The sequence below is a fragment of the Vibrio syngnathi genome, assembly GCF_002119525.1.
Lineage (GTDB): Bacteria > Pseudomonadota > Gammaproteobacteria > Enterobacterales > Vibrionaceae > Vibrio > Vibrio syngnathi.
On the sequence record NZ_CP017917.1, the window covers coordinates 1,383,065 to 1,498,407 of the forward strand.

Below are 115,343 nucleotides of genomic sequence, written 5' to 3' on the forward strand. Positions count from 1 at the left end.
GGCAAGCCGTAGATTCCAGAATACCTCTAACAAAATAAAAACAGAGTAGGGGTTCATTATGATCACGACATTGATCAATCAAGATTTGATTAAGCTTTCGCTTAGCGCTAATTCAAAAGAAGACGTATTTAAAGAGCTGATAGACGTGCTTTACGCACAAGGCCGAATTTCAGACAAAGCACAGTTTCTTGCCGACATTAAGGCGAGAGAAGAACAAGGTAATACCGGATTTGAAGAAGGTATTGCTCTGCCACATGCGAAAAGCGCTGCGGTGATCAAACCCGCGGTTATTATCGGCGTCCATCAACAGGGTATCGAGTACGGCGCCGATGACGGTCAGCCATCAAAACTCTTCTTCATGATCGCGTCTCCAGATGGCGGCGATGATCACCACATCGAAGTATTGGCAGAGCTTTCTTCAAAACTGATTGAAGAAGGCTTTATCGAAAGCTTCATGAATGCTCAATCTGAACAAGAAGCATTAGAACTACTGCTTACCAAACCTGAGCCTTCAGAAACTGAAACCAACGAAACTGAAACCAAACTAGAAAAACAAGGCTTCATCATTGGTGTGACAGGCTGTCCTGCTGGCGTTGCACACACTTATTTGGCAGCTGAAGCGCTAGAGAAAGGCGCAGCGGCTCTTAGCTACGACATCAAGGTCGAAACCAACGGCTCTATTGGTGTTAAAAACAGCCCAACTCAAGAAGAGATCGAACGTGCTGACGCGATTGTCGTGGCTTGTGACAAGCAGGTCGACATGGCGCGCTTTGCGGGAAAACGCGTCATCAGCACCAACGTAAAAGCACCAATCAAAGACGCACAAGGCTTGATTAAGCAAGCGCTCAATGCACCTAGTTACCAAGCTGAACAAACGCCGACCAACCAATCTGTTGTAGAAAAAGCCTCACAAGCGCGTTCAGACCTTTACCGTTACTTGATGAATGGCGTATCACACATGATCCCATTCGTAGTCACTGGCGGTCTTTTGATTGCGCTTGCACTGGCCATTGGCGGCGAGCCAAGTGAATCCGGCATGGCGATTCCTGCGGGCAGCATGTGGAACCAAATTCTTGAAGTGGGTGTGGTTGCCTTCACCCTGATGATCCCAATCTTGGCTGGCTACATTGCTTACGCGATTGCTGACCGCCCTGCCCTAACCCCTGGCTTGATTGGCGGTTGGATTGCGAACAACGGTTCTTTCTATGGCGCTGACGCAGGTACAGGTTTCATTGGCGCGATCATCGCAGGCTTGTTAGTCGGTTACTTCGTTAAATGGATTACCTCATTTAACTACCACAAATTCGTTCAACCACTTGTGCCTATCATGATCGCTCCTATCACTGGTTCTCTGTTCATCGCGGGTCTGTTCATTTTTGTGATTGGCGCACCTATCGCTGGGTTGATGGATGCACTGACTGCACTGCTAACGAGCATGAGTACAGGTAACGTGGTTCTGCTAGGTATTGTCCTTGGTGGTATGGCCGGTTTCGATATGGGCGGTCCATTCAACAAGGTGGCGTTCCTATTCTCGGTCGGCATGATTGCGAGCGGTCAAACTCAATTCATGGGTGCAATGGCGTGTGCAATTCCTGTGGCTCCACTGGGCATGGCTATCGCAACCAGACTTGGCCGTAAGTTCGACCTATTCGAATCTTCTGAAATCGAAGCGGGTAAGGCAGCAGGTGCGATGGGCTTGGTGGGCATCTCTGAAGGTGCGATTCCTTTCGCAGCACAAGACCCGATGTCAGTTATCCCTGCCAATGTACTTGGCTCAATGACGGCAGCGGTAATGGCGTTCTCATTTGGTATCACCAATAGCGTTGCTCACGGTGGTCCAGTGGTCGCTTTACTAGGCGCAATGAACTACCCACTGCTGGCACTTCTGTGCATGGCATCAGGTGCGGGTGTGACTGCAGTGACTTGTATCGCGCTTAAAAATCTACGCAAAGCCAAGCTAACGACAGCAGCGGCTTAAGCCATTTCAACTCCAATGGCTTGAGCCCTTCGACTCTCTGTTTTTGATAACTAATAGTTTTAGTAACTAGTTTTTTACTAACGAGTCAGTCGATTACAGCTCAAGCCATGTTTCCCTTCATGGTGATTTCGATGTCTGATTTTTCTTTAGCGAACGACTCGTTCGTACAACGCTTTTTCTACCCTATGACCAACGTGATTCAAAACTACGCATGGGGTAGCCCTTCTTCGTTCAGCCAACTGTTTGGCATTGATAACCAGTCTGGTGAGCCACAAGCGGAGATCTGGATGGGTGCTCACCCTAATGGTTGTTCGATGGTCACTGACAATGGTCAGCAAACCACGTTGTCGAACCTTATTTCCAAGAACCTAAACCTGTTTCTAAGCGAGAAAGTAGCAAGTCGTTTTGGTGAGCTGCCGTATCTGTTTAAGGTATTAGCAGCAGAGAAAGCACTCTCAGTTCAAGTACACCCGAATAAGCAACAAGCGGAATCTGGGTATGCACTCGAAGAGCAGCAAGGCATTCCAATGACGGCGGGCAACCGTAACTACAAAGATGCCAATCACAAGCCAGAACTGGTGTATGCCCTAACCGACTACACGGCGATGAATGGTTTTAGGTCGATCGACGAGATCCTTGAACATTTCCACTACCTCGATATTCCAGAGCTGCATTCGATGATCAACGATTTAGCGGGCGATCAAACACCGAATGGATTAGCGTGCTTTTTCGCAAGCCTGTTGTCTTTGGAAGGCGAACAAAAAGGAATGGCACTCACCATGTTGTTGATGAAGGCGAAGCTTTCAGATACACCTGTGTTCCAGTTGATTTCAGAACTGGAAGAGCAATACCCGGGTGATGTCGGCTTGTTTGCTCCACTGCTATTGAACGTGATCACTCTAAAGCCGGGGCAAGCCATGTATCTGGATGCAGAAACGCCCCACGCCTACATCAAAGGAACTGGATTAGAGATCATGGCGAACTCTGACAACGTACTCCGCGCAGGATTGACGCCTAAATACATGGACGTGAATGAACTGGTTTCTTGTACTCGATTTAATGAAAAGCCTGCGGATAGGTTACTGCTAAGCCCGATAGAGCAAGGTGATGTGATGGAATATCAAATTCCAGTCGAGGATTTTAAGTTCTCTATCATGCAAAACTCACATCAGCGACAGATCACTACCGAAGGTGCCGAGATCCTACTACCTCTCGACGAATCTATGGTGCTTACTCACCAGTGCGGCGAAACCTGCGTGATAGAGAAAGGCCAGTCGGTGTTTATTCCTGCTTATGCTGAGAGTTACAAACTGGATTGTGTTGGGCGTGTTGCACGCGCTTACAGTTAGTCAGCACTGAGGAAATCTAAATAAACTCACACTGATCATGCCCTGCTTTTGCGGGGCATTTTTGTTTTTACGAAGCCTATTGGCGTATCAAAACATAATCAAAACGCCATTAAGTATGACCCGTATCACACTGCATTAATGATGCAAATCACACTTAATTTTGCTTGGTACAAATATGCAGTGAAGGGCTTTTATTTGCTATTTCGCGAATCGGGTTAATCCATTAATTTTAATTCAAGAACTTCAATAGTGAATGAGTTAATAAATGATCACACAGCTAACTGACGTCAACTTAATTAATAACAACCTTCAAGCGAAAAATAAAAAAGAACTGTTTGAAGAATTGGCAGGCATGTTATTTGAGAACAAGCGAATCAGCAGTAAAGAAGCCTTCTTGGCAGACATCGAAATTCGTGAATCTCAAAGCATTACCTCAATGGACGGCATCGCTTACCCACACTCAAAAAGCAAGGCTGTCACTGAGCCAGCAATCGCTGTCGGTGTTAAGCGCGAAGGCATTGAGTATGGCGATGAAGACGGCATCAACCCAACGGTATTTTTTATGATTGCATCACCAGATAACGGTGCTGACCATCATATTTATGTACTACAAGAATTATTTGGAAAATTCAGTGATGAATTTATTCAAGATATACATAACGCAAAAGACGAACAACAAATCCTTAATATTTTAATTAATTCATAAGGCGTAGAAAATTATGAGCACCCTAACAACTCAAGCTACGAATACCAGTAGTAATTCTAATAACAAAAACAGTAGTAGCGACTTTAAAAAAATCCTTAGCACCATGAAAGGCCACCTGCTTTTCGGAACCTCACACATGCTGCCTTTCATCGTAGCTGGTGGTGTTCTATTGGCTTTAGCGGTCATGGCATCAGGCAAAGGTGCTGTACCAGCAGACGGCCTGCTAGCAGACATCTCTAATATCGGTATCAAGGGCCTTGTTCTTTTCCCAATCATTCTTGGCGGCTTTATTGGTTACTCAATCGCAGATAAGCCGGCACTGGCACCTGCGATGATCTCTTCTGGCATCATGGCTGACATGGGCGGCGGCTTCCTTGGTTGTATCGTGGCAGGCTTTATCGCCGGTGGCGTGGTGTTCCAGCTTAAGAAAATCCCACTTTCTACCAACATGACCGCGCTAGGTGCTTACTTCATCTATCCGCTTCTAGGCACGTTAATCTCTGCCGGCATCGTACTGTGGGGCATTGGTGAGCCAATCAAACTGTTCATGTCTTCAATGAACGAGTTCCTAGCTTCAATGGCTGGCGCATCTAAGATGGTTCTAGGCACAATCCTTGGCGGTATGACGGCGTTTGATATGGGCGGCCCTATCAACAAAGTAGCGACCCTATTTGCTCAAACTCAAGTAGACACACAACCGTGGCTAATGGGCGGCGTAGGCATCGCGATTTGTACACCACCTCTAGGTATGGCATTGGCGACTTTCCTATTCAAAAACAAGTTCTCTAAACAAGAGCAAGAAGCAGGTAAAGCAGCAGCAATCATGGGTTCTATCGGTATCTCTGAAGGTGCTATTCCGTTCGCAGCGAACGACCCAATGCGCGTACTTCCCTCAATCGTTGCCGGTGGTATCGTGGGTTGTGTGTTTGGCTTCATGACAGACGTACTACTGCACGCACCGTGGGGCGGCCTAATCACGGCACCAGTATCAAGCAACATTCCAATGTACGTGGTCGGTATTGCACTTGGCTCGCTAACCACAGCGGTTATCGTTGGCTTCTGGAAACCAGTAGCGGTGGAAACAGAAGAAGACATGCTTGAAGCGCCAGTACAAGCTCAAGCGGCTCCAGTAGCAGGCGAAGGCGAGTACGACATCGTAGCCGTAACATGTTGCCCTTCTGGTGTTGCACACACCTTCATGGCAGCGAAAGCACTGGAGAAAGCAGGCTTAGCCGCAGGCCTTAAGATTAAGGTAGAAACTCAAGGTCAAAACGGTATTCAGAACCGCATCAGCGACCTAGATGTAGCGAACGCTAAGCTGGTTATCTTAGCTCACGATATTCAAGTGAAAGACGCACACCGCTTTGCTAACGCGAACGTGATTGAGTGTTCAACGAAAGAAGCGATGAAGAAAGCCTCAGACATGGTGGCTATTTAAAACCTGAAACAAGTTAGAAGATAAAATTACTACCCCCTAGTAACTAAAATCCCCATTCGCCTTGTCAGCAAATGGGGATTTTATATTTATATAATGTTCAAAGCTTTTTACTGCTTGATATAAAGATCCTTAGAATAGATACGCCCTTCAACGTTGTTCTTCGCAAAGCCACCAACACTTGGTCGCACTAGGCGAGCCTGCATGTAGTAATAGATTGGCGCGATCGGCATGTCTTCAGCCAGTAACTGCTCCGCTTGATCATAGAATCCTTGGCGATCTTGCTCATTAGTTGCAGCCAATGCGCTATCCATTGCTGAGTCGTACTTGTCGTTGTTGTAGCGAGCGAAGTTACCTGAAGATTCAGAACGCAGAAGGCTTAAGAAGGTCGACGCTTCATTGTAATCACCACACCAAGACGCTCGCATCACATCAAAATCACCTTGTCGACGTGACACTAAGTAAGACTTCCACTCTTGGTTTTCCAACTCAACTTGCGCGCCTAGATTGCTTTTCAGCATAGATGCAATCGCCACCGCAATCGACTTATTCGATTCACTGGTGTTGTAAAGCAATTTAAAATCTAGCGGGTTAGAAGCATCGTATCCGGCTTCTTTCAGCAACTCTTTCGCCTTTTGGTCACGGTCCCTTTGAATCCATGTACTGTACTCAGGTTGAGTGGCATCAAAACCTGCCGTGTATTCATGAGCAAAGGTATAAGCCGGTAAGTTACCTACTTGAGTCACTCCATTAGTAATCACATTGCGCATCATGGAATAAGACACCGCTTTACGCACTCGCGCATCATCAAACGGAGGGCGTGTGGTATTGAACGCGTAATAGTATGTACACAATAAAGGTACCGCTGTATACGCGTCTTGATATTTCATTTTGAGCTGCTGCGCCATGTGTGTCGGCACATCAGACGTAATATCGACCTCGCCCACCGCATAGCGATTAATCGACGCATTCTGGTTCTCAAACGGAATGTAAGTCACTTGGGTTAAGTGCGTATCTGAACTGTCCCAATAGTTAGGATTCTTCTCCAGTTCAATGCGTTCGTTCACCACCCACTCGCCTAAAACAAACGCGCCATTGCCCACAAACTGCTTGGGATCGCTCCATGGTTTATCGCTGCTCTCTAGCGTTGCCTTATGAACGGGCATCATGGAGGTGTGGCCTGTCATCGCCACAAAGTAAGGCACTTTGCTATCGAGTTCGAACTTCACCGTGTGCTTGTCGACTGCAGAGATCCCCAAATCTTCAACAGGCTTCTTACCTTCTGCCACGTCAGCGATGTTGTTGATTTGAGTAAGCTTGAGATACCAAACATTCGGCGAAGCGAGTTTCGGGTCGACCGCTCGTCTTATTGCATACACGAAATCATCGGCCGTCACCGGATCACCATTCGACCATTGCGCATCTTTTCGTAGATGGAACACAAACGTCTGGTTGTCTTCGGTTTCCCAAGATTCCGCAACGCCCGGAGTGATATTGCCATCGCGATCTTGGATCACTAAACCTTCAAATAGGTCTATTAGAATGTGCATCTCAGGCAAGCCTTCAGCCTTAGCAGGGTCGAGTGTCGCGGCTTCTGCATCATTGGCACGCACCAAGTGTTGGTCTTTCGCCAGAGAAGTTCCGGCCGGTAAGGTTTCAGCAACGGCAGTCACTGATATAAAAGGGGTCAATAAAGATGAAATGAGTAAAGCCGTTGAATGTTTCTTAAAATCCATGTTTTTTTGCTCTCCTAGCCTATCTTTGAAGCAAAGTAATAAAATTAACAATGCGACGGTTGACGAGTTTTGACGCTATGGTTTATTTAGAGGGGTTCATCTAATGGACTTGGTTAATGATTAATATAGCCAATAGTGAATACTTGATAGTACTTGATCAATCAGGAGATTAAGGTGAGTTTAATTCCAAGAACGGAAAGAGCTGCGTTTTCGATAAAGCCGCTGTCATATGGAAAATCGGTGTTGGGTGCACCCTTACTCTATTTCCCCGCACAAGTAGAAAGCGAATCTCGCGGGCTGATTTTAGCGGGCACACACGGCGATGAAACTGCTTCTATCGCGGGTTTGTCTTGCGCGCTAAGAAGTTTGCCTACCGCCAACTTGCGACACGATGTAATCTTATCGATGAACCCAGATGGCAATCAATTGGGCACTCGCGCCAACGCAAGCCAAGTCGATCTGAACCGCGCCTTCCCGACTCAAAACTGGACAGAAAACGGCACCGTCTATCGCTGGAGTTCTCACACCCCAGTCAGAGACGTAAAAGTGAAAACGGGACAAGCCAACCAACTTGAACCTGAAGTGCAGTCACTCATCAACCTCATTGAGCAACGCCAACCCAAGTTCGTCATCTCTTTCCACGAACCACTCGCCATAGTCGATGACCCCGATCAATCGGAACTTGCCACTTGGCTGAGCAAGCAGTTCAACCTACCGCTCGTCGAAGACGTCGACTACGAAACCCCAGGTTCATTCGGCACTTGGTGCCAAGAAAGAAGCCTACCTTGCATTACCGTAGAGCTGCCGCCAGTGTCTGCGGATCTGACTATCGAGAAATATTTGGATGCATTTGTGGCTGTGTTGGGGTGTGAGGGAGCTGTTTAGAAATTACTAACTCATTTTTGGACAAAAGCTTGTTAGATCTTTTGATCAAATGAAATCGATCCTGGTTAGAAAAAGTATCTTGAAACCCTAAACGTAGTTAATTATAAGGTTAATCGCACAGAATTGCATTTTGAGCTAAGTCTGCCAGCTTTGTTTTTGCCAACTCAAGTGCTTCTCTAGCCGAGAGATCGTTGCTATTAGTTTTCAAATACAGTTCTAAATAACTTACCTCTATGGCAAGTAAATCAATACGAATTTGCATCAGATTATTCGGTTTTGATAGTGTAAAGTCTTCCCACGAACGGAGATCAAAAGGGCTACAAGAGTATGAGAGCTTTTTGAGTACAGTAGAGTCAACATCGTGTTTTTCAATGAACTTATAGAAATCACTATCTAGTGAATCATTACTTGCTTGTAATCGCTCAAGCAATTCTTCTATCCTGTCTACTGAGTTTATTGCGCTGCTAAACAGTAACTTATAGTCATTTTGTGTCGTAACTCGGAAAGCTAACTCTTCCATAGTATGTTCATTAGAATTTAGACGTTCAACGTGAGACCAGTATCGCTCCATTTCAGTTGTGAGCTTATAGAGTTCAGACTCATTAATTTTAAAGTCTGATTTTAAGAAGTTGGATTCGTGGCAAAACTTTATTTGCTTTAATTTCTGCACCGTATATTCATTGGTATCATCTGTTTCTATATGATGCTGGTAACATAATAATACTAGGTTGTCGTATGACCTACGTTCTTCATCTGATTGCTCGGTATTATATCTTTCACCTTGTGGCATAGCTGCTTCGATATGGCATATCTGACCAACAAACTTTTGCTTTAGGTTCACCATTGGATGAGTACATCCCGGAAATGCACATTGGTTGCCTGAACGAGCGAACAGTGCTCGAATAGTTTCAACTTTTGGAGCCAATCTAGCCAAGTTAAATTTCCTTTAGATAAAGCCTAAAATACTCACTATGAGGAGCCCCCAAGAAGCCTACTAGACTTCAAATCAAACCGCCGCATGTTCTAGTGACAATTCTAGCGACTTGCTAGACATTTAGCTGCTCAATTAAGCGTTCTATACTGCCATTATGATCGATAACTTTGCCTTCGCTTACTACCCTTTTATATATTAAGCCTAGTTCTTTAAGGTCTGAACCAGATAATATTCCCTTCTCTTTTGCTGCTTCAGCTGTGGCGGCAATTTTGTTTGAAAGGAGTGACTTTCGTATATTTGACACTCTTTCCACAAGAAAGAAAGCTTGAGCTTTTGAAGGGGTCTGGATAATTTCGCCAAAGAAATACTGCATTGCTGGAACAACCCCAAAACATCGATTTTCATACCTAACCGAACATATGTAGATTTCCAATATTCTCTGCTTCTCTAAAGCTTTGTCTAACCACGGAGCAAGTAGAATTTCTACAAATTTTCGGCGCTTTGTTTTACTAAGGTCAAGAATGAAGAGAGTACGTACTAGTTGTTGATGAATAGTTGACCCACCAGAGCGGCGCTTTAGCTTAAATAAACTCAAGATTCCACGCCCGATGGCTTTATAGCTGATACCGGAATGCTTATAAAAGTCCCTATCTTCAATGAACACTAATAGTTGTATTAAATTTTTGAAAGAAACCTTATGTCTACCAGTTTCGTATGTAGCGAGGTTTGCTCGATAAATTAAATATTCAATATTTGGTGCGACAGGTAAACTGATTAGTTTGCTTAGTCGTTGAGTAATTAAGAGTCTGAGGTTTTCATGGGTGTCTAACAATGACGTTCGAAAAATAAGTGTAAAGGCTAAAATCCATAGCACAGTTAATAATGCTACTAACGTTAGCGGCTCCATCGAAATCAAATCTAGCGGAACACTTTTAATTAGCATTGCCAATAATAAGAAGAAAATACAACTTGAAATAATTAACAAAATCCAAAAAGGGTAAGCTGCATATGAAAACCAACCCGGGAACAATTTTATGGATAATGGTTGATCGGCGCCTTCAACTCTCCAGTTAGGTAAAACCAACTGAATCTTTCCATATGAGAGACCTAACATTCTTCTTAATATTACAATTTTTCGGCTAGCAAATGTTATAGCTCTTTGCCTATCGGCGAAGTACTTGACACTTATTAGTGCAAACATCGTAACCACAAGCAAAAGAACTATTGGTGTAGCGTAATTAGGTAGCACGGGAGCAAGTGTTGCGGATAATTTTTCAGTTGAACTTACTGCTAACGAACCAAGTGTGGCTGATGCAACCAAAGTGATATTTGAAGCATTAAGAAAAACTCGCTCTTCTGATTCGAGGGCTTTAGCTGCAACTTGGTATTCCTCTAGAGCTATATCGCGCTTTGTAAAATGATAGGTAGGGAAATGCTGTTTCCAGCCATCATTTTGATCATCTTGAATCATTTACCACCCAGCTCCTTATTGAATGTCGATTGCCAAAAACACCTAACGTTTACCGTACGGCTATAAGTCGTGTTTTATTGATACATACTACCGCTTTTTATTAAGTTATTAAATGCAAATCAATGGTTTAGTGGCGAACTTGATAAGAGCTAGGCTAATTAGTGATGCCAAATTTTAAGGTTACTGAATTCTGATAACTTTTGGTATTGGAAATTGGCGTTATCAGCTGATGAATGAACTAATGCTCTAAAAGATTTTGGGGCAGAAATGAGTTAGAGATCCTAGTGACCTACAAACCTCGAAAACAAGTTGATGACCACCACACCAAATCACATAGCCTATTAACTTACGCCCCATTTGTTTCCAATTAGTCTTTTCCATAGAAACCACTCTCAATGTCCTTAGATTTTCTGAGTAATCCCCCCCTCTTCGAACTCCTCTGAATACACCAATTATTACAAATACGTAATAATCATTTTCTATTTAAGGGGATTATCAAAACACGCACTCACACCTATACTAGCTCCAACAAAACGAGAGAGCGGAAACAATTAAGCTCAACTACGCTTAACGGGTTGAAGCTAATTGCACGGTTATCCGCTGTACTGACATATATAGGAAACATCCAATGACAATCGAAATTAAACCTGGTCAAACTCATATCAAATCAAAAGCAATGGTTGCATGGGCAGCTGGCGAGCCACTAAAAATGGAAGAAGTTGATGTACAACTTCCTAAAGCTGGTGAGGTTCTAGTTCGCATCGTTGCTACTGGTGTTTGTCACACTGACGCATTCACATTATCAGGTGACGATCCAGAAGGTATCTTCCCTTCAATTCTTGGTCACGAAGGTGGCGGTATCGTTGAGATGATCGGCGAAGGCGTTACAAGTGTTGAGATTGGCGACCACGTTATCCCACTTTACACGGCTGAATGTGGCGAATGTAAGTTCTGTAAATCTGGTAAAACTAACCTATGCCAAGCGGTTCGTGAAACGCAAGGTAAAGGCCTAATGCCAGACGGTACAAGCCGCTTCTCTATCAATGGCGAAACGATTTTCCATTACATGGGTTGCTCGACTTTCTCTGAGTACACTGTACTTCCAGAAATCTCTCTAGCGAAAGTAAGCAAAGAAGCACCACTTGAAGAAGTTTGTCTTCTAGGTTGTGGTGTAACAACAGGTATGGGCGCTGTACTAAACACAGCTAAAGTTGAAAAAGGCGACAACGTTGCTGTATTCGGCCTAGGCGGTATCGGTCTTTCTGCAATCATTGGTGCTCGCATGGCTGGTGCTGACCGCATCATCGGTGTTGATATCAACGAGAGCAAATTCGAGCTAGCAAAACAGCTTGGCGCAACTGACTGCATCAACCCAACTAAATTCGACAAACCAATCCAAGACGTTATCGTTGAGATGACAGACGGCGGTGTTGAGTACTCGTTCGAGTGTATCGGTAACGTAAACGTAATGCGTCAAGCACTTGAGTGCTGCCACAAAGGTTGGGGCGAATCAGTAATCATTGGTGTTGCAGGTGCAGGCCAAGAGATCTCAACTCGTCCATTCCAACTAGTGACTGGTCGTGTATGGCGTGGTTCTGCTTTCGGTGGTGTTAAAGGCCGCTCTGAGCTTCCAGAAATCGTTAACCGTTACATGGCGGGTGAGTTTGGTCTTCAAGAGTTCATTACTCATACTATGGGTCTGCAAGACGTAAACGAAGCATTCGACCTAATGCACAAAGGTGAATCTATCCGTACTGTTCTACATATGGATAAGTAATTCTCCTTGGCCTCGGCACTTAGGTGTCGAGACCACAGTTCTGACTTAAACATCAGAGCGAAACTGTCTTCACCACCTCCTGCCCGGTGGGTGGTGAAACTTTAAATGATATAGACACGTTATTCCCCAAACCATCAACCTAACGGAGCACAATAGATGACAATCGAAAACATTAGCCAAGCAAAGGTTGCTGGTGGTTGGCACAAACAATACACCCACTTTTCTGCAACGCTTGACTGCAACATGCGTTTTGCGATTTTCTTGCCACCTAATGCAAGCAAAGAAAACCCAGTTCCTGTTTTGTATTGGTTATCAGGCTTAACCTGTACCGATGAAAACTTCATGCAAAAAGCCGGCGCTTTCAAAGCCGCGGCAGAGCAAGGCATTGCTATTGTTGCACCTGATACAAGCCCGCGCGGCGAAGGTGTTGCCGACAGTGAAAGCTACGATCTCGGCCAAGGTGCAGGCTTCTATCTGAATGCCACTCAAGCACCATGGGACAGCCATTACCACATGTATGATTATGTGGTAACAGAGCTCCCAGCTTTGATTGAATATTTCTTCCCAGTAACGTCTGTGAAATCGATTTCTGGTCACAGCATGGGCGGACATGGTGCACTAACGATTGGCATCAAGAACGAAAACAACTACCGTTCTATCTCTGCATTCAGCCCGATAACAAACCCAATGCAATGCCCTTGGGGACAGAAAGCCTTCAACCAATATCTAGGCTTAGATATTGAAGAGTGGAAACACTACGATGCCTCTGAGCTTCTAAAAACCAAAGGCACTAAGCTACCAATGTTAGTAGACCAAGGCGAAGCCGATAACTTCCTAATTGAGCAGCTAAAGCCTGAACAGTTAGTGGAAGCCGCTAAGGTAACGAATGCCGATTTAGAGCTACGTATGCAGCCAGGTTACGACCACAGCTACTTCTTCATCTCTAGCTTTATTGATGAGCATATTGAGTTCCACGCTGCTTATCTAAACAAGTAGTCATACCTATTTAGCCCACACCTGGCAAAAGCTTAGGTGTGGACTTTTTGTGCCTGTTATTTATTCGCAAGAATATGAACATTGCGTTGTGAGTAGATTGTCATAAGCATGCTGTCTTAATGGAGATTGATGAACAGTGTGTCAATTCGTTCGAACTTACTAACAATTCGAACTTACTAACAAATGGGTGATGCCTTCACTGATTCATACTCTTACAATCAGCAAATCAAACCTGTTACCATAGCGTCTTCAACATCACCTATTTTGAAGGTTGCTATGAAAGCAATTAAGACTCTTTTCTTCCTGATGGTTTTATTAAGCGGTCTGTTTACCGCTTGGCTGTTTATCCCGATTCCAGCAACAATGGACAAGCAAACGCTCGACGTTCCATTATCGGAACCATTCAAGCTTGTGGCGTATCGCAGCAACCCGAATGATGCGAGCAAGCCGCTGACCTACCACTACTATGTGATTTCAGATGTGGTTGGCGTAGACGACATGGACCCGTTCCTGATTACCACCGACCAGTTCGTGAAGCTTGGCGAATTCGACGAGAATACATTCAACTTAACGGTTAACGGTAAGATCGAGAGTTACACCAATGATCTGTGGATCCAAAAGGCCGACGGCAAACTGCAACACTTGTATGTAAGTGTTGATGCTAACTATGTCCGCTAAGATCGAGCAGCAATAAACCTCATTTCTAAAACTGCGCTTTGGCTTCCAAGCGCAGTTTTTGTTTCTAGTGCAATTTTTGTTTCAAGCCGCCCGCTTTCACGCTCCTCTTATCCTCTTATCCTCTTATCCTCTTATCCTCTTATCCTCTTATTCTCTTTTCCACTTTCACCCTCGACTGCCCTTTCTCTCAAGGTGATAAAAACAATCTAAATGTCGCAAGCCGCATAGGTGTTACAAGCCCTTAAGATGTTATAAGCTCCACCTATGCTCGACGCCCTATAAATCAAGAATAATAAAGGATCACTCGTGGAATTTACGCTCGACAAATTTAACGGCATCATCATCGACCCAGCAACCGCCCCTCACGATGCGGACTCATTCAATGCCGAACTCAGCGAGATCACCGAATTTTCAAAGCAGAATAACAAAGGCATCATTTGGATTAGTTTACCTATTTCTCTCTCGCACCTTATTCCGGTGGCGACTGAACTTGGCTTTGTGTTTCACAACTGTTTGGAAGACGAAATTACACTGATCCATAAATCCGAGATTGTAGAGTTTGTGCCTTTCATCCCGACCCACACCTTGGGCGCAGGCGCATTGATCACCAACGAACATAATCAAGTGCTGATGATTAATGAGCACGGTATGACAGGCTACAAATTACCGGGCGGCCATATTGAGTTGGGTGAAGGCATTGAAGAATCAGTGGTTAGGGAAACCTTGGAAGAGACAGGTATCGAAGCCACATTCATTTCAGTGGTTGGCATGGCGACGAGACACCCGTATCAGTTTGGCAAATCGAACCTCTACTTTATTTGCCACCTTATTGCTCAAACCCAAGAGATTGCGATTCAAGACACCGATGAAATTGCAGAGGCTAAATGGGTTGATGTTGAAGAGTACATTAACAACCCTGACAGTTACCCGTTTAACCGCCAATTAGTCGGTTCTCTGATAGGCAAACAAGGATTAGAGCTTACTCAGCTAGAAGGTAATTCAGGCCCAACCCACAAGCCCGAGATCTTCTTTTCGCAAAACTAGAACGACTCAGACATAAAAACGCCCAACTCATATGAATTGGGCGTTTTGGTTTTAGCTCTTCTTTTATTAATTAAGCCGACTGCGTTGTTAGTTATTCTTTATTCCCATGATTCATTCTCATACTTTTAGAACGAACCGTATTAGAAGAAGCCCAACGGATTAGTATCGTAGCTGATCAACAGGTTCTTAGTGTTTTGGTAGTGATCGAGCATCATCTTATGTGTCTCACGGCCAATACCCGATTTTTTGTAACCACCAAACGCCGCGTGTGCTGGGTACGCGTGGTAACAGTTCACCCAAATACGCCCCGCTTCAATGTTACGACCCATGCGATACGCAAGGTTTGCATCACGTGTCCACACGCCTGCACCCAAGCCATACTCGGTGTCATTGGCGATCTCTAGCGCTTCTGCTTCGTTTTTAAACGTCGTTACCGCGATAACTGGGCCGAAGATCTCTTCTTGGAATACACGCATCTTGTTGTGTCCTTCCAACATGGTTGGTTGAATGTAATAACCATTCCCAAGATCATCGGGTTGCTGCGCAATCTCACCACCTGTTAGCACTTTCGCTCCCTCTTGACGACCGATTTCTAGGTAGCTCAAGATCTTATCAAACTGCTCTTTTGAAGCTTGTGCGCCAACCTGAGTATCGGTATCTAACGGGTTACCTTGTTTAATGGTTTGAGCACGCTCAACCACCTTGGCGATGAACTTGTCGTACACCGATTCATGAATCAGTACGCGCGATGGACAGGTACACACTTCACCTTGGTTGAAGAACGCAAGCAGCATGCCTTCGACACACTTATCCAGGTATTCATCTTCATGGTTAAAGATATCTGGGAAGTAGATGTTTGGAGACTTACCACCAAGCTCAACCGTTGATGGAATCAAGCTTTCAGCCGCACATTTCAGAATATGATGTCCAACTTCAGTTGAGCCAGTAAACGCCAATTTAGCCAAACGATCACTGGTTGCCAGTGCTTGACCCGCTTCGCTACCAAAACCATTAACAATGTTGACCACACCTGCAGGTAGAAGATCGGCGATCTTCTCCATCATCACCAAAATTGATGTGGGTGTTTGCTCGGCAGGTTTCATCACTACACAACAGCCCGCTGCTAGCGCAGGTGCCAATTTCCAAGCCGCCATTAAGATCGGGAAGTTCCAAGGAATGATCTGCCCAACCACACCAATCGGTTCTGGGAAGTGGTAACTTGCGGTGTTTGAATCGAGCTCGGCTGCGCTGCCTTCTTGAGCTCGAATACAACCCGCAAAGTAACGGAAGTGATCGACAACCAAAGGAATGTCTGCCGCTAAGGTTTCACGCACAGGTTTGCCGTTTTCCCATGTCTCGGCGACTGCGATTTCTTCTAGGTTCGCTTCAATACGGTCGGCAATTTTAAGTAGGATGTTGGAGCGCTCAGTCACACTGGTCGAAGCCCAACTTGCACGAGCAGCATGCGCCGCATCGAGTGCCAAGCTAATGTCCGCCTCGGTTGAACGTGCCACTTGGCAATACACCTGACCATTCACTGGGGAAGTGTTATCAAAATACTCGCCGCTGACAGGCTTCACCCACTCGCCACCGATAAAGTTATCGTATTGCGCTTTAAAATTAACCACTGCGTTATCACTACCCGGCTGTGCGTAAATCATAGTTAGATCCTTCTTTGATTTTTAGTCGTTGTTTATTCGTTATTGATCTTATGTTGTCGAGCTAGCATGGCGGCTTCCCTTGAGAACAGATCTCATGAAAAGAGCTCTAAAAAAGAGTGTCACCATGTTTATGCTTTCTGTTTAAAACACTGATACTTCGTGTTTTCTTCACAACAGTGACAACGCAAATCACACGCCAGAACTTCAAAACTTGTTGTTAATAAATTGTAAAACTATGATTACCAAACGTTTACAACCCAAAGTGAGTTGGCATTGAACGGACGTATGGAAACCACTCCAGTGTTCAACTGTTCCAAATTGGTACACCCTCACTGTTACGACATGGAACAGTCATGCACCTTCAACAAGCAAACACCTCAGATTGGCTTTCGTCTTCTTGGCACCGCAGCACAGAAGCGGGTCTAAAACAGAGACGACTTCCCGAAGACATTCGCCTGCCACAATCGATTCTTAAACAGCGACGTCATCAATCATCTGACTTGATTCACATCGTCGAACGTAATGCGCTACCTCTGTTTAATCAGATGTTTGCACGCACCGACAGTCGTTTGATTCTGACGGATATCGAGGGCGTGATTCTGGCAAGTTGGGGACAGGAGCGGTTTAAAGAGAAGCTGACGTCAATTGCACTCAGCTCGGGAGCGTGTTGGCAGGAACAACTTAAAGGTACTAACGCGATTGGCACCGCCATTGTGGAAGCAAAACCCGTATCCATCATTGGCGAACAGCACTTCATCCACCAGCATCGATTTATCAGTTGTTCAGCAAGCCCGGTGTTTGATCATCAAGGTCAAATGGTTGGCGTATTGGACATCACCAGTGAGCAGCAACAACACGACAGTTCAGTGCAGTTGCTGGTTCAAAATATGGTTCAACTCGTTGAGAATCAGCTATTGAGTCACATCCCACAAGGCACTACTCGTATTGACCTCGCGTGCGAGAAATCGTTATTACACAGTGGTTGGCAAGGCATTGTGATAGCCAATGAAGCAGGTGAAGTGGTGGCGCACAATCAGGTCGCCTCTCAACTGTTGGATCAAACCTCGATCGTCGGCGAATGCATCGAGACTCTCTTCAATCGAGACTCATTTGATGCACCTTTTGTGTTTGAGAAACAGCACCTCAAACAACCAACTGCAAAACGCACGCGTTCCATTTCAGCATCGTGCGATTTGCACCATGGCGAACAACAAATTGAACATGCTTGGCAGCAAGCCAACAAGGTAATCGACAAAGGGATCAGCCTATTAATCTTAGGAGAAACGGGCGTTGGCAAAGGCGAATTTGTTAAGGCGCTACACAAGCAGAGCCAACGCAAATCCTCTCCCTTAGTGGCGGTGAATTGTGGTGCGCTGCCGAAAGATCTTATCGAATCAGAACTGTTTGGTTACGCACCGGGCGCTTTTACTGGCGCAAGCCACAAAGGATTCCAAGGTAAGATCCGCCAAGCAGACAAGGGAATTCTGTTTCTCGATGAGATCGCCGACATGCCATTGGAGGCTCAATGTCGACTGCTGCATGTTCTGCAAGATAAGTCAGTCGTCCCTGTGGGTTCAAATCAAAGCTACCAAGTCGATTGTCAGATCATCGCCGCCACTCATAAAAACCTAGAACAGTTGGTCGCTACGGGGGAATTTAGACAAGATCTCTTTTACCGCCTGAATGGCTTGGCCTTTACTCTGCCAAGCTTGCAACACCGACAAGACAAGCACGCCCTAATCGAACACATTCATCGTAAATACGCAGAAGATGAACAGACAATCTGCCCGCACTTAATGAGCTTGCTGTGCGCCTATTCATGGCCCGGTAATATCCGTGAATTAGATAACTTACTTAAGGTCGCAGCCCTACTCGCGAGCGATGAAGCACAACTCACACTCGAGCATGTGCCTAGCCACCTTGCTCAACATCTCACGTTATTAACGCAAGATAATCAGCATCAACTGACGAAACCTAATAGCACCATAGGCACAACGAATACCAATTTAAGAAGTACAGTTGAAGATACCTTGTTGCAAACCTATCAAGCGAACCAAGGCAACATCAGCAAGACATCGCGAATACTGGGTATCAGCCGCAACACCATTTATCGAAAACTAAAGAGCTTGGGGATTCTTTAATAATGAACATTAACAGTGGCTTGGTTACTTCGATTGAGCATGCAAAGTATAAATACGCACTTTTTAAGTGGGTACTCCGCACTTCGGGCTAAATTAAAGTGTGACTGATGTCATATAATGAGTAATATATATTCAGAACGCCCGCAAACTACAACCTCTTGATTTACCAGAAAATTAAAAACGGCATCAAGTATAAAATATCAACAAATACAATTAGATAATAGAATAAAAACAGCCATACACCTATCTTATAGCTCCTCTCTAAAAGACATAATCCGGAGCGTTATACCATCCTATTTATATTTTTAATCACCCTATTCTTATTGTGTTCATTATTTAGAATTTTCCATTCACTTATCTTGTTTAAAATCTCTGAAAAACCACCACTATTTGGTTAGAGAGATAATATGTTTAACAGTATACGAACGCGAATTGCGGTGAGTGCGGGCGGAGCGATGGCTTTCACTCTGTTAATCGCCATGGGAATGACGACCAACGCATTTACCGATGTGAATAAACAAGTCACTGAAAAAGTAAAAACGCAGCTGACAGAGGCCACCGCTACGGATTTACAAAACACGGCACTTCAACAAGGTTTGAACATCGCTAACCAGCTTAACCCCGTATTAGCGAACCTTAAGCAAGTGCGCTCAATCATCGAATTAAGTTCAGAAACCGACGCAAGTGCAGAGCTTATCGTGAAACAGTTTACTGCGGCACTAGAAGCACAAAACAAAGCTGTATTTGCGGGTTACATGGTTTGGGAAGATAAGACATGGTCACAACAGTCTGTCTTGAATAACGAGCTCAACGTGAACAGCGAAGACACCTCGCTGACTTTAGACAACCAACAAGACTCGAACACCGAGCAAAGCTTTAACACCGAGTTAGGTTTTAACAGTCAGGGCTACCTTGCCCCCTTCTTCTCTCCCAATGACCAAAACAGCTTTGATGCTGTCGCCATGGAGAGCTTTAGCAATACTGCTCTTAACAGCAACGGTGAACGCAAAGATGACTGGCACTTAATGCCATACCAAACGGGTAAAACGTTTGTGATGGAACCGTATTTTTATTCAGTGCGCGGCAAACAAGAACTCATTACCACCATCAGCCAACCAATCAAACATGAAGGAAAAATCATCGGCTCGTTAGGCTTTGATTTGTCCCTGCATGAACTCCAAAGCCAAAGTGAGTTACTTGCGCGTGACCTATTTGATGGCCAAGGAAAAATCCTAATCACTTCATGGAAAGGCATTACACTGGCCAACAGCCGAGCTGGAAATATGGTGGGTAAAAAAGTCTCTTCTGAATTGGAATCTGAATGGTCAAAGATTCAGTCTATCGCTAACAGAGAAGGCGCCGGTCTTGTGACTTTCGGCGGCGATGAGTACGCGATTACCGCAATTGATACCAGTGATGCGCCATGGGTAGTCATGGTGTCTGTTCCTAGTAGTCACCTAGCCAAAAGCGTCAATGACTACACCGAGTGGAGTGATGCTCAGAATTCAAAAGCACTTGAAAAAGGTGTGTGGGCGGGAATCATCGCCGCTCTTCTAGGCATTGCCTCAATGGCATTCATTGCTAACTCTTTGGGCAAGGTTTTGAACAACTTAGTGGAACGCTTTAAAGATGCAGCACAGGGTGAAGGTGACTTAACTTATCGCATTGAAGTGAAAGGTAAAGATGAAACCGCTCAGCTTGCACACTGGTTCAATACCTTCCTATCTCGTATACAAGAGATGCTACTTACCGTGATGGCAACGGCCGACCAAGTGGATAAAAACGCGACAGAAGGCCAAGCTCGTGCTGAAGTTTCACGTGACCAGTTGAATTCTCAAGTTAACGAAGTGAACTCACTTGCCACCGCTATCAATGAAATGAGTGCAACAGCGCAAGAAGTGGCGAACTCAGCGGTTCAAGCAGCTGCAGCTGCAAGCCAAGTACAAAGCAACAGCCTCAATGGTATGACGCGCATGGACAATGCCGCCAGTGCTGTAGACAGCTTGGCAGTGCAGGTTAACGATGCGCAGCAACAAACACAAAATTTAGTCGATTCAAGCACTGCGATTCAAGGCATCTTGAGCGAGATTGGTGGCATTGCAGATCAAACTAACTTACTTGCACTGAATGCAGCCATTGAGGCAGCCCGTGCAGGTGAGGCTGGTCGAGGCTTTGCCGTGGTGGCAGATGAAGTTCGTAACCTAGCAAATCGAACTCAAGGTTCAACAGAAGAGATTCGCTCTATGTTGGCTCGCCTAGAGCAAGAGACTCAATCTATTGTGGTACTGATGGAGCAAAGCCAAAACCAAGCGAACAACACAAAAAGTGAGACCGAAGCTGCACATCAAGCCTTATCTGAAATCAACCAAGCGATTGAAGTGATTAATGACATGAACAATCAGATCGCTTCCGCGGCTGAAGAGCAAAGCTCTGTATCAGAAGAGATTAACCGCAATGTAGTGATCATCAATGACACTGCAGTGGAAGTGATGGACACCATGACATCATCAGTAGCAATCAGTAATGAGCTGACAGTGAAAGCCGGAGATTTACACGGCGAACTGAGTAAGTTCAAGCTTTCTTAATGACCAACAACGTATAACAATAACTAGGCCGAGAAACATCATGTTTTCGGATAAACGCAATGTTCTTCGTGAAACAGCATGTTCTCGGCCTATTCATTTCTTAGTCCCCACTCGACTTCGAACTCATCGATTGCAGTTCATTTATTAAATTTTACGGAACCAAGCTCGCCTAGCCAATCAGTCCTAACCAAACGATCCCTACACACTATTCAACCCAAACTACCCTAATAGAAACAAAGCTACTCAGAATCTAACTCCACAAGTTGATTAAGCACTTCTTTGTCTAACACGGGGTGATGTTTGCTCGCTAAAATCAGCACAATATCCACGGCTGGTAACGGTGGCATATCTTCAAGAATATTCAAATCCGGAGTCACACTGAGCTTACCCATCGCGCCAATCGCTAAACCCGCTTTAACGATGGCACGTTGTGCCGAAGCGGTATTGCTGCACGCCAACAACTGATAAGGCGTGCCCTGTTTAGTTAAACCATTCACTGCCGCTGCGTGATACTTACAATCGGTCTGAAACAAGGCTAGTGGGATGGGTTTAGAATCATCGAACACATAGTCTGGGCTGCTAATCCATACGCCCACATCACTGGTAAGCCAATAACCCTCTTCACTGTTGGGCGCTCGGGTGACAATTGCAGCATCAAGCCTTCCATCATCCAACCACTCTCTGAGCGTAATGCTTGGCAGGCTGAATACTTGAATAGAACAGGTGGGTTCTGCTTTCTGCAACAGGCGAATCACTTTTGGCAGAATAGTGTCATTGTAGTCTTCTGGGCAGCCGAGTCTTAGAGGTTGTTTGTCTTCGTAACGCTTTACTTGCTTGAGGGCGGTATTGTGAAGGGCGACTAATTGTTCAGCATGAGAACGCAGCGCTAAACCGGCTTCTGTCAGCACAAGATTACGGCCTTCTTTCTGGAAAAGAGTCACGTTGAGTTCTTCTTCCAATTTGCGCATCTGCGCACTGAATGCCGATTGGGTGCGATTTATCTGTTTCGCTGCACGAGTAAAGCTACTGGTTTCTACAAACGCGAGAAAGCCTCGCAAAGCATCAATATCCATATTGAAATCACCACTCATCGTTTTTATTAATGTATTGCATCAAAATTATCCGTTAGTGCGCCGCAATACAATCTTCTAAGCTCAAATGCATGCCCCTAAGGCAAATCCATACCCTAAGTCTCAAAGCATACCCACCAAACGCAAGGAAGCAACTATGCAGCTTTATATTGGAAATCAAAACTACTCAACTTGGTCATTGCGCGCATGGCTGATATTCGACAACTACAACTTGAATGCGGAAGTCATCAAGCTCAAGCTATTCACGTCTGATTTTTACGACACTCTAGCGAAAGTGACGCCAACGGCCAAGGTTCCAACCTTAGTTGATGGCGACGTTACCGTGTGGGATTCATTGGCAATTCTCGAATACGTTAACGAGGCACACTTGAACGGCGCAGCATGGCCTAGCTCAGTGAAAGAACGCGCCCATGCCCGAGCAATTTCCGCCGAGATGCACTCAGGATTTTTTGCCGTCAGAAATGAAATGCCGATGAATTGCCGTGCACAACGAAAGCTCACACTCAGTGAAGACGCATTGAAAGACATCGCCCGTATTGATTCCTTATGGTCGGCACAAATGGAACAATACCCAGAAGGGTGGTTGTTTGGTGAATGGTCGATTGCCGATGCGATGTTTGCACCTTTGGCATTACGCGTAGAAACCTATGGCGTCAAACTTTCAGAGAAGGCATCACAGTATCAGCAACGCGTGCTCAACAGCCCATCAGTAAAAAAATGGTTGGCAGAAGCGAGCTTAGAAACCGATGTGGTTGAAGAGGACGAGGCAGGCAAGCCTGTATAAAATACAGAACACCCTTTCAAGGCTCACTAGTCTGTGAGCCTTTATTTAAACCTTAATACTTTGGTCGATTGTGATCACCGAATCACAATGTGCAGATGTGATTGTTTATATTCAACTAAATGCAAATAGTTAAGATAAACGTTATGTTACGAGCAACCATCGCATTACTCAGTGTCACTAGCTTGGCCGTATCTGCCAATGTCACCCTTCCCTCAGGAGAAGACTGGATCAATCATGCTTCTGAAGGGCTCGCACCTTACTGGCTTATGCCGAGCGCACAGGGAGAACCGATAGGCAACTTCCCTACTTTCCGCTGCGATGATGGTACCTTGCTCGATGTATCTGCTGTGTGTCCTGAATTGAACAGAGGCTGGATCAGCCCGCACTTTGGCAAGGAGTTTACGCGCATGAAATCACGCCAAACCTATGCCTACGGCGTGCTCTACCATCTTACCGGAGACAAACAGGCTTTAGCGCTTGCCAAGCAAGGTGCCTACTACCTCATTGATCAACTAGAAGATAAGCAAAATGGTGGCTTTATTGGCTACATAAAAGAGGGAAAAGCAGGTCAGGATTGGCAGCAGCGTACCTCTCAAGATCAAGCGTACGCGCTGGTTGGCCTTGCTATGTACTACTACCTGACCCAAGACAAAAAGGTAGAAGAAGCACTCATCGCCCAACAAGCTTTTATCTTTGATAAATATCGACTTAGCGACAACAGCGGTCTTGCTTGGGTACTCGCCGACGGTGAAGATGGCAGTGCAAAACGACGTGAACTGGTCGCGCAACTTGATCAAATAAACGGCTACCTGTTGTTAGTCGCTCCTCTGCTCAAAGAACCCGTCAAAACCAAATGGCTTGATGACTTAAACTGGCTCACGCAAGCCATGATTGATCACTACCACTCTGAAGATGAACAACGCTTCTACGGCGCAATTCATGATAAAGCTGCGATGATGCCGAATGCCAATCACAACGATTTTGGGCACACCATCAAAGCATATTGGATGACCTATCTAACCGGTCATGCATTAGATAATTCCGATTGGTCGGAGTTTGGTTTAGACGGTATGAAACACACTTTGGGCCAGGCGCAATATCAGAAAGACTTTGCCAATGTATCTAACTACTTTGGTGAGCGACTTCAGAAGATGTGGCAAGGGCAAGATATCACGGGCTGGCAAAGCAGACCGCAAAGTCAGTGGGCGTCATCATGGGAGTGGGCTGAGCTTGATCAAGCGGCCATGACGGTTTCGCTGGTCGATGGTTCAATGAAAGACGTCCTGCAATACACCCTACCAACCTTTCATGATGTATGGGTCGACCACAAATATGGTGGCGTTGGGCTTGATCCTAAGCGAACTAAAGCTTTCCATTGGGGCAATGGCTATCACCAATTTGAACATGCGCTGATTGGCTATTTATATGCTCGACAAGAGGAAGGTAAACCCGCTGTACTTCACTACGCAAGGCCAACTAACAGCAAGATGCCAATGGAACCTTATTACTATCAAGGAGATGTACTTAAATTAGAGAATCAGAGCGATGGAACGCAAAAGGTCAGTTTCAACAACATTCGACCTTAATACCTGATATTCACTCATCGGTATTTCTGGAAGTGGTTAACGACTAAGACGGAGCTGATGAGTGGCTAGCTGTTAGCAAAGCCTGAAAAGAAGATCTTCAGGCTTTTGAAATACCGTTGAGCAACATTTATTGGTAGGATTTTAAATGAATACATAAGCAAGTGAATCTTGTCGGATCTTCAGTTAAACCATATGCGTCATCACGAAATCACTTCTTATTATTCTGCTCAACCAACTTTTCATTCCACGCTTCGTTGCCGTCTCGCTTACTGACATCATATTCAGAGCAGAACTGCGATATGGTCATGTTGTTATCGCCAGTTGCTAACTTTAATGCCAATTGAACTTGTTGAAGTTTGCTTTGCAGACGAAGGTTTTGACCTGCCTTTGGGCTTTTTTCTTTAGCAAACTTTAAAGCAGCATGTTTACGTTCGGCAGCTCCCGCTCGGCGATCCGCTTCTGATAATAGATATTTTAGCTGCGCGACACTCTTGCCCTTCTTAAAGGCAGGTTCAAGCAACTCAACGCATTCATCAAATGATGGATTTATAACATATGGATCAATTCTATGCGCTTGTTGGCGCATCCACTCTAGCGCGAGCTTTTCATCTGACATTTTGCAATCTTTACCAATAAAACAGCCGTACATGGTATCGCTCAATAGCAAACCGCTGCAATAAAAAATTGAGTAACTTTTGCCTTTTTAATTAGAGCTTGTAGTTTAGTATCAATAACGCCAAATTGAACCGCTGCCTTAACCCCGCAACGAAGAGCTAAAGTTGATGCTATTGATACCTCTTTCGGCCTTTTTAACGCATCACAAACAGCTCTTCGTGATAATTCTGGTCAACATTGAACTTGTACGCATCGAGTTCTTTTTTAAGCGATGTTGAGAACAACTCTGGCCCACAAAAATACAAATCATAAACGTTTAGATCACCACATTGACTCGCGATTCTCTCTGCGTTTAATCGAGGTGAGTGCAAGGTATCTATTACATTCAGCTTCACTCCGACTAGATGCGCAAGGTGCCATAATTCATCGACTAAATGCTTATCGACACCACGGGTACAGTAAAACAGTTCAATTCGAGGATGAGTTTTCTCTGTTTTGAGCGCTTCAAGCGTTGCAAAAAACGACGCTATTCCGACACCACCCGCAATCCAAATTTGTGGCTTACTTAAGTCAAACTCAAGTCGACCATAAGGCCCTTCCACCGTAACCGCATCGCCCGCATTTACTCGTTCATAAAGACCATTCGTAAAGTCACCCAATTCTTTAATCAAGAAGCGCAGTTCTGAGTCTTCGCTGCCTGACACAATGGTAAACGGATGCGGGTCTTCGTTACCAAAACGCAAGTACGCAAACTGCCCTGCTTTATGGCCTCGCCAAGATGTATCGGGCTTTAATACTAACTCCATCACTTCAGATTTTGGAAAGTAGCGAGTGGACACAACAGAAGTAGAATGCCGATTACGACGCCCAACAAAACCCAACAAACTGTAAATCGCTGCGACAGACCCAACCAAAGCAAAGGCCACCGTTAGGTAATAAATGGGCTGGCCCCAATAGGCATGTTTGAGCAGTAATACCGAGTGAAACGCGATCAACAGATACGCGACAGACATCAAGCGATGTGACAATTTAAACGGTTTGTATTTTACTGCTGCCCACAACGACGCGACCAATAAAACAAGCAATAGGTAGAAACCCCACTCGCCAATATTTTCAGCAAAACCGTGTAGTCCATTGACCCACGCTTCCCAACCAGACAAGGTTCTTGCCGGGCCTGAACCGTCATGACGAACAGGTTTCGCCAACACACCTGACATCACTAGCCACTTAGGGATCTGGTACCACAACCAGTGCGTCACACCCAATGCAACGCCACCGATACCCAACCATTTGTGGACTCGATACGCTTTATCCATACCTTTGAGCCAATTCTCAACCATAGGTAGACGCATCGCCAAGATCATGGTGATGGACATTAACATCAGAGACAAAATACCCGAGTACTGAATCATGGCCGAGCGCCATTCAAATACGTTGCTTGAAGCGAAGAGTTGCGGTTCCATCGCAAACCAAAAGGCTGACATTGTGGCAATCATTGCCCAGATGATATTGCGGACTGTTTTCATTTTTTAACACTCATAAAGACGACATCATTACTTTAGCGTGCGTGATGTAAAGCGACGTCAACATGCGTAAATCTATGCAAAGGCACATACTCAATTGATCGATAGCGGATGCTTCTGCGTAAATATGATTTGGCTAATGAACACGTTCGTCGATAACAATGGGAAGCAAAAAAGACATGAAGGACATGAACCTTTCAAGACAAGATATTCAAACAATGGATCAGCGAGAACGCGCTCGCTTAATCAACTCCTTATCGGGATTCAAAAGCGCCAACCTAATTGGTACGTGTGATAAACAAGGGCTAGAAAACCTTGCTGTGGTAAGCTCGGTGGTTCATTTAGGGTCAAATCCCCCCTTGTTTGGCTTCATCGTCCGACCATCAGAAAGTCGTCGCCATACATTAGAGAATATCCTAGAAACTCGACACTTCACCATCAACAGCATCGGTGCGGGCTTTGTTCAAAAAGCCCATCAAACTTCGGCTCGTTATCCTAAATCAATCTCAGAGTTTAACGCGGTCGGTCTCACGTCCTATTACGATGATGTGTTCCCTGCTCCGTTTGTCTTGGAGAGTCCTCTGAAAATAGGCTTAGCTTTCAAAGAACAAATCACAATTGAAAGTAACCAAACTCAAATGTTGATTGGTGAAGTTGTTACAATTCACGCTCCAAAACGTGCCGTGATGCCGGACGGCTACCTAGATTTAGAAGCGTTAGATTTAGTCACAATTTCAGGGCTAGACAGTTATCATGTCACGCAGAGGTTACATCGTTTAAGCTATGCAAAACCAAATAGGTCACTGTTTCCACTGACCCACGAAGGCAACCCAACCTCATGGGAGGCTTTCGAACACAATCTCACTCATTTTGTTCGGTAATTTACTGGCAAAGCTGCTAACTTTCCCAACTTAACCCTGTGCACCACACAACAGCGCTAAACTACATCTATTTCCAAGGACCCTTTTGAAGTTAACCCACTTTAAATACAGAACGCGCAAAGGCCCGGACTACCGACATGGCGATCAGGTGTCATTCATGGACATCAAACAGACCTTCGGTATGGGCAGCATTCGTGTGGGCGCTTGGGTAACGAAAGAAGAGAAAGAGCTCGCTGCAAATCTGATATTCGACTCGTTAGCAGACTTGGCTTACATCTTGGCTTTGCCACCAGAAGCAATTGGCTTGCGTGGCACATTAGGCTTGGCGTTCGGCAGTGGTGGCAGAAAAGGTGTACAAGCACACTACGCACCGAACCAGAGAGAATTAGCCCTAGCTAAGAATGCAGGAGCTGGTGCACTCGCCCACGAGTTCTGGCATGCATTTGACCACTACATCGCTGAAAAGGCGTTTGAGATCGGCGATACCTCAGGCCCTCGAAAACACATCTTGTTCGCCAGTGACTGTTGGTTACACGATAGAAACGTGCGACCTCATCCATTAAACGAGAGTTTGATGTCACTGTTCGATGCCTCACTACTCAGTGACAACAACCTAGATAAACACGACTACGTGGCTCGAAGTGTCATTGCAGACAAGGCAACGTCTGCCCGTTACTTCTCACTACCCACAGAAATGATGGCGCGAGCCTTTGAAGCTACGATTGAATCCTGTTCAGATATCGAGAATTCTTACTTAGTCGATGGCACGACCAAGCCGGATATGTTCCCTCTCTATCCAGACCTCAAGCATCGCAAAGAGATTTATGAAGCGCTTCAAGGTTATTTCGCTCCATTAGGTCGTTCTCTAAGTAAGTAACGTCTTAAGTCGTTTGCTTGAAGAGATGACCAAGCAGTGGAAAATGTTTATAGTCGAGACTCAAACTTCAACATGCATGATTTAGAGGCAGTAATGATCAGTTGGCCATCTTTGGTAAAACTCGACGGTGACGATGAGCTTATTTACGTCGCATCCGAACACGATTTTCAAGCAGAATGCTCAGACATGATCTTGGGCGAAGATGATTACCTCATCGATTCAGAGGGCGACAGCTACTCGCTTCAATCGAGTTCAAACCAACTATCCCTAGCTAAACGAACACTGCAATATTCGGTTGAAGCCGTGACGAAACTGATTCGAAATCACGAGCTCCAGAAAGCAGAAGTATGCCTGATGAAGATCCACTTCCAGACTATCGAAGAAGCGATTCAGTCTTTGGCTTTTGAGCCACGTTAATATTGGTTATTAGCTCGAAACCTAAATTCGAAGCACAGTAGTGAATTAATACAGAACAAACAAAAACAGCGCCCAAATAGGCGCTGTTTTTCGTTTTACTTAGTTAACAGGTTAAGCGATAAAAATCTGTGCCAGTGCATAGCCTAAGCAACATGCGCCTACTACACCGATTAAACCAACCGACATGAATGAGTGGTTGAAGTACCACTTACCAATCTTGGTGGTGCCAGAGACATCGAAGTTAACCGTTGCGATATCTGATGGGTAGTTCGGGATGAAGAAGTAGCCGTAAACTGCTGGCATCAAGCCGATCAGCAAGGCTGGATCTAGTCCTAAGCCAAGACCAACAGGCAACATCATACGAGCCGTCGCAGCTTGAGAGTTCACCACAACCGACACAATGAATAGCGCTAGTGCAAACGTCCATGGGTAATTCGTTACCATTTCCACGATGCCAGACTTGAACTGAGGCATTGCATATTGGAAGTAAGTATCCGACATCCAAGCGATACCGAAGATAGCAATCGCCGCCACCATACCCGATTTGAATACCACGCCGTTTGGCACATCACGCGGGTCAGTTTTAGTTGCCAGTAAAATGATACCGCCGAAACAGAGCATCATCATTTGGATGATCACCGACATCTTGATTGGCTTGTCGCCGTCTACGATGGTTCTGATCTCTGGCACCATTGCCACGATAACAATCACGACAATCGACAGTAGGAAAATCAACACGGCATTACGAGCCGAAGTTGGAAGCACTTCATCCAAAGACGTCGCCGTCGTGTTCTCGATGCGTTTTTTCCACTCAGGATCTTTTAGACGTGCTTGATAATCAGGATCGTCATTCAGTTCTTTACCGCGTTTCAAGCTATATAGAGAAAGTAAAAGTGTGCCGAACAACGTTGCAGGAACCGTCACCATCAAAATAGAAAGCAGAGTAATGGAGTGTTGGACATCGGAAAGTTGCGCGAGGTAATACACCACTGCAGCCGAGATTGGAGAAGCCGTAATCGCCAACTGAGACGCCACCGACGCTGCCGCCATTGGACGCTCAGGACGAATCCCGTTCTTCAACGCAACATCACCGATGATAGGCATGATTGAGTAAACCGCGTGGCCAGTACCCAATAGGAAAGTCATCGAATAAGTCACGAACGGTGCTATCAAGGTGACGCGTTTCGGGTTCTTTCTCAGTACCCTTTCCGCGACTTGAAGCATGTATTTCAAACCACCAGCCGCTTCTAAAATCGAAGCACAAGTCACAACGGCGAGAATGATCAACATTACGGTGACAGGTGGAGACGTTGGTGGCATCTTGAAGACAAACACCTCGATAACCAAACCAATACCAGAAACAACACCTAAGCCGATACCGCCATACCGAGACCCAATATAAAGTACGACTAATAAAAATAGAAACTCAAAATACAACATAAGCAACCTTGCTAAAAATATGGACTAATTATATTTTGTCCCTAAGCTCAGCCATTTACTTATTGCTTGGTCACACTATCATTACAGGCTCACGCAAATTGTTTTTTATAAGATTATGGTCACGCTAGCAAGCCTGTAAGTTTATGAATTGTAATAGTAAACCAGACGCTCGACCTAAAGTTGTTATGTACGATAACCATTATTGTATCGGTTAGACCGGTACGGCCTATAAAACATTAAACTCATAACCAAACGATATCAATCCAATCCAAAACAATCGCACCTTAAGTCAACCCGGAGCATATTACACAGCCAATACCGCTGATTATCACTCAACGCTGACTCGCCTATCCTTAGACACTATGTCAAAATACTCGCCCTCATGATGACAACACATAAAGAGCCACGGATATGAATTTTCAAGCTGCTATTTTTGATATGGATGGACTGCTGCTCGACACCGAGCGACTTTGTATGCAGGTTTTTGAAGAAGCATGTCACGCGCAAGGTGTTCCGTTTTTGCAAGATGTCTACCTAGGCATCATTGGCTGTAACGCAAAAACCATCGAACAGATCTTTAGAAATGGCTACGGTGAAGGGGTAGATTACCCAGCGCTGAACAACGAATGGCGAACTCGCTACAGTGCAATTGTTAAGCACCAAGCGATCCCAGTAAAAGACGGCGTGATTGAGCTTCTTGAATGGCTAAAATCAAACGGCATTCCAATTGCGGTGGCGACCTCCACTCAGCTAGATATCGCAAAGAAAAAGCTTGAGTTAGCAGGCTTAGATTCTTACTTCACCTCATTAAGCACCGGCTGCGAAGTGACTCACGGTAAGCCTCATCCAGAGATCTACCTGCTAGCGGCAGAACGCCTAGGTGTTGCCCCAGAAACCTGCCTAGCGTTTGAAGACTCAAACAACGGCATTCGCGCTTCTATGGCAGCCAACATGATCAGCTTCCAGATCCCTGATTTGGTTGAGCCTTGCGAAGAAGTGAAAGCGCTTGGACACACCATCAGCCCTTCTCTGCATCATGTGTTAGCACAGCTTCAACAAACTGCAGCTTAGGCTCTCACTTCTGTTGATAATGCTTTTATCTGTCTCGTCCTAAAATACGTAGACAAGCCTCTCTATCAAGCCGACTCACAGAGTCGGTTTTTTTGTGGGTATTCCTTTTATAAAAAATAAAAATTCGCGCTTGAAACTGTTACAGTCGATATGAAACGACACTGATCGATAAGCAACATTGATAACGTCTAAAAATGGAGAAAGGGACGCGTGATAGAAAAATTTGAAAGCCAACTGCTTGATTTTGCACAGCAAGAGATGACACAAGATGCAGCGCACGACATCAGCCATATTAAGCGCGTAGTCAAAACTGCCAAAGCTTTATGTACTCAAGAACAAGCCAAGCTTGAAGTCGTTCTGCCCGCCGCTTACCTTCATGATTGCTTCACCTTTCCTAAGAATCACCCAGACAGAGCCCAAAGCTCGAAAATGGCGGCAGACAAGGCGATCTCTTTCCTCAAATCTATCGAGTATCCCGCGTCTCATCTCGACGAGATTCATCACGCGATTGTCACTCACAGTTATAGCGCCAACATCACGCCAGAAACCTTGGAAGCTCAAATCGTTCAAGATGCAGATCGCCTAGATTCTCTCGGTGCTATTGGCATTGCTCGCTGCCTGTATGTGGGTCAAAGCTTTAACGCTGAACTCTATAAACACGAAGACCCATTCGCGAAGCAGCGTGACTTGGATGACAAGCATTACAGCGTCGACCATTTCTACGTAAAGCTGTTCAAGCTAGCTGGAACCATGAATACAAAATCCGCCAAATTAGAAGCCAACAAGCGCACCGACTACATGCGTGACTTTCTTGAACAGTTGGCCGCAGAAGTTTAGCGGCTTAGAAAAAAGACACGCGATAAGGAAGAGAGAGAAGGATATGGAAATAAACCGCTTTAAAGCCTCCGATGCCGACGAGATCGTCACTTGGTTTACATCCTTAGAAGACTACGTGTTGTGGGGCGGGCGAACATTTGGTTGGCCGTTAGAAGCCACCTCGATCATCGAACGATCTCAAGAGCCACATGTCGAGCTATATACCTTTTCTGCATCTAAGTCATACTCTGAACCGAACACCGACTCAAACGCCGATTCGAACACCAATGACTTGCTTGGCTTTATGGAATTTCAACGCATGTCAGACACTGAACTTCGCTTCTGCCGAGTCGCGATTCACCCCAACCTTCGAGGTAAAGGATTAGGACAATCCATGATAGAAAGTGCATTAGAAGCGGCGAAACAAATCCCTGATGTCACCACCATCAGCTTGGCGGTCTTTCAACAGAATATCGGCGCAAAACGTTGCTACGACAAAGCGGGCTTTGAGGTGGTCGACAAAGAGCCGAGCGTCAAAGAATTCAATGGCAAAACGTGGCCCTTGTATCAGATGGAGTTAAAGCTCTGCTAGTTCGTTCTAATTGTCAGACTGGTTTTGATTAATAAGATTGTTTTAATTAACAGACTTACTTTAGTTAATAGACTTGTTTTAGTTAATAGACTTGTTTTAATTGCCAGATTTGACCCCATATCATTAAGCATTGGCTAGACCACTCAAGATACACAGATGTAATTTGGAACCTTCAATGACCCAAAAAAAATTCGACACCATTTATCAGCGCGCGGCTCACCGTAAAGGCGGAGCGGCCGAACTCGAAAAGATTGTCCGTGCGCCACTGTCACGAGCCGAGCTATCACAAATCACCGACGACCGTTGGTTGGCCGCCTTTACTGAAAAGGTATTCCAGTGTGGCATTTCATGGAATGTAGTAAGAAAGAAATGGCCGCAATTTGAAGAGGTGTTCTTTGAATTCAATATCGAAAAGATGCTGATGCTGCCGAATGAGATGTGGGAACAGAAAGCACAAGACCCGCGTATTATTCGCCACCTGACTAAGGTGATGACCATCCCTGCCAATGCCACCATGATCCACAATGCCAAGCGTGAAGCCGATTCATTCTCGCAAATGGTTGCCGACTGGCCATCAGAACGCATTACAGAACTTTGGGATTACCTGAAGAAACACGGCAAGCGATTAGGCGGTAATACCGGTGCTTACACCTTACGTCAAATGGGTAAAGATACCTTCATTTTGTCCTCGGATGTTGAAGCGCACCTACGCAGTACCGATGTGGTGGATAGCGGTCGTAACACCAAGCGAGCACAAGTTGCGGCGAGTAAGGCTTTCAACGAATGGCAGCAACAGTCAGGTCGTAGCCTAAGCGAAATCAGCCAGATCGTTGCCTACAGCTGTGGTGATAATCGAGTCTAATTTTAGGGCGAATGACTTAAAACTCAAAACGAGATAAGCAACAACTCTAACCGCATTTAGAAGACAAGATCGGTAACCGTCATTAATTAAAGAATCCGTCCCAGATTTATCTAGCCTTTAAAGACCCGTTGCTGATGTCACTGGTCTTTTTTGTGCTTCATTCAAAGAAATGTAAATTAACCGCTGACAGACAACGATCTTCGGTGACGCCAAGTCATTATGTTGATAGGTTAATGCTTATACATCTCGACTCCATACTTCGCTATAGCGCTCTCTAAAACATTTGTTTATCAGCTAAATGGAAGCACCCAATCTAGAAAGGAATTCTATGTTCGAACAGGTCGTCAGCATTCTGTTTCCCGTTTTTGCTTTAGCCAGTGCTGGCTTTGCGGTCGGTCGTTGGCTCAAGCCCGATTTCAAACCGATCAATCGTATCAACATGGATGTGTGCATTCCTGCGTTGGTGTTTGCCTCGTTGACCACCATGCCCCTCGACACAGAACAACTGCCACTCATCACCGCTTCTTTGGTTGCGGTGTTGGTGCCCGCTTTATTGATGATACCAATCTGTAAGATCTTTAAGCTCAACTTCAAAGCCTGGGCTCCGCCACACATGTTCCGCAACAGTGGCAACCTCGCGATTCCTCTGTTCACGTATACCTTTGGCGAGAGCGCATTAGCCCCTGCGGTACTGCTGTTTGTAGTATCGGCATGTGTCCATATTAGTGTTGGTTTGGCGTTACTAAGCGATGGCAATCCGATCAAACAGATCCTAAAAATGCCAATATTCTTAGCGGCTACGCTAGCGATGACGCTGAATCTGTCTGGAATTACCGTTTGGAATCCAATCTACGAAGCCACATCTCTGCTTGGGCAAGCTGCCGTTCCTATTATGTTGTTGTCGCTAGGTTCGCAAATGGTCAATTTGAAGCTGAGCGGACTCAAAGTTGGCTTGTTGTGTACGGCTCAATCGCTATTTACTGGGTCTATCGCCTTTACCATCATCTACTTCTTTATACCGCTGCCAACGTTGCATCTTCAGATGATGGTGCTGTTCACTATGCTGCCACCCGCTGTGATGAACTATCTGTTTGCAGAGAGGTTCAATGTCGAGCCCCCTAAGGTCGCGTCTATGGTATTGTTTGGTAACTTCCTAAGTGTGGTTACCCTACCAATCTTGTTGTCGTTCGCACTGTCTATATCGAGTTGAACACCGATCTAAGAGAACGTTTGTCATTCGTTACAGTTATAAAAAATGGGCAGATAAACTGCCCATTTTTGTGTTCAAAAAGTTAGGAATTAGAGTCAGCTACTTCCAGAATTGAATACTATTGAAGTCTTTGTATTGCTTCGTCGCCGCGTCATATTTCGCTTTCATTGCAGCAAACTCAGCTTCAGTAAGTTCAACACTGGCAGTAGAGTCTAACTCCACAGCAGCAAGAATATCTGACGCACTTTTCTGCAAGCTAGCAAGCGATACTTTCTTATCCCCATCATTTGTAAGAGTAGAAGTCGTCACTTTCTTTTTACCCGCAAGGTCAGCGGCTGTTGCAGAACAATCCTTTCCTCGATTAAATCCAGTGTACCAAGTTACCGTCGCCTTACCGTCCGCAATTTGCTTAATCGTACAAGCATCTAGGCTCAGGCCAACCAATTTATTTGCGTTATTGAAGTTATAAGCGATCAAGCCTGACGGTGACTGACTAGAGTACGTATCCTTTTGCTCAACTTTATTATCGACTGAACGAGCGAAACGACTAACAGTGGCAGCAAAGTAGAAATCACCATTCGCATTAGAAGGCGCTACATGATCCTTTATCGCCCAATGAAACGCTGTCTTCTGGTTATTCAACGTAACTTTCGAACCATAATGGTACGATACAGAGTTAATTGTCGCTTTCTGACCCTCTGAAAAATCATCCGCCCATTGATATTCTTTGTAGCCAATCTTAGTGCCGTCTTCCGGGCCGGTATCAATGTAATATTCAACGGTGTACTTTCCAGCTGGAGTCATCTCAACCTTCACAATATCACCTAACAAATTGCCTTTAGACTTATACAAAAATGTATTAGAGATATCTAAGCCTACAAGGCTAATCTTATCGATCATATATTGAGTATTTTCGCCTGTTCCGTAACGTTTAAAGAAAACAAGTTCTTTAGACGTTTTGGCCATTGCTTTATGTACTTTATCCAGGTCAAAGTTACAGCTTGCAACACCATCATCAGCTTCGAAAGCAATCGTAGCGCCATCTTTAGAGATCACACACACTTTATTGGTTAATTTAAACTCTTTTGCCTTAGCCACAAACACATCAGCATGTGCTGGCTTAGAATTAGCGAGATCATCAATTGAAGCTAGGGTTTGCGGAGAAGTACTAGGGGAAAGTGTCAGCGCCTGATCTAAGTTCATAAACTCAACTTTGTTTTGCTGAATTTTATCTACAGCAAATTTTATCGCCGCTTTAGATTTATAATAACCCTGCAGGTTAATATCTTCGTTTGCATGAGCCATTGCAGCAAGTGAAGAAACGCCTAGCACTAATGGTAACAGTGTCTTTGTCATGTTTTATGTTCCTTCTAATTCTTATTTGGACTGACTTGGAGCTTCAAATCCAGTAATGCTTGCAGATGAAAAAACGACAGAGTTCAGTTTCTGTACATCACCAACACTAAGCTTAAGAACAGAACGTTCAGGAGCTTTTGTAGAAACCGCAGTACTGCCACCGCTGCCTGTACTGCCGCTAGTAGTAGCACCGCCGCCACCGCCGCCTCCACCACATGCTGTAAGTGAAGCTAACAAGATTAAACCAAGGATTTTCTTCATACATTTGTTCCTAAAACGAAATTTAGACCGCTTGTCTGTTTTCAATTAATTCGAAATAGGATCAGAACATAGAGCAATACAAAAAAAAATTAAAATCGTTGTTGGTTATTGCAGTTATGTTTAATATACAACCATCAAGGAAAGGAATGGTTTTCACTCCCCCTATACAGTGCAATGAATATGGATATGAAAAACACAGTCTTTGACTTAACTTTCGAAGAATTTCATCGCTTTGGCGTGACAAGAAATAATGCACGACCAGCGCCTTACTCCACTATTACTATCTTTTGTAAGTCATATGAAAATTAAAAATGTAATACCTCTACTGCTGTGCCTCTTCTCTCATCAAGCTATATCTGCGGCAAATTTCACAACTGACTTTGTAGAGCTTGGGATGCAAGCAAAGCCTATGGGGTTAAGCGTGGATGCTGGACGCGACATCAACGATAGTTTAGCGATTTTAGGCGGCCTTAGTACCAACACAGCCCAAGATGAAAGTAACTTTGATGCGTACATCGGTCCTCAAGTTTATGGCCCAATAACTCAAGGGATCGACTTAAATACGCAGCTGCTACTCCATTTCAACAAAAACTCATACGCAGCTGGAGAAACCAAAGCTTATGTCGAATTCAATGCGGGTATTCGAGCGTGGATCACTCAAAGGGTAGAAACACACATACTTGCAGGCTCTAACGGAGAACACTCAATCTTTACGTTTGGCGCTAGATTCCATGCCACAGATAAAGCGGTGTTTTCAGTTGCTTCCAAAAACAACGGTCTTTATGGGCCTCAATTACAGCTTTCGGTTAGATACCAGTTTAAGTAGCGACCTTTATAAACAACTTTCCGCTACTGTTGGAACCAACATAAAAATAGCGTCAGTAATTCAATACTGACGCTATTTTTTTATCTTATTTCTGATTCAAACACTTTCTTTTTTTTTCACGCTGCACTTGTCTTGAGAAACTTAATATTGAGAGGGCTATGAACATTTATCCAGTTTGAGCTCTGCGGTCACCTTAGTAAGGCGAAGCGCAATCGCGAAACACACTAAGTAAGGACTCACATACCAGAAGATGCTTTCTAGTGGCTGTTTCACCTGCGCTTCTCTGGTTTTGATATATTGGTTTTTCTGCTTTTCATACTGACTCAGCATACCATCCACCCACACCGCATCACTTTCAACTAACGACACGCTAGGCGCAGGAACCGTAAAATCCGATGCATTGGGTAGCAAGGTGAAATCGACATCTTTAAACGTGATCGCCGTATTCAAGTACCACAAACACGCGTCGTGGTGCTGAGCGTGATTATCTAAAGATGGTTGACCTGTACAGGTATCACTTCTCAGCTTATCCAAAGAAAACTGCTGAACAGATTCTAAAATCGCCACCGCTCTGGTTTGTTCTGTCTCGACCCAATCACCTGCTACTTTCGCACGAATCTCAGACACGGCACCAAGCATTCCGATACCTGCTAGAAACGGCCATAAATAATCCATACGCTTCCATTTTCTTCGGCTCAGGTTGAACCCACACCAAATTGGAATATGTAAGAGGAGCGTTAACCCAAGCGACAGCAAAACGAAATTCAAAGAGCTAGAGAGCATGAGTTCGCTATCAAAGAAGTTCTTCATAATGATGAGCTTGCCTGTATAACAAAGAGAAATTTGATACTAATTTCGATATAAGAAAAGTATGTAAGAGGAAGGTCAAAACAGCCCTAATAATTGGTGTTAACACTGTTTATTTGGGCATATAACTGCCAATGACAGGGCTTAACCACTCGTTACTCAGAAATGGCTAAGTTGTTCAGTTGTTCAGTTGTTCAGTTGTTCAGTTGTTCAGTTGTTCAGTTGTTCAAGATGCTCAAGATGCTACAGGTTATTACGCGCCAGACTTGAGGTAGATACCGACTTCTCTGAGCTGCGCTTTAATGTCTAACATTTGGATGTGAGATAGTACCAATTGGATCAAATTGAATATTGCTCCCGCAAACATCAGACCCGCGACATAACCAGACCATGCTTGGTTATCAACTTGATACAGAGTATTGAATGAAAGAACGAAGAAGATGAGACTGGAAAAACCAATAGCATACTCATTACAGTTGTAGACGTATGAATTCGTCGCGTAATCGTATTTGATTTTTACCTTTCCACCCGCTCTGCCTAGCTTAAGATTAAGAACATTTCCGCTAACCTCGTATTCCAATCCATTAATTGATGCAACGCGCTCTACTTTCTCAAGCCTATCTGTTTTTTCCGCATTATTTTGAATACTGTCCATAGTCGTACCCTACTCCGTCACCTAAAAATTATTCGTAAGCACTCAACCATGCTTTCAGAAGTTGGTTAGTGCTCTTCTTCTGGCTCGCAGACAATGACTTAACCAGTTTTTTCTGCATTTCGACATGTTCAGTCATCATTTGGTCGATCAGAATAAGACCATCTTTGGTTAGCTGAACACTCACGCTGCGTCTGTCTTCTTTGCTGTGCTCACGGCTGATCAACCCTTTAGCTTCTAGTTTATCAAGGCGATTGGTCATTGCGCCTGATGTCAGCATCATCGATCCGATCAGTTCTGATGGCGTCAGTTGATAAGGCTTCCCAGAACGTCGCAACGTTGCCAACACATCAAACTCACCAAGTTTCATGTCGTAATTTTTATGAAGCTCGGCAACTTGCGTCTCCATATACTTGGCAATACGCATAATCCGGCCCATCATTGCCATTGGCTCAGTTTCTAACTCAGGCTTTTCCTTTGCCCATTGCTCTACTACGCGGTCGATAGCATCCATTTGCGATCTCGCTCCGTTATTAGTCTGATTAATTCAAACTAGTTTAACATAAAGATACTTTACAACCATATGATCTAGGTATACAGTTCATACAACCAACTATCTTAACGTAAAGATATTTCATATGAACATATTATTAGCAATGATCCCCGCGTTCTTTTGGGGAACAACCTATGCAGTGACGCAATTTACGCTACAGGAATGGCCCCCCTTATTATTGGGTGCTTTGCGTGCGTTGCCTGCTGGTTTGTTATTGCTAGTAGTAAAACCTACACTGCCTCAAAAAGGCGAATGGCAGATCATTTTCACATTGGGTCTTATCAATATTGCGACCTTCTTTAGCTTAATCTTCGTGATGGCGTTGACGTTGCCTTCTGCAATCTCCGGTGTAGGTATGATCTCTGTGCCAGTGTTTGCGATGATCTTCCATTGGGTAGTAAAGGAACAGCGTCCGCAATTGATTCAAGCCTTGTCTGGTATTGGATTAATCACATTGGCGTGGATACTGTTTAATCCGAGTCAGATCGCTTTAAGCTCAATAGGTTTAGGCGCCATGTTCGCTGCAATCATGTGTATCGTTATCGGCAGTAGCATTACCAAGTCACTGGGTAATCGCATGCACTGGTGGAAGGTATTAACGTGGCAACTGATTCTAGGCGGTACGATTTTATCTGTCGCGTCTGGCGTTCATGCGCTCATCGACCCACAGCCTTATGTTAACGCTGTGACTCATTTCGATACTCGTAACGCAATAGGACTTGTTTGGGTGATTATCCTGAACACTGCCCTGGGTTACGGCATGTATGTGTGGCTACTACAACGTATGTCAGTGGTGGATTTCACCTTCGGTGGCATCGCTAACCCAATTGCGGGAATTGTGACGGGTATGATGTTGATGGGTGAATCCTTTACCCCACTCCAGTACTCGCTAATGACAGGCATGATAGTGATGTCACTGCTACCGCAACTTATCCTTGCGGTAAGACAGTCCAAACAAGTTAAGCCTGTTACGTAGATGAATCTACCGACTGCACTGAGAATAATAACGGCGCCTTACATCTTATACAGTGATTTAAAAGGCGCCTTTTGTTGCTACGCTGACAGCAATAAACCAAATAGCCATACTCGCCAAGTTGATCGTTTCTTAAACGACATTAAACCTTACAAAGAACAATGCCTTTACTCAAGCTACCCTAAATTGAATTTATTTTCTAAAAAACAGGCATGTTATAGATTAATTTCCCACAAAAAATTGCAATTATAGATAAAAAGACAAAACTTTTCTCCGACGACCTCCTTATACTGTGCCACGTCATTAAGGCGCCACAAGCCTATGATTTAAAATAATTATTAATGAGTAGTCACCATGAATTCGAAGTCGCTAACTATCTTGCTTTTTGTCTCTGTTTGCTTAATTTGGGGAACCACTTGGTTCGCTATGGAAGTGGCATTGCATTCTATCCCACCTATTTTTGCCACTGCATTGCGTTTTCTATTAGCCGCACCTTTGCTTGCGGTATTGGCCAAAGTGTTCAACCAACCTTTGCTTTTCCCTAAAGGTAAACGCCAATGGCTGCTTATTGTAGCGCTGATGTACTTTGCGATTCCGTTCACTTTGATGATCTATGGTGAGCAATACATCTCTTCAGGTTTAGCGTCGATCATCTTCGCGAACATGCCGGTCGCAGTGATGCTGATGTCAGGCTTATTCCTAGGTCTACGACTGGCAAAGCACCAAGTATTTGGTTTAGCTACCGCGGTTGTGAGCCTATGTTTAATCCTCGGTAATGAAATGCAGATGGGTGGCGATGACTACCTAGTTGGTACAGTTTGCCTAGGCCTTGCTGTTGCCATTCACGCTGTTATGTATGTGTTAGTTCAAAAGCACTGTAAAGGCATCGAAGTACTGACGTACAACGCTGTCCCAAGTCTGATTGCTTCTCTATTCTTATTCGCCGTTTCAGCAGTGGGTGAAAGCGTGAATGTTGCATCTTTCACTTGGGATTCTATATCAGCCGTGGTTTACCTAGGCTTTGTAGCGAGTGTTGGCGGCATTGTGGCTTACTTTAAACTCGGGCAGGTTTCGACACCATTCCAAGCGTCTATCTGCTTCCTGATTTTCCCTGTGGTTGCGCTACTGATCTCTTGTTACATCAATGGCGAAGTACTGTCTGAACAGTCACTGGTGATGATGATTCCTCTGCTTTGTGGCATCTTGTTGACTAAGGCACCAAAAGGATTCTTCAAGTTGCGTGGTGGATTGAAAACTGTAAGAAGCTAACCCTACTGAAAGCTGATTAGATATTCCTATCTAACGCATACAAAAAAGCTCCAATATCGTTATTGGAGCTTTTTCCTCATCAGACCGAAATCAACATTAACGCCAGCTAAACATTCGCACTTCATTGCCCTCTTCAGGCTTCTTAGGAATGTTTAAAGACAACGCTAAAGAAACCGCTGCCATCACCGCACCTATGTAGAAAACCGTTGCAGGGGACGACAACCAAATCACACCGAACGCAACTGGAATAACGACTGCGGCAATATGGTTGATGGTGAAAGAGACACCTGCGGTCGATGCCATGTCTGCCGGGTCTGCAATTTTCTGGAAGTAGGTTTTGATCGCTAGTGCGAGTGCAAAGAACAGATGGTCAACAACATACAGCGCTGCCGCCCATTCCGCGCTTTGGACTAAAGCATACCCAACGAACACACCAATCAACCCGACATACTCGAAGATCAGCGCCTTACGCTCGCCCACCACACCGATAAATCGGCCAATACGTTTTGCGAACAAGAAGTTAAACAAGTAATTGACTAAGAACAGTAGCGTTATATCAGCAGCCGAGTAACCAAACTTCTCTACCATCAAGAAGCCTGCAAATACGGTAAAGATTTGTCGTCTTGCGCCACTCATAAACGTTAAAGCATAGTAGATCCAGTAACGCTTTCTCAGCACCAACTTCTTATTTTGTTGAGTCTTGGTCTGAAACTCAGGAAACCCAAAGGTCATCACCAAAACCAGCACAAACCCGATGCCACCGGTGATGCCATAAACCCATGCAAAATCGAGCTTAAACTGTTCTAGCATCACCCAGATTGACCCGTAAGTGATTAACGATGCCAGTGCGCCTACTGAAATCATTTTACCTAGCATCTCTGGCGCTTCTTCTTTACTCAGCCATTGGAGTGACAAAGACTGCTTGAGCGTTTCAAAATAGTGAAAACCCGTCGACATCAAAATGGTGGTCAGCAGTAGGCCAGTGAGTGAAGGAAACAAACCGGTAATCGCCGTACCGACTGTGAGCATCGCTAGCGATATCAACATGAAGCGTTGCTCGCGAATGAACGCCAACACAAACACCACGGTAAAGGCCAAAAAGCCAGGGATCTCACGAACACTTTGCAATAAACCAATATCCGCACCATCAAAATTCGCTTTCTCAATCACGAAGTTATTAAGCAGCGCCATCCAGCTCGAAAACGCGATAGGGACAACAATTGAAATCAGTAATAAGAAGTTTTGCGGCGTTTTCCAGCTCGCGGTTTTATCGAACATTGACGGACTCCTGTTCGTCTAATTGGTTAAGCACTCGTAAGGTTAGTTGCTCGGTATACGGGTTGATCTTCCAATGCTCTAGACTCCAACCTTTAACAAAACGTTGAAAATCGGCCCACGCGACGTAAAACATTGGTCGCCACGCGGCTTCAACATCCTCGGAAGAAAGTTGTGGTTGATAGTGCGTGAGAGCCTCTTTCAAGTATCGAAAGTAAGCCTCTAATATATCGTGTTCAAGCTCTGCGCAATCTAGCGGCCTAACCGCGCTGCTCATGAACAAGGCGACGTCTTTCATCGCACAGCCACGCCCCACATATTGGAAATCAACGGCAGCAGCGCGCTCGCTTTTTAAATCAAAGCAGAAGTTGGCAAGCTTAGCGTCACCATGTACCAAGGTTTGATATGGGCACGCCCTCAATAGATTATCAATGTGCTGCGCTTGGCTCTTAAGCGGTAAATCAGCCAATGCGTTTAACTCGTCAGGCCGAGTGTCTAAATGCCAATATGTGCCGACTTGCCACAATGCAGCTGAATGTTCTTGATCTACATTGATGTGCTTTGCGTGAAAATTAGCGAGCCATTTAAGGCAAGCATCGCGTTGGTTTTGCTCTTCTAGTGTGTAACCAGACGCCAGCTCAGGCTGAGTATCTTGGATTGCTAAATCATCAAAAGCAGCAAGCACATCAAACTGAGAAGTTAACGGAAAACCGATTTCGGCCAAGTCTTGCATCACAATCAGCCACTCGTGCTCTTGTAACTCACATTGCAGCCCTACAGGTACAGGGCAACGCTCATCCCACTGTTGGGTAAACGACTGATACCACGCGGTCTCAACTTGGTAAGAGTGCACCTTTCGTTGATGAGAAAGTTTGGTATTCCAACCCTTTGGGTGTTCTGCTTTATCCGGCAATGCGACATGTTTAACAATTACGCTGTTGAATGAAGAACGCCTTTCTTTAGAAAAAATCAAACGAACTAATTCACCATACCCGCCCCATAGGCTTTGAATCACCTGGACATCAAACCCTTGGTGACAACCCAGTGAGGTCGCTATTTTTTGATAAAGCTCATTTTGATAAAGCTCTTGTTGATAAAGCTCTGGCTGATTTTGACTTGAACTCGCTATCGCTTGAGCTCGATTGTTTGACGATATTGATTGAGACATATACTCGTTGCTATGCTTTATCGGATAAAAGATGTGCCCACTGTGGCTGCCTATTCATATAGTGAATCACATAGCTACAAATCGGTACAATTTTAAAACCTGCTTGTTCAATTTCTGGCAATACCGACTCCATCATCACCTTACCGAAGCCCTTACCCTGAAGCTCATCAGGAATACGTGTCGATGTGATATGTAGTACATCTCCGTCCTTTTGGTACTTAACAACCGCGAACTGGTTGGGTTTTAGCTCAACTGTGATCTGGTTCGCTTCTTGATCCCATTTTGTTGCGTGCATTCTCAACTCCTGAAAATAATTGATACGACAAACAATAAAAATTTGAAGTATTCATTCCTTGTAATAGACTAACTCAAGCTCATACAAATAGAACTAAGTACTTACAAACAAAGTAAATAACTCTGTGCCAGCGGCTTAATAACGAATTAGTAAAGATAAAGGCACTCTATAAACCCACGTAAGTACATTCGCCTAGTTTATGTGATTGCACTTAATTTATGTAATTGCACCTACTAAATCTAGCACGTATTTGCCCCTTATTAGTAAGTTACCAATATAACAAACAGACGCATGTTGGCGCATGGAGAACATATAATGAACGCACCACTGAAGAAGCCTTTGGAGCATAATCAGGCACTTCAAGACCCTCGTAACCGTACCGTTTCTACGTTAAATAGCACTGATGCACTGGCCATGATTGAACACGGCAGTGAACTGACGTTAAATGTATCGACTCCGGTTGGCACCAAGTTTCTCGCCACCACAAAATTTATCGGTACGCACAGTGATAACTGCATTGTGGTAGAAGTTCCTGATGTATCTAACGAGGATCTGAGCTTTTATTTTCAAGAAGGTTTTTGGATGACAGCTCGTGCGTACTCTCTTCGTGGAGAAGGCGCTCTGATCCACTTTAAAAGCCAAATTCACCATAGGGTTGGGGATCCCTTCCCTATTCTTGTGCTCTCTACACCAAGCTCGATGCAAGTCACTCAACTGCGTAAAGAGACACGCTACGAGGTGAACTTAGCTTCCAGAATCATCTTCAACGATCAACGAGCAAACTGTGAGATTAGAGACTTATCGAAAAGTGGTTGTCGTTTTGTTACCTCACCGACTTCTCGTGCAATTCAAATTGCCGATCGAGTATCAATTGAAGTTACACCTGAGAACTACAATGGCCCACTTATACCGCCATTGAGGGGCATCATCTGTAATCTCCAAAAATCAACGCACTACGCTCGATACGGTGTCGAATTTGATGAAGCTGGCCGTTCTAACGCCAAACACTTGTTGGCGAAGCTGAAGTTCGATGGAACCAAGCTCTGCTTACGTAATGCTTAAGCGCCTGCCATAAAAAACCAAAGAAAAAGAACCCAAAAAAAAACAGCCATCGAGAATATCGATGGCTGTTTTTCATTTACGCTTAACCGTTGTTTGGTTAGTTTACCTTAGGCATTAAGCTATTTGCGTAGCGCATTGAGTTTAGCTTGAGCGATACCGAAGATAGTATCGATTGGATAGCTCCCCTCGTCACTCGCCTCACCGGCGGCTTTGCCTGTAAACAGCTCAATCGCTTCGGTCACATGGTCGATAGCCCAAATATTAAACTCGCCCTTTTCAACCGCTTTTACGATGTCATTACGCAGCATCAAATTGTGAACATTTGAACGTGGGATGATCACCCCTTGCTCATTTGAACGTCCTTTGATTTCGCACACATCAAAGAAGCCTTCAATTTTCTCGTTCACACCACCTATTGGCTGGGACTCACCGAACTGGTTCATCGAACCGGTAATCGCGATGTCTTGACGGTTTGGCTGCTTAGAGAATGCAGACACCACCGCACAGAACTCGGCCATACTCGCGCTATCACCATCAACGCCACCATACGATTGTTCGAAGGTGATATTGGTCGTAAGCGGTACTTTCGCTGTCTTACCAAATACCGAAGAAAGGTAAGCCGATAAGATCATCACCCCTTTCGAGTGAATACTGCCACCTAGGTCTACGTTTCTCTCGATATCAATCACTTCACCGTCACCATAAGCCGTGGTTGCCGTGATCCGGTTCGGTGCGCCAAACATATGATCAGTCGTACTGAGTACAGACAGCGCATTGACCTGTCCAACCGCCTGACCATCCACATGAATCAGTGTTGTACCGTTGGTGAAGGTTTCCATTACGCTGTCTTGCAGTCGCCCGACACGCATCTGTTGGTTAGATAGCGCCTGGTCGACATGCGTAGCACGAATCAGGTTCGACTTCGCCCCTTTCGCCACGTAGTTTGACTCACGAAGTAGGTTGGCAATGTGTGCCGAGTGTAGCGACAACTTACTTTGGTCACCCGCCTGACGAGAGCTGTGCTCAATAATGCGAGCAATCGCTTTACGGTCACAATGCAGCATGTTGTTGTCGTGCACGATGCTTGAAATGAAGCGTGCGTAATGCATTTCAGAATCCGCAGTACGCTTCATCTCATCTTCAAAATCGGCCGTCACACGGAACAATTCACCAAACTCCGCATCGTAGTGTTGCAGCAGTTGGTAAGTTCGATAATCACCAAACAAAATGATCTTCACATCCAATGGAATAGGCTCTGGATCAAGCGATACCGCACCCGTTAACGTGACCTCTTTTTCTAATGACGTGAAGCTCAATTGACGCGAACGTAGCGCGCGCTTCAAGCCTTCCCACACATAAGGTTGTTCAAGTACTTTCACGGCATCCATCAGCAATACGCCGCCATTGGCTCTATGTAAGCTACCGGCACGGATTAATGAGAAGTCCGTAAATACAGTGCCTTTAAACGTTGCCGTCTCGACATAGCCAAACAGAGAGTGATAATTCGGATTCTCTTCAACCACGATCGGCAGCGTCTCCTCCTTCTGGCTCACAATCACGTTAACCTTGTAACGACGTGGCATTTTCTTATCCAAAGAGGCGGTCGCAACTTCTGCTTGCTCTGTGCTCTCTTCCAAGAAAATATCTGCGTTGTCGACAATGTCTTTACGCAGTGCCGTCAGGTACTTTTTGATATCTGGATATTGGCTGTAGTCTTGCTTCAACTGCTTGATGAAGTGCGTGATCACATCTCGCGCCGTATCATCATTAAGCTTTTGAATTTTCTCGGTATACGTCTCTTCAAGCTCGGTCAGCTCGCGAGAAATGGTTCGTAGGCCCACTTCCAATCCATCAATGGTTTTATCGAACTGGTCTTGCTCTTCCGGCGAAAGTAGATCGAAGCTCTCTTCGGTATGAAGATCATCCCCATTCATTGCGACAAACTGGTAATCCCCCTGAGTCGTGATCGTCAGGTTGATGCCCTTGTCTTTCGCTTCTTGGCTAATTGTTTCGAGCGCAGCTTGTTGCTTCGTGGCCAATTGGTTTTTAAGCCTATCTGCACGGCTAAAGTACATCTCATTGTCGAATGCGAGCGGCATGGCTTTAAGCAATTTACGCATCAGCTTTTCAATGTCTTGCTTTAAGCTGCTGCCCACGCCACGTGGTAACTTGAGTACCTTCGGTGTGCGAATATCTTCAAAGTTCGCGATATAACACCAATCAAAAAGCTCTTGGACCTCTTGAGTGTGTCGGTTTAAATAGCGCAAAATCATGGTGCGCTTACCCAAACCATTTCGCCCTATCGCATAAATGTTGTAACCCTTTTCCTTGATTGACATCGCGAACTCAACGGCCTTTTGTGCACGTTCTTGCCCGACGATTTCGTCAATTGGAGCCAGTTCTTTGGTCGACTTACATGGTAGCTTATCGAGTTCCGCTACCTTATACAGCTGTTCTGTATTGAGTCTTTGCATCGCCATCGCCGCCTCCTTAGTCCTTCATTACTTGGGTGTAGATAAAATCAGTGTAGATGTAATTACCTATAAATTTAGTGACTTACGCTGCACAGCTGTTCAACTGAACAAATAACACTCAATTTACCTCGTTTTTAGCATTAATCAGAGATTCAATTCACCAACTTAACGTGTGAATGATTTTAATTTGCAATTGATAATAAATATCATTAACATTTTGGGATATTTAAAATTAAGGATGTGGACATGGAAATTGAACGCTGCTGGATGCACTACCTAAAAGCTGAACAGTTAATGGAACAAGGTCATTGGCCCGAAGCACAGCGCCTCTATAATGATGTTCTCACCTCTCTTCCTCATCACATCCAAAACGCGGCATACCAAAGTGACATCAAACCCTGCCAGTTTGCTTGCTTAATTTCAGGCCTTAGAGACGCCAGTGTCGCTCAATCAGAGATTCTCAATCGTTTAGGCCAACAGCAACAAGCCTTCGATACCTTGAACCAATCTTATGCATTGATGCAATTTATCTCTCTTGAAGGTACAGAGTTGATTCAACGTACCTTTAGGTTATTGGAAAAGCAGAGCGAAGATTTACTCAATCACCTGATCGCATTTTGCAGTGCTCAGCGCAGCTCACATTGGATGCTCGAGCTAGAACAAATTCAACGCGCTCATCACCATTTTGGGCAACTTAAAACCACTTCAGAAGTTCAATCTTCACCTAATGTCTTAAATTGATAAGGATATATCATGTCGGACCGGGCCATTCTTAAAGTTAATAATCTCTCCGTTAAATTCATAACCAATGATGGAATCATTGATGCGGTAAAAAAGATTAACTTTACTCTTAATTCTAGTGAAACCTTGGCCATTGTTGGCGAATCGGGTTCAGGTAAATCTGTCTCTTCCAACGCTTTGATGCGTTTGCTTCCTGACAACGCCATTATCGATGCTCAATCGGAAATCGAATTTGAAGGTCAGTCGATACTCAAAAAGACTGAACGAGAGATGCAGTCAATTCGTGGTGACAGGATCGGAATGATCTTTCAAGAACCAATGACCTCTCTCAACCCATACTTACGCGTGGGCACTCAAGTGGCGGAAGCCATTATGTGTCATCGTAATGTATCGAAACCTCAAGCGAAACAGCGTGTACTCGAACTTTTCGACCTTGTACACTTACCAATGCCAGAACAGGCATACAACAAATACCCACATGAGTTTTCAGGCGGTCAGTTGCAACGCATCATGATCGCAATGGCTCTGATCAACGAACCAGACATTCTGATTGCAGACGAACCGACTACGGCTTTAGATGTAACAGTTCAGGCTGAAGTGCTTTCTCTTATCAAAGAAATTCAAAGCAAGATGGGCATGGCGATTTTGTTCATTACCCATGATCTCGGTGTAGTGAAACACTTTGCCGACCGAGTACTCGTGATGTGTAAAGGGGAATTGGTCGAAGAAGGACTCACTCAAGAGCTATTCGAAAATCCTAAGCACGATTACACACGCATGCTGATCAACTCAATTCCGAAAGGCGCTAAGGTTCCTGTAGAAGCATCGGCGCCAGAGCTACTGTGTGCCGATGATATCCGTGTTCAATTCTTGGTGAAATCCCACTTCATTAAGAGTAAGAGTCAATATTTCGAAGCCGTAAAAGGCATCTCATTGACCCTGAAACAAGGCGAAACATTAGGTATTGTCGGTGAATCTGGCTCAGGTAAATCAACACTAGGACGCGCACTAATCGGCTTGCTGCCAAGTACAGGGCGTATTGTTTACAAAGGCCAAGACGTGAGTTTGTTAACCGACAAAGAACGTCACAATCTCAAGAAAGATGTACAGATGGTATTCCAAGACCCTTATGGTTCTTTATCACCACGTATGACCGTTGGGGAAATCATCACTGAAGGTTTAACGGTACATCAACCTCATCTATCCAAGAAAGAAAGATTAGAACGAGCTCGCAAAGCATTGATTGAGGTTCGCTTAGAACCCAATTCAATTAACCGCTATCCACATGAGTTCTCGGGCGGACAAAGACAACGTATTGCGATTGCTCGCGCGTTGATTCTTGAACCATCTTTCATTCTATTGGATGAACCGACTTCAGCACTCGATCGCTCTGTACAACTGACGGTGATTGACCTGCTAAAAGACATTCAAGCCAAGCACAATATCGGCTTCCTATTCATCAGCCACGACCTTTCGGTAGTCAAAGCCTTATCGGATCGTGTATTGGTGATGCAGAAAGGTGAAGTGATGGAAGAAGGGTCTGCAGAAGAGATTTTCAATGCACCGAAAAATGACTACACCAAGAAATTAATCGCAGCGTCATTCGACTTAGAAAATAAATCGAAAAAAAATGCCGCGTGAAGGGAACTAATCAACATTAACAGCGTCTTATAAGTACATTCTGAATAATCTCCTAATGGATTGAAATCTAGAATGGATATAGCAAAAACTGGTTTGGCCGCCAAAAGAAAAATGTCGCATGGATGCGGCATTTTTCGTTTCTGGCGTATATGAAAAATCAACTCAGTGATTCGAGCCAGTGATTATGAAGGTCTGCTCAAGTTGACGGACTTTAAACAGGGTTAGCTGATAGTCGGGTCATAGTAGCAGAGCAGATTCGCTCAACTCATTTTTGGACACAAACGTGCTAGAACTATTGCACTAACAAGCTTCTGCCTGATTAGAAAAAGTATCTTGAAACCTTAAATGCTTGTTAGGCGAATTTAGTAAATGTCCTGCACCTCTAGCTTTTCTAGGCTTACATCACAACTGATATTACTTTTCTCGGCGCCAAGATACGACAAATGCACTTGGAGCTGGCTTGTTTCAATATCGGTTTCGATGCCACTTAACTCCACAACCCCCTTAAACACAACCTCGATGCTACCTGTCACTCTAACTTTGCTTGATTCTTCAATTTCAGATTTCGAGAGCGCTTTTCGATATTCATATGAGAGTGATTCATACGCATCATTTTCACAATAAAATGACAGTTCTGCTTCACATTCAGCAGCAAGCACATACGCAAATTTTCCATTACCCAAGTAGCGAGGGTAATCGACAAAAATTTCCTTTAAATTCCGAACATGCACTTCATGTTCAGTTAGCTCAATATTACTAAGGTCATATGGTAGCTCTACAAAGTCTTCATCATAAAAGCCTTCGACTTCAACTAGATAGTTGTCCGTTAGATACTGAGAAATCTCATAGCTAGAATCAGACGTTGAAAGAGTTTCTATTATAGATGTGACTTTTCTTTCACTTGCGTTCAGTTCATCAAGAGTTGCTTTCAGCTGCGGGATTCTGATTACGTCAGTGAGGTCTTTAAAAAGGACTACATTATCGATGTCTTTTATTGCTTCAATTAATGCGCCATCTTTGGCAACAACAAACAACTCACCTTCTTTCGCCAGCTTGTTTATAGCATCTAAAATCACAGCATCTGGGATGTCTTCTCTTTGCTTTTTATTACGGAACGCCCCTGTTCCAGAAAAGTAAGATTTAAAGACATCATCAATTGAAGTATCCGAGATTAATGGCACCAAAACCTTATTATCTTCTACCCATGTATCTACGAATCGATCTGCTTCTTTTATTGACGATGACACAAAATTTGTAAACTGTCTTACGACAAACTTATCTTTATCCAAAATAGATTTTCTATTTAGATTGTCTAATGCTGAGTTTAGTTTCTTCAATTCACCTTCAGCTTGGTCTTGTCTTTTACTTTTATATTCCTTCAGTACCATTTCAGGAATAACTAAGCAAATTGCATCACTTTTGATCAGTCTCTGTAAAACTTGGAATCGAGATGATTGCAAACCTTCCTGATGCAGAATGTTGGTATCTAAAAGAATTTTAATCATTTTATTTCTGGATACTCCAAATTATCGATTCGCCTAACGCCGAAATAATCGGTGACATACACGTGCTATGTCTAAGCTTAAGTAAGTCGGCACGCGTATGGAATCCGACGCAATTGCTTTGTTATGCGTTGTCTATAATTTTAATCATGAATTGACAAGCTTTAGTCATATTGCTTTCTTGTTCAGAAAGTTTATAGCGCCATTTAGGACCGTGGAACAAGTTATTTCTGAAGCGATAAACCACGAATAGACACCCAACGAGTTTAGTAATTTGATCCGTAGAATCCTCTAACAACATCGAATCTACTTCAGGCGGGTTTCTACTTTTTTCTAACTCTAATGCAGCGTACCTGTCATTGAAGCTTCCACCAGAAAGGTAGCGTTCCTTAAAATAGGTAACGAGTTCATTCAAACCAATCTCTGAAATTTTTCCAGAATTTTGCAAATTGGTCGCCAAATTAAAAAAACTCGTTCTATTAGCACTACAGTTTAAAACTTGAGATTCGAAGTAGCTCCAGATCAGAAAAAATTCGCTTATCGCTTTTTTTTCTTCAGGGCTTAGATTTGAATAAGTGCTTTCTTTACTACATATCCAATCTGTTGGATCAATCATATACACCTCAATAATAACTTGTCGCGACACTAAAAAATGAATGCGTTGACACATAACATTTTAATATCGTGCCAGCACGAATTCATGTATTCAGAATATCTCAAAAATCCCATCTAACAAACTGAAATTATACGTATAATTCAGTTTGAATCTGATTTCTGGTTGAAAACCGTGCAAGCAAATATTGCTCCCAATTCAAGGCATATTATCAATCAAAAACTTCCCTTTAGTTCTCAATTATTTAATAGCTTAGAAATAGTGAACAACATATTCGTGCGTAATTGTGATTGAAGGTTAGTCTGATTGTGGATCAGAACATTTAGCTACATTGTTGGAACTCTAGGCATGAGGAAAAGTAAGGCAAGTTGCAGGGTTTCAAACTAAGTTCAATCCCTCTCTGGCTCACTTTGGGACAGAAGTGCTTTAGCTTACCTGCCCCATGCCCTGCATTGACATCAATACGAATCATCATGGGCGCACCACCTTGATGCTTGCCTTGAAATTAACGATACAGAGACTTGGTCGACTCTCTGACGATTAAATCAATCGGTGGCAATCGAGCCTCATGCCTCTCGCCAGATAACAAGTTCAAGATCGACTGAGCACACACCTCGCCAATCTCTTCAATCGGCTGCCTTAATGTTGTTAACGCGGGCGTGAAATACTTAGACGTAGGCAAGTCATCAAACCCAATCACCGACACATCTTCTGGCACTTTATAACCGTGATCATGCAACGCCTTAATAGCGCCGTAAGCGGTTTGATCATTGGCAGCAAACAAAGCAGAGAAGTGAACCTTAGATTCAATCAACTCGACCGTTTTCTCGTAACCAGATTCACTACTGAAATCACCCTGCTTAACGAGTTTTGGCATCACTTTAATACCTGCCTCTTGAAGTGCTTTCTTATAGCCTTCAAAACGATTACCCGCATCAGGTTGGCTTGATAGCCCTTTAATATGAGCAATGTTCACATGTCCTTGTTGCAGTAAATGTAGGGTTGCCATGTACCCACCCAACACGTTATCAATATTGATGGCGCGGACGTTATTCTCAACAAAATCGTAGCCAACCATCACGATAGGAATGTCTTGTGCGTACTTGGCAATTTCTTCCTGAGTAATGCTTCCTGTCACGATGATCATGCCATCTACGTTACTTTTTGCTAGATACTCCAACGCGTGCATTTCTAACTTTTTCTGCCAATGCCCTGTCGCGATCACTAATGAATAGCCTTGAGCGATCAGAGTTTTCTCCATGTCGTTGAGGATACGACTGGTGTAGGGGCTGTCAGGGTGTTGCACCAAGACACCAATAGTAAGCGAGCGTCGGTTGGTGTTTTCTTGCATTTGGAAGTTAGGTTTGTAGCCCGTGTCTTTAATGGCTTGCTCAATGTTTTGGCTTTTATCGTCCGACACATAAGTGGTTCGATTAAGGAAGCGAGACACGGTACTGGGAGAAACACCAGCCAATCTTGCTACATCGTATACTGTTGTTTTTTTTGTTTTAGTGCGCATCTCGATACCCTAATCAAGTGACATTCGGGGAGCTTGAAGCTTCCCGTCAATTTCAACCTACATACCACTGCTTTAGCTGAAGCTTGTGTCATTAAGTTAATACAAGTAGGCGAAGATCATCCCCGGTCTAAAGTAGCGGCCAGCCGTATATTTCAAGCCAGTACTCAATAGCCATTTGTGTAAGCCTGCCAGCTTTTCTAGCGGAATTTCACCGCCCATCATTTTAACAAAACTGTCAGTATCTTTCGTTAATGTTGGGTTGATACGACCGTCAGACAGCACACACTTTTGACATTTAAGTACACTTAGCCAGTTTTTCGCATCATTTTGCGACACTTTAAATACTTCTATAAGATCTTTCTCATTGACAGACACAGAGCAATTGAATCCCTCTGGCGCTGCAAATGGAATTTTCGAATAGTCATAGAGCGCGGTATACACAGTATCCATCAATGTTTCTGCTTGTTGCGATTTCCCCGCTAAGTTCAACGCCGTTGCCACGCTAAACTGAACACCAATCCACACATCTTGTGCCTGAAATGCTTCATGTGGTGAACCGTCGGCTAACGTCATATTCGCAACACCCAACTTAGGACTATTAATTTCAAAGTTGTGCTTATAAACATAGTCCAATGCGCGTTGGATGTTCTGTTGTGGGAAAATGCCTTCCAAGCCGATGAGTTTTAGGTAGCTGTCGGCCAACAAGGTATCACCAAAACTGTTATCGGAATCAGGTACTAGTTCTAGATATTCTTGAGTAAAGGCTTGAGGTGCGGTCTCACTCAGCAAGCATTTCTTAGAGACTCTTTGAGATGCCTTACTGATATTGATAGAAGTATCCGTTTCATTTAAATAGGCATTGAGCGTGTTCTTGTCAGCAATCGCATCACCCGTCAAAGTCAGGCCTAAGGTTTCCAGTGCTTGGTAGCCTTCACCCGTTAAATGCTTGGCTTGAACTGGCGTCACGAAGAAGTGGTAGTAACCCTCTTTGTCATCCCACAAACTTTGTTCAACCGTTGCCAACGCCTTTTTAGAACGCGTTAAGTAACCGGTAGCTCGCTCGCTTTCACCCATCAATTGTGCAAGTTCACTCGCCGCTTGCAGGCCAGCAACCCAAAGGCTCGCACAGTAAATTGAGATGCCATGAGAAGCGAGGTTATCAAAGGTATCGTCTGTGCCTCGGGTTAGTGGTAAATCGTCACCTTCAGCGATCAAATTCGATAAGAAATCGATGCTTTCAGTTACGGCTTGCCAGCACTCTTTAACCACAGAGATATCTTGAGTGTTTTGATAATGGCGGTACACCATCAGAATGTACTTCGGCGCTAGGTCCTTCCATTCTTTCACGTTGTGCCAGCTGTAAGCATCTGGCTGGATGTCGAATGGGCTGCCCAAGTCGTGGATTACCGCACCTCGAATGGCACGCACGCCTTGGTACTTGTCATCAATCAATTCGGCATTAGGCGTCGCTTCATATTCCCAGTATCGGCGCTGAGTAAAGTCTTCCGCCAAAATGGCTTTCGAGAACTCTTTCATCACGCAGCCATCAAGCTCAGGCAACAAATAAAGCAATGAGAATGAGCCATAGAAGTACACATCAAGAGAGTTAAAGAATGGGTAGTCGACACACTCTTTCACCAAGAACTTATCTTCCTTATCCCATACCGTTGATTCGGCTAGGAAGGACAATGAATTCATCGCCATCGTCGCATAACGCAATGCCGATTCTGGCTGCGATATCTTGCTTTGAGCTTGCTCTAGGAAAGCCGTTTGTTGCTTCACGATCTGTTGCTCAATCGCTTCGAGTTCAGGCAATACGTCTTCTAGCATCGGCAGAGCTGGTTGCGTTTGCGGGTAAAATTGCGTGTAAGCCTTGTCTGAATGCCAACCATTTAGCATGACTTTACTGTGTGCCATCACCTGTACAAAACGCAGGTCAACAGATTCACCGGCTTCAAGCTCAACCTGAACCACCACCAATGCGCTCAACGCTTCACGCCCTGTGTAAATTCCTGTTTGGAATTCCGCGTTGGTACGGCCTGTTTTCAGTGCGAACTCTGTTTGCTGAGCAGTCTTAGAGGTATAAAGCGTTGGCTTCACAGAGATCGACACCTTGCCAGATTCTGTCAATTGATTATCCGCTTGAACACCAAACACCACTTCGCCTTCAATATCGCTTTGATAAGGCGATTGGCTAGACAGTTGAACACCCGTAAAGCTGTGTCTTTCACCCTTTAAGTTAACCACTTCATGCTGCTGAGCGATAGGATTTTGAGACAAGATACATGCCGAATCCTGAATGCCATCACGGCCTTTTTGGTAGGTTGAGCCAATCAAGTTTTGAAGCGGCTGAGCAAGCGTAATCACGCGTGGTTGCGATGAATTATTGGTTAATTCGAAGTGATTCCAGTGCATCGGTAAAGAACATAGGCGTTTGTTCTCTTTAACGATCGGAGAGACGACCTTACGCTTTATATTAATATCGTCGAAGCTACTGTATTTATATTCAGCCAGTGGATATAAAGCTTGATATTCTATATCACTGCCATTAACACTATCTATATCATTATTATCACCCGCAGTGAGTGATAATAATCTCGTTGTATCATTTATTAATAAACCATTAAAGAAATCTAAGGCTACATATAATTGACAAATAGTTGAACCTGAATCTTCTGCAATCAACAATTGAGTCTTATTTGAAAATTCAACGTTCCATTTTGTAAAGTTATTTTTATTTTCTTGGTAGAATCGACCATTTTTTAATGCTGTTTGAATGAGACTAATCGCATTCGACATTTCTCTACTTTCAATCTTTTTGCCATCAAACAAAGCAGGATAGAAGTTCAGGTGAACGCTTAGCTCTTGTTCATTAAGAACTTGCAGCGTGTCGATGGTTGGCACATTCATCACTGACGCATAAAAATCATTAAAATTAATAACTTGCTCTGAACAATCGACAAAGATTCCCGGAATAAAGCTGAAGTTAGGAGTGTTGCCGTTTGGTGTGAGTGTAAATGTGTTACCAATTCCGCCGACTGCCATACCGGTATTTTCTGGTGTAGTCGAAATTGGCGTGTACCAAGGTTGAATAAATTCAACTGCATCACCTTTTTTACACAGATGTTCTGAATTTCCTGAGTAACTCGTATATGGAATTTTATTATTCATTTTAAAACCGCCATTGAATATTTTTTTCTTCTTGTTAATATCTTTTTTAAAATGGAGACATCAACATGTTTAAAATTATAAATGAAAAATTTGGAAATATTGACTCTGTCACATTAATAAACCACCAACATGGTATAGAACTTCAAATAATCAATGAATTTGGCGCTGTTATAAATAAATATATTGTCAACAACAGTCCATTCTCTTTTATTTGTGGTTATCAGAATTATGATGAACTGCTCAACCAACATCCGTTCTTTTCCCGCAGTGCTAAATTATTCCCTTTTCCAAACCGTTTAAACTTAGGTCGTTACAGTTTCGATGACCAAAACCATCAACTCCCAGCTAACTTTCCTTGGTCTGATCACGCCGTACATGGCCTGCTCTACAACCAACCTTTTTCAATCACAAACAGCGTAGCCACTGAAGAATCCGCCAGTGTGACGTTGCAATATCAAACGTCGTCTTTGCATCCTGCTTTCCCGTTTGCGTTCAACCTTGAAGTCACCTTCACTATCGATATCACGGGTAAACTCACTTGCTCAACGACCGTCTCTAATCTTGGTGATTCTGCATTCCCATTCGGTGATGCTTGGCATCCTTATTTCTCACTCGGCACTGAGCTAGCACAATGTGGACTCGCTATGTCACCTTGCTCTGAAGTCATCCACGAAAACGACCTACCCAATGGTGAAAAACTGGCTTTTGACTGTTTGTCTTTGGACGATTCACTGACTAATCAAAGCTTAAATCATTGCTTTGAATTTGATTCCAAGACAACCAATCAACTTGCGTTTACGCGCTCAGATTCGTCTGCCGCTATTCGCTATCAACAAGATGAAAGCTATCCATTCGTTCAGCTGTACACGCCGACTAGCGAGCAAAGTATTGCAATAGAACCAATGACTTGCCCAGCTGATGCATTCAATAACCAGATTGGCTTATTGACGCTTAGCCCGAACCAATCTCAAACCTTTACTTGGCTATGCCAAGCCACCTATCAACCAAAATAACCAAATCAAGGCAACTGCTGAATGCGAAATCAGCCCCTCAGAGAACGCATTGCTAATGAAACAACTACAACGAAAGAAGCAAACTAAAGAAACAATAAAGGGCGCATAAAGCGCCCTTCTCTTTTTTAACCTAAAACAACCTCAATAGTATGTTCACCTGACGTGAATACCGGTGCTTTGTTGCCTTCAATCACCTCACCATTCACCTTCATTTGTGCCACACCCTTGCACACGTTATTTGGGTTGGTGACATGAATGTTGTATGTCGCGTCGCGGAACTGACGACGTACTTTGAACTCAGGCCACTCAGCAGGAATACATGGGTCCACCAGCAAGCCATCCACTTCAGGGCGAACACCTAGAATCCATTGCGTACCCGCCACATATGTCCAAGATGATGTACCAGAAAGCCACGCATTACGCCCTAAACCGAACTGTTTGTGCTCGTCACCCAGAATATTTTGTGGGTAACAGTAAGGTTCAGATTCAAAGGTATCAATGTCGTCATTCTTAGAAGCCGGGTTGATTTGACGGTAGTACTCGTAAGCACGCTCGCCGTTGCCCATTTTAGCTTCTGCGATCATCACCCATGGGTTTGAATGCAAGAAGATGCCGCCGTTCTCTTTCGCACCTGGTGGGTAAGTTGAAACACCGCCTAGCTGTGGATCAAAGCCGTTGTAACCAGGAGTTGAAAGCTTGATGCCATTGGTGGTGTTTAGTTTGTTGTAAACCGAATCTAGTGCTTGCGTGGCACGTTCTTGAGTCGCGAAACCAGAAATTACAGGCCAGCTTTGACCATTGGTGTAGATCTGCCCTTGCTCATTTTTATGAGAACCAATCGGCAAGCCCTGCTCATCAAAGTAACGCACAAACCATTCGCCATCCCAACCGCATTCATTCACCGTATTCTGCATCTGTTGGTACTGATCTTTAAACTTAGCTGTCAGTTGCACTTCGCCACGCAACTCACACAAGTCCAACATGTCGAGCAGTGCTTTGCCGTACATGTTCGCCACCATCATCGACTCAGCACCCGTTGGCAGGTTCACCGTGTCATTCCAGTCAGCAAAACCTAACAACGGTAGACCGTGCTCACCAGTATTGGTGTAAGTAAACTCAATCGCACGGCACAGGTGATTCCAAACCGTTCCCGTTTCAACAGGGTTGCCGGCCTTGTCTTTTTGATAGAACGGGATCTCTTTATTCAAGAAGTCTGCATTACCCGTTTCTTTCACATATTGCGTCACCGCGTAGATGATCCACAGGTGATCATCACCGTAGTAATCTGGGCGATCTTCTTCTTCACGCGAGTCACCGGCGTTCGCTTCCATCGTTGATGGGAAGAACTGGTGCATCGCTGAACCGTTGGTGTTTTGCACAGATAACAGACGCTCAATGAACTCACGCGCTTCTTCTGGCATGTGAGTAATTACACCTAAAGTGTCTTGCGAAGAATCACGGAAACCGATACCACGAGCTCCATAGCCAAGCTGATACAGAGACAGGTAACGAGACCAGTTTTTGGTTGTGTGACACTGACGCGGGTTATGTACGTTCAGCATTGAATTCATTGCCGGATCTGGCGTTTCAACCTGAACCGCTTGTAGGTAACCATCCCAATGTTCAGCCAGTTCTGCGAAAGCAGAATCGACCACTTGATGGTCACGATATTTAGCCAGCAGAGGAAGTGCGGCTTCTAGGCTCTGTTCTTGCGCGATTTGTACAATCGTACGCTCTGTCTGCTCTGGAGATAACCAACCTAGGCGCAGGTTCAGTGCACCAATGTTGTCGCCACGCAAACACTCAGTATTGCCTAATTCATCATTGTTTAGTGCTTCTGGTGCTGCCCATGTACCGTAGCCCAAATTACCTAGGAATGATTGGCGATCACCATCAAAAGACGTCGCAGGGCGATCCGCTGTCATCAGGTTCACCGCGTAGTCACGCTTCATGAAAGCATACTGCTCAAGCACGGTATGACCCGACTCTTGCTGATGCGCTTTCAGCGTCATGGTTTGTGGAACCCAATCGGCATTCAGTAGCTGTTTAAGCGCATCGAAGTGCGTGAATTCGTAAACAGGCACCACATCAACGTGCAGTGCTTTGTCTGAAATGTTGGTGACTTTGATGTCTTGTAGCAGTACTTGGTCAGCTTTCGGTACAAAGAAAGTCGCTTCACAACGCACACCAAATGCTTCTGCAATGATGGTGGTGTATGACAAACCGGTATGGTTTTCAAACTTATCTAACGGCTTCAAGGTTGGCGTGTAGAAAGGTGAGAACACCTCTACGTTGCCCGCTTCATCACGCACCTTGAGGTACATGGTCGAGCCTTTGAAGTCTGAGTTTGGCAGTTGAGCAATGTACTTAGTGATACGGTTGAGCGCAGGATCGCCCTTACACAACAACACGCCACCGTTGCTATCAACAATGCCACCGAAATCTAATGTGCCCACATAGTTACACCATTTGATCGGTGTACACGGTGTGGTTGCTACGTATTCTTTGTTTTTATCGTCAAAATATCCGAATTTCATCATCACTATCCCTAGCCCCTCCCAAATCAGGAGGAGCCAAAACAATTTGTCGTAAGTTGGTTGGTGTCAGCTCAATGACTGACTTAAATTGACTGGCTAGCTCGCTAGCGAGTTCTCACTCAGAGCATCGAACAAGTGGAAAGCATCCAAATCCAAGTAAAGCGTCAGATCTTTTACATCGACTTCAGCCGCTTGGGTTTCAACCATCAACGGTTGACCGCCAATTTCTGTTTTCAGAAGAATGCTTGCGCCCAGTAATTCCTTGTCTTTGATTTTCACAGGGAATGGCAGCACGCGGTCGTGATCAACTTGCTCGGCACGTAGGTGAATGTCTGTTGGACGAACACCAAAATGCAGAGCTAGGTTCTTAGACGCCAGAGACTTAAAGCGCTCAGGCAGTGGGATATGAACATCGCCAATTTCAACGAAGTACTCGCCTTCTTTTTCAATCAGTTTTGCTTCCAACATGTTCATTGACGGGTTACCAATGAATTGCGCGACAAACTTGTTTGCGGGACGCTGGAACACCTCGGTTGGTGTACCAACTTGAGCGACATAACCGTCTTTCAGGATCACGATACGATCCGCCAGTGTCATCGCTTCGATCTGATCGTGGGTTACGTAGATCGTGGTGGTTTTAAGTTCACGGTGTAGGTGTTTGATCTCTTCACGCATCACGCCACGAAGTTTTGCATCGAGGTTAGATAACGGCTCATCAAACAAGAAAACCTTCGGCGTACGAACCATCGCACGGCCCATTGCCACACGCTGACGCTGGCCACCAGAAAGCTCTTTTGGCTTACGATTCAGTAGTGGATCAAGCTCTAGCATTTTCGCCGCTTTTAGCACTTCTACGTCGATTTCTGCTTTTGGCATGCCCTTCAGTTTAAGAGCAAAGGCGATGTTCTCGTAAACGGTCATGTGCGGATACAGTGCGTAGCTTTGGAATACCATCGCTAAGTCACGGTCTTTCGCGTCGACTTTATTCATCAGCTTGCCGCCAACCACGATGTCACCAGAACTGATACTTTCAAGGCCAGCCAGCATGCGTAGCGTTGTCGATTTACCACAGCCAGATGGGCCAAGGAAAACCACGAACTCACCGTCTTCAACCGTAAAATCAAACTCTTTGACGACTTCAACATCACCGAATGATTTTTTGATGTTCTTAAATTCTACTTTAGCCATTATCTGTTCTCCTCAGCGCGCTCTAGCAGCATATTTCGGTACGCAATTGCGCTCTGTTTCAATGTTCTTTCTTGGGTGGTGTAGTCAACATGGACAATGCCAAAACGCTGGCAGTAGCCGAATGCCCACTCAAAGTTATCCATCAGGCTCCAAGCGAAGTAACCGTCGACTTTCACGCCCGCTTCAACGGCGTTGTGAACCGCTTCGATATGACCTTGGAAATAACGAACTCGTTGCTCATCCATCACTTGTCCGTTAACGCGCTCGTCGTTACCTGCAGCACCATTCTCTGTGATGTAGATAGGTGGCATATTTTCGTAACGAGCATCCAGTCTTACCAATAAGTCGGTTAGACCTTGTGGGTTGATCTCCCAGCCAATGTAAGTGTGTTCAGCTTCAGTTTGTTTCACCGATTCAATATCGCCGTTCTCATTGAAGCGAGCGACATTGCGTGTGTAGTAGTTGATGCCAATGTAATCGACAGGTGCGCTGATGATGTCTAAGTCACCTTCAAGGATCATAGGCATGTTCATCGCTTGGCGTTCAACCACCAACTGTGGGTATTCGCCCTTCAATACTGGGTCGATAAACCAGTGGTAGTTTTCCGCTTCACAGTAGTCGGCTGCACCTTGGTCTTGTGGCGTCAGCGGGTAAGCTGGCGTCGCGTTGAATACCACACCATGCTTAGCATGAGGTGCATTCTTGCGAAGGATCGGCATTGCCAAACCGTGTGCCAACATTAGGTGGTGAGATGCTAGGTAACCCTCTTTTTCACCTTTGATACCTGGCGCGTGTTCGCCCCAACGGTAACCTAGGAATGCAGAAACAAACGGTTCATTGAGCGTGGTGTACACATCGATGTTGTCACCAAAGTATTTGCTCACCACTTCTGCGTATTCTGCGAATTGATAAGACGTTTCGCGGTTTAACCAGCCACCCTTATCTTCAAGATATTGCGGTAGATCCCAGTGGTACAAAGTCACATACACTTTCATGCCGCGAGCATGACACTCGTCGATGATCTGACCGTAAAACTCTAGGCCTTGCTGATTCACCACACCGTCTTGCGGCAGGATGCGCGGCCATGCAATAGAGAGACGGTAAGCATCAACGCCTAAGCCTTGAATCATCTCGATATCTTGTTTCCATAAGTGGTAGTGGTCACACGCCACATCACCATTGTCGCCGTTATCGACCTTGCCCGGCGTCTTGCAGAAAGTGTCCCAGATAGAGGGTGTACGACCGCCCTCTTCAACGCCGCCTTCAATTTGGTATGAAGATGTCGCGACACCGAATACAAATTCCTTACTGCGTAACTTTGAATCACTTGGAAGTTGATATTTATTCATTGTTATAACCCTTAAACCTAACCTTTGACTGCGCCGGACGTTAAACCACTGATCATCTGTTTCGATGCGAACAGGTAAGTAATCACGAGCGGTAAAATAGAAATTGTGGTGCCTAGCATTACCGCGCCCCATGGCGTATTCGGAATGCCTTGAACGCTTCGTAGCGCCTGTGTAATCACGTAATTATCTGGGTTGTTAAGCACCACGAGAGGCTGCATAAACATGTTCCAGAAGAAAACGAACTGAACGATAGCCAGTGTTGCTAAGGCAGGCTTCATCAGTGGCAATACCACACTCCAGTACGTTCTGAACTCACCAGCACCATCCAATTTCGCCGCTTCAAGTAGCTCTTTTGGAATCGATGCAATCACGTGCTGACGCATCAAGAAGATACCAAATGGTGTGGTGGTGAACGGTAGCCATACCGCCATGTGGTTATCCAGCAAGCCTAAGAATTTCACGATCATGAAGTAAGGGATCAAGCTAAGCACCGGCGGGATCGCCATTGAGCCAACCAGCATGCCGAACAACACGTTCTTACCGCGGAACTTAAACACAGCAAACGCGTAGCCACCCATGCTACAAAACAGCAGCGAGATGGTGGTGCCTAAGAAAGCCACGTAAATCGAGTTAAACATCGCTTTCCAAAACGGCATGATTTCAAGCAATTTGGCGTAGTTAATCGCCAGGCTATCGCCAATCGCAAAGCTAATGCCCGTACCGAAAATTTCAGAACGGTCACGAGTTGATAGCAGTGCCGACCATACAAATGGAAAGACTGTAATCAGCGCTGAAACAACCAGTAAGATGCCTAACATGACCATCAAGATCTTAGTCAGAATGAACATGCTGCGTTCGCTTGGTATCAGTCCACTTAGTGGTGAGGTATTTGTCTTAATTGATGTCGACATCTTAATGTTCCCCTAAGCCTTTCTTACCGAAGAGTAAAAATTGAACCAATGTACAAGTCGCGATGAGTGCAAACAGTAACCACGAGATAGCAGATGCTGTGCCCATTTCTAGCCATTCCCAACCCACTTTGTAGAGGTACATCGAGATAGTTAAACCAGATTGGCCAGTACCACCTGTACCACGTGTTAGTACGAACGGTTCTTCAAACATTTGCAGGTTACCGATGATGGTCATCGTGATAGCAAAGAAGATGAATGGACGAATCATTGGTAGTGAAATATTCCAGAAGCGGCGGAAGGCATTGGCACCATCCATACGTGCAGCTTCTAAGATGTCTTTAGGAATCGTCATTAAACCCGTGGTGTAAAGGACGATGTTAAAACCGGTGTATTTCCAGAAAACCATGATTGCGATAGACGGCTTCACCATAGTGGCATCGTCTAACCAACGGATTGGTTGGAAATCGTTAACCCAAGCGAATGCCCAACCAAACAGCGTGCTATCGGCCAGAGCCATCAGCGTTTGGTTAATAATTCCTGAGTTAGGAGAGTACATATTGAAGAAAATCAGTGACGCTGCGACCGTTGATGTGATGAACGGTAGAAAGTACGCTGATGTTAGCCAGTGACGCATACGGTCACCCATTGAAACCAACATGTAAGCCACTGGAATAGCGACTAAGTGCTGAGCCACGCCTGAAGTAATCGCTAGCCAAAGCGTGTTCTTCAATGAACGCCATAGCCATGGGTCCGTTAAAGCAATGTGATAGTTCTCAAAACCAACGAACTCCATCGCATCCATGCCTCTTACCGGGTTCCACTCGTGGAACGACAGGTAAACAGAGAACAACAGCGGGAAGATCCCAAATACAGAAAAAATGATCAGAAACGGCAGAAGAAATCCATACGGTGTAAGCGCTTTCAAATTTAGACGAGAAAAAAGGCTTTTGTCCGCAGGTTCTATCGTTGTGCTCGCTGTATGATTCATAGTAACGACCTCTTAAAAAGGAAGCGCGTTATCCACGCTTCCTCACTTACTTAAAGTAAAAACAAATTAAAGATTACGCGTGCGACGCTTGATTAGACGCTCTGCCTCTTTAAGCGCAGTCTTGATGTCTTTGCCTTCATCAAGTACTTCCATCAATGCGTTCTCTAAGATAATAGAACGTGCAACGTGGTCGCCTTGTGCTGGAGATACTGGTTTGATGTTCTGTGCCACTTCAGCAAACAGTAGACGAGCTTTTTGCCCACCTAGGAATTCCATCTCTTCTTGGAAAAGCTCATCGTCATACGTGGTGATGTTCGCTGGGAAAGCAGCAATCGTTTCGAAGTGTTTAAGCTGTACTTCACGATCCGTCGTCATGTATTCAATCAACGCCCAAGCTTCATCTGGGCTTTCTGATTGAGTTGGGATAGATAGGAATGAACCGCCCCAGCTGCCGTAGATACCATCAGGTAGGTTTTCTACTGCCCACTTACCTTTAGTTTCAGGAGCAATCCAGTTGTTTAGGTGACCAAGAAGCCAAGCGCCAGAAAGTTGAGTTGCAAATGTGCCGTTGCGGAAGCCTTCGTACCATTCGTTAGACCAAGCCAGAATGCGGCCGTCTAAGCCTTTGTCGCGAATCTCTTTTGCTACTTCAAAAGCGTGAACAAAACGCTCAGATGTCACGACTGGGTTGCCATCTTTATCAAAGTACAGACCTTCACCTTCAGGAACCGTCGTGAAGATAATCGCTTGTGCCACGTCGGCTGCCGAAGCGATAAGTTGTACGTTTTGCTCTTTCAGTTTTTCACCAGCAGCGATGTATGAGTCCCAATCTTTGATTGCGTCTTCTACATTAATGCCTGCTTTTTCGAACACGTCAGTGCGGTAGTACATAACGCCAGGACCTAGGTCGACAGGGATGCCGTACATGTCGCCATCAGCGCCTTTGCCCTGTGCCCATGCGTAAGGTGCGAATCGTTCTTCGTACTTATCTGCACCGTAGTTTTCAGACAAGTTAACTAGGCCACCAGAACCCACGAATGGACCAATTTTCTCAACGTCCACAACAATCACATCACCCGCACCAGAACCCGTAGCAAGGTTCGTTGTCAGTTTCGTGTGGTGGTCACCGTGGTTGTTCATAAGGTAATCAACTTTGATCCCCGTTTCCTTTTCGAAATCAGGCAGCAATACCTTTAGGCTGCTATCAAAATCAGGGAAACCGTCAAAACGAATTTCTTTGTCAGCGGCATTCACAGCTGTTGTACCTAATCCTAAAGCAACCGCGCATGAAAGCGCTAAGGTCTTAAATTTCATGTTCTATCCTTAATGTTTTTATAGGGTAACTGGTAAATCCAATACCGAGTTTCTAGTGACCAACGTCGGCAGCAATTTAAAGTTCACGTCATGTTTTATTTTTTTTAGCTTTTGTAGAGTGAGCTGCACTGCTTCAATGCTCATCTCTTCAATGGGGAAGTTAATGGTGGTCAAACTAGGGGTCAGATAGCGCGCGAAGATGGTGTTATCGAAGCCCACCAGTGATACATCTTTAGGAACAGACAGTCCCTCTTGATGCAACACCTCGAAGGCGCCAAATGCCATGTGATCGTTTGAAGCAAATACGGCCGTGAACCGACACTTACGATTAATCAGCTTCTTCATAGCACTGATGCCCGTCTCTTCAGTAAAGCCCGCTTCCGAGACTAATGCTTCATCGTATGGCACACCCGCTTCTTCCAAAGCCTTTCGATAACCTTGCAAACGCCCCCTAGCATCTGCTTTATCTAAAGGCCCGGTAATACACGCGATATCCGTATGTCCCTTTTGCAAAAGATATTGAGTAGCGAGTAGCCCCCCGACTTCGTTATCAATATCTATGCAACTCATCGCCATTTCTGGGATGAAGCGGTTAATCAAAACCACAGGGGTCCCCTGTTCTTCCAATTCAATTAAATAATCATCACTGAGCAGTTGAGTATGAAGAATCAAAGCATCAACTCGACGCCCCAATAAAAACTCCACAGACTCACGTTGCCCTTGCTCAGTGTTAGAACCCGCCGTGACAACAGCGTGGTAACCAAAGCGGCGTAGGTTTTCTTCTATGCAATGCAAAATGCCTGAATAGAACGAACCGCCAAGTTCTGGAACAACAACACCAACACTACCTGTACGACTTGAAGCCAAGGCTTGAGCGATGGAGTTCGGACGATACCCCAACTCTTTGATCGCTTTTTCAACCTTTAGCTTCTTGTCATGACTGACTCTACTGGTGCCATTAATGACTCTAGACACTGTCGCCTGAGACACACCTGCATGTTCTGATACGTGTTTAATTGTCGCCACTCGAACCTCGATACTTCATTAGCTTGTAACCGCTTACAAAACGATTATTAAAGAAAGGCGTCTTGGTTGAAGTGAGTGTCATCACACTAAAGTTGGAGGTAAAAAGGCCAGTTGTGGAAATCATGAAAGCGCTTACAGATTCGCTTCACGCCATGAAACTGTTTCATGGGAGCATGACCCTATAGTTAGTCAGTTTTGTTAAAAGTTATAGTTCAGTGAAGGGGTTTCAACATAACTATCGGCGTATCCAATACAATTGACGTCTAGTATTCCTCCTATCTAGCCTATTGATATGCAAGGGCTACGATGCGACTTAGCCATTACAATTAACAAGGGTAAATCAACGTGTGTGAGATAAATTTAAATAATATGAAACGGGGTATTGAAGACGGTATGGAGAATAAGTGAAGAGGTAATACCAAATGATAGAACAGGTCTTCAAGACGAAAAAAGGGCACATAAAATGTGCCCAAGAATGGAGTTAATTGAAACGTGCCCTAATCAACCTGCCTTTAGGGCTAAAATAGACAGTATTACGTGCTCTTAATAAGCATAGATATTTGAAAGCATGGCTATTTCAACATGAACGCTTTGAAAATATGCCTAATTCAAAGCGTTGCTCTTTCTATCAGTTGATTACCACCATGCTTCAAACATTGCTCCGAATGACAGGGTATCTACGTTACCATTGTCTTTTGTTTTTGGAGCGCCTTTAGTCTCTACATCACCCACGGTTGTGTAGAAGCGAAGCATTGGACGGCTCCAAGGTAAGCCACCTAGAGAAACGTTTTGAGAAAGTGTTACTTTCCACGCGTTCTCTTCACCGTCGTCATCGTAGTCAACCATGCCGTAGCCCGCTTCTAACCAAGTAGAATGAACATCATTCCATTGATATTGTGGACGAACGATACCCGCGTATTCGGTGTTGTCGCGAGTTAAGTCTGCACCAGAGTTGTCTTTGTACGACACTAGGTAATCAATGATGAATTTATCCGATGCTGCGTAGTTACCTTCAATACTTGCGTAGAAAGTTTTATAGTCGCCTTTCAACTCAAATACCGATGAATCTGCACCGTCACCATATTTCACTATTAATCGATTGGAATCGCCTAAGCCTAACGTCGCACCCACTAAGTAAGCCGTTTCATCACTGACTTTAGTACCAGGTGTTACCACTTTTTTTGTTAAACCTGTATCTTGATCGATTACGTACTCAGTAGAGCTTGCTGTATCCGCTTCATCAGAAGCAAAACCGTAGTTCGCGTAGAAATCTAGGTTACCAATACCAGCGTCAATACTGTGTAGCTTCGCTGTCACCGCGTATCGACCATTGTCATTTACGAGGCCGCCTTTCACTTGACCGACAAAGCCCATGTCTAGCTTAGCGCCACCGAAATCTAGGTTGTTAAAGCCTGCGCCTTGACCATCGTGTGTCATCCAGAAGTAATCATTCAAACCTTGTTGCGGACGTTGATGGAAGTCGCGACCAGCCCACATGTAAAGTTCTGGTTGGCTTTCAAATACGTTAGTTACACCAGCGTACATTTTTTTCATACTTAAGCCGCCGTCGTCAGCCCAAGCGTCTGCCTCCCAGTGGTCTGCCATGAATACAACGTCCCAAATCGCACCATTGTCAGCTTCGAAAAGTTTAGCTAGCTGAACCTCACCACCATTGGCTTCGTTACCTAAACGACCGACAGAACGACCTGTTGTACCTATGTCTACGTAACGTTCATCACCGCTCTTGTAGTGAGCGCCGTAACGAGCATAACCAGAGAAGACAATGCCTTCTGGCACCTTAGTTTCTGCAGTTAAAACCGCGGGTTGTTGATCGTTAACATAATCAATATCAACAACCTTAGATTCTAACTCTTGGATTCGTTTTTCTAGTGCTTCGATATTAGTATCAGCAGCAAAAGAAGAGAGTGAAGCAAGCGAAGCCGCCACTGCGACCGTTATTGGCAAAAGCTTAAATTTTTGCATTGTATTTCCCTATTATTTTTTTGAGTTTTCATCGGACAGGGAAATATTAAGCAATGAAAGCGTTGAAAAGTTAGTTGCTGTTCACACTGATAAATCAGCCCAAATGCCATGAAACTTTTAGAGTTATCACCAGATATGGTTATCTATTTACAATCAGATAGATAGACGTAGAAATTCGTAATAATACAGCTTGAAATCGCTTTCATTTCATCAGTAATGGTGGCGGCTATCACGGAAAAGGGTGTGGTGAAATTAGGGAAATATGGTGCAGTTATGATTGGTTTTCACAAATATGAAAAACCTCAAAATCTAAGGTAGATTTTGAGGTCTTTTAGTCTGAGTCAAATACCTAATTATCTAAAATCAAGTATTGGCTAAAGTGAATCTAGAGACTCTATTCCCATATTGAACAGAGTAAATGCGTAGATATCAGCAGTGAGTTCAATCGCTTTGCTCAGCGGCATACCGGCACCGTGGCCAGCATTAACATCGATACGAATCATCACGGGCGCACCGCCTTCATGCTTATCTTGCAGCTCTGAGATGAACTTATAAGAGTGAGCGGGCACTACGCGGTCATCGTGATCAGCGGTGGTAACCAATGTTGCAGGGTAATCGACGCCACGTACCACATTGTGAACTGGCGAATAGCCAAGCAGATACTCGAACATCTCTTTACTTTGTGCTGACGTGCCAAAATCGTACGCCCAGCCTTCACCAGACGTGAAGGTGTGATAACGCAACATGTCCAACACACCAACCGCAGGTAAAGCCACTTGGAACAGCTCAGGCCTTTGTGTCATACAAGCGCCTACAAGCAAGCCTCCGTTAGAACCGCCGCGAATCGCTAGCTTGTCGCTGCTGGTGTAGTTTTCTGCGATTAAGAACTCCGCTGCGGCAATGAAGTCGTCAAACACATTCTGCTTTTGCTGCTGAGTGCCAGCTTTGTGCCACGCCTTGCCGTATTCGCCACCACCACGTAAGTTCGGCACTGCATACACACCTCCCAATTCCAACCAACTGCCCACTGTACCCGAGAAAGAAGGCGTTAGGCTGACATTGAAACCACCATAGGCGTACAACATGGTTGGATTATTGCCGTCTAACACTAATCCCTTCTTGTAAGAGATAAGCATCGGAACCTTGGTGCCATCCTTCGAGGTATAGAAGACTTGTTTAGACTCAAATTGATCCGACTCAAACGGAGACTCAGAGCGTTGGTAGATTTCAGAGCTTCCAGATTCAACATCAAAAGAGAAAATCGTTGGCGGCGTTACATAGTTGGTAAAGGTGTAATGAAGCTGGGTTTGCTCGTTTTTTCCACCTAAGCCACTGGCCGTTCCGAGACCAGGTAAGTGGATTTCACGAACCAGATTGCCTTGGTAATCCAGCTGCTCAATCTTAGACACCACATCGACCATGTAATGAGCAAACAAGTAACCACCGCCAGTGCTGATATCTAACGGCTGTGGCTTTTCGGGAATGATATCGAGCCACTGTTGACTGCGAGTATCAAAGCTCACCACCTTGCCGTTAGGCGCATCAAGATTGGTGTATAGAATAAAGACTTCATCTTGGTTATCGATGAGGTACGTGTCGCTATCAACATGATCAATCAGCGTGTTCAGTGATTGTTCCTCTGAACCTAAATCGATATAGAACAGTCTGTTACCCGATGTCGACTCTCGCCCTAGAATGATCAAGTAACGGTCGTCTTCGGTGGTGTAACCCGACACATAACGGTGTTGCTCGGCGTTGTTCGCACCAAAAATCACTTTGTCGCTGGCTTGCTCTGTGCCCAGTTCATGGAAGTAAAGTTTGTGTTGTTCGGTACGCGCAGAAAGCAGGCTGCCGTCTGGCTTATCGTAACTAGAGTAATAAAAGCCACGATTACCCAACCAAGAAATGCCGGTAAATTTAGCGTCGGTGATTTCGGCTTCAAGCTGCTTTTTAGTCTCAGTATCAATCACAAAGATCTTACGCCAGTCACTACCACCCTCTGAAATGCTGTATGCCACTAGGCTGTAATCTTTAGAAAACGACACCGAACCCAGAGATGTTGTGCCATCTTCCGAGAAAGTGTTCGGATCTAGGAATACTTCAATCGACTGACCTTCTTTCTGACGATAAAGAATGCTGTGATTCTGCAAGCCATCGTTCTTATAGAAGTAGGTGTAATCACCTCGCACAAACGGCTGCGAGCTCTTTTTGTAGTCTTGCGCTTTCGCTAATCGCTCTCGCAGTTCTGCGCGATACGGGATTTGAGCGAGGTAATCAAACGTCACTTCATTCTGGCTTGCCACCCACTGCGCGGTTTCGTCACTTCTGTCGTCTTCTAACCAGCGATATGGGTCTTCGACTATCTGATCAAAATAGTCATCGCTGACGATCTGTTTGTTGGTGACTGGATATTGATACTCTTTTAAATAGCTCATCGTGATCCTTGTTAAAAATAGTGTGAAATCGTCAGGTAACGCGTTCTGATGTGTTCAATCAATAACTTAATCTTGTTTGGCGGCTGGCGAGTAAAGGGGTACACCGCATAAATACCGAGCTTTTTACCGACTAAGTCAGGGAAGATGTCCACCAGCTGGCCATTACGAATATCGTGATAAACCAGACAACGTGGTACGTACGCGACCCCATGACCGCCCAACGCCGCCTTTCTTAATGCCGTCGCATTATCGGTAGAAAAAGAACCCGAAACGCGCACTATGTATTTATCGTTATCAGTAAAGCCATCTTTACTATGCAGAAATTGCCACTCACTGGCACCTGTTGTTTGATAGGCGTATTGCAGGCAGTTGTGCTCCACCAAATCTTTGGGCTGCATCGGCTTACCGTTCTTGGCGATATAAGACGGAGAAGCACACACCACCCATTGTGAATCCAAGATATGACGGGCAATTAAGCTGGAGTCTTCCAAATAACCCGTTCGAATAACCAAGTCGAGACCATCATCAACCAGATCCACAAAGCGATTGTTAAGAGACATATCGACCGTTAAACCTGGGTGCATATTACAAAACTCGGCAACAGCGTCTGCGAGAATCAAATCTCCGGAGATAGTAGGCACTGACATTTTGATATGACCACTAACATTTTCACCAAAGCCTGAAACTGCGTCCATAGCCTCTTGAGCCGCCTGCTTCACATTTTTGGCTCCGTGTAACATTGCCTTACCCGCCTCGGTAAGCGTCAATTTACGCGTGGTTCGATATAATAGCTGCACGCCAATCTCTTCTTCCAAACGCGCAATTCTCTTACTAACTACCGAATTTGTAAGGTTATTTTGCTCTGCAACCTTACTAAAACTGCCCAGCTCTACTACCTGTGAAAACAGGATCAAATCGTCTGCTCGCATCTGATTATGCCAATTTTGGAATTAATTATTTTCATTATTTCCCTATATCAATAAAAAATAAAGGGGTAAATTCACGCCAAATTAACAAAACAATTACAAAAACAGCTTTTGCAATCACATCGGTTACAAATAAAGCGACTCTAATTACAACAATTGAATCCTCGAGATTCAGATTACACCTACAAAACTAATAACGTGTTATTCACTTCAAACATGAACGTTTGAAAACAAGTACGAGGAAGTACCCATGAGTGAAACTCTACTAGCATTATTGGCCTTTTCGCCAATAGTTGTTGCAGCGATTCTGCTGGTTGGCCTGAACTGGCCTGCAAAAAAAGCGATGCCAGTGGCATTTGCATTAACCGTTGCTATCGCCCTATTCGCATGGGATATGTCTAGCACTCGCGTGCTGGCTTCAGTATTCCAAGGCTTCGGCATTACCGTATCGGTTCTCTGGATTGTGTTTGGCGCCATCTTCTTATTAAACACTTTGAAACACACCGGAGCTATCACCACCATCCGCAACGGATTTACTGACATATCAGCAGACCGTCGTGTACAAGCGATCATCATTGCTTGGTGTTTTGGTTCATTCATTGAAGGTGCGTCTGGCTTCGGCACACCCGCTGCAATCGCCGCTCCGTTATTGGTTGCAATTGGCTTCCCAGCGTTAGCTGCGGTACTGATGGGCATGATGATTCAATCTACGCCGGTATCGTTCGGCGCGGTGGGTACACCTATCATTGTTGGCGTAAACAAAGGTTTGGATACGCACAACATCAGTGAAAGCCTGATTGCCAATGGTTCAACATGGGATGCTTACCTACAACAGATCACATCAAGTGTTGCAATCATCCACGCCTGCGTTGGTGTGATGATTCCTGTATTGATGGCAATGATGCTGACTCGCTTCTTCGGTAAGAATAAAAGCTGGACTGAAGGTCTTGATATCCTGCCATTCGCACTGTTCGCAGGTGCCGCTTTCACCATTCCTTACGCACTAACAGGTGTTTTCTTAGGTGCTGAGTTCCCATCACTGATTGGTGGTTTGGTTGGCCTTGCGATTGTTGTAACAGCAGCGAAACGTGGCTTCCTAGTACCAAAATCAAAATGGGATTTTGAGAGCGAAGATAAGTGGCCAGCAGAATGGTTAGGTTCTTTGAAAATCGATCTAGACGACAATAGTAACCAAAGCCATAAGAAAATGAGCATGGCGATGGCATGGGCACCTTACGTGCTGCTCGCTGTCACTCTAGTTGCTAGCCGTGTGAGCCCTGAGTTCAAAGGCCTGCTTAAGAGCGTTAGCTTATCGTTCAGCAACATCCTTGGTGAGACAGGCGTAAGCACTGCGATTCAACCTTTGTATCTACCTGGCGGCATCTTGGTCTTCGTCGCGCTAGTTGCGGTTCTAATGCAATCTCGCAGCGCTGCTCCACTGGCTAAAGCTTTTGGTGAATCGAGTAAGACACTGATTGGTGCTGGCTTTGTGTTGGTGTTCACCATCCCGATGGTACGTATCTTCATTAACTCAGGTGTGAACGGTTCTGATTTAGCGAGTATGCCAGTAACAACTGCTAACTTTGCAGCTGACCTAGTCGGCGGCGCATTCCCAGCGTTAAGTGCAACGATTGGTGCGTTAGGTGCCTTCATTGCAGGCTCTAACACAGTTTCAAACATGATGTTCAGCCAATTCCAATTCGAAGTAGCACAAACTCTGTCCATTTCTAGTGCGGTGGTTGTCGCTCTACAAGCGGTGGGCGCTGCAGCAGGTAACATGATTGCGATTCACAACGTGGTCGCCGCATCGGCAACCGTAGGCTTACTAGGACGTGAAGGTGCAACGTTACGTAAAACGATTATCCCAACGTTCTACTACTTGGTGATGACAGGAATCATCGGCCTAGTGGTTGTCTACGGTTTCAAAATGACAGACGCACTTATGTAAATCCATAAGTCGTTACAAAAGCACTTGGCGTTAATACTCAATTCCCCGACTGCAACACCGTCTAATAAGACAGTTGATGAGTTTCGGAATGGATACTAAAACACATCAACACCCCCGAGTATTAACGCCATTTTATTAAGAAAACAAGCAGCCCAAGCCAAGCTCTCATAGAAGGGCAACATCCCAAGAATTTAGGACTGAAATTATGATCATATCCGCATCGACTGATTACCGCGCCGCAGCAAAAGCAAAATTACCACCGTTTCTTTTCCACTACATTGACGGCGGTTCTTACGGAGAACATACCCTACGCCGCAACACGGCCGATCTTGCAGAGATCGCACTCAAGCAGCGTGTACTTAATGACATGTCGGACCTAAATTTGGAAACCGAATTGTTTGGCGAAAAGCTAGCGATGCCGATTGCATTAGCTCCTGTTGGTTTAACAGGTATGTACGCACGACGTGGTGAAGTACAAGCAGCAAAAGCCGCCGACAACAAAGGCATCCCTTTTACGATGTCGACCGTATCGGTATGCCCGATCGAAGAAGTCGCGCCTAAGATTGAGCGCCCAATGTGGTTCCAACTTTACGTGCTAAAAGACCGTGGCTTCATGAAGAACGTATTGGAACGTGCCAAAGCGGCAGGCGTAACAACGCTGGTATTTACGGTAGACATGCCAGTACCTGGCGCTCGCTACCGTGACATGCACTCAGGAATGAGCGGTCCAAATGCAGCAATACGCCGCGTATTTCAATCTATGCGTCATCCTAGTTGGGCAGTTGATGTAGGTTTACTAGGTAAACCGCACGACCTTGGCAATATCTCTACTTACCGAGGTTCTCCAACCAAACTGGAAGACTACATCGGTTGGTTGGGTGACAACTTCGACCCGTCGATTTCATGGAAAGACCTAGAGTGGATCCGTGATTTCTGGGATGGCCCAATGGTCATCAAAGGCATTCTTGATGAAGAAGATGCAAAAGACGCCGTGAGATTTGGCGCAGACGGTATCGTAGTTTCAAACCACGGTGGTCGTCAGCTAGATGGCGTTCTATCAAGTGCTAAAGCGTTACCTGCAATTGCAGACGCAGTAAAAGGCGACACCAAGATTCTGGTCGACTCTGGCATTCGTACTGGCTTAGATGTGGTTCGTATGATGGCGATGGGCGCAGACTGTACCCTACTTGGCCGTTCATTCGTCTACGCGTTAGCGGCACAAGGACAAGCAGGCGTTGAGAACCTACTTGATCTGTACGACAAAGAGATGCGCGTAGCCATGACACTGACGGGCGCAAAGACAATCAAAGACTTAACTCGTGAATCTTTGGTAGGGCTAGATTAAGCCGCCACGATTCTGATTTAGATTCAGATTCAAACTAATGCTTTGGTCTACTTAGACTGAAGTTCAATCGGTGTCACAGCAATTCCACTGCCGTTGTGACACCGTTTAAGCACTGGAAAATAAAATAAAAACGAGGGCGTGTTGATCTTTCGAGCTGATTTTTGCAGCGAGTTGCTGGGTATTTATACAAGACAGAGGCGTCGATGTGTAGCTAGCCTACATGAGAAGCCGATAACGTAGTAGAAATGGCCAGCAAACGCTGCCCGAAGGGTTCGACTAAAAGCGTTTTACTCTTTGTTGAGGGAAATTTGCTTAGAATGACTAGGCTACTTCCCCCTCGCCGCGATTAAAACGCTTTTATCTCGAACAAAATTTAACCACGAAAGGTCAACACGCCCTGATCAGTGCCAAATAAGAAGCACAAGGAAGCAAAGATGGAGACAACCACATCTAATGAGCGAGTAATAGACGCACAAGCTTATCAGCAGCTTGAAGCGATACTGGCTCAAAAAATAGAAACGGAACGCATTGTCACTCAAGAGGCAAAGCGCTTGGCTTACGGCACCGATGCGAGTTTTTATCGCTTGGTGCCGAAAATGGTTCTAAGGCTGAAAAGCTTAGACGAAGTCATATTCACCATTCAAAGCTGTCGCGAGCTGGGCATTCATTTTACCTTTCGCGCCGCGGGTACCAGCCTTTCAGGACAAGCGGTTTCAGACTCGGTACTCATCACTCTCACCGACGACTGGCGCGGCCACGAGATCGTCGATAACGGCAATCAAATCATTCTTCAACCGGGTGTGATTGGTGCCGATGCCAACAAATACCTCGCCCCTTTCCAACGTAAAATCGGCCCTGATCCAGCTTCAATCAATACTTGTAAAATCGGTGGTATTGCCGCGAACAATGCTAGTGGCATGTGTTGTGGTACTGCTCAAAACTCGTATCGCACCGTCGAGAGCATGAAGATCGTATTGAGTGATGGTTCCCTACTTGATACAGCGGATAACGCCAGCGTTGAGGCTTTCAAGCAATCACACAAAGCGCTGTTTGAAGGCATTGTTGATTTACACAGACAGACTAGCTCAAATCAAGAACTGGCAGACAGAATCCGCCATAAGTACCGCCTGAAAAATACCACTGGCTACGCGCTTAATGCATTGGTCGATTACCACGACCCAATTGAGATCATCAAACACCTGATGATTGGCTCAGAAGGTACGCTAGGCTTCATCGCAGAGATCACCTACAACACGGTTATCGAACACCCAAACAAAGCTTCAGCTCTGTTGGTGTTTGCCGATATCGAACAAGCAAGTAAAGCCGTTACTACGCTATCAAAAACACCGGTTGCTGCGGTTGAATTGATGGATGGCAGAGCACTGCGTTCAGTGGCTGATAAACCGGGTATGCCCGCCTTTATGCCTAGCTTGGACTTGGAATCTGCGGCTATTTTGGTTGAATCACACGCTAGCTCCCAGCAGGACTTAGATTTACAATGTAAATCAATTTTGGACGCATTGACTGAATACACGATTGTTGAATCGGTGCCTTTCACTTCCGATCCAAAGACAGTCGCGACTCTGTGGGGCATTCGTAAAGGTATGTTCCCTGCGGTTGGTGCGGTTCGTGAAGTCGGTACGACCGTTATCATTGAAGACGTGGCGTTCCCTGTCGAAAACCTTGCTAATGGTATTCGAGAGCTGCAAGAGCTGTTCGATAAATACGACTACAGCGAAGCGATTATTTTTGGTCACGCCCTCGAAGGCAACCTGCACTTTGTATTTACTCAAGGCTTCGACAGCCAAACAGAAATCGATCGCTATGGCGGTTTCATGGATGACGTTGCCGAACTGGTCGCAGTCAAATACCAAGGCTCATTGAAAGCGGAGCACGGTACTGGCCGCAACATGGCGCCTTATGTAGAGCTAGAATGGGGTAAAGATGGCTACGCCTTGATGCAACAGATCAAAGCGCTGTTTGACCCAGAAAGACTGCTCAACCCCGGCGTTATTATTAACGACAATCCAAATTCACACATCACCAATTTGAAGCCAATGCCTGCTGCCGATGACCTTGTCGACCGCTGCATTGAGTGTGGATTTTGTGAGCCTGTTTGTCCATCTCGCACTTTAACCCTATCGCCACGTCAACGCATTGTTCTCTACCGAGAACTGCAACGCCGCCGAGCTGCGGGTGAAGAAATAGAAGCAAGCGAACTAGAGAAAACCTTCGAATACCAAGGCATCGATACCTGCGCTGCAACTGGCCTGTGTGCCGAGCGTTGCCCTGTTGGCATCAACACCGGTGATTTGATTAAGAAGCTCCGTATTGCCAAGTACGAGAAATTTACGCCAATCGCTAAGTGGACAGCGGATCATTTCTCGACCACCACTAAGCTGACCAAGGCTGGCCTCAAAACCAATCAAGTGGCGAGCAAAGTATTAGGCGCAAATACCGTCGGCAAGCTAACCAATGGCTTGCGATCTATCACCAAAGGCGCGACGCCGGTTTGGATGCCTGAGATGCCACAATCCAATAGCCACTCGCTAGTCTCATCACCAGTGACAGCAGAATCCTCAAGCAATCACAAGAAGGTGGTTTACCTCCCTTCGTGTGCGAGTCGAACCATGGGTCAACAAAGCGATGCGGGCGATCAACGTCCTCTAACGGAAGTGACCATGTCTTTGCTTAACAAAGCCGGATTTGAGGTTATTCTTCCGAAGAAGCTAGATGACCAATGTTGTGGCATGCCTTACGACAGCAAAGGAATGACCGATTTAGCCCAATCTAAAGCGCAACAGCTCGAAGAAGTGTTGTGGCAAGCCAGTCGTCAGGGTGAATACCCAGTCTTAATGGATACTAGCCCATGTGCTAAACGCAGTATTGAACAGTTCACCAAACCGTTAGATGTATTAGAGCCAACAGGATTTGTGAATCAATACCTGCTTGAACACCTGACGCTTGAGCCGCTACAAGAGACCGTGATGTTGCATGTGACTTGTAGCTCTCGTCGAATGGGTTTGGAAGGCGCGATGTTGAGCCTTGCTAAAGCGTGTACCGAAGAGGTCATCGTTCCTGAACATATTCAGTGTTGTGGTTGGGCGGGTGATAAAGGTTTTACTACGCCAGAACTGAACGAGGCTGCGGTACACCCACTAAAAGAACAAGTACCGAGCAACTGTACTCGTGGCTTCAGCAACAGCCGAACCTGTGAGATCGGTTTGTCACATCACAGTGGTATTCCGTATCAATCAATCTTGTACTTGGTGGACGAAGTGGCGCAGTAGCATCATTCACGATGCAAAAGGTATTAGCTTAAACCTAAAACGAAAAATGGCAGCCCAATCAGGCTGCCATTTCTTTATTCGATTTAAAACGTATTACCGAGCTAGATATTGCTGAGCTAACGGCTACTGAGCTAGGCGCATCAACTCTTCTGGTGAGTAGTGTTCTGCTTCTGCACCTTTGGCGATTAAGTCGACCACTTTAAATTCGCTCATGTCACCAAACTCTTTAGTTAAGTAGTCACGAAACGCTTTCTCGTTCGGCCATTTACCTCGCACGATATAGCCCTCTTCTTTGTCAAAATCTTCCGTTTCAAAGAAGGAAAAATCGGTCATACCAATATTGTGGCAATACAAAACAAGATACATAATTATTCCTCAAAAACGGGGTTACTAATAAAAACTCACAGGGAGGTAGAAATCAAGCTCAAACACTTCATCACTATTAAGAAAATGGTTCCGATGATAATGCACATACGCAGGAGTCGAACGCTGTTTGAAACCAGAAGCCGGTAACCATTTTTCCAATACCATACTGATCTGTGGTAGCAGCTCACCATAACGACCATTAAGTCGAAATACGGCATGCAAACCGCCTGGAATCACCATTTGGTTCACCACACTTCGATACTTAATCGGCTCATCAATCGCGATACAAGCTACATAGCGACACTGATCCATTTCAACCCAAGCAGGGTTTGAGTGATGCAAACCGAACTGACTCGAAAAATCACGCTGTTCCGAGTTCGCCCACGCTTTCAATATCAACCACGCGTTGCGAATAGAGCGGTTATAACCAGTATGTCGAACATAAGCTGCCATTCGGTCTGATACTTCAACAATTTTAGGTTCCGGCAACTCCCGCTGCGACACATTCAAATAACCCGCAGCCACTTCAGGATCTTTCAGATAAGGTTTTTCTGCAATCTGTAAATCATGCTTACGCCATTCTCCGGGCGACATATTAAAAGTCGCTTTAAATGCTCGGCTAAACGAAGACACAGAGCTAAAGCCACATTTATGGGCGATCTCAACCACAGACGAGCTGGTATCGAACATTAATTGATTGGCCGCGTACTCCATTCGAGTGCGTCTAATGTATTGATGCAACGACTCCCCAACCACACTTTTGAACGTGCGATGAAAGTGTTGCTCTGAATACGCAGCAATCTCAGAGAGCGCTTTTGCCGACAAAGGCTGACTGATGTCTTGGTGAATATGGAACAAAACATCATTGATTCGGGATATGTGTTGTCGTGACATCGTTCAAATAGCATAAATGGACGTGTTTAAGAGCATAAACGGACACGTCAGTTTTTACAATTGCCGTGTAATATCAAGCGATAGAATAAAAACGATAAACGACGAGACACAACACATGGAAATCGCACAGTCATTACAACAGATTCAATCTTCATACATTCGAGAGATCCTCGCAGCCGCAAGCGATCCTAATGTTATTTCGTTGGCCGGTGGTTTACCCGATGCGAAAACATTCCCTATCGATTTAATGAAGCCTACGCTAGAAAACCTAGCGAACATGCCTGAAGTTTTCCAATACGGCTCGACCGCCGGTTATGGCCCGTTGCTTGATCACCTAACACAAAGCTACCAATTGCCAGAATCTCACACGGCAATGATCTGTACTGGCTCTCAGCAAGGTTTGGATTTGATTGCACGTGCTTATGTTGATCCGGGTGATGTGGTTGTGATGGAAGCGCCAAGTTACCTAGGTGCGATGCAGGTTTTTGGCTTAGTTCAAGCAAACATTGCGACTGTGTCTCAAACAGAATTTGGCCCGAACCTGGATGAGCTGGAAACGTGCTTTGCACAGCAAGCGCCAAAAATGTTCTATGCCGTGCCTGATTTCCACAACCCAACTGGTGTGTGCTGGGCAACAGAAACTCGTCAAAAAGTGGCTGAACTGTGTATCAAATACAACGTGGCCTTCATTGAAGATGCGCCATACCGTGAGCTACGTTTCACAGGTACAGAACTGCCGTTGGTTTCTTCGTTCTGCCCTGACAACTCTATCGTTCTTCGTTCATTCTCTAAGATTGCATCGCCAGGTCTACGTATTGGCGCGGTAACAGGCAAACGCAGCTACCTTGAGCCACTGATCAAAGTGAAGCAAGGCGCAGACTTACACTCAAGTGTACCAATGCAAGCACTGCTGGTTGGTCTTCTAAAACATGAAGACTTTGGCGTGCATATGGAAAACATTCGCACCCTGTACAAGTCTCGTTATGAAGTGCTGTTTTCAGAGCTAGAAAAACAATTGCCTGCAGATTGCGTGTTAAAAGCCGTAGATGGCGGGATGTTTATTTGGGTAGAAATCCCAGAGTGCGATACCTTCGAATTAGCTAAGACTTTGCTATCGAATGGCGTCGCGGTAGTACCAAGCCCAGTATTCTATCCAAAGGCCGATGAAGCAAAAGCCGCACTGCGCTTAAACTTCACTAACGCCAACCCAGAAGAATTAACAGAAGCGGTGAAACGCTTAGCGGAAGTACTGAACCAAGCGTAATCGCTGATTAAGTCAGACAGATTCAATACCAAGGCCCTGATGTATTTTTACAGCAGGGCCTTTTTGGTTTGGGAATACGTGTTGTAATTCGAACCAGATAAAACGGTTTCATTGCATTTCTTAGTCCAAAAACCACACTGATAACAATGCTAAATAGCCCTACTTTTGGTTGGTTTTTGTCCTTCCTTGGCTTGGTTATACTGCGGCGGATTTTAATAAGCCAATATGGGCAAACCTGAGTAAATCAAACTCAGTATGTATCATAAAAGGCAACCGCTCTGGATTTACGTTCCAGCTCGCAGAAAGGAAAAACCATGTCTCAATATGTTGTATGTGCTCTATATAAATTCGTAGCACTTGATGATTACCAAGAAGTTCGCCAACCACTCACTGACGTGTTAGAAGCTAACCAAATCCGCGGTACTTTGTTACTTGCGAGTGAAGGTATCAACGGTACTGTTGCAGGTAAGCGCGAATCTATCGACGCCCTTCTTCAATGGTTCAAACAAGATTCTCGTTTGGCTGATGTTGTTTACAAAGAGTCGTTCAACGAAGAACAACCATTCAACCGCACCAAGGTTAAGCTTAAGAAAGAGATCGTAACCATGGGTGTTGAGGGCATCGACCCACGCCATGTTGTCGGCACTTACGTGAAACCAAACGAATGGAACGCATTGATCTCTGATCCTGATGTAATTCTGGTTGATACTCGTAACGACTACGAAGTGGACATCGGCACATTCAAAAATGCTGTAAACCCAAACACAGAAACCTTCCGTGAATTCCCTCAGTACGTTGAAGAAAATCTTGATCCTAAGAAGCACAAGAAAGTCGCGATGTTCTGTACCGGCGGTATTCGTTGCGAAAAATCAACAGCCTACATGAAAGAGCAAGGCTTTGATGAGGTTTACCACCTTGAAGGCGGCATTCTTAAGTACCTAGAAGAAGTACCAGAAGAAGAGAGCATGTGGGAAGGTGACTGCTACGTATTTGACGGTCGTGTTGCAGTTAACCACCAGCTAGAGAAGAGCGGCTACGATGTGTGTAACGCTTGTCGTCTGCCAATCACAGACGAAGACAAAGCGTCTGAGCACTTCGAGAAAGGCGTAAGCTGCCCTAAGTGTATTGATAAACACAGCGACGAGCAGAAAGCTCGTTTCCGTGAACGTGAAAAGCAAGTTCAACTGTCGAATGCTCGTGGCGAAACCCACGTAGGTGGCGAAGCCGCTCACCTTATCGAGCAACGTAAGAAAGAAAAGCTAGCACACAAAGAGCAGCAACGCTCTGGTAAGAAAGCGAAGTAGTTTTTAATATTACTAAAATAACAAAGGGCATCAGCGAATCCACAATGGAACGCCAATGCCCTTTTTTGATCCTGCTCTCGCTTTGTGTCTAAGAACACATTTATCTTCAAAAATAGGCTCTATACTGAAGATAATTCGACTAGAGAGGAAGTGCCAATGCTCAATGAAAACCATGCCTTTATCTTAGATTTCCCAGATCTTAAATTAGACATTGTTCAGCTCAACCACGACGACGAAAAATTCAAAGCAGACATGCAGAAATACCACCAACTCGACTACGACATCCGTCAGCTAGAAATCTCTGGCAGCCCTATCGATGACGACAGCATGCACAACCTCAAAGTTGAACGCATGGCGCTAAAAGACTCGCTACACAAACAGCTCACGCGCCACCACGCGCTTAAGATCGTATAGAAAAATCAATCCAAGACTTTATTCTAAGCCATGCACCACGCATGGCTTTTTGGTTTCATCACATCGCAAATCTAAGCTAATTCGGCTTCTTCAATTATGTTACTGTTTGCTTATTCAAAAGCGTTTAATAAGGAAGCTGAATGACAATAGAAGAAGAGAATATACAATTCCAGCTCGTTTCAAATTCTGAATTCGAAGAACTGTTTGCGTGTGTTAAACAAGGTCTTTTCATACACGTAGATAACGTTTTCGGATGGGACGACGACTTCCAACGTCAACGCCTAATCAATGATTATCATCCCTCTTGGTTTCATTGGATATATAGCGAAAATGAGAAAGTAGGACTAGTCTGCTTTAAGCCTTATGACAACGCATACCATGTTCACCTTCTGATCATTTCCCCTCAATACCAAGGTCGTTCGCTTGGCAAGCAAGTCATGGCTCTCATACATAAGAGAGCTATGGAAGAGCAACGAAGCCAAGTCACTCTGTCGAGCTTTAGAAGTAACACTCGCGCCATTAGTTTTTATCAGGCGCTTGGCTACCAAATTGTTGATGATAGTGATACTAATTTCGTGGGGATGACTCTCTATTTAAACTAGAAGCGACTTCGCTAATTAAACGCTCTCGCCACTCGCCCTTTGCTGCTCAATTCGTAATGGCCAATATAAGCTGGGATAAATACCGATTGCCCTTTGGTGAGGGTTAAGTGCTCGCCTTTCTGACTCATTAGCACTAGATCATCATCTATTGCCATTAAAATTTCAGCGCCACTTGTGATAACTTCTTCTTGATGAGGACGATGAAAGATATTGAAATTGAAGTCACTGACCGGGATATCATAACAATCACATTTACCCAGTTTTGATGGCTCTAACAACAAGCCTTCGAACGGAATTGGCGTGAATTTTGTGCAGGCGACTAACTCAGCGACATCAATGTGTTTTGGCGTTAAACCTGCTCGTAGCACGTTGTCTGAATTTGCCATAATCTCAAGCCCGGTACCTTTAATGTAAGCGTGCGGAGTGTTCGCATTCAAATACATCGCTTCACTCGGCTCCAATGTGATCAAGTTAAGCAGCAGAACACAAAACAAACCGATATCGTTCGGGTACTGATGGCTAAGCTCAGTAACCAAAGCAAATTCAGCTTGGTCTTGATGAGACTCTGCGTAAGTCAGAAGTTGATCTAATGCTTGATGTTTACGTTGGTCATCTAGCGTTAACAGATCGCGGAAAAAAGCTTCTAAGCCTAGAGAGTCAAGATTGTTACCAAACTCTTCAACCAAACCAGCCAGCTCGCTCGAATCCAACTTTCTGAACAGACCTAATATTTCATCGAATTCTCGAAAGCCATTCATCGCTTGATATTCAGTGATCGCGTAAACCAATTCAGGTTTATGGTTAGAGTCTTTGTAATTACGATGCCCTGCAGTCAGAGGGATTCCTGCTTGCTCCTCTCTCGTAAAGCCTAACTCGGCTTGGTGCTTGTTTGGGTGGACCTGGACCGATAGCGCTTTTTCCGCTGCCAAGATCTTAAACAAGAACGGCAGTTCACCGAACTCCTGCGCAATATCAGTAGATAAATAAGCGGGTTTATTCTTGTTAATCAGCTCAGAGAGAGGCACCAAATGTTGGTCAAGCTTAACCATTGAGCAACCTTTTGGATGCGCTCCCATCCAAACTTCCGCTTGCGGCTCTTGTGACTCATTCTTAAAGCCAAACAGTTCACGTATCGAAGAAATACTCCCCCATGCATAATTTTGGATGGTGTTTTCCATTGGGAAAAATGAGTGTTCTGAGAAGTGGCTGAGTGACATGGCGTTTTCCGTAGTGAGCCCTTTGAACACAATTCAGAGAGCTGATTTCTAATAACGTAAATAATTAGAAAGACTACAGAGAGCAGCTAGAACCCACATGAGATGAGGTCTTAGACGCAATAGGAAAAATTCTTAGAAACAGGTGAGAACCATGAAAAGCGTGAAAAGAGTCACATTTGAATGCTACGTATAAAAAACGCTGAAGATAGGGTAGCTGCATAATAACCAGAGGACCATTAGCAGCTATCTTATTTACGAAGAAATCCCTTAAAAGCCAGAGCGAACCTCTGCACTTTTCTGAGGCGATTGAGCTTGTAGGAAAGGCAGTAGCAGCAAGCCAATAACGGCCGCACAAGTCGAGATGGTAATGAAGAACCCACTCCAGCCATAAGTTTCTAAAACGAGCGCTAATGGGTAGCCAGAAAGTGCTGCACCCATATAGGCAAATAAGCCAACAAAGCCTGTCGCAGCTCCTGCGGAGTCTTTATGTGAGCATTCCGCGGCAGCCATACCTATTAGCATTTGAGGGCCAAACACAAAAAAGCCTACACAAAACAGCCCAGCCGCTTGAAACACAAAGTTGGTTAGAGGCATAAGCCATAAAGCGGATACCGAGAGGAAGATACCAATCGCGAATAGGATATTCATGGGACCACGGTTACCACCAAACAGCCTATCCGATCCCCATCCAGCAACAAGTGAACCAACGAAACCGCCAATCTCAAACAGAGACAACGCAGCGTTGGCGTTTATCAAACTATAATCGTGCTCTTCGGTGAGATATAAATTGCCCCAGTCGTTAACTGCCGTTCTTACGATGTAAACCAACACATAGCTAAAGGCAAGCAGCCAAATGTACTTATTGCTGAACACATAGGTTTTCAGGATCTCTCGATAGCTTAACCCTTGCCCATGGCTCTCTTGCGCCAATTCTAGATGGTCATTGCGCCACTTCCCTACCGTCGGAAGCCCCATGGTCGTGGGCTTATCACGTAAGCGCCAACAGACAATAAGACCAATAAAAACACCAATCACACCCGGCCATATAAACCCAGATCGCCAACTGTATTGGAGAGTTAGATAGCCGACGAGAATAGGAATCAATGCCCCACCAACGTTGTGTGCTGTATTCCATATAGCCCAGCGAAAGCCTCTTTCGGAGCGAGAATACCAGGTCGTCAATAACTTGGAACACGATGGCCAGCCCCAACCTTGGAACCATGCATTAAGCACCCAAAGCGATATAAAAGCCGCCAACGAACTAGAAAAACCAAACGCGATATTGATCAAGCCTGTCGCGATTAGGCCGAGCCCCATGAAGTAACGCGGGTTCGACCGATCCGATATCGTGCCTGAAATAAACTTAGATAAGCCGTAAGAAAGATAGAAGAGCGTGCCAATCAAGCCGATATCGCCTTTGTCTAAACCAAGATCGGTGATCATGGCTGGCGCGGCATAATTAAAGGTTTTACGAGTGAAGTAAAAACCTGCATAGCCGACATACATTCCTATCATGATGTGGAGACGCCAATAACGATAACGCTGATTGACCTCATCATCGCCTAGAGTATGACTTTTTGACGTTGTTGAGCGCAGAAATCCAAACATATTCATTCTCACACTTTAGGTAATGTAACGCTGATATTAGTACCCGAAGAAGAGTCATTAGCGTTGATTGTCATCTTGCCACCGAGCGCCTGAACACGCTCTTGCATACCACGAACACCCATTCCTTTGAGAAGATCCTGCGCTGTAAAACCAACACCATTGTCTGTAATTCGAAGATAAGCTTGATCGTCTAGAATCAGTTCTATTCTAATTTCACTTGCTTCAGCATATTTGTGGGCATTGTTTAAAGACTCTTGGCACAGTCGGAAGAGAGTAACCTTGAGCGTGTCACTCAAACATGAGTAGTCACCGTGCCAATTTAACTGGATATCAACACCGTGATCCGAGAACTCCATTTCACGTATGAGCTGTTCAACGGAGTCCTTCAGGTCAAGGTCGTCCAACATTTTTGGTCTTAGCTTCGTTAGCAAACGCTTGGTGGTGTCATAAACATTCAACGATAATGATTCAATCGTACCAGCACAGCGAACGCTCATTTCAGCTGCATCGACACGTTTGATAATGCTCGCTTGAGTCCGAATTGCCGTGATGTTCTGGCCTATCTCATCATGTAACTCACGGGCAATATCACGACGAACCGATTCTTCAGCAGTGACTAACTGACGGGAAAGGTTTTGATTCCTAAAGAGCTCACTGCGTAATTTCGAGTTGAGATCTTTTTGTTTTTGAACAGCTAAACCAAGCAAAATACCTGTGATGGTCTGAGCGGAAAGAGACAAGAGTAAATCAGTAATTTCGAGTTTGGACGTGCCACTGTGGGCTGCAATCAACGCGACGCTATTTAGAAGGGTAGCGAGCAAAGCGCCTTGCCATCCATAACGAACGGCGAGCAAGATAATAGGGATAGCCATACAGAACGGGGCGAAGCGCCTTAGCTCATCTGGCAAACTGGTTTGTATCAAAATACTGACGACCAACAAGAGGCTGTATAAAGCGATGTGACGGATTTTGAACTCAATGACATTGTTGATTAAGTAAGAGCTCAGTGGCGCCCACTTGTTTTGGAATAGGTAGTTCCAGACTAGATAGCACATCGGCACCAACATCAAACCACCTGTGATACTCACCAACCACACCATGTAAACAGCTGGGACATGAGAACCCACAACGGCAACATTAATAAATGCTGTGACCATGATTAAGCTTGCCATCACTAACAAGTGACGATTCAGGTCACCAGAATAATAACGTTTGGCAATTAGAGTGGCTGGAATACTTAGTCCACTGGCGATTAGTATCGTCAGCCATTGGGGTTCATCCAGTAATAGAGCCAAAGCGATCGCGAGCCCCCACTCTGCAACGTAAATGGCAGGCCAATATTGTGTACGAGTGTGCAGCGTCATTCCCAATCGAAGCGAGAATGGGAAAAGCAGAATGGCTAACTCAGGGTCATTAATGAAATAGAAGGCAATAACCCATAAACAGAACCATGCACAGCCAGCCATAAAAACCCCGCATAAGGAGGTGGCTAGATAAGAACGCATTAGTACTGGTCTTGAGTGAACAATTTAGCTAACTCAACGTTGTTCTTAACATTGAGTTTGTCCATGGCATTGGCACGGTGCACATGTACTGTTTTATGGCTAACCTCTAACTCGACGGCAATAGATTTCACGTCGAGCCCTGTCGCCAATAACTGGCACACTTCGCTTTCTCTGCGGGTGAGCTGATTTAACGAGGCTTTATTCTTCATTGGTGTCGCAAGTTTTATGGCGATATCTGGCGTAAGGTAGCAGCCACCATTTGCGCTCGTGTGTACGGCCTGAATTAACTCATCAGGGCTACAGCGTTTACTGAGATAACCTTTAGCTCCTAACTCTAATGACTTTTCAACCATTGCCGGAGAGTCATGTACGCTCAACATAATGCTAGCAATGCCAGATGGAATCTCTTCCAATAAGCTCAGGCCACTTTCATCTTGCATTGAAATATCCAAGATAACGACATCAGGGTGACAACTTGGCAGCCCGAGGCGCGCTTCTGCCGCAGAGTTAAACTCCCCCACGACCGTTATATCAGTTTCAAGACTGAGTAATTGAGCGAAGCCAGATCGAACAATGACGTGGTCATCAACAAGCGCAACATTAATCATGATATTAACCAAAATTAAGAGTAAGAAAGAAAAATAGCCCCAACAGGAGCTATCTAAAATTAAGTTTATTGGTAGAGATGATACTGAATCGAACTAACAATTGGTATGATCTCACGTGCTTTAAACCAATAAAGCACGTGAAACTGTCTATCCGAAACTCTCTTTGCGACAACAAATGCGCGAGAGAAAATACACAATAACAGGCTCACCAGACTCGCTATGCGTTTTGAGCCGCTAGGTGCATCTTCTTCGCGTGACGAATCTTCTTCTCTTCCGCAATAGCAACGAACAACAGTAAAACAATACAAATGGCAGCAGAAGTATCGAGTGCTGCAAATGTACCTTTCCAACCTGTTAAGCCGAAAATAGGCGTTCCGTCTGCAATCATGCCTAAGCCAAGTTTGGCAAAACTGTCACCAATTAGGTAAGCAAATGTGCCTTTCACGCCATCAGCCACACTGATTGCTTTCTTAGGAACAAAACCTACCGCAGCAACACCAATCAACAGCTGAGGACCGAATACTAGGAAGCCAAGTACGAATAGTGATGCTAGGTACATGAACTCGCTCGTTGCATGCTGATAAAACTCTAGAGATACAATAATCAGTCCAAGCGATACACAAGCAACTAAAGCACGACGTCCGTTAGCAAGGTCTGATAAATAACCCCACATTAATGTACCGACCAGAGCGCCAACTTCAAACAGAGTAAAGCCTGAAATAGCCGTTTCTTTTGATAGACCTAACTCTTGATACGCATAAACGGTAGACCATTGATCGATACCAATACGAACAATGTACAAAAAGATATTCGCGAAGCAGAGTAACCAGATCACTTTATTTTTAAGGATATATTCAACAAAGATCTCTTTCTTAGTCATTTGATTTTCTTCAGCAATAGTATCTTCTTCGCTGATTTCTTCGTCAAACAACTCTTCAACTGTACCTAAACCGTATGCTTCTGGAGAGTCGTTACCAAAACGCATCCCAATAAAACCAACCACAATCGCGATGATAGATGGGAACACGAACATACCAATTACGTTGCCATCAAAAAAGTAGTTAGCGCCAAACAGCGCTACACCAGCAGCACCTGCACCACCTACGTTGTGTGACATGTTCCAAAGACCTAAATACGATCCACGCTTATTACGAGGCGTCCATTTAGTAATAGTCGAATAACTTGAAGGACCACCGGTACTTTGAAAGAAACCACTCAATGCGTAGAAGGCAACCATCATGAATAAGCTAGCGCTGCCGCCACCCAAGCTGAAACTAAAGCCCAACATGGCAAGGCCAGATAGGATAAGCATGAATGGCAGGAACTGCTTGGTATTTTTGCCATCCGCGTAGTAGGAAACAACCGTTTTACCAATACCATAAGTAATTGAAAAACCAAGACCAATAAGACCTAGATCGGTCATTGATAATCCATAAGTAGAAATCATGTCGTTTTGCGCGACATTGAAGTTCTTACGGATTAAATACATGGTCAAATAGCCAATGAATACGACTAGGTACGATTGTAGGAATGGTTTAAACCACATTTTTCTTCTAGTTTCGACCGGAAGATCCAGCGTCGGTTTTCTAACCTGATCTAGGAACTTTAACATTGTGAACTCTCTTATTATTGATGAGGTCTGCACGGAACATTACTGACCATGCACTCTTTGCAATTCGATGATGAAATAATAAGGAGTCTAAAAAGCGACCGCATGAGAGAGGGTCTTAGAATAACTAGGAAAAATTCTTAGTTCAGAATTGGGAGTCAAGAAAGCGTGAACAGCATCACTTTATTTAAAATGTGTTATGTCGTGAAGAGGTATTGGAAAGGTGTCGTTAGTTAAGGTATTTAATAGGTGCCCCAAGCAAACTAAACATCGATTGTATTGAACAGTTGATTGAAGTCTAAAGTGGCTAATAAAAAGCCACATTAGATTCGCTTTACGGTATCGTAACCTAAACGATAAATAATAGAGTTTAATTATTCTTAGACACATCCAAATTATTCAGCAACGACGGAAAGCCCCAACCGTTCTCGCCTTCGACCACCGATTCTCCGGTTAAGTATTCAAACAGCGTTGGCGCTAAAGATCCGTTAGCTTCAATTTTTAATGGTTGTGAGTTTTCACCAATTGGCGCTCCCCAGAATCCGATGAAGGCATCTTTCTCTAAGTAATCCTCTCCAGCGTGACGCCCTGGTACCTTGGTGTTGTAGCCAATTCCCGCTTTAGGGAACAAGTTAACCGTGCCAGCCCTATCTTCAAGGTAAATATTGACTAGTTGATTCACTGAATCTGGTCGAGGGGTTGGTTGCGTTAATGAAGTCCATTCAGCACTGCTACACCAGGTTGTCACATCGATCTTAATTGCTCGATTAATACATTTTTCTACCAATTGAGAATACTGTGCAAAGTCGGCTTCACTCGGTGATGCTAGATAAGGGTTAAGCTCTTGAGTATTCAACAAAATCGGCGCTCGGTTGTCTTCCAATGACTCATAGAAAAGCTTGTCACCTTCACGTGTGATCAATTCATCGACCCGTTTTAAATCACGGTTGCCAATCACACGAACAGCACAACGTTGTTGATCACATGTGCTTTCTCTGACGACCATATAATCAAGACTCTCAGGCAAGCGTTGCGCTATCTGATTAATGATATCGATATTCTGACCAGCTGGCGCTGCAATCGGAGACCACTGCGTGAGTTCTTGGTAAACCGGCTGAACCTGCCACCCTTGAGTCGAATTAAAGAAGTCCATCATGAAGTTACCACCAGCAGTAGAAGCAACCACCACATCCAATTCTTTCGAGCTTGGGTAGCTTAGCGCATTGGTAATTTTAGGCCCTTCCCCCTCGTCTGAAGATATCTTCTTAACCACAATGGGATACTCTAGCTGTGCCTGTAAGCCTTCAAATACCTGCTTTTCGGGATTGAGCGCGTAGAACACCGGCGTTAAACCATGATCCCCAGCCATGCCCCATAGCGTTTTATCGTAAACGCCGGCACTGCGGTAGGTCGCTTCAATCTGGCGAATCCAATAGTCCAGTCGGTTGAGCTCTCCAGTCGGCATCAGAATTTCGTCACTAAAAGGACCGGTAAAGTGTGCGAAGTGATCCGGCCATGGGTTATACACCAAGGTGTAATCTGGCATCCCTTTTCCATCTAAGTCGGCAAACTGAGTGATCGACTGTTTAACCTGAGCTCTCTTTGAAAACTTAGTGAAAAAATCAAAGCCAGATATAGACTGATACGCCTCAATATCTTCTATCAAGGCTTGACGCTTTTCTTGCAAAACCACTTCGACTTCTGAACGTTCTTGAAGCTCTTTAACGCAACGTTTCTCACCATAATCACGCAGTGACTCACCCAAACCTAGGTTTACTAGCCCATCGTAAGTGGTGTGAGCATTCCAATCGTATTGGGCGTTGCAGTTCAACGTTTTCAGGTAATCAAGGCGATCAAACATGGTTTGCACCTTGTTGTTTGCCATCAACACATCCAGCTGTAGGGCATCATTACCGAAGAAGTAATACGCTCGGTCGATCTCTCGGTCAACAAAGTGGAAATTAGGGATACCAGTGCCACCTTGCCCCGATACTTTCGCGCCCGTTTTAATGATCGGTAGATTACGTACGCTGATCGTCGGAGTAGAAGAGATACCCACTCGGCTTATATTATTTCGATTCTCTTTATAGAGTGTTTTGAAGAACGGAAGGTAATTCGGATCACGGTAGGTTTGTTCAGACAGAACCTCCATGAATCTCACCTGCTGTTGATGTTCTGGCTCAATGACCTTTTCTAACTGAGGTTTATATTGCGCTCGGTTTTTATGATTTTGGTAAGCCACTGAGATGAAAGGCGTATTCTCATCGACCAAACCTTCGATCAATCCTTGCTGTAAACCATCGACCGTCACTTGGACCGCAAAACGTTTGTGTTGTTGGGAATCTAAGAATTGAATGAGCGCGTCAGGCTGGTCACTGAACGCTTGCTGCATCCAATCATCGAGTGCTGCTGCGCGTTCTTCTTTAAACACAAATTGTCGGTAAGCTTTCAGCAAGTTTAAGCGCACAAAATCAATAAGCGTGATGGTAAGAGCTTGTGCTTTGTTATTCGGCTTATCAGCGTTTTCTGGTTTACCATCTTCTGCAATCGCCAACATTGCAGACTTCATATCGCCGTCATCCATTCCCAATGCCGCTTTACCGATCAAATCAACGATGATCGGTTGAATCTGAGCGATGATCGCTAGATCTTCAGGGCTATTGGTTAAGTAGGTGTAATTCGCAGGGAGCGTGTCCATATCCTGCCAAACACCAATTTCGAATAACGCATCGTAGATAACCACCATGTTGGCAATGAAGTGTTCATCGATACGAATGCCTTCATGATGTCCCGTTGCTTCAGTCGAGGTATCTGGCTCGTGATGCTCAGTGGTTGGCTTATCTCCAACATGATAAAGGCTATGTTCAAAGCCCTTTAGCGCCTGCTTATCATAAACCGTCGACAGGTAAGATTTGAATACATCTTCACTGCCCAAGCCTGAATAGCGGTCGTAATAACTATAGAGAAAATAACCCAAAGGAATTGAGTACGTCGGGTTGGATAACTGAGCAACGACTCTGGCTTTGGTTTTGACATCTAAAGGAAGAGCGAGAATATACGCATCTAATGTAACGCCACCAATAGTGAAAAGTGCTGCATCACGAGTGAGTTTGGCAGAATAACTTAGGCTTGAAAGCACCTGATTTTTCAACACTTCACTGGAGCTAAACACGCCACCAATGACGGGCGTTGTTGATATATCAGCCGCACTCGGAGCTGACGCAAGCGCCAACGATAAGACACTGAATAAACTGGCGTAACTGCGAACGTGAGAATAAGAGCTCATCAAATTTCCTTTAGATCAACACACTTCTATAAATGCGACTTATTGTTTCAGTTTGCATTTATTAGTCAACCTATGAAAACGTTTGTTTTCTGATTCAAAGAGCCCGAAAACTCTTACAATCGCTTACCGCTGCCGTCTTCCCACATTACTTCGCATTCATCTTTGATAGCCGCTTTCAATAGTTCAACTAACGGAAAAGCTCGGCTCCCGATATTGACAGGTACTTCAGCAACCTCTTCTTCATTATCGTTATCAGCATTTTCTTGCTCTACTTGCTTGCTCTGCTCAGAGGCGATCGCAGCACGCAAATTGTTTAACGCTTGAGAAACCTCTGCAGCATCAATTGCACCTGGGATCGTGCCACTATGTCCAAGCATCTTAATAAACTGAAGACCGACTTCACCAAACATCGTGACGCTAGCATGAGCTTTGCAACTAAAGGTAATTAACATTATGAGCCTCTCCTAATTTAGGTATCTATAAACATTAGCTATCTACAAACTATGTTGAGTAACGCTTTGGAAAGCAAGTAAATAATAGCCAACTCAATTCTTGCAACTCGAACTTTAATTGTCCCACTCACGGACATCTCTGCACCGTTAGTGACGCACATCACTGTTTATTGTGAACCACTTATTATTTAAATATGAAACCTTGATAGTAGTCACACTAAAAAGATCACTAACACTCTGCTATCACTTTTATTTAATCTACTATTAACACCAATTATCAAAATCTTTGGCACAAATCACATGAAAAGGCTCGTCGGCAGACACCTAGAAGAAATGGCGGACATACGATCCACTCGCAAGCAAAAAATTGTCCACTCCTTTTCACTGGCTGCCGCTGCGTTATTCACATTCTACACTTGGGCTTACTTCCAAGGTCAGCATTACACGCTGTCAATTTTCGAATTGTGTTTTGCACTTATCGCTATCTCCAATGCATATTACGTGAAAAAAGTCACTGCCGCTGAGTATTCAGAATTGATTCTAAGTGGTGTTCTGCTCGTTCAAGGGGTCATTCTATTCTTGTACAGTCACGCCATTCCGGAGCGGACACTTTGGCTCTACCCGATTCTGGCTGCCGTCATTTTCATAAACGATTTCAGAATTGGCATTATATTCAGCACCTCATTTTGTGTATTTATCAGCACCTTAATTACAGCCATACCTAGCAGCTTTTCTTTACCTTTTAGCAGCTCACACCGGTTTATTCTTAGCTTATTTACAATGAGCTTGGTATGTCACACATCAGCTTATTACTACACAAAAGCCGTCAGCTATATTCAACGTCTATACAAAGAAGGGATTGAAGATCTGGCCTATAGAGATCAGCTAACGGGCTTGGCAAACCGTTGGAGTTTTGAACGCTGGGCAACAGAAAAGCTTGCAACAGTAGACAGTGATAGCTCTCTTACTGCCTTAGTGTTTTTAGACATAGATGACTTTAAAGGCATTAACGATAGCTACGGGCACGACGTCGGAGACAGTGTCCTGCAGCATTTTGCGAACCGTTTAAGCAACAACATCCGAACCAGAGATAGGGTAAGCCATGAATACGATTATTCGATTGCGCGCTTTGCTGGAGATGAGTTTGTTTTGATGCTCTATGATGTGCCAACTCGTAAAGATCTAGACGGTATTTTGGATCGGATTTGTGGGCTATTCGAAAGTGGTTGCCAGACAAACGAGAGAATCAAGGAATTGACACTCAGCGTTGGGGTTTCGTTGTACCCGCAAGATGCTAAAGAATTACATGAGCTGACGAGATGTGCTGATAAAGCAATGTATGTTGCCAAACATTCAGGAAAAAACCGATATGCTTATTATCACGACAATCCCGTATCAACCTTGGTAGAAGAACTACCGACGAATCTAGCCTTCTCAAAATCGGAATCATCTGAGCTTGAAGGTTGTCTTGAAGCGAAGGTCGAAGGGAACAATGTTACGTTATTAAAAACGCGTCCACGCTAGCCTGCCATATACATGGCCCATAAACTCACTAAGCCAATAACAATAATCCATACAACTTGTCGTACTAAGTTTCGATTTTCGTTCTTAGATTTAGCAACCGTTTTGAAAGCGGCTTGCTTGGCCGAGTGTATAAAAGGCCCATCTGCCTGGTGCTTTCTAACACGGCGCTTAACCGCTTTATTCGCAACCTCTGTAAAACGTTGACCTTGCTCAGTTGTAAAATCGTTATCAAAGCCCATCCGACCTTGCCTTTCGCCATGTTTTTGCTGTACTGCCATAGCGGCCTCCTTGGCGGTCTGCTCTCTGTTCAAGTATAGACATAATTTCATATTCTTACCTGTTCAAAATTTTCGAATAAGTCACTCAACACTGTGCCATCTTCTTTTTAAATCAAATTACATAAACTACAGCTATTCAAGTTTATGAGGATTTCAAAATGACGAGTGTAAGAGCAGTAGATCATGTGATTGCAGCACACGCTACCTCCGATGGTGATGGCGTGAAAATACAAAGACTCGCTGGTTTCAATAACACACGTTTCTCTCCATTTTTGATGATTGATGAACTTAAGTCGGATGAAAGCAAAGATTATGTTGGCGGCTTTCCTCCACACCCTCACCGTGGGATAGAAACGCTCACTTACATGCTACAAGGTCACTTCCAGCACAAAGACCACATGGGGAATGTTGGAGAGCTACGCAGCGGTGGCGCACAGTGGATGGCCGCGGGGCGTGGTGTGATTCACAGCGAAATGCCAATGATGGAAGAAGGTGCGCTGCATGGTTTTCAGATTTGGATAAACCAACCTGCGTCAAACAAAATGCAGCCAGCGCAATATCACGACTTCCAAAATGAAAGCATTGCAGAACACCAAAGCGAACAAAATGGTTTGTTAAGAGTGATTGCCGGAGGGTTCGAACTGCATAACCTAGCTGACCATGATTTAGAGGTTTTGCGAGCGCAAGGCCCACTACAGAAAACAGGTGTGCCGTTAAGCGTGGCGGATTGGCGAGCTCATTCTGGGCAAGAAATGACGTTAGGGACAAATGTTAATCACAATGCCATGACTTACGTGTACCGAGGCAGCATTAAGATCAGCGATAAAGTCATCAACCAAGGTCAGCTTGCACTGCTCACCAAAGCTGACTTGCTGTCTTTGGGTAGCTTAAAAGATTCAGGTGTACTGATTTTTTCTGGTGAGCCGATTAACGAACCTGTTGTGCACTATGGTCCGTTCGTCATGAATTCGATGGAAGAGATTGAACAGACGATTCAGGATTACAACAACGGCGTATTTGAGACTTACTGATTTACAGATGCTGTCTTTGAGCTTTGCGTTTTTCGCTTTGAATTTTCGCTTTGAATTAAAGATTGAAGATTGAAGATTGAAGAGATTTTACAAGGAACAATGAATTTTGGTCATCCATTTGATGACTGCAAAAACAAGTGACACTATCCACTGCCGGTTACTATCACTTATTTAACCACGCTTTGAGAGCGTGGTTTTTTCTTATTGGTCAGTCAGAGACTAATTTACAGGTACTCACACAGGTAAGCTGTCGCTTCTTTGACCTGTAGATCAAATGAAGAGTCACCCGCAACGTCAAAAGACTCACCAGATTGGTATGTCGTCCAGTCATCATCGCCAACACGCTTTACAACCAAAGCACCTTTAACAACGGTCATCTTTTCTGGAGCTGCAGTACCGAATGTGTATTCACCAGCGGCCATCACACCAACACTTACGTCAGCACCAGACTGGTTAAACGCTAACGACTTAACGCCACCTTCAAAATATGTGTTTTCTTTAATCATTGTACTTCCTTGTTATCTCAAAATTGCATTACGAGGCTCAACGAATAAGCCTATGCGTAAATTTAGGTGCTAATTGTTTTAACCAATTCGAGACTGTCCTACAAGAAATAAATGAATAGTGCTTAGGATCTGTCGACCTTTCGAAGTTAAATTTCGTTCGAGATGAAATCGTTTTAGGCGTGGCAATGGGTATACAACCTAATCATTCTAAGTAAATATTCCTTAACAAAGCATGAAGACTGAATGTGTGGGTAAAAAATCACTGAGACAGTTTGATTCAAAAGAACATTCGATCCTGCTTCTAACTCTTATAAGAACCTTTGCAACCTATCGTTTTATTTTATAGAATCATCACCAGTATGAGTAACTAAAATGAAGAGATAATGGCTAAAAATACCACGAAAAGCAGCGATATATTGGCCAATTCGTTACTCTACGCCTTCTTAATGGCTGGCTTTATGATTACCCTCACCGTCGGCTATTTCGGCTACCAAGCCTACCAAAAATCTGTAAGCCCAAGTAACGTCCATGGCACATGGATCGAGATTGGTGCTCCACCTTACAAAACAGATATTCTTACACTTTCCGATGATGGTGTGATGATGAACTATCGTTTCATCAGTACCTCGTTTGATTTTGATGGTAACGATGTCACGATCAACACAGGTTCAGGCCCAACGATTTATACCATTAGCGGTACCTACAATTCACCTCGTTTAAAGCGGTTAGTGCCGAACACACCATCCAAACAATTCATAAAAGAAGGGTATGAAGATACTGTAGCGGGTGATACTCAAGGCCTCATGCAGCAACGACGCTCAGTATTAGCTGAGCAATTCAAAAAATAATACTTTCAACAGCGCTTTGTTTAGTAACCCCTCTTACATCAATACTACCTGCCCCTTACAAGCACCGGTATGACGTGCTTCAGATTGTGATGCCGCTTCAGTTTGCGATATTTAATAATAGCTTACCGCACTTTTTCATAACTTCATGTCGTGTATTTTCACTTATGAGACTTTCCTTCTGAGTGCGGTTTTATTTTATAAAACATGGACTCAGCCTCTCACTCATTAAGCAACAGAATTGTAACAAGATACAATTTTTTAGTTGTCCATCGAAAACAGATTTATTTTCAGTCATGAAATTAAAACTCTCTCGAATACTGATGGGCAAGCTCCTTCAAAACTGACGGGAGCCGATTCTAGGACCACTTGGTTCTAAACCTTCAAGGAATGAGAGAAATAGTATGATTCGTATAAACACCTGTGCTGCGAGTATTGCTCTAGCGCTATCTGGTACAGCATTGGCCGCGCCAACAGCACCTAGCATTGATATGTACGGTTCCAACAACCTACAGTTTTCTAAAATTGAACTCGCGATGGAAACCACCTCTGGCTACAACCAGATGGTTAAATATCACGATAAAGCAAAAGTCGACGTTAAGTTCAACCAATGGAGCGGAACGTCAGGAAACACGTACAACATCTACTTTGATGGCGTTAAAGTAGCGACGGGCCCAATTACTGGCAGCCAAACCACGGCTTCATTCGAATACGGCCAAGGCGGCTTATTCGATATGGAAATTGAAGCGTGTGATGAAACAGGCTGTGCCAAGAGTGCACCCGCTCAGATCACCATCGCTGATACCGATGGATCACACCTAGCGCCACTTGCGATGAACGTGGACCCGAACAACAAGTCATACAACACAGACCCAAACACGGTAGTAGGTACTTACTTTGTTGAGTGGGGTATCTATGGCCGTGATTACACAGTCGATAACCTACCTGCTGACAATTTGACCCATATCCTTTATGGCTTCATCCCAATTTGTGGTCCTAACGAATCAGTGAAATCAGTGGGCGGCAACAGTTACAACGCACTCATGACAGCATGTCAGGGCGTTAACGATTACGAAGTGGTGATTCACGACCCTTGGGCGGCTTTCCAAAAGAGCTTCCCGCAAGCGGGTCATGAATACAGCTCCCCTATCAAGGGCAACTACGCAATGATGATGGCGCTAAAACAGCGTAACCCTGATTTGAAGATCATCCCATCGATTGGTGGTTGGACGCTGTCTGACCCATTCTTCGACTTCACAACCAAAGCTAACCGAGACACCTTCATTGCATCGGTTAAGAAATTCCTTAACACGTGGAAATTCTACGATGGTGTAGATATTGACTGGGAGTTCCCTGGTGGAGGCGGTGCGGCGCCAGACCTTGGTGACCCTGTGAATGATGGCCCAGCTTACATTGCACTGATGGCAGAGCTTCGCACGATGCTTGATCAACTAGAAGCGGAAAACGGTCGTACTTACGAGCTAACATCAGCGATCGGTGTTGGTCACGATAAGATTGAAGACGTGAACTACGGCGAGGCTATCCAGTACATGGATTACATCTTTGCAATGACTTACGACTTCTACGGCGGTTGGAATAACGTTTTAGGTCACCAAACAGCACTCAACTGCGGTAACTTCATGCGCCCTGGTCAATGTGATGGCACAGGCCTTGATGAAAATGGCGAACAGTACACAGGCCCAGCCTACACTACAGACAACGGCATCCAATTGCTTCTTGCGCAAGGCGTTCCAGCGAACAAACTTGTGGTTGGTACAGCAATGTACGGTCGTGGTTGGGAGGGCGTATTACCGTCATCACTTTCAGATCCTAGCGATCCAATGACAGGCGTGGGTAATGGCAAACTAACCGGCAGCTCTGCGCAAGGCGTATGGGAAGATGGCGTTATTGACTACAAAGGCATAAAAGCGAACATGCTTGGTGCAAACAACCAAGGCATCAACGGCTTTGAATATGGCTACGACGAAATGGCAGAAGCGCCTTACGTTTGGAACCGTACTTCGGGCAAGCTGATCACATTTGATGATGACCGCTCAGTAAAAGCAAAAGGTGCATACGTTCGTAGCCTTGGCCTTGCGGGTTTATTCTCTTGGGAAATTGATGCGGATAACGGCGATATCCTGAATGCGATGCATGAAGGTCTAGCAGGTGGAACTACTGACCCTGTAAACCGTAAACCAACCGCAGCTGCGGGCGCAGACCAATCGGTTGAAGGCCCAGCTTCTGTTTCTCTAGACGGTAGCGCTTCAAAAGACAGCGACGGCACGATTGCGAGCTATGCTTGGTCACAAGTAAGCGGAACGGCAGTAACTCTGGCCAACGCGAATGCGGCTGTTGCAAGCTTCGATGTGGTTGAAGTCGCTGAACAAGAAGTACTCACGTTCAGCCTAACGGTAACTGATAACGAAGGTGCTACTGCAACTGACACCGTTGTTGTAACGGTAACTCCTAAAGACACAGGCCCAGTCAATACAGCACCAGTTGCTGTGGTTACGGCTCCTTCTGAAGTGAATGCGGGTGATGTAGTCGTGATTGATGCTTCGGCTTCGAGCGATGCGGATCAAGACACGCTGACCTTCACGTGGGATGTACCTGCAGGTATTGATGCTACTGTTCAAGGCGCTTCAGTAAGCTTTGTCGCGGCAGGATACACGCAAGACACGGTACTGAACTTCTCTGTGACAGTCAGTGATGGCACAGAAACATCAGTCGCGGCTACTTCAGTGAAAGTTCTTAAGAAAACCACAGGCGGTGGCACGTGCACTAACGCTTGGGATTCAAATGCGGTCTACACTGGCGGTGATCAAGTGACTCAAGGCGATAAGGTTTGGGAAGCGAAATGGTGGACAACAGGTGAAGATCCAACAACGACTGGCCAATGGGGCGTGTGGAAAGAGATCGGCCCAGCAAACTGTGCTAACTAAAAATAGGGTTTTGATAAACGCTAACTAAGCGTCGACTAAACACCTAAAAGCAAAGGCCAACCAGATAATGTCTGGTTGGCCTTTTTAGAGTTTGTTTTCTTAATTGGCGTTCTACTTGCTTGATTCGTTAAACTTAGCCAATCAAGTTATCAAAACTCTCAAACACTTGCGGGCACTTCATCACTCGTCCGTGGCCTTGACCTTGAGTCGCGATTAAGGTGACACGATCCATTTCATTGGCAGCGCGCTGAGATACATCAAACTTAGTAAACTTGTCTTGTTCATCATGAACAATGATCGTTTGAGATTCACGAAGCGCCAGTTTTCCATAGGGATCAACAGACTGAATTGGGTAGTTAAACTGCTCTTCTACTTCTCCGACTACCGCTTCAAACAGCTTCATTGAATAACCAGAACGCGCAACGCTGCCAAATAGGTTTTCTAGATAATCCAATACAGGGGCAATCAACAATAATGGCTTATCTTCCAATTTAACGTGCTTGCACTCCAACGCAGAAGCGGTACCCATACTGTGACCGACCAAACCTGCCACTTCACCAACCGAATCTAGAACAGCTTCTAAACCATTCACAAACGCTGGGATATGACCATGTACGCCATCACTGCCACCATGAGCAGGATGATCGTAAGCCAAGGCCGTAAAACCTTTAGCAGCAATATGCTCCATCAGAGGGAAAAACTGACTCGCGGTACCAGACCAGCCATGAGTCAGTACCCAGACGGGACCCGTACCTAAAGAGTAAGTTTTCAAAACACCATCACGGCCTTTGATTTCACTCTTGATAAGCCCTTGTGGATCCGCGTTTTTTTGCTCGGTACGCATCGGAGTGAGCAACAGTTTACGTGCCGTTTTCTTTGCGTGGCTCGGTGCTAAAATGTAGTGCAGATTCGTCGTAGCGCCAATTAGGCTGCGCTTGAAGCTGAACTTGTTCGATGTATTAAAATAGATTTTGTCACTCATGACCGTTCCTTGTATCACCATCATTGTTGGCGGATCGAGCTCGGCCCTAAAATCGAACGACCGTGCTATTTGTTAGTATAAAAAATGGCGAAAGCGCTGTTTATGACTGCTTGCCGCCACTTCTCTAAAATTTTCTTGTAAACCTTACTTCAGCAATACTCACATGATTTGCGAGTTAACCTGCTGTATGTATTAAACCGCCTTCCAGCTAGCGACCAAGCGCTCTACGCCACTCCAAAAATGGGTGTGGCTCGCTTGTTGCCCTCGTAACGAGTAGAACAAGTTCGCGCTCAAATAAAGCCCATACAATTCAAAGGTAGCCTGCTTCGGGTCTAAATCGGCTCTAAACTGTTTGCTCTCAACCGCTTTTGCTACCTGAATCGTCAAGTAATCAATCCACACTGAAATGGTTTTCTGCAGTGCTTTCTGAATCACAGAGGTTTCACTGCCCGCATCTTTCCAAGCGTCAATAAACATGCAGCTGCCTTGGAACGAGTGGTTCCAGCCCAGCCAGTTATCGAGCAGTTGTTTAAGCTTGGCTTCAATATCACCATCCCCCAGCTCTCGTGCGGGAATGATGACTCTTTCAGTGAATATGGCGTTGGAATACTCGAGTACAGAGAGTTGCAGGTTCTCTTTAGAGTTGAAGTGCGCAAACAAGCCACTCTTAGACATGCCACACTGCTTGGCTAACTCGCCAATCGTCAAACTCTCAAGTCCATTCTCACTCGCTAGCTCGAATGCATGGCTCAAAATATACTCTTTGGTTATCTTTCCTTTGCTCATTATTCACCAATAACAAATTTGATACACTATTTTTAGCACGTTCGTTCTTTTTTTCAAGATTTTTTACTTAACCCTTGGTATTCATTTTGTCTTATCAAAGAATTGTGGAAAAATGCGACAGTATTCAAAGGAAATTGAAATCGACTAACAAAGGAAAAAAAATGAACACACTTTGGGAACAGTTTGCGTTTTCGGCGTCAGTAACAGGCCCTATCTGTTTAATGCTGTTTCTTGGTGTGATGCTTAAGCGGATCGGCTTAATCAATGACAATTTCATTGATGTCGCGTCTAAGGTGGTATTTCAAGTCACCCTACCCGCGATGCTATTTCTGAGTATTGTTCAGTCTAACCACGACTTTGCAGCCAGTAGCGCGCTAGTTGCCTTTGGCGTCATCGCTAACTTTGTCTTTTTCTTGTTCACGATTTTCTCAACCAAATTAGTATTCAAAGGTTCGAAAGATCAAGGTGTGATTGTCCAAGGTGGATTCCGCGCTAATACCGCGATCATCGGCCTCGCCTATGTGGCTAATATCTATGGTAACCAAGGTGTGGCACTGGCTGCTATCTATGTCGCATCCCTAACCGTGCTATATAACATTCAAGCCGTGATTGCACTGACACCAAAAGGCGAAGACACTGGCGCGAAAGCGGTTAAAGTGATCGCAAAGTCGATAACCAAAAACCCGTTGATCATCGCTATTTTCTTAGCGGTTATCTTCTATGCGCTTTCGATTCCTATCCCCAAAATGGTCACTGACGCTGGTCAATACTTTGCCAACATGACATTACCTTTGGCCCTGCTGTGCACCGGTGGCTCGCTAGATATCAGCTCACTCAAACAAGAAAAGTTATCGACGTGGTTCGCCTCTAGCTACAAGTTAATCGCCTCACCTTTACTGACTACACTGGCTGGTTGGTACTTAGGGTTTGAAGGGCTCGATCTCGGGCTTATCTTCTTGATGAGCGCAGCTCCGACCGCTGCTGCTAGCTATGTTATGGCACGTGCAATGGGTGGAAACTCCACATTGGCTGCCAATATTATCGCGTTAACCACTGTCGTTTCACTTATCACTTGCACCCTTGGTATATTTGCACTGACTGCAATGGATTTAATATAGCTGCGACAGGCTTCAAAAAATCAATATAAGCCTTAAATCAAAGGCCTCCACCTTTGATTTAGGACTAACGGATTCCACATAAAGACTGTTAGATTTTACGAAATTTTTCTTAGAGATCTGATATGTCTTCCGTTCAAAATATGCCTTCACAACGCATCGCCAGTATAGAGTTAGGTCGAGTGATGGCTATCTTGGCGATCATTGGCTTACACGGCCAGATGGCCCTTACTTATTGGCAAATAGATGAAGTGCCTTGGATCGGTTATGTGCTCAACCAAGCCGCTCGTTTTGCGGTACCTCTGTTCTTCCTGATTTCTGGTTACCTTATTCAGCCCAAGTTGGCTGCATCGCCATGGGAAACCGTCCTGAACTACTCTAAACCACTGCTTAAAGTTTGGTTGGCATGGAGCATCATTTGCTTAGTGATGCCATTCAATCTCGCGAAGGTAGGAGAGTTTGGCTATCTAGGTGAACGTGAAGGCTATTGGGGTTTCTTAATGAGCACTCCTCTTAACTCATTCTTAGAGGGAGGTCTGGTGCATTTGTGGTTCATTCCAGCCCTTGTTTGCGCAGTGTTGATCATCGCTTTATTGATTGATTTGAAACTCAACAAACTGTTATTACCGATCGCTATTGCACTCTATGGCTATGGTGTTTTGGCAGGAAGCTACGCAACGCTGACCGGATTAGAAGCACCCTTCTTCACGCGTAACGGCCCGTTCTTTGGCACATTAATGGTGACCTTAGGTTTCCTTATTCGTCAGAATCAATGGAAGGTGTCATCAACTAAAGCGTTGGGGTTATTAGCGTTAGGCATGTTGATTCACTTTGCTGAGGCGGCATGGTTAACTCGGTTTGATATCGCCTTTAATATTCACGATTTCTTATTTGGTACGGCTTTGTGGGGGATTGGTGTGTTCATGTGGCTTTTAGCTAATCCAAACATGGGTAACTACGCTTGGGTTCGTGCCATTTCAAATCGTATGCTGGGTATCTACGTCAGCCATTTGCTGATCATTATCGTGTTGTTCAATGTCTGTGGAATATTGGGCATCACTGAACTCGCTAAAGATATCACCGTGTTCTTCGGCACCTTTATCCTCAGTTTTATATTGATCGCTGGTATAGAAAAAACGCCACTGCGACACTGGTTACTTCGTTAGTACTCATCTAGCTAACGACGCATTACAGGCCTTGTGACAAACCTCTGTCTGTAATTTTCCTTGCTACAACATTCTTTTGTGTAACGAGGTTCGCCTTGCCAGTGAAAGCACTAACTCGCTTTCACTGGCAGCCTTAAGCTTCAACATGCCTTTTCCACTTATGCGTTACTCTCTTTTAACCACTGACGTGGAGACACACCCGATACATGCTGAAATGCGCGTGAAAAACCTGAATAACTGCTGTAACCCACTTCATCAGCGACCCAGTTGATGGGCTTATTTTGCAGTAGCAGAGATTGAGCTACGGAAACGCGCCACTTTTGCACGTAATCTCCCGGTGTTTCACCCACTTCACGCTTGAACGCCTCAATAAATTGAGTACGAGACATCGCTGCCAGTGACGCCATTTCTACAACCGAAAAGTGACGAGCAGGCAACCGGTGAATGGCCGTCACTACAGGAGCAAGCCTTGGGTGTGCAAGAGCAGAGAAAACGCCGCTATCGATCTTCTGTTGTTCAATGAGATGACGGAAAATTAAAGCCATCAATGCATCACTCAATCTATCCATTAGATATTGTTGCCCCGACGATTGTTGTCCTGAAGATTCTTGCCCCGACTCTCGAAATAGCACCTCAATCACGGGCATTAAGTTCGGTGCATCTTCAAACGGAATCACTATCATGTCGGGCAGAGCCGATAATAAAGGATTCATCTGCCCTGAACGATACTCTACATTCGCACACACAAGCTCTGCGCCTTCTCCCACACCTTCAATTGCATGTGGTGTGCTATTCGGCAGATAAATAATACAGGGCTGAGAAAGCTGCCTGCATTCCGTATGAGCACCAGACAAGGTCAACTCCCCCGAGCTTAATACATGAAGGTGCCCTTCTTTGCCTTGTTGCGCGTTAAATGACGACACCCCACACAGGTTTCCAGAATAGAAAACGCCAGTGCGTATCGAGAAGTGTTCCATTAATTGTGACAGCAGATCCATGCACCCTCCGAACAATTCGCTTACTTTTAAGTTCTTTTGTCCCTTTATAGACCGGACAAGTGGGCTAAATTACTTCAAACAAAATAACCAACACTGACAAGGAACTTGATATGTCACACATGAAATCGACCAGTCAAACAATCACTCTATTGGCCGCGTTACTAGGAACCAGCTTTTCGTTAATGGCAGCAGACCTTGATATGAGTGTCGACAACAATGACATCGCCATTAAAGGTTATGACCCTGTCGCTTACTTTGCCAATGAGGGGCCAGTTAAAGGCACATCTGAATTCACAGCGACTTATAAGAATGCGATTTATAACTTTGTGAGCAGTGAAAACCGAGATGAATTCCGATCTAACCCATCGGCTTATGCTCCTCAATATGGTGGCTATTGTGCCTTTGGTGTGGCGATGGGTAAGAAATTTGAAACGGACCCACTAGCTTGGAAAGTAGAAGGTGGGAAGCTGTACTTGAACTTAGATAAGTCAGTTCAAAAGCGTTGGCTGGAGAATACGCAAGAATTCATCCAAGACGCCAACAGCAATTGGACGACGATCAAAACTGTCGAAGCTTATAAGCTCTAAGCTCTAAGCTCTAAACTCTAAGCTCTAAGCTCTAAACTCTAAACTCTAAACTCTAAGCTTTAAGTTCTAGATTCTAGCATTCAACATTTATCCATTGCCCACTAACAAAACGGAAGCGACCGAACGCTTCCGTTTTTATTTTCACGGCTCAAATACAGATAAGCTGCCAATTATTGATAACACCAAGATAAACAGCGATGTAACGCTCAAATCAGAGAGAAATCAGTGCGATTTCAGCACGAATAAAAACCATTTTTATTCTATACTCCTAAAGATAAGCTTTTCTTTTCATGGAAGAATAATGATATTACCTAAGATTTTAGCCACAGGACTCTATGCTTTATCAACACTGACTTACGCTGCTTCATGGCAGTTCGTAAAAAGTGAAGATGGCATCATCATTGATAAGAGACCTCACACTGAAGGCTTGGTAGAAATACGAGCACAAATGCAAACGCCCACCACTTATTCTAGTTTTTTGCTGTTATTGGAAGACAGCGAGAACGTGCCAAACTGGATAGATAACGTATCGGAAAGTCGTGTCTTGATGCAGATATCTGAGGATGAAAATATCGTCTATACCCAGTTCAAAGCGCCTTGGCCTGCTAGAGACCGAGATATGGTGACCTACTCAAAATACAGTATCGAGGATGGGCAGTTTGTCTTGTCGATCAAGGATGCGTCTGATTATTTGGCGAAAGAGTCGGGGTACATTCGAATTTATGATGTAGATGCCTTATGGACTCTGCAACCGCTCACCAATGGTAATACCTACATCACCTACACCGCTTACGCGAACGCAGGTGGCATCCTGCCAAATTGGTTAATGAACAAATTATCGATTGATAGTGCACTGAGCACGTTTAAAGGGCTAAAAGAACAATTACAGAAGTACCAAGGCCAACAACACCCTAACCTGCCAAGTGAGTCTCGCTAACGGAACAAGTAGATAAGTAAATAGGGGAATAAGATTAAAAGCTAAGGCCTTCGAGCGAGGTCTCGAGCTAAGATAAGCGCTAAACCAAACACCTGAAGAAACAGGGCGATATTCTTGTAGAAAGCCATTTTTTCATCGAGCCTTTGGATTAATTCAACCAAGGTCAGATTATCCAAATAGTAGTCATCAATTCGTGCTCGTTGGGCTTCTTGAGCACTGTTTATCAGCATCATAAGCTTGGGTAAATTAGCCAACGAGATGGCTGGCACCTCATCACTCACCCAACTCCGAAGTTGTCCGCGAAGCGCTTCATCAAGAATAGTGGCGGGTTGTGCGGCTTCCTTAGATAGCTTATCAAGGTGAATAAGAATAGCTTCACGCTTGCGCTCTAAGGTTTCGATCGTATTCCAGGCCAGTTGTATTGAGTACACATTGCCGTATTTACGATCCTTGTATTCCGATTTTTCCGCTTCAATTTTGTCGAGCACCAAGCTCGACATGACAATAGCCATGACGTTCAGTATGAGACCTGCAAGGACAATCGCCCAAGCAGGAGGAAGGCGTAATGCCATAATGCTCCCTAGAACATTTTATCAAAAGGTAGGTAAGCTAAGTTTAGAACAATCAAAGAGATCATGCAGATAAGCGTTAACACCATGCCCACTTTTCTACCCTTTAAGTTTTTTGCCAGAATACCTTTTGCATGAATCACACGCCCCAGAATAAATGCAACACCAATGGCATGAATAAGCCACACACTGACACCATTCATCTCTAAAAAGCCCATCAAAATAACCGTAATTGGGATGTAATCCATTGCATTACTTTGTGCGGAACGTGCTATCTGTAGCGACTCAACACCGCCATCTGCATGAGCAACCAGATTGATTCGTCTTTGCTTAATGACTTCTATCGCCAACCAAATCATTACGACCGTCAGTAAGGCTGCGTAAAGTGCTGTAACCATTATATTTTCCTATTACTTTGAGTTTGTTGAGCGTATTTCGCTCACCTATCGACGGATGAGTTCAACAACGAATGATATTCGCGCCCGAACATTTGTAAGAGATCTCTCACACCGAACGTAAGAGATCACAATCAAGCTTCGCAGAAAAAAGAAAAATTACAAACCCAACCCCTTGTTTTATATGAATCCACGCATATTTATTTTAGTTAACGAGGATATTTATTTCCTAAGGCTAATTGCGAATAAAGCCTCCAAAGTGTTTAATATCCAAGTCGACAGGGAGTTGGCAGGAACAGGGAAAAGCCTAACGGATTAGGTATCTTCAGGATGAAGATTTGATGGCTTAGGATGAGTGATCAGCAAGGAAGTTTTACTCTAGGATAGAGTCACTTGTCAGGATGATGAGTTAGCATGGACACCGCTAGGAAGGCGATGGATTGGATAGGTTAAAGGATTTAGCCAAATCAAGGAACGATGCAAGGAGCATACGTGACCTTATTAAAAAATAAGTAACAACGTCAGTAGCAGGATGGCTACGAAAAAGAATAAACCCCGTTTGGTGAAAGCCAAACGGGGTTTCTTTTTTCAACGTCGAAAAGCTATTAGTAACTAATCGCTCCAATAGTAGCTAACCGTTCAAAGCCACGTTACAAAATAATGTTCATCAAAAACATAGCACCAAACGCATTCAATACTGAAATCGCGATCATCACAGGGATATAACGACCTTCAGTACCAATTGGTCCCATGATGCGTCCCATATATTGCACCTGAGAACCCATCAAGTAGATAGCTGGCGCCAAGATAGCAATATGGTTGCCGTTCAGAATGCCTTGGTCAAACAGCGTGATAACCACACCGACTGCACCACCCATCGACATCCACGCGCCAATCAATACTGCTGCCGCTTCGCCCGGTAAACCAAATACCGCCATGATAGGTGCAAACACACTACCCATCAGATCCAGTGCACCCGTAATCTGCAACGCCTTAATAATCACAAACGCCATCAGAACATTAGGTACTGTAGAGGTTGTAGCAATAACCCAGCCTTTCTTAGCACCTTCAACGAAAATATCAGTAACCATTGGTTTCTTTGCTTTAACTTCGCTCATTATGCTACTTCCTCTTCCAGTTTTTGTTCTTTGTCTGATTTTGTTTTGTCTTCTTTACCTTCAGTAATATTGAGGTAAAGGCGGAATAAGTTCGCACCAACAAACTTGAAGATAAACATCACCGCAACAGCAAGACCTATTGACGATGTCACTGCCAAAGAACCATCCATCGCTGTCAGAGTAAACAGCACCGCACCTGAAGAGAAAAAGTTAACGATCGCCGCACCCGCAGTAAACTGGAACATGGTGAACACATCGGTTTCACGCTTAGTCAAATGCCCTTCATCTTTGAGCTGACGTGTCATCGCAGCACCCGCATCGGTACTTTGCAGGGAAGCAATCAGTGCCAAGCCTGAGTTACCTGGAATGCCCATTAAAGGACGAAGTAGTGGAGTTAGTAGTTTACGAGCCGCGTCCAGTGCACCGTAGTGCTCAAGTACGTTAATCATGCCCAATGCAAACATCACGGTCGGAATAAGTGTCAATGCAAAAATGAAACCGTCGCGCGCACCACTACCGCCTTTTCCACGCAGTGACGTGGTTGCTGCTTGAATACCATCGGCCGACTCACTCACATCGTAAGCAACCTTGCCGAATGAACCGTTAAGCGTCGTAAAATCGAGCACTCCATACCATTCATTGGACTGCATTAAGCCTGAAAAGAACACAATCGCGAACGCGAGTGCGATATAGCTGCCGATCGTGACTTTACGATCGGTTTTGGTTGGATTAGTCATAAGGACCTCTATACATCTCGTTTATGTGGAACAGAACACGTATAGATAGTGCAAACTAATGAGAAAAAGGTTAATGACCAAAATCAAATAGTGCATCAGTTTAAATAAAAGAACCAAAGCAACATATAAAACTGTGATTAGCATTTAAAAGCAGAAGCATACGCTAAATAGATTAGAATATTTATCATACAAAACTAAACAAACCTAGCTTCAACACCGCAACCAAAAGGGCACATAATTGTCACAATAATCAGGCTTCGAATAGAAAGCTCAAAAAAATCTTTCATCGTGATCTCACGTTTTCACCCAATCTACTGTTTTCAATATAATCTATTGAATTATTAAGATATCTATCACACTGCACAGGATTATTTAGGTCTACGCTTTTACCCGTGTTAATAACTTATTAACTTCGGAGCGTAATCCATGTTAAGTATCCAGCTTTCTGCTGTTCTCTCTTTATTATTTTTTTCTACCGTAGCAGGCGCTGCCACTTCTCAGTTAGGAGAACCGCTCAAGCTAACTAGCTCGTTTGCTGGCTACCTATCGCTGACCATTTTCGTTGTCGCCTACATAGTGGTGATGATGGAAGAATACCTAAAGCTCCGAAAATCCAAACCCGTTCTACTTGCCGCTGGCCTGATCTGGATAATCATTGGCTTTACCTACCAAGAACACAACCTTGTTGAAGTCGCTAAACAAGCGCTCGAACACAACTTACTCGAATACGCCGAACTATTACTCTTTCTACTCGTCGCCATGACATACATTAGCGCGATGGAAGAGAGAAGACTGTTTGATGCGTTGCAAGCGTGGATGGTAGGCAAAGGCTTTAACTTTCGCTCTTTGTTCTGGATAACCGGTATTCTAGCCTTCTTTATCTCACCTATCGCCGACAACCTCACGACAGCTCTACTGATGTGCGCTGTGGTTCTTAAAGTGGCAGGTTCTAACCCTAAATTCGTCAACCTAGCCTGCGTGAATATCGTGATAGCCGCCAACGCTGGCGGTGCGTTTAGTCCATTCGGCGACATCACAACGCTCATGGTGTGGCAGGCTGGTTATGTGAGTTTTAGCGAGTTCATTCCTTTGTTTATTCCTTCGGTGATGAATTACCTCGTCCCTGCGTTGATCATGTCTTACTTTGTACCCACCACTCAGCCCGACACAGTCCATCAACACGTTGAATTAAAACGTGGTGCGAGGCGCATCGTATTCTTGTTTATTATGACAATAGCGACCGCTGTTGCTTTTCATGCCGTACTCCACTTCCCTCCAGTAATGGGCATGATGATGGGGCTCGCCTATCTGCAGTTCTTTGGTTATTACTTACGCAAGACTTTGCCCAACTCACTCGCCAAGAAAAAGGCGGTGGCGATCGCCAATAACGATGAAGGCGCCCTGAAACGACTCGGTTCTGTTGTGCCATTCGATGTATTTCGAAGAGTGTCGCATGCCGAATGGGACACGCTTTTGTTCTTCTACGGCGTGGTAATGTGTGTCGGTGGCTTGAGTCTACTTGGTTACTTGGAATTAGCTTCGGGCGTGATGTATAGCCAGTGGGATCCAATTTGGGCCAACGTCATGGTGGGGATCTTATCGGCTATTGTCGATAACATTCCGGTGATGTTTGCGGTGTTATCCATGGAGCCACAAATGTCGATGGGCAACTGGCTACTGATCACTTTAACTGCAGGGGTTGGCGGCAGCTTGTTATCTATAGGTAGTGCAGCAGGTGTGGCATTGATGGGGGCGGCGCATGGTAAGTACACCTTCTTTGGCCACTTAAAATGGATGCCAGTAATCATGATTGGTTACGGGGTCAGTATCGCCGCTCACCTATGGCTGAACGGTGATATGTTCTAGTCTAAAGGGGAATCAACTAAAGGCATATCAACACGTGTCCAGACGTTGCTTAACTGCACTGCTGGACACTGGTTGCAGGTTAACACCGCTCCTTCTTGTTGAATGCGCATCATCAACCCAGAATCCACTCGGCTATTTCCTGAATTCAACTCAATGTTAATCAAATCATTTTCAATACGATAAGTTCTAGTGACCGTATTGCCGATTGTTTGATAGGTCATTTGCCCTGACTCAAAAAGTAGATAGCTGTTATCATCCGCGTTCTCATACATCCCTTTGAACAAAACAAGCTGCGGTACTTCAAAGGGGCGACTAGTATCAGTTAAACAACCGGTCAGCAATAACACACTAGTGAAAGCTATTATCAGAGAATGATGGTTATTCATTTGGGCATCCTTGCCTAAAAAACATGGCTAAATAATATGCAACCAAATCATTATTTTCCAGAAAGTAGCGAATTTATTGCAAAGTCACGTTTTTATTACAGAGTCACGCTTGGGATCTCTTAGTATTCTCCCTGAGTCGTACAAACCTTCAACCTTAATCCACAGAACAACGCTTCAAGTCGCTAGTTGTACAGCTTCCTAATCTTGTTCTCTTCCCTCAATCACCAATAAGCGCTGTTTACGTTCTACGCCACCCGCATACCCGGTCAGCTTGCCATTTTTACCTATCACACGGTGACACGGCACAATCACAGACACTGGATTTTTACCATTGGCTAGTCCCACTGCGCGCACCGCTTTCGGGTTACCGATCGCATCGGCCAATTGTGCATAGCTCCAAGTCTCTCCATAAGGAATGGTCGTCAGCGCCTGCCAAACCGACTGCTGAAATGGCGTTCCCTTGACTGCGATCGGCACAGAAAACTGGATAGCTTCACCTGAGAAATAACGATTAAGCTGCTCGATAGCCAACGCAAAGATCGGAAAGCCATCATCTCGAACACCTAACTGCTCTGGCTTGGTAGTGTATGTTTCAAACCAAAGACCGAGCAGCCCATCATCGTTAGCCTGTAACGTCACGGTTCCCAATGGGCTCTCATAATAAGTAAAACGGTTAGCCATAATATCTCCTAGCTTGGTAATTCTGATGTTTATGGATTACTGGTGTTTGTAGATTGTTCTTTCTATTAAGACTGATTCCAACAATGGAACGTGGCGTAACTTCCCCAAGGCGAAACACTCTCTGTATTGATAGCTGGGCGATGCTCAATGAACTTCTTCACCACCAAGTCACCAACTAAAAGATGGTTAGGTTCGCTTAACCCGCGAAGTAGTGCATATTGAATTGTCCAAGGCCCAATGCCTTTTAGTTCAATCCATTTGGAAGGGTGTTCAGTTTCATTGACGACCATGTATTGGGCAAAACGCTTTAGGGTCTCTTTGCGGCTTCCCGGCATTCTCAAGAAGCTAACGTCTGCATCGGCTATCTGCTTAGGTGTTGGGAAGTACGCTTTCTTGTGCGAGTTCAATGGATCTTTCAAACCAAATGACTCTCGTAAACCCGAATGTTCTGGTGCATGAGCAGGATTTTGCAAAGCGGACAGCTCTCGCACCAACAAGTTAAGCTGACCAATGGCCGCGGTTACCGAGACTTGCTGCCCGAGAATCGCTCTTACTCCGGCTTCCCAAGCACTCCACACGCCAGGAATACGGATGCCACTCTTAGCCACCAAGTTGGGGTCAATGGTTGTAAAAAAGGCCTCGACCTTAGCAATATCGACATCAAGGTCGAACATGCGTCGAATGTTAGCTATCAAGCTTCTTAATTGACTTATATCGTCCAACTCAAATTCAATATCCAAGCGGTTTTCTTTGGCTAAAGTCGCCTTGAACCAACCCTTTGACCCGTTCACATTTACCGTGCGCTTATAATAATCTTCGCCAACGTCCTCTACGCCTTCAATCATTCTTCGTCGATAGAAATCCAGCAAATGCTTCCAGTTTAATGGGCCGAGAAAGACTAGCTGAATATGATTGCTCAGGTTTTCACTTGGCTTAGAACGTCGGATTTGGCTTGGCGAAAGCTGCAGCTCTTTTTGAAAAGCATCATTGAAACGGCGTGTGCTGTTAAAACCACTCGCAAAGCCGACATCGGTAATGCTCATGCTGCTGGTGTGCAGTAACTGCTTGGCAAACATCAATTGGCTATAAAGGCTATATTGCTTCGGCGACACCCCAATATAATTATCGAATAAGGTTCGCAAATAGCGGTCCGAAATACCTAAACGCGTTGCAAGGTCGACGATAGATCCTGAGTTCAGCGCACCATGAT

General features: G+C 44.7%; 95 protein-coding genes and 2 pseudogenes (1 of these 97 cut by a window edge). 44 read left to right on the plus strand and 53 right to left on the minus strand.

All coding sequences use genetic code 11. From position 1 onward, the window contains the following. The first annotated feature begins 58 nt into the window (after positions 1–58). From K08M4_RS20990 to K08M4_RS21005, 4 genes are all read left to right on the plus strand, one after another. Positions 59–1,978: a PTS fructose transporter subunit IIABC gene (locus K08M4_RS20990; protein ID WP_086051341.1), complete on the plus strand. Its 1,920-nt coding sequence runs from the start codon at positions 59–61 to the stop codon at positions 1,976–1,978. 131 nt (positions 1,979–2,109) lie between these two features. Next, positions 2,110–3,327: a mannose-6-phosphate isomerase, class I gene (gene manA / locus K08M4_RS20995; protein WP_086051342.1), complete on the plus strand. Its 1,218-nt coding sequence runs from the start codon at positions 2,110–2,112 to the stop codon at positions 3,325–3,327. Positions 3,328–3,592: 265 nt separating this feature from the next. After that, positions 3,593–4,033, plus strand: a complete 441-nt coding sequence (locus tag K08M4_RS21000; protein WP_086051343.1) for a PTS sugar transporter subunit IIA — start codon at positions 3,593–3,595, stop codon at positions 4,031–4,033. A gap of 13 nt (positions 4,034–4,046) precedes the next feature. Next, a complete protein-coding gene (locus K08M4_RS21005; RefSeq protein WP_086051344.1) occupies positions 4,047–5,471 on the plus strand; it encodes a PTS fructose transporter subunit IIBC in 1,425 nt (474 codons plus the stop codon). Between the two features lie 107 nt (positions 5,472–5,578). Here K08M4_RS21005 and K08M4_RS21010 read toward each other — a convergent pair whose 3' ends face one another. Beyond that, positions 5,579–7,204, minus strand: a complete 1,626-nt coding sequence (locus K08M4_RS21010; RefSeq protein ID WP_086051345.1) for an ABC transporter substrate-binding protein — start codon at positions 7,202–7,204, stop codon at positions 5,579–5,581. Between the two features lie 174 nt (positions 7,205–7,378). On the opposite strand from K08M4_RS21010, the gene mpaA reads away from it, so the two are divergent. After that, entirely contained in the window at positions 7,379–8,089 is a 711-nt protein-coding gene (mpaA, locus tag K08M4_RS21015; protein WP_086051346.1) for a murein tripeptide amidase MpaA, read from the plus strand. A gap of 109 nt (positions 8,090–8,198) precedes the next feature. Here mpaA and K08M4_RS21020 read toward each other — a convergent pair whose 3' ends face one another. Continuing rightward, positions 8,199–9,023, minus strand: coding sequence for a hypothetical protein (locus K08M4_RS21020; protein WP_086051347.1), 825 nt, complete (start codon positions 9,021–9,023; stop codon positions 8,199–8,201). A gap of 112 nt (positions 9,024–9,135) precedes the next feature. Beyond that, entirely contained in the window at positions 9,136–10,494 is a 1,359-nt protein-coding gene (locus tag K08M4_RS21025) for a biosynthetic peptidoglycan transglycosylase (RefSeq protein ID WP_086051348.1), read from the minus strand. 628 nt (positions 10,495–11,122) lie between these two features. On the opposite strand from K08M4_RS21025, the gene K08M4_RS21030 reads away from it, so the two are divergent. From K08M4_RS21030 to K08M4_RS21045, 4 genes are all read left to right on the plus strand, one after another. Beyond that, complete coding sequence (locus K08M4_RS21030; RefSeq protein ID WP_012601124.1) at positions 11,123–12,271, plus strand: S-(hydroxymethyl)glutathione dehydrogenase/class III alcohol dehydrogenase; 1,149 nt, start codon at positions 11,123–11,125, stop codon at positions 12,269–12,271. Positions 12,272–12,427: 156 nt separating this feature from the next. Continuing rightward, positions 12,428–13,267, plus strand: a complete 840-nt coding sequence (gene fghA, locus K08M4_RS21035; protein ID WP_086051349.1) for an S-formylglutathione hydrolase — start codon at positions 12,428–12,430, stop codon at positions 13,265–13,267. A 276-nt stretch (positions 13,268–13,543) separates the two neighbouring features. Next, positions 13,544–13,945 carry a hypothetical protein gene (locus K08M4_RS21040; protein ID WP_086051526.1) on the plus strand — a complete coding sequence of 134 codons (402 nt, stop codon included), beginning with the start codon at positions 13,544–13,546 and terminating at the stop codon, positions 13,943–13,945. A 306-nt stretch (positions 13,946–14,251) separates the two neighbouring features. Then, positions 14,252–14,989, plus strand: coding sequence for an NUDIX domain-containing protein (locus K08M4_RS21045; RefSeq protein WP_086051350.1), 738 nt, complete (start codon positions 14,252–14,254; stop codon positions 14,987–14,989). Between the two features lie 140 nt (positions 14,990–15,129). Here the strand turns inward: K08M4_RS21045 and exaC are convergent, their stop codons facing one another. Continuing rightward, complete coding sequence (exaC, locus tag K08M4_RS21050) at positions 15,130–16,650, minus strand: acetaldehyde dehydrogenase ExaC (RefSeq protein WP_086051351.1); 1,521 nt, start codon at positions 16,648–16,650, stop codon at positions 15,130–15,132. Between the two features lie 353 nt (positions 16,651–17,003). On the opposite strand from exaC, the gene K08M4_RS21055 reads away from it, so the two are divergent. Both K08M4_RS21055 and K08M4_RS21060 read left to right on the plus strand, forming a co-directional pair. Next, positions 17,004–18,791 (plus strand): sigma-54-dependent Fis family transcriptional regulator, encoded by a 1,788-nt coding sequence (locus K08M4_RS21055; protein WP_086051352.1) that lies wholly within the window; start codon positions 17,004–17,006, stop codon positions 18,789–18,791. A gap of 407 nt (positions 18,792–19,198) precedes the next feature. After that, positions 19,199–21,376 (plus strand): methyl-accepting chemotaxis protein, encoded by a 2,178-nt coding sequence (locus K08M4_RS21060; RefSeq protein WP_086051353.1) that lies wholly within the window; start codon positions 19,199–19,201, stop codon positions 21,374–21,376. Positions 21,377–21,615: 239 nt separating this feature from the next. Here K08M4_RS21060 and K08M4_RS21065 read toward each other — a convergent pair whose 3' ends face one another. Then, positions 21,616–22,467, minus strand: a complete 852-nt coding sequence (locus K08M4_RS21065) for a LysR family transcriptional regulator (protein WP_086051354.1) — start codon at positions 22,465–22,467, stop codon at positions 21,616–21,618. A gap of 136 nt (positions 22,468–22,603) precedes the next feature. On the opposite strand from K08M4_RS21065, the gene K08M4_RS21070 reads away from it, so the two are divergent. Beyond that, complete coding sequence (locus K08M4_RS21070) at positions 22,604–23,251, plus strand: glutathione S-transferase family protein (protein ID WP_086051355.1); 648 nt, start codon at positions 22,604–22,606, stop codon at positions 23,249–23,251. Positions 23,252–23,394: 143 nt separating this feature from the next. Continuing rightward, complete coding sequence (locus tag K08M4_RS21075; RefSeq protein WP_086051356.1) at positions 23,395–24,837, plus strand: AGE family epimerase/isomerase; 1,443 nt, start codon at positions 23,395–23,397, stop codon at positions 24,835–24,837. Positions 24,838–25,045: 208 nt separating this feature from the next. Here K08M4_RS21075 and K08M4_RS21080 read toward each other — a convergent pair whose 3' ends face one another. Further along, positions 25,046–25,453, minus strand: a complete 408-nt coding sequence (locus tag K08M4_RS21080; protein ID WP_026012354.1) for a hypothetical protein — start codon at positions 25,451–25,453, stop codon at positions 25,046–25,048. A gap of 193 nt (positions 25,454–25,646) precedes the next feature. After that, positions 25,647–26,978 (minus strand): ferredoxin reductase family protein, encoded by a 1,332-nt coding sequence (locus tag K08M4_RS21085; RefSeq protein ID WP_086051357.1) that lies wholly within the window; start codon positions 26,976–26,978, stop codon positions 25,647–25,649. Positions 26,979–27,154: 176 nt separating this feature from the next. Between K08M4_RS21085 and K08M4_RS21090 the strand changes: the two genes are divergently transcribed. From K08M4_RS21090 to K08M4_RS21100, 3 genes are all read left to right on the plus strand, one after another. Next, positions 27,155–27,856 carry a flavin reductase family protein gene (locus K08M4_RS21090; protein WP_086051527.1) on the plus strand — a complete coding sequence of 234 codons (702 nt, stop codon included), beginning with the start codon at positions 27,155–27,157 and terminating at the stop codon, positions 27,854–27,856. Positions 27,857–27,941: 85 nt separating this feature from the next. After that, positions 27,942–28,733, plus strand: coding sequence for a CLCA_X family protein (locus K08M4_RS21095; protein WP_086051358.1), 792 nt, complete (start codon positions 27,942–27,944; stop codon positions 28,731–28,733). 93 nt (positions 28,734–28,826) lie between these two features. Continuing rightward, a complete protein-coding gene (locus K08M4_RS21100; protein WP_086051359.1) occupies positions 28,827–29,150 on the plus strand; it encodes a DUF4144 domain-containing protein in 324 nt (107 codons plus the stop codon). Between the two features lie 111 nt (positions 29,151–29,261). On the opposite strand, the gene K08M4_RS21105 is transcribed toward K08M4_RS21100, so the two are convergent. Continuing rightward, positions 29,262–30,590, minus strand: coding sequence for an anaerobic C4-dicarboxylate transporter (locus tag K08M4_RS21105; protein ID WP_029225082.1), 1,329 nt, complete (start codon positions 30,588–30,590; stop codon positions 29,262–29,264). Between the two features lie 411 nt (positions 30,591–31,001). On the opposite strand from K08M4_RS21105, the gene K08M4_RS21110 reads away from it, so the two are divergent. From K08M4_RS21110 to K08M4_RS21130, 5 genes are all read left to right on the plus strand, one after another. Continuing rightward, the gene (locus K08M4_RS21110; protein WP_086051360.1) at positions 31,002–31,661 is read left to right on the plus strand and encodes an HAD family hydrolase; all 660 of its coding nucleotides are present in this window, start codon (positions 31,002–31,004) and stop codon (positions 31,659–31,661) included. Between the two features lie 210 nt (positions 31,662–31,871). Beyond that, the gene (locus K08M4_RS21115; protein WP_086051361.1) at positions 31,872–32,498 is read left to right on the plus strand and encodes an HD domain-containing protein; all 627 of its coding nucleotides are present in this window, start codon (positions 31,872–31,874) and stop codon (positions 32,496–32,498) included. Positions 32,499–32,541: 43 nt separating this feature from the next. Next, complete coding sequence (locus tag K08M4_RS21120; RefSeq protein WP_086051362.1) at positions 32,542–33,069, plus strand: GNAT family N-acetyltransferase; 528 nt, start codon at positions 32,542–32,544, stop codon at positions 33,067–33,069. A 175-nt stretch (positions 33,070–33,244) separates the two neighbouring features. Next, a complete protein-coding gene (locus K08M4_RS21125) occupies positions 33,245–33,931 on the plus strand; it encodes a DNA-3-methyladenine glycosylase I (protein ID WP_086051363.1) in 687 nt (228 codons plus the stop codon). 328 nt (positions 33,932–34,259) lie between these two features. Next, positions 34,260–35,141, plus strand: coding sequence for an AEC family transporter (locus K08M4_RS21130; protein WP_086051364.1), 882 nt, complete (start codon positions 34,260–34,262; stop codon positions 35,139–35,141). Between the two features lie 99 nt (positions 35,142–35,240). On the opposite strand, the gene K08M4_RS21135 is transcribed toward K08M4_RS21130, so the two are convergent. Together K08M4_RS21135 and K08M4_RS21140 are read right to left on the minus strand one after the other, a co-directional pair. Then, a complete protein-coding gene (locus K08M4_RS21135) occupies positions 35,241–36,497 on the minus strand; it encodes a hypothetical protein (RefSeq protein WP_086051365.1) in 1,257 nt (418 codons plus the stop codon). 21 nt (positions 36,498–36,518) lie between these two features. Then, positions 36,519–36,758 (minus strand): hypothetical protein, encoded by a 240-nt coding sequence (locus K08M4_RS21140; RefSeq protein ID WP_086051366.1) that lies wholly within the window; start codon positions 36,756–36,758, stop codon positions 36,519–36,521. 298 nt (positions 36,759–37,056) lie between these two features. Between K08M4_RS21140 and K08M4_RS21145 the strand changes: the two genes are divergently transcribed. Then, a complete protein-coding gene (locus tag K08M4_RS21145) occupies positions 37,057–37,584 on the plus strand; it encodes a hypothetical protein (protein ID WP_086051528.1) in 528 nt (175 codons plus the stop codon). A gap of 156 nt (positions 37,585–37,740) precedes the next feature. Here K08M4_RS21145 and K08M4_RS21150 read toward each other — a convergent pair whose 3' ends face one another. The 3 genes from K08M4_RS21150 to K08M4_RS21160 all read right to left on the minus strand — a co-directional run bounded on the left by K08M4_RS21150 (position 37,741) and on the right by K08M4_RS21160 (position 39,557). Then, positions 37,741–38,259, minus strand: coding sequence for a hypothetical protein (locus tag K08M4_RS21150; protein WP_086051367.1), 519 nt, complete (start codon positions 38,257–38,259; stop codon positions 37,741–37,743). A gap of 385 nt (positions 38,260–38,644) precedes the next feature. After that, positions 38,645–39,046, minus strand: a complete 402-nt coding sequence (locus K08M4_RS21155; RefSeq protein WP_086051368.1) for a hypothetical protein — start codon at positions 39,044–39,046, stop codon at positions 38,645–38,647. Between the two features lie 28 nt (positions 39,047–39,074). Next, on the minus strand, positions 39,075–39,557 hold the full coding sequence (locus K08M4_RS21160; RefSeq protein ID WP_086051369.1) for a MarR family winged helix-turn-helix transcriptional regulator: 483 nt from the start codon (positions 39,555–39,557) through the stop codon (positions 39,075–39,077). A gap of 124 nt (positions 39,558–39,681) precedes the next feature. On the opposite strand from K08M4_RS21160, the gene K08M4_RS21165 reads away from it, so the two are divergent. Together K08M4_RS21165 and K08M4_RS21170 are read left to right on the plus strand one after the other, a co-directional pair. Beyond that, the gene (locus K08M4_RS21165) at positions 39,682–40,572 is read left to right on the plus strand and encodes a DMT family transporter (RefSeq protein ID WP_086051370.1); all 891 of its coding nucleotides are present in this window, start codon (positions 39,682–39,684) and stop codon (positions 40,570–40,572) included. Positions 40,573–40,923: 351 nt separating this feature from the next. Continuing rightward, positions 40,924–41,838, plus strand: coding sequence for a DMT family transporter (locus tag K08M4_RS21170; protein ID WP_086051371.1), 915 nt, complete (start codon positions 40,924–40,926; stop codon positions 41,836–41,838). 96 nt (positions 41,839–41,934) lie between these two features. Here the strand turns inward: K08M4_RS21170 and K08M4_RS21175 are convergent, their stop codons facing one another. Genes K08M4_RS21175 through K08M4_RS21185 form a run of 3 tightly spaced genes read right to left on the minus strand, consistent with a single transcriptional unit; the run spans position 41,935 to position 44,576 of the window. Beyond that, complete coding sequence (locus K08M4_RS21175) at positions 41,935–43,116, minus strand: MFS transporter (RefSeq protein WP_086051372.1); 1,182 nt, start codon at positions 43,114–43,116, stop codon at positions 41,935–41,937. Next, complete coding sequence (locus K08M4_RS21180) at positions 43,106–44,281, minus strand: phosphotransferase (RefSeq protein WP_086051373.1); 1,176 nt, start codon at positions 44,279–44,281, stop codon at positions 43,106–43,108. The genes K08M4_RS21175 and K08M4_RS21180 overlap by 11 nt, the downstream gene beginning before the upstream one ends. A gap of 10 nt (positions 44,282–44,291) precedes the next feature. Continuing rightward, the gene (locus tag K08M4_RS21185; protein ID WP_009846169.1) at positions 44,292–44,576 is read right to left on the minus strand and encodes a GNAT family N-acetyltransferase; all 285 of its coding nucleotides are present in this window, start codon (positions 44,574–44,576) and stop codon (positions 44,292–44,294) included. Positions 44,577–44,891: 315 nt separating this feature from the next. On the opposite strand from K08M4_RS21185, the gene K08M4_RS21190 reads away from it, so the two are divergent. After that, a complete protein-coding gene (locus K08M4_RS21190) occupies positions 44,892–45,638 on the plus strand; it encodes a PilZ domain-containing protein (protein WP_086051374.1) in 747 nt (248 codons plus the stop codon). Between the two features lie 119 nt (positions 45,639–45,757). Here K08M4_RS21190 and K08M4_RS21195 read toward each other — a convergent pair whose 3' ends face one another. Next, positions 45,758–48,118, minus strand: coding sequence for a Lon protease family protein (locus K08M4_RS21195; protein ID WP_086051375.1), 2,361 nt, complete (start codon positions 48,116–48,118; stop codon positions 45,758–45,760). A gap of 240 nt (positions 48,119–48,358) precedes the next feature. On the opposite strand from K08M4_RS21195, the gene K08M4_RS21200 reads away from it, so the two are divergent. Next, positions 48,359–48,853, plus strand: coding sequence for a hypothetical protein (locus K08M4_RS21200; RefSeq protein ID WP_009846166.1), 495 nt, complete (start codon positions 48,359–48,361; stop codon positions 48,851–48,853). A gap of 12 nt (positions 48,854–48,865) precedes the next feature. Next, positions 48,866–50,494 carry an ABC transporter ATP-binding protein gene (locus K08M4_RS21205; protein WP_086051376.1) on the plus strand — a complete coding sequence of 543 codons (1,629 nt, stop codon included), beginning with the start codon at positions 48,866–48,868 and terminating at the stop codon, positions 50,492–50,494. A gap of 362 nt (positions 50,495–50,856) precedes the next feature. Here K08M4_RS21205 and K08M4_RS21210 read toward each other — a convergent pair whose 3' ends face one another. The 4 genes from K08M4_RS21210 to K08M4_RS21225 all read right to left on the minus strand — a co-directional run bounded on the left by K08M4_RS21210 (position 50,857) and on the right by K08M4_RS21225 (position 57,299). Next, positions 50,857–51,999, minus strand: a complete 1,143-nt coding sequence (locus K08M4_RS21210) for a PIN domain-containing protein (RefSeq protein WP_086051377.1) — start codon at positions 51,997–51,999, stop codon at positions 50,857–50,859. 121 nt (positions 52,000–52,120) lie between these two features. Continuing rightward, positions 52,121–52,612 (minus strand): hypothetical protein, encoded by a 492-nt coding sequence (locus K08M4_RS21215; RefSeq protein WP_086051378.1) that lies wholly within the window; start codon positions 52,610–52,612, stop codon positions 52,121–52,123. A gap of 502 nt (positions 52,613–53,114) precedes the next feature. Then, complete coding sequence (locus K08M4_RS21220; protein ID WP_086051379.1) at positions 53,115–54,128, minus strand: LacI family DNA-binding transcriptional regulator; 1,014 nt, start codon at positions 54,126–54,128, stop codon at positions 53,115–53,117. Positions 54,129–54,224: 96 nt separating this feature from the next. Further along, the gene (locus K08M4_RS21225) at positions 54,225–57,299 is read right to left on the minus strand and encodes a GH116 family glycosyl hydrolase (RefSeq protein ID WP_086051380.1); all 3,075 of its coding nucleotides are present in this window, start codon (positions 57,297–57,299) and stop codon (positions 54,225–54,227) included. Positions 57,300–57,364: 65 nt separating this feature from the next. Between K08M4_RS21225 and K08M4_RS21230 the strand changes: the two genes are divergently transcribed. Then, positions 57,365–58,312, plus strand: coding sequence for an aldose 1-epimerase (locus K08M4_RS21230; RefSeq protein WP_086051381.1), 948 nt, complete (start codon positions 57,365–57,367; stop codon positions 58,310–58,312). Between the two features lie 125 nt (positions 58,313–58,437). Here K08M4_RS21230 and K08M4_RS21235 read toward each other — a convergent pair whose 3' ends face one another. The 10 genes from K08M4_RS21235 to K08M4_RS21285 form a co-directional block, all read right to left on the minus strand. Continuing rightward, on the minus strand, positions 58,438–60,852 hold the full coding sequence (locus K08M4_RS21235; protein WP_086051382.1) for a glycoside hydrolase family 94 protein: 2,415 nt from the start codon (positions 60,850–60,852) through the stop codon (positions 58,438–58,440). Positions 60,853–60,945: 93 nt separating this feature from the next. Continuing rightward, positions 60,946–62,037, minus strand: a complete 1,092-nt coding sequence (locus tag K08M4_RS21240; RefSeq protein ID WP_009846155.1) for an ABC transporter ATP-binding protein — start codon at positions 62,035–62,037, stop codon at positions 60,946–60,948. Then, positions 62,037–63,386: a GH1 family beta-glucosidase gene (locus tag K08M4_RS21245; RefSeq protein ID WP_086051383.1), complete on the minus strand. Its 1,350-nt coding sequence runs from the start codon at positions 63,384–63,386 to the stop codon at positions 62,037–62,039. Before K08M4_RS21245 ends, K08M4_RS21240 begins: the two co-directional genes overlap by 1 nt. 17 nt (positions 63,387–63,403) lie before the next feature. Continuing rightward, positions 63,404–64,297, minus strand: coding sequence for a carbohydrate ABC transporter permease (locus K08M4_RS21250; protein ID WP_009846153.1), 894 nt, complete (start codon positions 64,295–64,297; stop codon positions 63,404–63,406). Position 64,298: 1 nt separating this feature from the next. Continuing rightward, positions 64,299–65,285 (minus strand): carbohydrate ABC transporter permease, encoded by a 987-nt coding sequence (locus K08M4_RS21255; protein WP_009846152.1) that lies wholly within the window; start codon positions 65,283–65,285, stop codon positions 64,299–64,301. Between the two features lie 66 nt (positions 65,286–65,351). Next, on the minus strand, positions 65,352–66,599 hold the full coding sequence (locus K08M4_RS21260; protein ID WP_086051384.1) for an ABC transporter substrate-binding protein: 1,248 nt from the start codon (positions 66,597–66,599) through the stop codon (positions 65,352–65,354). 18 nt (positions 66,600–66,617) lie between these two features. Continuing rightward, on the minus strand, positions 66,618–67,625 hold the full coding sequence (locus K08M4_RS21265; RefSeq protein ID WP_010432632.1) for a LacI family DNA-binding transcriptional regulator: 1,008 nt from the start codon (positions 67,623–67,625) through the stop codon (positions 66,618–66,620). A 636-nt stretch (positions 67,626–68,261) separates the two neighbouring features. Next, on the minus strand, positions 68,262–69,608 hold the full coding sequence (locus K08M4_RS21270; RefSeq protein ID WP_086051385.1) for a carbohydrate porin: 1,347 nt from the start codon (positions 69,606–69,608) through the stop codon (positions 68,262–68,264). 374 nt (positions 69,609–69,982) lie between these two features. Then, complete coding sequence (locus K08M4_RS21280; protein WP_086051386.1) at positions 69,983–72,043, minus strand: prolyl oligopeptidase family serine peptidase; 2,061 nt, start codon at positions 72,041–72,043, stop codon at positions 69,983–69,985. An 11-nt stretch (positions 72,044–72,054) separates the two neighbouring features. Continuing rightward, positions 72,055–72,972: a LysR family transcriptional regulator gene (locus K08M4_RS21285; protein ID WP_017081288.1), complete on the minus strand. Its 918-nt coding sequence runs from the start codon at positions 72,970–72,972 to the stop codon at positions 72,055–72,057. A gap of 247 nt (positions 72,973–73,219) precedes the next feature. Between K08M4_RS21285 and K08M4_RS21290 the strand changes: the two genes are divergently transcribed. The 3 genes from K08M4_RS21290 to K08M4_RS21305 all read left to right on the plus strand — a co-directional run bounded on the left by K08M4_RS21290 (position 73,220) and on the right by K08M4_RS21305 (position 79,552). Next, positions 73,220–74,917, plus strand: a complete 1,698-nt coding sequence (locus tag K08M4_RS21290) for an L-lactate permease (RefSeq protein WP_086051387.1) — start codon at positions 73,220–73,222, stop codon at positions 74,915–74,917. A gap of 205 nt (positions 74,918–75,122) precedes the next feature. Continuing rightward, positions 75,123–76,262, plus strand: a complete 1,140-nt coding sequence (gene lldD / locus K08M4_RS21295; RefSeq protein ID WP_010432610.1) for an FMN-dependent L-lactate dehydrogenase LldD — start codon at positions 75,123–75,125, stop codon at positions 76,260–76,262. Positions 76,263–76,696: 434 nt separating this feature from the next. After that, a complete protein-coding gene (locus K08M4_RS21305) occupies positions 76,697–79,552 on the plus strand; it encodes an FAD-binding and (Fe-S)-binding domain-containing protein (RefSeq protein ID WP_086051388.1) in 2,856 nt (951 codons plus the stop codon). Positions 79,553–79,675: 123 nt separating this feature from the next. On the opposite strand, the gene K08M4_RS21310 is transcribed toward K08M4_RS21305, so the two are convergent. Next, entirely contained in the window at positions 79,676–79,918 is a 243-nt protein-coding gene (locus K08M4_RS21310; RefSeq protein ID WP_086051389.1) for a hypothetical protein, read from the minus strand. A 24-nt stretch (positions 79,919–79,942) separates the two neighbouring features. Next, positions 79,943–80,812 (minus strand): AraC family transcriptional regulator, encoded by an 870-nt coding sequence (locus tag K08M4_RS21315; RefSeq protein ID WP_017085035.1) that lies wholly within the window; start codon positions 80,810–80,812, stop codon positions 79,943–79,945. 115 nt (positions 80,813–80,927) lie between these two features. Here K08M4_RS21315 and K08M4_RS21320 point away from each other — a divergent pair, with 115 nt between their 5' ends. From K08M4_RS21320 to K08M4_RS21335, 4 genes are all read left to right on the plus strand, one after another. Next, positions 80,928–82,076 (plus strand): aminotransferase-like domain-containing protein, encoded by a 1,149-nt coding sequence (locus K08M4_RS21320; RefSeq protein ID WP_086051390.1) that lies wholly within the window; start codon positions 80,928–80,930, stop codon positions 82,074–82,076. Between the two features lie 314 nt (positions 82,077–82,390). Beyond that, entirely contained in the window at positions 82,391–83,380 is a 990-nt protein-coding gene (gene trhO, locus K08M4_RS21325) for an oxygen-dependent tRNA uridine(34) hydroxylase TrhO (RefSeq protein ID WP_086051391.1), read from the plus strand. A gap of 156 nt (positions 83,381–83,536) precedes the next feature. Continuing rightward, positions 83,537–83,794, plus strand: coding sequence for an HP1242/YdcH family protein (locus tag K08M4_RS21330; RefSeq protein WP_010432560.1), 258 nt, complete (start codon positions 83,537–83,539; stop codon positions 83,792–83,794). Between the two features lie 140 nt (positions 83,795–83,934). Next, positions 83,935–84,396 carry a GNAT family N-acetyltransferase gene (locus K08M4_RS21335; protein WP_157665767.1) on the plus strand — a complete coding sequence of 154 codons (462 nt, stop codon included), beginning with the start codon at positions 83,935–83,937 and terminating at the stop codon, positions 84,394–84,396. An 11-nt stretch (positions 84,397–84,407) separates the two neighbouring features. On the opposite strand, the gene manA (K08M4_RS21340) is transcribed toward K08M4_RS21335, so the two are convergent. The 7 genes from manA (K08M4_RS21340) to K08M4_RS21370 form a co-directional block, all read right to left on the minus strand. Then, positions 84,408–85,613, minus strand: a complete 1,206-nt coding sequence (gene manA / locus K08M4_RS21340; protein ID WP_086051392.1) for a mannose-6-phosphate isomerase, class I — start codon at positions 85,611–85,613, stop codon at positions 84,408–84,410. A 267-nt stretch (positions 85,614–85,880) separates the two neighbouring features. After that, complete coding sequence (locus K08M4_RS21345) at positions 85,881–87,221, minus strand: MFS transporter (protein ID WP_086051529.1); 1,341 nt, start codon at positions 87,219–87,221, stop codon at positions 85,881–85,883. A gap of 8 nt (positions 87,222–87,229) precedes the next feature. Beyond that, entirely contained in the window at positions 87,230–88,726 is a 1,497-nt protein-coding gene (uhpB, locus tag K08M4_RS21350) for a signal transduction histidine-protein kinase/phosphatase UhpB (RefSeq protein WP_086051393.1), read from the minus strand. Further along, positions 88,726–89,334, minus strand: a complete 609-nt coding sequence (gene uhpA / locus K08M4_RS21355; protein ID WP_086051394.1) for a response regulator transcription factor UhpA — start codon at positions 89,332–89,334, stop codon at positions 88,726–88,728. The genes uhpB and uhpA overlap by 1 nt, the downstream gene beginning before the upstream one ends. A gap of 217 nt (positions 89,335–89,551) precedes the next feature. Further along, positions 89,552–90,946 (minus strand): hexose-6-phosphate:phosphate antiporter UhpT, encoded by a 1,395-nt coding sequence (gene uhpT, locus K08M4_RS21360; protein ID WP_009846131.1) that lies wholly within the window; start codon positions 90,944–90,946, stop codon positions 89,552–89,554. A 367-nt stretch (positions 90,947–91,313) separates the two neighbouring features. Continuing rightward, the gene (locus tag K08M4_RS21365) at positions 91,314–94,229 is read right to left on the minus strand and encodes an alkaline phosphatase family protein (RefSeq protein ID WP_086051395.1); all 2,916 of its coding nucleotides are present in this window, start codon (positions 94,227–94,229) and stop codon (positions 91,314–91,316) included. 113 nt (positions 94,230–94,342) lie between these two features. Continuing rightward, complete coding sequence (locus tag K08M4_RS21370) at positions 94,343–94,681, minus strand: DUF1840 domain-containing protein (protein WP_086051396.1); 339 nt, start codon at positions 94,679–94,681, stop codon at positions 94,343–94,345. 333 nt (positions 94,682–95,014) lie between these two features. On the opposite strand from K08M4_RS21370, the gene K08M4_RS21375 reads away from it, so the two are divergent. Continuing rightward, the gene (locus K08M4_RS21375) at positions 95,015–96,205 is read left to right on the plus strand and encodes a diguanylate cyclase (RefSeq protein WP_086051530.1); all 1,191 of its coding nucleotides are present in this window, start codon (positions 95,015–95,017) and stop codon (positions 96,203–96,205) included. Here the strand turns inward: K08M4_RS21375 and K08M4_RS21380 are convergent. Further along, entirely contained in the window at positions 96,202–96,483 is a 282-nt protein-coding gene (locus K08M4_RS21380) for a hypothetical protein (RefSeq protein ID WP_009846127.1), read from the minus strand. The two genes, K08M4_RS21375 and K08M4_RS21380, sit on opposite strands and share 4 nt — an antisense overlap. Positions 96,484–96,641: 158 nt before the next feature. On the opposite strand from K08M4_RS21380, the gene K08M4_RS21385 reads away from it, so the two are divergent. After that, complete coding sequence (locus K08M4_RS21385; RefSeq protein WP_086051397.1) at positions 96,642–97,514, plus strand: pirin family protein; 873 nt, start codon at positions 96,642–96,644, stop codon at positions 97,512–97,514. A 224-nt stretch (positions 97,515–97,738) separates the two neighbouring features. Here the strand turns inward: K08M4_RS21385 and ppnP are convergent, their stop codons facing one another. Then, positions 97,739–98,020 (minus strand): pyrimidine/purine nucleoside phosphorylase, encoded by a 282-nt coding sequence (gene ppnP, locus K08M4_RS21390; protein ID WP_086051398.1) that lies wholly within the window; start codon positions 98,018–98,020, stop codon positions 97,739–97,741. Between the two features lie 383 nt (positions 98,021–98,403). Here ppnP and K08M4_RS21395 point away from each other — a divergent pair, with 383 nt between their 5' ends. Both K08M4_RS21395 and K08M4_RS21400 read left to right on the plus strand, forming a co-directional pair. Next, complete coding sequence (locus K08M4_RS21395) at positions 98,404–98,868, plus strand: DUF2850 domain-containing protein (protein WP_086051399.1); 465 nt, start codon at positions 98,404–98,406, stop codon at positions 98,866–98,868. Between the two features lie 401 nt (positions 98,869–99,269). Next, positions 99,270–101,810 carry a glycosyl hydrolase family 18 protein gene (locus K08M4_RS21400; RefSeq protein WP_086051400.1) on the plus strand — a complete coding sequence of 847 codons (2,541 nt, stop codon included), beginning with the start codon at positions 99,270–99,272 and terminating at the stop codon, positions 101,808–101,810. 133 nt (positions 101,811–101,943) lie between these two features. Here K08M4_RS21400 and K08M4_RS21405 read toward each other — a convergent pair whose 3' ends face one another. Next, on the minus strand, positions 101,944–102,792 hold the full coding sequence (locus K08M4_RS21405) for an alpha/beta hydrolase (RefSeq protein WP_086051401.1): 849 nt from the start codon (positions 102,790–102,792) through the stop codon (positions 101,944–101,946). Between the two features lie 192 nt (positions 102,793–102,984). Beyond that, positions 102,985–103,578, minus strand: coding sequence for a TetR/AcrR family transcriptional regulator (locus K08M4_RS21410; protein ID WP_086051402.1), 594 nt, complete (start codon positions 103,576–103,578; stop codon positions 102,985–102,987). 161 nt (positions 103,579–103,739) lie between these two features. Here K08M4_RS21410 and K08M4_RS21415 point away from each other — a divergent pair, with 161 nt between their 5' ends. Together K08M4_RS21415 and K08M4_RS21420 are read left to right on the plus strand one after the other, a co-directional pair. Further along, a complete protein-coding gene (locus K08M4_RS21415) occupies positions 103,740–104,696 on the plus strand; it encodes an AEC family transporter (protein ID WP_086051403.1) in 957 nt (318 codons plus the stop codon). A 122-nt stretch (positions 104,697–104,818) separates the two neighbouring features. After that, entirely contained in the window at positions 104,819–105,859 is a 1,041-nt protein-coding gene (locus tag K08M4_RS21420) for an acyltransferase (protein WP_086051404.1), read from the plus strand. A 158-nt stretch (positions 105,860–106,017) separates the two neighbouring features. On the opposite strand, the gene K08M4_RS21425 is transcribed toward K08M4_RS21420, so the two are convergent. Beyond that, entirely contained in the window at positions 106,018–106,857 is an 840-nt protein-coding gene (locus K08M4_RS21425; protein WP_086051405.1) for an AraC family transcriptional regulator, read from the minus strand. Between the two features lie 110 nt (positions 106,858–106,967). Here K08M4_RS21425 and K08M4_RS21430 point away from each other — a divergent pair, with 110 nt between their 5' ends. Both K08M4_RS21430 and K08M4_RS21435 read left to right on the plus strand, forming a co-directional pair. Continuing rightward, on the plus strand, positions 106,968–107,444 hold the full coding sequence (locus tag K08M4_RS21430; RefSeq protein ID WP_086051406.1) for a YHS domain-containing (seleno)protein: 477 nt from the start codon (positions 106,968–106,970) through the stop codon (positions 107,442–107,444). A gap of 301 nt (positions 107,445–107,745) precedes the next feature. Beyond that, positions 107,746–108,381, plus strand: coding sequence for an START domain-containing protein (locus K08M4_RS21435; protein ID WP_086051407.1), 636 nt, complete (start codon positions 107,746–107,748; stop codon positions 108,379–108,381). Between the two features lie 41 nt (positions 108,382–108,422). On the opposite strand, the gene K08M4_RS21440 is transcribed toward K08M4_RS21435, so the two are convergent. From K08M4_RS21440 to K08M4_RS21455, 4 genes are all read right to left on the minus strand, one after another. Then, entirely contained in the window at positions 108,423–108,953 is a 531-nt protein-coding gene (locus tag K08M4_RS21440; RefSeq protein WP_086051408.1) for a DNA mismatch repair protein, read from the minus strand. Positions 108,954–108,961: 8 nt separating this feature from the next. Continuing rightward, a complete protein-coding gene (locus K08M4_RS21445; RefSeq protein WP_086051409.1) occupies positions 108,962–109,348 on the minus strand; it encodes an MAPEG family protein in 387 nt (128 codons plus the stop codon). Between the two features lie 647 nt (positions 109,349–109,995). Beyond that, positions 109,996–110,463 carry a YjiG family protein gene (locus tag K08M4_RS21450; protein ID WP_004737023.1) on the minus strand — a complete coding sequence of 156 codons (468 nt, stop codon included), beginning with the start codon at positions 110,461–110,463 and terminating at the stop codon, positions 109,996–109,998. Then, positions 110,463–111,200, minus strand: coding sequence for a nucleoside recognition domain-containing protein (locus K08M4_RS21455; RefSeq protein ID WP_009846112.1), 738 nt, complete (start codon positions 111,198–111,200; stop codon positions 110,463–110,465). The genes K08M4_RS21450 and K08M4_RS21455 overlap by 1 nt, the downstream gene beginning before the upstream one ends. A 426-nt stretch (positions 111,201–111,626) precedes the next feature. Here K08M4_RS21455 and nhaD point away from each other — a divergent pair, with 426 nt between their 5' ends. Continuing rightward, positions 111,627–113,066 (plus strand): sodium:proton antiporter NhaD, encoded by a 1,440-nt coding sequence (nhaD, locus tag K08M4_RS21460; protein WP_086051410.1) that lies wholly within the window; start codon positions 111,627–111,629, stop codon positions 113,064–113,066. On the opposite strand, the gene K08M4_RS21465 is transcribed toward nhaD, so the two are convergent. The 4 genes and pseudogenes from K08M4_RS21465 to K08M4_RS21475 all read right to left on the minus strand — a co-directional run. Then, positions 113,063–113,452, minus strand: a complete 390-nt coding sequence (locus K08M4_RS21465; protein WP_086051411.1) for a hypothetical protein — start codon at positions 113,450–113,452, stop codon at positions 113,063–113,065. The genes nhaD and K08M4_RS21465 overlap by 4 nt on opposite strands. Before the next feature lie 198 nt (positions 113,453–113,650). Beyond that, positions 113,651–114,133: a methylated-DNA--[protein]-cysteine S-methyltransferase gene (locus tag K08M4_RS21470; RefSeq protein WP_086051412.1), complete on the minus strand. Its 483-nt coding sequence runs from the start codon at positions 114,131–114,133 to the stop codon at positions 113,651–113,653. A gap of 65 nt (positions 114,134–114,198) precedes the next feature. Continuing rightward, positions 114,199–114,528 (minus strand): annotated as a pseudogene (locus K08M4_RS22570) (DNA glycosylase family protein); the annotation flags it as partial. 81 nt (positions 114,529–114,609) lie between these two features. Then, positions 114,610–115,343 (minus strand): annotated as a pseudogene (locus K08M4_RS21475) (bifunctional transcriptional activator/DNA repair enzyme AdaA) (its annotated part continues 304 nt past the right edge of the window); the annotation flags it as partial.

Bases quoted from the DNA above. Each gene is read 5' to 3' on its own strand.
- K08M4_RS21320 (WP_086051390.1), top strand. From the start codon at position 80,928: ATGGAAATCGCACAGTCATTACAACAGATTCAATCTTCATACATTCGA.
- K08M4_RS21370 (WP_086051396.1), bottom strand. From the start codon at position 94,681: ATGTTAATTACCTTTAGTTGCAAAGCTCATGCTAGCGTCACGATGTTT.
- K08M4_RS21335 (WP_157665767.1), top strand. From the start codon at position 83,935: ATGACAATAGAAGAAGAGAATATACAATTCCAGCTCGTTTCAAATTCT.
- K08M4_RS21405 (WP_086051401.1), bottom strand. From the start codon at position 102,792: ATGAGTGACAAAATCTATTTTAATACATCGAACAAGTTCAGCTTCAAG.
- K08M4_RS21365 (WP_086051395.1), bottom strand. From the start codon at position 94,229: ATGAGCTCTTATTCTCACGTTCGCAGTTACGCCAGTTTATTCAGTGTC.
- K08M4_RS21230 (WP_086051381.1), top strand. From the start codon at position 57,365: ATGTTTAAAATTATAAATGAAAAATTTGGAAATATTGACTCTGTCACA.
- K08M4_RS21025 (WP_086051348.1), bottom strand. From the start codon at position 10,494: ATGATTCAAGATGATCAAAATGATGGCTGGAAACAGCATTTCCCTACC.
- K08M4_RS21225 (WP_086051380.1), bottom strand. From the start codon at position 57,299: ATGAATAATAAAATTCCATATACGAGTTACTCAGGAAATTCAGAACAT.
- K08M4_RS21040 (WP_086051526.1), top strand. From the start codon at position 13,544: ATGAAAGCAATTAAGACTCTTTTCTTCCTGATGGTTTTATTAAGCGGT.
- K08M4_RS21245 (WP_086051383.1), bottom strand. From the start codon at position 63,386: ATGAATAAATATCAACTTCCAAGTGATTCAAAGTTACGCAGTAAGGAA.
- K08M4_RS21100 (WP_086051359.1), top strand. From the start codon at position 28,827: ATGATCAGTTGGCCATCTTTGGTAAAACTCGACGGTGACGATGAGCTT.
- fghA (WP_086051349.1), top strand. From the start codon at position 12,428: ATGACAATCGAAAACATTAGCCAAGCAAAGGTTGCTGGTGGTTGGCAC.
- K08M4_RS21435 (WP_086051407.1), top strand. From the start codon at position 107,746: ATGATATTACCTAAGATTTTAGCCACAGGACTCTATGCTTTATCAACA.
- manA (WP_086051392.1), bottom strand. From the start codon at position 85,613: ATGTCACTCAGCCACTTCTCAGAACACTCATTTTTCCCAATGGAAAAC.
- K08M4_RS21070 (WP_086051355.1), top strand. From the start codon at position 22,604: ATGCAGCTTTATATTGGAAATCAAAACTACTCAACTTGGTCATTGCGC.
- K08M4_RS21250 (WP_009846153.1), bottom strand. From the start codon at position 64,297: ATGTCGACATCAATTAAGACAAATACCTCACCACTAAGTGGACTGATA.
- K08M4_RS21280 (WP_086051386.1), bottom strand. From the start codon at position 72,043: ATGAGCTATTTAAAAGAGTATCAATATCCAGTCACCAACAAACAGATC.
- K08M4_RS21465 (WP_086051411.1), bottom strand. From the start codon at position 113,452: ATGAATAACCATCATTCTCTGATAATAGCTTTCACTAGTGTGTTATTG.
- K08M4_RS21240 (WP_009846155.1), bottom strand. From the start codon at position 62,037: ATGGCTAAAGTAGAATTTAAGAACATCAAAAAATCATTCGGTGATGTT.
- K08M4_RS21310 (WP_086051389.1), bottom strand. From the start codon at position 79,918: ATGTATCTTGTTTTGTATTGCCACAATATTGGTATGACCGATTTTTCC.
- K08M4_RS21285 (WP_017081288.1), bottom strand. From the start codon at position 72,972: ATGCGAGCAGACGATTTGATCCTGTTTTCACAGGTAGTAGAGCTGGGC.
- K08M4_RS21125 (WP_086051363.1), top strand. From the start codon at position 33,245: ATGACCCAAAAAAAATTCGACACCATTTATCAGCGCGCGGCTCACCGT.
- K08M4_RS21155 (WP_086051368.1), bottom strand. From the start codon at position 39,046: ATGGACAGTATTCAAAATAATGCGGAAAAAACAGATAGGCTTGAGAAA.
- uhpA (WP_086051394.1), bottom strand. From the start codon at position 89,334: ATGATTAATGTTGCGCTTGTTGATGACCACGTCATTGTTCGATCTGGC.
- K08M4_RS21080 (WP_026012354.1), bottom strand. From the start codon at position 25,453: ATGTCAGATGAAAAGCTCGCGCTAGAGTGGATGCGCCAACAAGCGCAT.
- K08M4_RS21220 (WP_086051379.1), bottom strand. From the start codon at position 54,128: ATGCGCACTAAAACAAAAAAAACAACAGTATACGATGTAGCAAGATTG.
- K08M4_RS21190 (WP_086051374.1), top strand. From the start codon at position 44,892: ATGAACGCACCACTGAAGAAGCCTTTGGAGCATAATCAGGCACTTCAA.
- K08M4_RS21180 (WP_086051373.1), bottom strand. From the start codon at position 44,281: ATGTCTCAATCAATATCGTCAAACAATCGAGCTCAAGCGATAGCGAGT.
- K08M4_RS21075 (WP_086051356.1), top strand. From the start codon at position 23,395: ATGTTACGAGCAACCATCGCATTACTCAGTGTCACTAGCTTGGCCGTA.
- K08M4_RS21030 (WP_012601124.1), top strand. From the start codon at position 11,123: ATGACAATCGAAATTAAACCTGGTCAAACTCATATCAAATCAAAAGCA.
- K08M4_RS21090 (WP_086051527.1), top strand. From the start codon at position 27,155: ATGAAGGACATGAACCTTTCAAGACAAGATATTCAAACAATGGATCAG.
- K08M4_RS21170 (WP_086051371.1), top strand. From the start codon at position 40,924: ATGAATTCGAAGTCGCTAACTATCTTGCTTTTTGTCTCTGTTTGCTTA.
- K08M4_RS21445 (WP_086051409.1), bottom strand. From the start codon at position 109,348: ATGGTTACAGCACTTTACGCAGCCTTACTGACGGTCGTAATGATTTGG.
- K08M4_RS21380 (WP_009846127.1), bottom strand. From the start codon at position 96,483: ATGGCAGTACAGCAAAAACATGGCGAAAGGCAAGGTCGGATGGGCTTT.
- K08M4_RS21205 (WP_086051376.1), top strand. From the start codon at position 48,866: ATGTCGGACCGGGCCATTCTTAAAGTTAATAATCTCTCCGTTAAATTC.
- K08M4_RS21160 (WP_086051369.1), bottom strand. From the start codon at position 39,557: ATGGATGCTATCGACCGCGTAGTAGAGCAATGGGCAAAGGAAAAGCCT.
- K08M4_RS21000 (WP_086051343.1), top strand. From the start codon at position 3,593: ATGATCACACAGCTAACTGACGTCAACTTAATTAATAACAACCTTCAA.
- K08M4_RS21315 (WP_017085035.1), bottom strand. From the start codon at position 80,812: ATGTCACGACAACACATATCCCGAATCAATGATGTTTTGTTCCATATT.
- lldD (WP_010432610.1), top strand. From the start codon at position 75,123: ATGATCATATCCGCATCGACTGATTACCGCGCCGCAGCAAAAGCAAAA.
- K08M4_RS21010 (WP_086051345.1), bottom strand. From the start codon at position 7,204: ATGGATTTTAAGAAACATTCAACGGCTTTACTCATTTCATCTTTATTG.
- K08M4_RS21140 (WP_086051366.1), bottom strand. From the start codon at position 36,758: ATGAAGAAAATCCTTGGTTTAATCTTGTTAGCTTCACTTACAGCATGT.
- exaC (WP_086051351.1), bottom strand. From the start codon at position 16,650: ATGATTTACGCACAGCCGGGTAGTGATAACGCAGTGGTTAATTTTAAA.
- trhO (WP_086051391.1), top strand. From the start codon at position 82,391: ATGTCTCAATATGTTGTATGTGCTCTATATAAATTCGTAGCACTTGAT.
- K08M4_RS21185 (WP_009846169.1), bottom strand. From the start codon at position 44,576: ATGCACGCAACAAAATGGGATCAAGAAGCGAACCAGATCACAGTTGAG.
- K08M4_RS21200 (WP_009846166.1), top strand. From the start codon at position 48,359: ATGGAAATTGAACGCTGCTGGATGCACTACCTAAAAGCTGAACAGTTA.
- K08M4_RS21450 (WP_004737023.1), bottom strand. From the start codon at position 110,463: ATGAGCGAAGTTAAAGCAAAGAAACCAATGGTTACTGATATTTTCGTT.
- K08M4_RS21210 (WP_086051377.1), bottom strand. From the start codon at position 51,999: ATGATTAAAATTCTTTTAGATACCAACATTCTGCATCAGGAAGGTTTG.
- nhaD (WP_086051410.1), top strand. From the start codon at position 111,627: ATGTTAAGTATCCAGCTTTCTGCTGTTCTCTCTTTATTATTTTTTTCT.
- K08M4_RS21195 (WP_086051375.1), bottom strand. From the start codon at position 48,118: ATGGCGATGCAAAGACTCAATACAGAACAGCTGTATAAGGTAGCGGAA.
- K08M4_RS21425 (WP_086051405.1), bottom strand. From the start codon at position 106,857: ATGGATCTGCTGTCACAATTAATGGAACACTTCTCGATACGCACTGGC.
- K08M4_RS21330 (WP_010432560.1), top strand. From the start codon at position 83,537: ATGCTCAATGAAAACCATGCCTTTATCTTAGATTTCCCAGATCTTAAA.
- K08M4_RS21055 (WP_086051352.1), top strand. From the start codon at position 17,004: ATGCACCTTCAACAAGCAAACACCTCAGATTGGCTTTCGTCTTCTTGG.
- K08M4_RS21420 (WP_086051404.1), top strand. From the start codon at position 104,819: ATGTCTTCCGTTCAAAATATGCCTTCACAACGCATCGCCAGTATAGAG.
- K08M4_RS21470 (WP_086051412.1), bottom strand. From the start codon at position 114,133: ATGGCTAACCGTTTTACTTATTATGAGAGCCCATTGGGAACCGTGACG.
- K08M4_RS21060 (WP_086051353.1), top strand. From the start codon at position 19,199: ATGTTTAACAGTATACGAACGCGAATTGCGGTGAGTGCGGGCGGAGCG.
- K08M4_RS21105 (WP_029225082.1), bottom strand. From the start codon at position 30,590: ATGTTGTATTTTGAGTTTCTATTTTTATTAGTCGTACTTTATATTGGG.
- K08M4_RS21400 (WP_086051400.1), top strand. From the start codon at position 99,270: ATGATTCGTATAAACACCTGTGCTGCGAGTATTGCTCTAGCGCTATCT.
- K08M4_RS21085 (WP_086051357.1), bottom strand. From the start codon at position 26,978: ATGAAAACAGTCCGCAATATCATCTGGGCAATGATTGCCACAATGTCA.
- K08M4_RS21165 (WP_086051370.1), top strand. From the start codon at position 39,682: ATGAACATATTATTAGCAATGATCCCCGCGTTCTTTTGGGGAACAACC.
- K08M4_RS21430 (WP_086051406.1), top strand. From the start codon at position 106,968: ATGTCACACATGAAATCGACCAGTCAAACAATCACTCTATTGGCCGCG.
- K08M4_RS21175 (WP_086051372.1), bottom strand. From the start codon at position 43,116: ATGTTCGATAAAACCGCGAGCTGGAAAACGCCGCAAAACTTCTTATTA.
- uhpB (WP_086051393.1), bottom strand. From the start codon at position 88,726: ATGCGTTCTTATCTAGCCACCTCCTTATGCGGGGTTTTTATGGCTGGC.
- manA (WP_086051342.1), top strand. From the start codon at position 2,110: ATGTCTGATTTTTCTTTAGCGAACGACTCGTTCGTACAACGCTTTTTC.
- K08M4_RS21290 (WP_086051387.1), top strand. From the start codon at position 73,220: ATGAGTGAAACTCTACTAGCATTATTGGCCTTTTCGCCAATAGTTGTT.
- K08M4_RS21375 (WP_086051530.1), top strand. From the start codon at position 95,015: ATGGCGGACATACGATCCACTCGCAAGCAAAAAATTGTCCACTCCTTT.
- K08M4_RS21455 (WP_009846112.1), bottom strand. From the start codon at position 111,200: ATGACTAATCCAACCAAAACCGATCGTAAAGTCACGATCGGCAGCTAT.
- K08M4_RS21110 (WP_086051360.1), top strand. From the start codon at position 31,002: ATGAATTTTCAAGCTGCTATTTTTGATATGGATGGACTGCTGCTCGAC.
- K08M4_RS21135 (WP_086051365.1), bottom strand. From the start codon at position 36,497: ATGACAAAGACACTGTTACCATTAGTGCTAGGCGTTTCTTCACTTGCT.
- K08M4_RS21235 (WP_086051382.1), bottom strand. From the start codon at position 60,852: ATGATGAAATTCGGATATTTTGACGATAAAAACAAAGAATACGTAGCA.
- K08M4_RS21255 (WP_009846152.1), bottom strand. From the start codon at position 65,285: ATGAATCATACAGCGAGCACAACGATAGAACCTGCGGACAAAAGCCTT.
- K08M4_RS21260 (WP_086051384.1), bottom strand. From the start codon at position 66,599: ATGAAATTTAAGACCTTAGCGCTTTCATGCGCGGTTGCTTTAGGATTA.
- ppnP (WP_086051398.1), bottom strand. From the start codon at position 98,020: ATGATTAAAGAAAACACATATTTTGAAGGTGGCGTTAAGTCGTTAGCG.
- K08M4_RS21120 (WP_086051362.1), top strand. From the start codon at position 32,542: ATGGAAATAAACCGCTTTAAAGCCTCCGATGCCGACGAGATCGTCACT.
- K08M4_RS21410 (WP_086051402.1), bottom strand. From the start codon at position 103,578: ATGAGCAAAGGAAAGATAACCAAAGAGTATATTTTGAGCCATGCATTC.
- K08M4_RS21065 (WP_086051354.1), bottom strand. From the start codon at position 22,467: ATGAGTGGTGATTTCAATATGGATATTGATGCTTTGCGAGGCTTTCTC.
- K08M4_RS21150 (WP_086051367.1), bottom strand. From the start codon at position 38,259: ATGGATTATTTATGGCCGTTTCTAGCAGGTATCGGAATGCTTGGTGCC.
- K08M4_RS21215 (WP_086051378.1), bottom strand. From the start codon at position 52,612: ATGATTGATCCAACAGATTGGATATGTAGTAAAGAAAGCACTTATTCA.
- K08M4_RS21005 (WP_086051344.1), top strand. From the start codon at position 4,047: ATGAGCACCCTAACAACTCAAGCTACGAATACCAGTAGTAATTCTAAT.
- K08M4_RS21305 (WP_086051388.1), top strand. From the start codon at position 76,697: ATGGAGACAACCACATCTAATGAGCGAGTAATAGACGCACAAGCTTAT.
- K08M4_RS21385 (WP_086051397.1), top strand. From the start codon at position 96,642: ATGACGAGTGTAAGAGCAGTAGATCATGTGATTGCAGCACACGCTACC.
- K08M4_RS21270 (WP_086051385.1), bottom strand. From the start codon at position 69,608: ATGCAAAAATTTAAGCTTTTGCCAATAACGGTCGCAGTGGCGGCTTCG.
- uhpT (WP_009846131.1), bottom strand. From the start codon at position 90,946: ATGTTAAAGTTCCTAGATCAGGTTAGAAAACCGACGCTGGATCTTCCG.
- K08M4_RS21130 (WP_086051364.1), top strand. From the start codon at position 34,260: ATGTTCGAACAGGTCGTCAGCATTCTGTTTCCCGTTTTTGCTTTAGCC.
- K08M4_RS21395 (WP_086051399.1), top strand. From the start codon at position 98,404: ATGGCTAAAAATACCACGAAAAGCAGCGATATATTGGCCAATTCGTTA.
- K08M4_RS21345 (WP_086051529.1), bottom strand. From the start codon at position 87,221: ATGTTTGGATTTCTGCGCTCAACAACGTCAAAAAGTCATACTCTAGGC.
- K08M4_RS21415 (WP_086051403.1), top strand. From the start codon at position 103,740: ATGAACACACTTTGGGAACAGTTTGCGTTTTCGGCGTCAGTAACAGGC.
- K08M4_RS20990 (WP_086051341.1), top strand. From the start codon at position 59: ATGATCACGACATTGATCAATCAAGATTTGATTAAGCTTTCGCTTAGC.
- K08M4_RS21145 (WP_086051528.1), top strand. From the start codon at position 37,057: ATGAAAATTAAAAATGTAATACCTCTACTGCTGTGCCTCTTCTCTCAT.
- K08M4_RS21440 (WP_086051408.1), bottom strand. From the start codon at position 108,953: ATGGCATTACGCCTTCCTCCTGCTTGGGCGATTGTCCTTGCAGGTCTC.